Genomic DNA, 107,920 nt, shown 5'->3' on the forward strand with positions numbered 1-107,920 from the left:
CCGGTGAGCACGTCCTGATTGCGGGCGTCCGTCCAGTCGACCCAGCTGATCTCGTTGTCCTGGGCGTAGACGTTGTTGTTGCCGGCCTGGGTGCGGCCCAGCTCGTCGCCGTGCGCGATCATCGGCACGCCCTGCGACAGCAGCAGCGTGGCCAGGAAGTTGCGCTTCTGCCTTTCCCGCAGGGCCACGATGTCCGGGTCGTCGGTCGGTCCCTCCACGCCGCAGTTCCACGACCGGTTGTGGCTCTCGCCGTCGCGGTTGTCCTCGCCGTTGGCGTCGTTGTGCTTCTCGTTGTACGACACCAGGTCGTTGAGCGTGAAGCCGTCGTGCGCGGTAACGAAGTTGATCGACGCGATCGGGCGGCGGCCGTCGATCTCGTACAGGTCGGAACTGCCCGTGAACCGGGAGGCGAACTCGCCCAGAGAAGCCGGCTCGCCCCGCCAGAAGTCGCGGACGGAATCGCGGTAGCGCCCGTTCCACTCGGTCCACAGCGGGGGAAAACCGCCGACCTGGTAGCCGCCGTCACCGACGTCCCAGGGTTCGGCGATCAGCTTGACCTGCGACACGATCGGGTCCTGGTTGACCAGGTCGAAGAACGCGGCCAGCCGGTCGACGGCATGAAATTCGCGGGCCAGCGCGGCCGCCAGGTCGAACCGGAAGCCGTCGACGTGCATCTCGGTGACCCAATAACGCAGCGAGTCCATGATGAGCCGCAACGACTCGTGGTGACGTACGTTCAGGCTGTTTCCGGTGCCCGTCGTGTCGTAGTAGTACTGCTTGTCCTCATCGACCAGCCGGTAATAGGCGGGGTTGTCGATGCCTCGGAACGACAGAGTCGGCCCGAGGTGGTTGCCCTCGGCGGTGTGGTTGTAGACGACGTCGAGGATGACTTCGATGCCGGCCTGGTGCAGCGCCTTGACCATCGACTTGAACTCCTGCACCTGCGCGCCATGACCGCCGAAGGAGGCGTAGTCGTTGTGCGGGGCGAAGAAGCCGATGGTGTTGTATCCCCAGTAGTTGCGCAGGCCGCGCTCGATCAGCGTGCTGTCGTGCACGAACTGGTGCACCGGCATCAGCTCGACGGCGGTCACTCCAAGGTCCTTGAAGTGCTTGATCATCGCCGGGTGGGCCAGACCCGAGTAGGTCCCGCGCACATCGGCGGGAATGTCCGGGTGCCGTTCGGTCATGCCCTTGACGTGGGCCTCGTAGATGACCGTCTGGTGGAACGGAATGCGCAACGGGCGGTCGTTGCCCCAGTCGAAGAACGGGTTGATGACCACCGACCTCTGCGCGTACGGGGCGGAATCTTCGTCGTTGTGCGAACCGGGGTCGCCGAACCGGTACGCGAAAAGCGCCTCGTTCCAGTCGTTACGTCCGTCGATCGCCTTGGCGTACGGGTCGAGGAGCAGTTTGCTGGGGTTGCACCGCAGTCCCCGCGAGGGGTCGTAAGGCCCGTGCACGCGATAGCCGTACCGCTGTCCCGGCACGATCCGGGGCATGTATCCGTGCCAGACGAGCGCCTCCCGCTCGGGCAGGTCGATACGTGACTCATTGCCCTCTTCGTCGAACAGGCACAATTCGACCCGCTCCGCGAGTTCCGAGAAGAGGGCGAAGTTCGTCCCCCCACCGTCGTAGGTCGCACCCAGCGGGTAGGGATTCCCGGGCCAGATCTTCATGAGGCCGTTGCTTCCCACTAACCACTCCCGTCAATCCGCACGATCCACTGTTGTCCCGCTAAGTTGATGCGCAGGGGGTCAACATGAGTACAGATATACCGGGCTGGGTGCCGGTCGAACACCGGTGGTTCGGGCTGGACCGTCGCCGGCTCAAGCCGGCGATCTTCGTGGTGGTTGTCGCGCTGCTGCTGATCTACGGGTGGCCGGCGCTCAACTCGATCGTGCCGTGGGACAACCCCACCAAGGCCGGTGCCGTGCTGAATCTCGGCGCCGGCGCGACCGCGGTCCCGCCGGTCGGCTGGCAGCTGGAGGACGGCACGCTGGTCAGCGACGACACCGGCGTGAGCCCGACGAACGAGACCGTCAAGCTGGCCAAGTCCGGAGCGACCATCACCATGAGTGGCGCGGCGTTCACCGGAACCGCGGCTCAGTTCCTCGACACGGTGATCAAATCGCAGGACGCCGACGCCGACGTCTCGGGCGCACCGGGCACCTTCACCACCACGTCCGGGCTGACCGGCGTCGTCCGCACGGCCAGCGGGCCGTCCGGCGACGAGTTGCTCGCCGCGTTCAAGATGTCCAAGTCGTCCCCGGTGAACGCGCCCGCCCTGCTGGTCGAGGTCAGCACCGTCCCGAACTCGTTCCAGCAGTACTCGGCCGAAATCGAGACCATGCTGCGCAGCATTACGCCGGGGGGCAACGAATGACGGTCACGACTTCCTCCGCCAAGCAGGCCCAGCTGACCGCGATCGATCAGTCTGGCTGGGGCGCCCCGTACAGGTTGTTCCAGCCGCACAACGCCGCGTTCTGGGTGTGGCTGGTCGGGGTCGGCATCGGCACTGTGGGCATCGTCAAGTACTTCGGCGCCGGCTTCGGCACGTACCGGCTCGCCGTGACCAGCGGCATCCTGCTGTTCGGCATCTACCTGATCCCGTGGCTGTACTTCCTGCGCCGCCAGAACCGCTACACCGCGCAACCCGGCAAGCTGCTGGCCACCGGCTTCCTGTGGGGGTTCTGCGCGGCCACGTTCTGGATCGCGCTGCCCGCCAACGCCGCGATGCTGGAGATCTGGTCCAAGCTGCTGGGGCCGGCCGGCGCGAGCACGTGGGGCGCGGGCCTCACCGCCCCGATCAACGAGGAGTGGGGCAAGGCCCTCGGGTTGATCCTGTTGATCGGGCTGGCCCCCCGTCTGGTTCGCAGCGGCTACGACGGGTTCATCATCGGGGCGTTCATCGGCCTGGGGTTCCAGGTCTCCGAGGACATCCTGTACGCGTACAACAACGCGACCTCGACGTTCGGCGTCGGCCAGCTGGAGTCTTCGCTGTACATCCTGGCCCTGCGCGGTTTCGTCGGCATCACCTCGCACGCCCTGTTCAGCGCGGTCTTCTGCGCGGGCGTGATGTGGATTCTGGGCCGGGCCCCGGGCGAGCGGCACGTGGCGCGCGGGCTGGCCGCCTGCCTGGGCGCGATGTTCCTGCACTTCGCCTGGGACGACGCCGCCGGGCTGTTCGGCGGGAACGTCTTCCTCACCGTCGTCGGCCCCTACCTGCTGCTCATGCCGCTGGCGATCATCGTGCTGCTGGTCGTGCGGCGGCTGGCCGCCCAGACCGAACGAGGGTGGATGCGTGAGCTGCTGGCCCCCGAGGTGGAGGCCGGCGTGGTCGATCCCCAGTTGCTCGCCGCGGTGAGCGGTCTGCACAAGGATCGCCGCCACTTCCGCAAGGTTGTCCACAGCCGCCACCGCGCCAACCTGCTGATCGAGAGCGCCGGCGACCTCGCGCAGGAGATCGCCGCGTCCGGTGGCCAGGAAACCCCGCGGGTCGCCCACGCCCGCCACGAGCTGCTGCGCCTGCGAGGCCTCCAGCAATGACCAAACCCGTTCTCACGTACGCCGAGGTGGGCGCGACCCGCGACGACCCGATGCCCGCCGGGTACGGGCACGTGATCCGCGACGAGCCGATCGGTCACGGGCGGGCGGCGTTCGACCGGGCTGTGGACGGCCTCCTCGCCTGGCGTATGCACACGACCGCCGGCTTTCGGATCGTCCGCGGTGGACAACGCGCCGCGGAGGGTGTGGACATCGTGCTGCGCTTCTACGGCATGAAGGTGCCGTGCCGCGTCGTCTACGTTGTGGACGAGCCCGGCCGGGGCGGCTTCGGCTACGGAACCTTGCCCGGCCACCCCGAGCGCGGCGAGGAGGCGTTCATCGTCGTCCTCACCGCCGACGACGAGGTCCGGTTCCAGATCCGCGCCTTCAGCCGTCCCGCGACCCTGCTCACCCGGCTGGGCGGCCCGATCGCCCGGCTGGGACAGCATTACGCGACAGGCCTCTACATCAAGGCGCTGCGCAAGCTGGCCCAGCCGTGACCCCTGCCTGACTTGTCCGGCACAGCGCGCCGCTGTCTTTCGAGCGCGTGCTGTGCCGTGATTCCTGCACGGGTTGTCCGGCACAGCGCGCCGCTGTCCTTCGAGCGCGTGTTCGGCCGCGATCCCTGCGTGAGTTGTCTGCGCAACGCGCCGCTGCCCTTTGAGCGCGTGTTCCGCGGCTGTGCCAGTCGTAGCCCCCGGCCACTCGCGGACGTCGCCCGCCTACCGATCGAGCACCCGGGCCAGCCGGGTCAGGGCGGCCAGGCGGTCCGGCTCAGCTGGGATCATGACGACGCTCGTCGCCCCGGCCTCCTGCCGGGCCGCGATCTGATCCCGTACGTCGTCCGGCGTTCCGGCCAGCGAGAGTTCGCGCACCCACTCGTCCGGCATCGTGGCCGCGAACTCCTCAGGTCCCGCCGATGCCTCGCGATGCCGCGCGAGCTCGTCCGCGAACGGCATCGACGCCAGATGGGGCGCCCAGTCCGGTTCGCCGATCCAGGCCAGTCCCGGCCTGACCAGGTCTCGAGCCGACCGACCGTGCTCGCCAACCACTGCCGCGTCGTAGGTGATCACCTCGAGCGGCCGCAGCTCATGACTCGCCTGCTGCTCGGGGCGGCCGGCAACCGGTGTAGCGCTGGGCCGGGCCTCGGGCTGCCGTGACGCCTCGGCTCTCTGCGGCTCGGTTGTCCCCGGCTCGTTGTGGCCGGCGACCAGTCGGGTTCCAGTGCCGGTGCCGGTGCCGGTGCCAGTGCCAGTGCCGGTGCCGGTGCCGTTGTCGTTGCCGCTGCCGGTCGCGGGTGGCACTGCGCCCATCTGCCGCAGAGCGGACGCGACATAGGGCGGCGCGGCCGGTTCGGCCAGCAGGACCCCGTCGGAGACCCGCCCGGCGACCGCGATCGACTTCGGTCCCCGCACGCCGAGCACGACCGGGGGCACGACCTGTGGCTTCTCGCCGATCACCACGCCCTCGACCTTCACGTACCGCCCGGCCGCCGGCCCCGGCTCGCCGCGCAGCAGGGTGCGCAGCGCGACCGTGTACTCCTCCAGCAGCGTCAGCGGGCTCGCCGGCCACGCGTCCGTCTGCCGCATCCAATCCGGCATGCCGTGCCCGATTCCCGCGATCAGCCGGCCCGGGAACAGCTGCGCCAGCGTCGCGAGTTCCATCGCCGCAAAGGCCACGTTGCGGGCGCCCGCCGGCAGGATCCCGATCCCCACCGTGATCCGCGACGTGCGGGCCAGCACCGCGCCGGCCTGGGCGATGCCGCCCCGGAAACCGAGGTCCTCCACAACCCACAGCTCGTCGAAGCCGAGCTCATCGGCCCGCTGGGCATAACTCAGAACCTCGTCCACAGGCAGATCCCGCGGCAGCATGACCCCGACACGCGACACGACCCAGCGCCTCCCTCTCCGGTGGCGGCCGCAGTTGGCCCGCCGATGGCGACCGCCTTCGTGATCTTACGAACCGCGGGTGAACCCGGTCTTGTCCGCATCCGTGATCTCGCGCAGCACCCGGGCCGGGTTACCGACAGCGATGACGCCCGCCGGCACCGACCGTGTCACCACGCTGCCCGACCCCACGATCGACCCGTCCCCGATCGTCACACCCTGATTGATCGTCACATCGCCGCCGATCCACACCCGGTCGCCGATGGTCACCGGCTTGGCATAGCAGGCCCCGGCGGCCCGCTCGAACGGGTCGATCGCGTGATTGCTCGTATAGATCCCGACCCGCGGCCCGAACAGCACGTCATCACCGACCGTGATCCCGCCGCCGTCCAGCATCACGCAATCGAAGTTCGCATAGAACCGGTCACCGATGCTGATGTTGAACCCGAACTCGCACCGGAACGCCGGCTCGAAATGACAACCCTCGCCTACCGCCCCGAGCAGCCGCCGCAGGATCGCTTCCCGAACTTCCGGCGGCTGCCCGAAGCTGGCGTTGTACTCACCGGTCAGCAACACGGTCTGCTGCCGCGCCGCGAGCAACTCGGGCGTCAAGTCGTCATACATTGATCCCGTCAACATGTGCTGACGCTGTTCCTCGAGTGTCAAAGGACCCCCCAGATCGCTCCTGCGGACAACCCATTGAAGATCACGACCCGTACGTCGGATCGGGGTGGGTCGTGCCGGGAACGTCAGTGCGTTGGTAGCCGGAACGGTGCAGTCCAAGTGTTGCCCGTCCGAGCCGGTGTTCCATGCGGGCCCCCAGATCCACCAAGGTCGCGGCACTGGTCAACGGCCGCGAGGTGCGCGACCACATCGAGTCGAAAACGGTGTCGACGGCGGCTGGGCTGTGCATCGTGGGCCGGGTGCTGCCCTGAGGTGACACCGTCGGACATTTGTCTTGAGGCCCCGCGACGGTAGTGATCTCGTACGGCCTCATGGAATATGAACCTGTGGAAGCCGACTGGGCGAGGCACGAGCCACGGCGTCCGGAGGTGTTGACGGCCGCCGAGCGTGCCGAGGCCGAAGTCGGGGAGCCCAACCGGTCGGCGCCGGCCGCGATGCTGGCGCACGTGCAGAGGACCGCCGGCAACGCTCAGGTGGCGCGGATGATGCCTGCCGGCCCTGAGGGCGAGGCCTGGCCGCTTCCACTGCGCGAGGCGTTGGAAGGCGCGTTCCAGATGCCGTTGGGCCGGGTTCCGCTGGCCACAGAGGCAAATCTGGCCGGAGGACACGCCGCGGCGGCGGCCGACGGCGTGGGCGTGCGTATAGATCCGCGATGGTTCGACCCGAACCGGGTGAGCGGCCGGCATCTGCTCGCCCACGAGGTCGCCCACCTCGCCCAGCAGGCCCGCGGCGCGCCGTCCGAGCAGGCCGCGGACGACCTGGCCGGGAAGTTCGTGCGGGGCGGGCAACGGCTGCTGGAACCGTCGGCCCGCGACTCACGGCCCAGCCCGATGCTCTACAAGACCGCCGTCGAAGCGGCCAAGGACGCGATCCGTCTTGCCTGCGACGGCCTCGGCACCGACGAGGATGCGATCTACGACGCCCTGGGCAAGCTCACCCCAGCGCAGATGGCGGAGTTGTCGGCCGATGCCGGGCTTCTCAAGCTGCTTGAAGACGAGCTCAGTGGCAGCGAGCTCGCCAAAGTGGCCGCCCTCCTGGCCCGGGGCCGCGTCAACTCCATGACCCGAGCGGAGGCCGCCGGCATCCTGGCCGACCCGGCTCACCAGTCCTTCGGTGCGCTCGCGGCGGCCAAAGCCCGGGACACCCTGCTCGAACACCAGCAACGGGTGACCTCCACCGGCACCGGCACGATCCAGGGCAATCGCTGCCCCAACCCCTTACCCGTCGGGGCCCGGGCCGCGGACTGCACCACCTTCGTACTGGACGTTCTCGCAGGGGCCTTTGCGGCCAAGGGGCAGAGCGCAACCTGGACCAGAATCATGGCCACGGCGCGAGCCGGCGGAGGCCAGCTGAAGGGCACCGAGGTGCTCCAGGCGCTGCAGTCGGAGGCTCGCTGGGAGGGCGTCTTCTGGGCCGCCGATCCGCGAAATCCGGCCGACGGCAGCGCCGAGCACCCGGCCGCGTACAAGAAGGTTCGCGAAGGTGGCGCCTACTACGGTGTGAAAGCCGACGCGGCCAAGCCGGTCGTCAACTACCATCCGGCACGTGCCGGCGCCAGTGCCGACATGTCGGGTATCAAGATGCTGAACCGGCTGCAGTTCGGCGTGCTTGCCGCCCGCGGTGGCAGGCACATGGCCCTCATCGTCAACGGCAGCGTGTATGAAATCCATTGGGACAAGCCGGCCAGCGATCCGGACGCGATCCAAGCCACTCCACTGGAGAGCTTCGACTGGCTGAGTGGCGTCATCGTGGCCCCGGCGGACGACCTGCAACGCGCCACGATCACACCCTGAGCCGGCCATGGGTACGGCCCGGCTGCTCCCGGATTCATCGTCCGCTCCCTCCTATGATCGGCGGATGTTGATCAGCGACGGGGAATTGGCGGTGGCGGCGGCTGAGGCGGGGGCCTCGGTTGTGCGCGAGCGCTACGGGACCGAGATGGCCCGCTTCGGGAAAGCTCCGGGGGACTTCGCCACCGAGGCGGACCTTGCGGCGGAAGAGGCGATCCTCGCGGTGCTCCGGACGGCGCGGCCCGGCGACGCGTTGGTGGGGGAGGAGAGCGGACGCAGCGGCGGCCCTGTGGACGGTCGGGAGTGGCTGGTTGATCCGCTGTGCGGGACGCTCAACTATGCCGTCAACACGATGCTCGTCTCGGTCAACGTTGCTTTGCGCGATGGTGATCGTGTGGTGGCGGCGGCCTCGGCCGACCCGTTCGCCGAGGAGGTCTTCTGGACGGACGGGACGGTGGCTCGCGTACGGGGGAAGGGTCTGCCGCACGGGGAGGCTGGGGAGGACGGCCTGAGCGAGGGCGGCACGAGGCTGCGGCCGGACGGCTCCAGCGATCTCGTTGATCTCAACCTCGATCCGCCGTTCCCCAACGGGCCGGGCTTCCGCGCCGCCCGTCTGCTGCTGGACGACCGCTTCACCGGCCGTTTCAAGCCTCGCGTCATCTCCAGCACGCTGGCCGTCGCCTGGGTGGCCGCCGGTCGGCGGGCTGCTTACATCACCGACGGGCAGTTGGGCGACAGTGTCCACTTCGCTGCCGGCATCGCGCTGTGCCAAGCGGCCGGCTGCGTCGTGACGGCCCTGGACGGCGGTCCGCTGCACACCGGACGGGAGGGGCTCATCGCGGCGGCCGACGCTGAGACGCATGCCGCGCTGCTCGACATGGTGGCGTCCCAGTTGGCCGCCTGAGTGCTCGATTCCGTCCGCGCCGGTGTTACTGGTGCGGCAGGCTCAGGCGCATCGCTGGGTCGTTCGTCCTCTTGAAGCCCTGGGACGCGTACAGGGGTTCGGCCGCCGCGGTGGCCCGCAGGTCGACGGTGAACGCGCCCTCGGCCCGGAACCATGCGAGCAGGGCGTCGGTGCACGCCCGGGCGTAGCCGTGACGCCGGTGGGCCGGATCGGTGGCCACGTTGAACATGTAGCCAACCAGGCCCTGTGGATTACCGGGACCGCCCAGGCGTTCTTCGATGATGCCGACCGCGCTCGCGGCGAGCGGACGTCCGCCGGCCGCCCGATGAACCGTGCGTCCGCCGGCCGGCTGATCACCCGGGCGTCCGCCGGCTGCCTGATCACCCGGGCGTCCGCCGGCCGGCTGATCACCCGGGCGTCCGCCGGCTGCCTGATCACCCGGGCGTCCGCCAGCCGTCTGATCACCCGGGCGGCCGTCGGAGGGCTGGTCGACGACGAAGCCCGCCATGGTCGGGGACGGCGCGGCCAGCCGCCGGACCAGAATCTGCCGGGACGCCCCGCGCCAGCCGCCGTCATCCGAGTCGTCGGGGAGACCGAACAGCACTCCGCGCAGCCGGACAAGTTCTCTTGCGTCGTCCACCGTGGCCCGCCGTACGTTGATCATGCGGCGAGCGTATGACCCGGCTATCCGGCAACGACACCCAATAACGGCGGCTGTGACCCGGCAACGGGTCGAGCAGGCGCCGATACCGCCGCGCCGCTGAGAGCGGCCCCCCGGGTGCCGCTCCGGCACGAATGACTGGTCAGGCCGGGGATGAGCTGACGCTTGTCCCTCGGCCAAGACCCCCAGCCGGACGGGACGGATGAGGGAGCTGGGCGGAGCCGGAGGGACGGAGCAGGAAGCTGGGCGGAGCGGGACCAGTGAGGGAGCTGGGCCCAGCCGGACGGGACGGATCAGCCAGCCACACCCAGCCGCACCTTGCGGATCAGTGGGCTCGGCCCAGCCGCACCTTGCGGATCAGGAGGCCAAGCCCAGGCCTCGGCGGCCGGTGGTGTTCAGGTCGGCCTCGGTGAAGCGGTTCTTCCAATCGCGCTCGTAGTGCTCGGCGGGGAAGTCCGTCGGGCTGGAGCCGGTCTGGAATGCCTCGCGTACCGAGGTCGCGTAGGTCTCGTTGCGGGGGCACCACGGGGCGGCCGGGATGTACATGACGTTGCCCCAGCCCTTCTGGTCCTGGACGGGGGCGACGCTGTGGATCATGTCGCAGTGCCACCAGACGGAATCGCCGGCCTGGACGTCGGGGATGCCGGCCAGCGCCTCCATCAACAGGCCGTGCCACTTATCGGTGGCCGGGAAGACCTGGTTGACCGTCACACCGCACATTTCGTCATCCGGTACATCGTTGAGCAAGGGCCTCAACATGAGGTACGCCATCGCGCCGGGGATCGGCACGGTGTGCAGGACGCCCTGGTCGTGGGCCATGTCGGAGAGCGCCGTCCAACCCTGGAACGTGCGGAACGCCGAGCACATGGTGGATCCGGGGTACTGCGGTCCGGCCGTACGGTGGGCCGCGTCCCACGGGTCGTACTGCTCCACGGATCCGTCGAACAGGTGCCGGAAAGCCTGTTGATAAGCCTGCGTCATCCACAGGTCGAGCGTGCCCGGGTCGAGGTGTGTCCCCAGGCCGGCCGAGTCGGCGCCCTCAGGACGGCGGCGGATGCGGTCAGGGTAGAGCGAGTCGCGGTCCGGGTCGAACCACTGCGTGCCGTCGTCCGAGGTGTGCTTCCACTGGCTGTTGAGGAACGCCTGCACGCGGGCCATGCGGTCGCTCTGCCGGGCCTCCATCTGCGGGCGCGACCAATAGATCGGATAGATCTCGGGCTTGGAGCCGACGCTGCCGAAGAAGTCGTCGCCCGGGCCGCGGTAGTTCTCGAAGAACTCGTTCTCCTCGACGTACTGGACGATCCCGGCGTCCCAGTCGAGGGCCTGCTCCCGCGGGAAGTGCCCGCGCACCACCAGGCAGCCGCGCTTGCGCAGCTTGGCGACGTCGGCGGCACTCACCGTGCCCGACTCGATGTCGTCGTAGGCGATGACCGGCCACACCGTCTCGCCCCGGGCCTTGGCCGCGGCGATGTCGGCGACCTCGGCCGCGACGTTCCGCTCGACAACGGCAAAGACCTCTTCCACCGTACGGCCGGAGGCCGCGATCTGGGCACGCAGAGCGGCCTTGACCTCGCGGATCGCGCCGGTCAGGTCGGTCGGCGTCTCCTCCCAGTGCGGAAGCGGCATGGCGGGTCCTCCTTCTAGTCATGTCCCTTAACTAGAACGACGGTAAGGCCCCGGCCCCCTTCTAGGCAAGAGCCCTGACTAGAATTGGCGCGTGGAACCCGCCCGCCCCTCGCAGGAGATCCTCCGCTCGCTCACCGACCAGCACGTGTTGCGCGCCTTGATGCGCCGTCGCCTGTTGACCCGGGCCGAGTTGTCCACAGAGACCGGCATCTCGAAACCCACAGCCGGAGAAAGCGTCCGCCGCCTCACCGAGGCCGGCCTGGTTGTGGATACGGGCCGGCGCACACCCGGTGGCCGTGGAAAGGGCCGGGTCGGTTCGTATTACGCCTTGGCCCCCGGCGTCGGCACGGCCCTGGCGGTCGGCATCGCCCCCGAGGGCGTCGTGGTCGAACACCTCGACGCGTACGGCGACCTGCTGGCCCGCGCCGAAGTGGGAGTCGGCCGGCCCGCTCGCCCCGACGACGTCGCCGAAGCCCTGGCCAAGGCCGTAGACCAGGTGTGCGGCCACTCCGCGGAGAGCGGCGAGGGCAGGTCGTTCGCCGAGAAGGAGCACGAGGCTGGGCGGCCTGCGGGGAGTCAACAAGGCAACTGGTCGGCGACAAGTTACGGGCGTCCCCGGCCCCGCCTTGCTGTGGTCAGCGCTGCGGATCCGGTGGATCGGCACAGCGGTCGGCTTCTCCAACTGCCTGATGCGCCGTTCCTGCTCGGGGAGATCGATCCGGTGACGGTGCTGGGTGCTCGTGTTGACGGCCCTGTCCATGTTGACAACGACGTCAACTGGGCCGCGCAGGCCGAGCGGGCGGCCAACCCGCTGGACGACTTCGCCTACGTGTTCCTCGACGAGGGCCTGGGGTGCGCGATCGTCAGCGACGGGGAGGTCCGGCGCGGCCACCACGGGCTGGCCGGCGAGGTGGCGCATCTGATTACGGTGGGGCCGGGTGGGCGGGCCATGCCGTTGATCGAGGTGTTCGGGATGCTGGGGCTGCGTCGTGCCGGTTCCACGGCCATCGATGTGGACCGGCTGATCGAGAAGCGCCCGCCGGAGGTCGTCACGGCGGTCGGCGGGCTGATCGCCGGCCTGGCCACGTTGATCGACCCCGAGGTGGTGGTCATCGGGGGCCGATGGGGGATCCGGTTCATCGACGCCATCGCCGCGGAAACCGCGCGGCTGCCCCGGTCGGTCCATGTGCGGGCCGCAGCCGTGGAGAACGAGCCATCCCTGTCCGGCGCCCGAGCCGACGCCCTCCGCGGCCTCCAGGAACTCATCCTCGACCGCTGAATCGGCGCCCCGCCCGGGCGCGCTGCCATCCGCCGACGCTCCGGCATGCCGACGGGTCGTGCCGGTAAATGATGAAGGCTGCCGCGCCAGCTGAGCCGTGCCGCGCCAGCTGAGCCGTGCCGCGCCAGCTGAGCCGTGCCGCGCCAGCTGAGCCGTGCCGCGCCAGCTGAGCCGTGCCGCGCCAGCTAAGCCGTGCCGAACGGCGCAGGCGGCGCGATTCGCGGGCGGGTCAGGCGGCGATCAGCTCGGGGATTCGGCCGAAGAGCTGCGTTGTGTAGTTGACCATTTCGTGGAGCATCCAGTTTCCGGAGAACAGGAGGGCCGCGCAGACGGCGGCGGCCTTGGGGACGAAGGACAGGGTGGCTTCCTGGATCTGCGTCACCGACTGGAACAGCGAGATGGCGAAACCGACGGCCAGCGCCGTGAGGAGCACCGGGGCGCACATCTTGGCGGCGATCGTCATGGCGCCCAGGCCCAGTTCGATGATCATCGTGTCGGTCATATCTACCCGTTCGGGCGGGAGGTGGCGTGGCCGAGTGCAGGATGGTTGCAGTTCGGTTCGACCCGGGAAAAGGCTCAGGTTCAAATTACCGAAAACGCCTCGGGCAGGGACGAACGACCCGTCAGCGCGCGCAGGACGGCCTGGCCGTCGCCCAGGGCGACGGCGATCCTGGCGGCCAGCAGGGTGGCCTCGGAGACGGCGGCGGGGTCGAACTCGACCGGAACGCCGGCCGCGGCGGCCACGTCGGTTCCGTGCACGACCAGTTCGAACGTGCGGGTCGGGATCCAGTCGCGCACCCGCATCCCGCCGACCGGAGTCGTCACCACGTCGTCGTCGGCGGCGGCGGCCAGGGCCTGGGTGGCCCGGCCGGCCAGCGCGCCGGCCGAGTCGAGGTTGGCCGCGGACTCGTGGGCGTCGACGGTAGAGGCGGCGACCGCCGCGGCGTACACCTCGGGGGGCACGTCGCGTACGAAAGCGAAATAGCCCTCGGGAGCGGCGACGTTGAGGGGCGCCGACGGGCTGCCGAGCACCGCCGGCACCCGCACCAGGCCGGAGCTCAGCGTGTGGCCGATCAGCGAGCGCAGCGTCCAGTCGCCGAGCCCGGGGCCGTCGAGACGGTCGGCGGGGACCCGGCTGACCAGGTCGACGAGGGTGACGGCAGCGGAGCGGTACGTCCGGCGGTAGTCCACCCCGACAATCTAGTCAGCGGCCGCCGCAAGTCAGGACTCGCCGTCGGCGCGGTGCCGTCCGCCCGAGTAGTCGTGCCGCGCGGTCTCGTCGTCCGCCGCCCCGTGCCGGGCCCGGTAGACCGGCTCAGCATGTGAGGAAGGGCCGGAAGAAGACGACGACGGGAACGAGGGCGTGGCCGGGGTTCCGTCCGGCTCGGCATGAAGCGGCGGCAGCCCGGACGGCCGCGGCGGCCGGGGCGCGGCCTCGACGGGGTTCTCGCCCAGCCCGGACGGCAGGGGAGTGGCCGGCAGACCCGAGGGCAGCCCGCCGGGACGCCCCGCCGGGCCGGTCGGCTTGCGTTCGGGCTGGGGCGCCGACGGGTCGAGCGGCGGCGGCGGTGTCGGATAGGGCAGCCTCTCCGCGTTCACGGCCGCGTCCGGGGCCGCGTACGGCTTGCCGGCGTGTTCCTCCTCGAGCCGTTTGAGGCGGGTCCGGGCCCGGCGCCGCGCGGTCAGAGCGACCGCCAGCCCGGCCACCGGTGTCACGAAGACCAGCCACGACATGAACGGATCGTCGGGCGCGACCACCATCAGGTAGCCGGCGTAGCCGAGGAAGGCCAGGCCGACCAGCACGTCGAGGACACGCAGGACGATGCCCTGGCCCAGCCCGAACACGGCGAGGATGAGAAACAGCAGGCCAGCGGCAGCCAGTGACCCGGCGTACCCGAGAAACTCGGCGTCCGACATCAGGTCATTCTCGTCATATCCGGCGGGTTTCCGGTGCCGTTTCCGGTTGAGCCACCCGTTGCAGTCCGGTCACGGAAGAAAGGTCGGGCGCGTTTGCCGCCGGTCGAAGCGGGAACCGGAAAGGTCATGCCAGCACGCGAGGACATGCCGGCGACGCTCAAGCGGTCGCCGAAGAAGGCGCAGGACACGTACGCGGAAACGCACGACTCGGCCGTCGAGCAGTACGGCGAGGGTGAGCGCGCGCACCGCACCGCGTTCTCGGCGGTGAAGCACTCGTTCGAGAAGGTCGGCGACCACTGGGAGCCCAAGGCCGAGAAGGGGCCGAGCGACAAGAAGGCGGCCGGCGGCCGGGGCACCCGCGCCGAGACGGCGGGCGGCGTCGACGCCAACGCCAGCAAGGAGCACCTGCTGGGCATCGCCAAGCGGCTCGACGTCACCGGCCGTTCCCGGATGACCAAGGACGAGCTGGTCGACGCCATCCAGAAGGCGAACGCCCGCGCCTCGCGCAAGAAATGAGCCTCGACCGGTTCGTGCAGGCCCAGGACGGCGTGTACGACGACGCGAAAGCCGAACTGGAAGCCGGCCGCAAGCGTACGCACTGGATGTGGTTCATCTTTCCGCAGCTCAGCGGTCTGGGTTCGAGTGCGACGGCGCAGCTGTACGCCCTACGGGACCTGGACGAAGCCAGGGCCTACCTCGCGCATCCGGTGCTCGGACCACGCCTGCACGAGCTCGCCGGCATCCTGACGAACACCAGCCGGAGCGCGGCCGACGTCTTCGGCTATCCCGATGACCTCAAACTGCGGTCGTCGATGACGCTGTTCGCCGCCGCGGCCGGCGACCCCACACCGTTCCAGCGGGTCATCGACCAGTTCTACGACGGTCCGGACCAGCGCACGCTCGATCTGCTGAAGGGCTGACTAGGCTCGGCGGCGTGCCTCTCCTGACGACCCACGACGAAGCCGCCGCCGCCGCCACCGAACTCGCCGCCGCCCTCGCTCCCGGGGCCGCCGAACGCGACCGCAACGGCGCCGACGTCATCCCGGCCGACGCCCTGGCCCGGCTCGACGGCTCGGGCCTGCTCGCCCTCACCATCCCGGCCGCGGACGGCGGCTCCGGCCTCGGCCCGTCCACGCTGGCCGAGGTGATCCGGCTGATCGCCGCGGCCGACCCGGCCATCGCCCAGGTCCCGCAGGCCCACTACCTGATGCTCGACATCCTGGCCGTGCACGGCCAGGAGGAGCTTCGCAAGCGCCTGTACGCCGACGTGCTGGCCGGGCGCCGCATCGGTAACGCCCTGGCCGAGCGCGGTGGCGCCCACGCCCAGGATCTGCGGACCCGGGTCGCCGACGGCCGGCTCAACGGCGTCAAGTACTACGCCACCGGCGCGCTGACCAGCGCCTGGATCGCCGTGAGCGCCCTGCGCGAGGACGGCCGGCTGGTGCTCGCCTTCGTGCCGCGCGACGCCGCCGGGGTCACCGTCGACACCGACTGGGACGTCATCGGGCAGCGGGCCACGATCAGCGGCACCGCCACTTTCACCGATGTGCCGGTCGAGTTCTCGTTCGACTACTCCCGCGCCTACGAGGTCCCGCAGCAGCTCGGCGCCCGGGCCCAGCTCGTGCACGCCGCCATCGAGGTCGGCATCGCCGGCGGCGCCCTGGCCGACGCGCGGGCCTATCTGCGCGGCAAGGCCCGCCCCTCGACCGAGGCCGTCCGGGCGGGCGCTTCGCGGGCGGTCGAGGACCCGCACGTCATGTACCGGTACGGCCGTCTGGCCACCCGCGTGCGCGCCGCCGAGGCCCTTCTCAAGGACGCCGCCCGTACGCTCGACACGATCGGACGCGTGCCGTCCGACGCGGCCACCGCCGCCGAGGGCTCACTCGCCGTGGCCGCCGCGAAGGCGTTCGGCAGCGAGGTCGCCGTCGAGGCCGGTTCGGAGCTGTTCGCGCTGTGCGGCACCAGTTCGGCCGCCGCCAAGTACGACCTGGACCGGCACTGGCGCAACGCCCGCACCCACAGCGTGCACGACCCGGTCGACTGGAAATACCACCACCTGGCGGCCTGGGAGCTGAGCGACGTCCCGCCGCCTAACCACGGTCAGCTATAGCCGAGATCTCGTCGCCGGTCAGCGATCGCGCCCGGAACGTCGTGGTGCCGCTGCCGAGCAGTTCGCGGGCGGCGTCGCGCAGGCCACCGTACGCCGCCCAGGCCAGCGCGCCGCCCGTCGACACCCGCCGGACGCCGAGTTTCGCGAGCTCGGCCACCGGTGGCGCCCCGGCCACGGCCAGCACGTTCACCGGCGCCCCGGTCTCGGCCACCACCCGGGCGATGTCGCCGGGCGCGCGCAGCCCCGGCGCGTACAGCACGTCGGCCCCGGCCTTCCGATAGGCGATCAGTCGCCGGATCGTGTCGTCCAGATCGTCGTGCCCGTAGAGCAGGTTCTCGGCCCGCGCGGTCAGCACCACACCGTGCCGGGCGCACGTCTCTTTGGCCGTCGCCACCCGCGCCGCGCCGACCTCGAGGGTTTCGACGCGCCCGGTCGCCGGGTCGTAGTCCTCGATGGAGATTCCCGCCGCCCCCGCCGCCGCGAGCAGCTCGACGGTTTCGGCCACGTCGTCGAAGCAGCGTTCGGCGTCGACGTTGAGCGGCACGCCGATCGCCGCCGTCACCGTCCGGACGTGCGCGACCAGCTCGTCCCGGGTGACCTGCTGGTCGGCCTTGCCCAGCGCGGCCGCCAGCCCGGACGACGTGGTGGCCAGCGCCGGGAAGCCGAGCCCTTCGAGGATTCGCGCCGAGCCGACGTCCCACGGGTTCGGCATGACAAACGTCCCCGACTCGTGCAGGGACCGGAACCGTGCGTTCATGCGTCCGAGCCTAGTGGCCAAAGCGTAACCCCTGAGTTACGCTTCCGCGGTGACGGACAGGCTGGACGAGGCGGCGGCCGCGATTGCCGATCCCGTACGCCGGAAGATCCTGGAGATGCTGCGCGAGCGCCCGCTTCCGGCCCGCCGCATCGCCGAGCGGTTCCCGATCAGCCGGCCCGCCGTGAGCCGCCACCTGCGGGTGCTGCGCGAGTGCGGGCTCGTCCACGACACGGCGGCCGGCCGCGAGCGGGTCTACCGACTCGATCCGGCGCCGCTCACCGGGCTCGGAGACTGGCTGGCCGGTTTCGCCCCGCCCGCGGCCGTCTGGAACCGGCGGCTCGACGCGCTCGAGACCGAAGTGCACCGCACCCGCCGCGACCGGCGCACCGGCGAGGACCGCACGACAGCACGCGACCGGCGCGCCGCCGAAGACCGCACGACGCCACGCGACCTGCGCACCGGCGAAGACCGCACGACACCACAGGAGGGCATCGCATGACGAATCCGCCGACCGGACGGCTCGTGGCCACCACCACGGGTCCCGACCTGGTGCTGACCCGCTCGTTCCGGGCTTCCATCGACGACGTCTGGGCCAGCGTGACCGAGCCCGAGCGCAGCGCCCGATGGTTCGGGCGCTGGACCGGCGACGACCCCGGGCCGGGACGCACGATCAAGGTCCAGATGGCGTACGAGGAAGGCGCCCCCTGGATGGAAATGCGCATCGACGCCTGCGAGCCGCCGGATCGGCTCGCCGTGGTCGGGCTGGGCGAGGGGGAGGGCGAGGACTGGCGCATGGAGGTGCAGCTGACCGCGGCCGGTGACCGCACCGAGCTGCGATTGATCCATCACCTGACGACCACCGAGGGCGTGGGCGAGGTCGGCCCGGGCTGGGAGTACTACCTGGACATGCTGGTCGCCGCCCGGGACGGGTCGCCGCAGCCGGTGTTCGACGACTACTACCCATCGATGAAGGAGTACTTCGAGGGGCTGCGTCCCTGAGGTCCGGACCCACCGGCCGATACGTTACGGTGCAGCGTCGAGCGTCGCCCGGCTGAGGTGACGACGGCCGGCTCTGGGGAGGGCGACGTGACGATGGCCGACATGGAAGCGGGCGAGACGCGGGGTCACCGCATCGACGCGATCGCGGCCGCCGCCATCGTGCTCACCGTCGACGCCGTGCTGCTGCTCGTGGTCGCGGTGATCGGCGTGCCGTTCCTGATGTTCGTGTTCGGCGACGAGGACGGCACATGGCAGCGCCTGTGGCCGTTCGCCGCGGGCTGGCTGCTCGCCGTGCTTCTGGCCGCCGCCTGCGCCGCCGCGGTGATCCGGCTGTCCGGCTTCGGCGCCTATTCGATCCGCCGGGCCGGCACCCTGGCCGCCCTGGGCACCGCGGTGGCCGCCGCCGTGCTGGCCGTGGTCTCGATCCGCACCTCGCCCAGCCTGGTGGTGATCGGGCTGCCGTTCGCCCTGGCCAATCTGGCCGCCGCCGTGGTGCTGGCCAGTCCCGAGCGGGCGGTCGCGATGGCCGACCGCTTCGCGATGTTCACCCCGGCCGAGCCGCCGGCCGCGCCCGGACCGGCGGCCGGAGAACCGATCTTCGAGGAGGACGAGTCGGCCTACGCCCGGCCCGCCGTGGCCGACGAGCCCGACCCGACCCGCCAGCGCGACACGATCGACCTGCTGGCCTACAGCGGCGCCCGGACCAGGCCGGGGTCGCGCACCCGCCCGCGCCGTTCCCGCGGCCCCGCGGCCATGCGGACCCTGGCCGGAGTGCAGCTTCCCCGCCGGGCCCGCCGGCCCCGCACAAAGCCCTAACTTGAGTTTTAACGTGCGGCTGGGTGGTATCGACCCTGGCTGATCATGAGAACAGCCCTTGATCGATGATCTTCTTGTCTAGGGAAGAAAACCGAATCAAGGGCTGTCTGATGATCAGTGTGCCTGACATCGATCCGGCGGGTGCTTTCGGGCGTCTGTCTGGGTTCCGGGCCGAGTTCCATCGCTGTCTTACCGCTCGCGCGGACGCGTTGTTCGAGCTGGTGGACGCCGTGTTATGCGCAGACACGGCGGCGCATTCGCTGGCGGAGCTGTCGCTGGCCGGCCAGCATCGCCGGGGTCACGGCGCGTTGTATGCCGGGCTGAACCGCGGCCGCATCGACGTCGACCGGCTGCGCACCGCCCTGGCCGCAGCGCCAGTGCCACGCGCCGCGGACGGCAGAATCGTGCTTGCCGTCGACGTGACGTGCTGGCTGCGCCCGGAAGCGCACACCAGCCCTCAGCGGGTGCTGTGTCACACCTACGGCCGGACCAAGGACACCCATATCGGGGTCCCGGGCTGGCCCTACTCCGTCGTGGTCGCGCTGGAATCGGGACGTCATTCGTGGACCGCACCGCTGGACGCCCGCCGGCTGCAGCCCGGTGACGACGCCGCCACCATCACGGCCGACCAGTTGCGCGAGGTCGTGCAACGCCTGGTCACCGCCGGGCAGTGGCAGCCCGGCGACCCGGACATGTGGATCGTCGCCGACGCTGGCTACGACGGCCCCCGGCTGGCCCTGCTGCTGCAGGATCTGCCGGTGAACGTCCTGGTCCGGATGCGCTCGGACCGGGTTCTGCGCCGCCCGGCACCACCGCGTGAGCCCGGCACGAAGGGCCGCACGAAACGCCACGGCGAGGAATTCATCTTCGGTGACCCCGCCAGCTGGGGCACCCCGGACACCAGCATCACCACCGTGACCCGGCTCTACGGCACCGCAACAGTGCTGGCCTGGCAACGGCTGCACCCCCGATTGACCCACCGCACTGCCTGGATCGGCCACGCCGGGGTCCTGCCGGTCATCGAGGGCACCGTCATTCTGCTGCGCGTGGAACGGCTGCCGTCGGGTGCCACCGCCAAACCGGTCTGGTTGTGGTCCTCGATCCCGGACGCCGACGCCGCCACCGTCGACCTGCTCTGGCAAAGCTTTCTGCGTCGTTTCGACATCGAGCACACCTTCCGCATGCTCAAGCAAACCTTGGGCTGGACGAGCCCGAAACTGCGCGACCCGGACGCCGCCGACCGGTGGACCTTGCTCTTGCTGGCCGCCTACACCCAGCTGAGGCTCGCTCGAACGCTAGTCGCTGACCTGCGCCGGCCCTGGGAACGCCCCGCCCCACCACAACGGCTCACCCCGGCCCGCGTCCGGCGGGGATTTCGGCACCTGCACGCTCAGGCAGGCACTCCCACCAGCGCACCGAAACCCTCCCGACCAGGCCCGGGACGACCACCCGGACGCCGCAACAGCCGACCAGCCACCCGCCACGACGTCCACATCGTCACCAGGAAAAACCAGCCGCACAGCGCAACCAAAGAGAAGACCTCGACCACACCACGGCCCCGCCGCACAGGTTAAAACTCAAGCTAAGGCGTGTTTCATTACTGGGGTAGGCCTGCGGCGAGGTCCAGATTTCGTCTGCGTGTGGCCCGCGGAAGGCAGGCTACCGGTGTTGTAACCGGCCTTTCGCGGGCCGCGCGCAGGCGGAATCTGGGCCCCGGCGCAGGTCTGGTCCAGTTATGAAACACGCCTTAGACGCTGCGAGCGGCCTTTTCCAGCCGCTCCCGATGGGCGACCCACCACTCGGCGTCCTGCCCCGGCATGTTGCTGTTGGTGCCGCTCAGCCCGGCCGCGCCGTCGATCAGCTCGCGCACGATGTCGGCGTGCCCCGCGTGCCGCTGCACCTCGGCGGTGACGTGCACCAGCACGCGGTGCAACGGCACGTCACGCCGGTCGGCCGGCCACCACGGCACCGCGCCGCGGCCGTCCAGCGGCAACGACCCGATCGTCTCGGCGGCGTGCGCCCACACCCGGCGGTAGAGCGCCACGATGTCCTCGCGGGTCTCCGACACGTCGGCCCACATGTCCGAGTTGGGCTCGGCGTCCTCCTCCATGAACGGCAGGGTCTCGGGGAACGGCCGCCCGAAGGTGGCCCCGAAGTAGCCCGCCTCGACACCGGCGCAGTGCTTGACCAGCCCGAGAAGGTTGGTGCCGGTGGGCACGAGCGGGCGGCGCACGTCGTATTCGGACAGGCCGTCGAGCTTCCACAGCAGCGCGTCCCGCGCGTACTGCAGGTAGTTCACCAGATCGGCCTTCAGCGCTGAGTCGTCAACCATGAGGAGAGCATGCCATCGGTGCACCACAGCGCCCGCCGGTCAGGCGGCGCGGCGGTAGGTCCCGAACACCACCTCGTGGTCGACCTGGAAGCCGAGCCGCTCGTAGAGCCGGACGGCGGCCACATTGCCCGCCTCCACGTGCAGGAACGGCAGGTCGCCGCGCTCGAGGATGCCGGCCGCGACGGCCATGGTCAGGCGGGCGGCCAGGCCCTGACCGCGGAAGGCGGGGTCGGTGCAGACCGCGCTGACCTCCGTCCACCCCGGCATGCGGAACCGCTCGCCGGCCATGGCGACCAGCTTGCCCTCGTGACGGATGCCCAGATAGTCGCCGAGCTCGACGGTGCGCTTGCCGAACGGGCCGGGCCGGGAGCGCTCGACCAGCTCCAGCATCTCGGGCACATCGGTCTCGGTCAGCCGTACGGTTCCGGGGTCGTGCACGCCGGTCATGGTGTGACCGGCCATCTGCACGCCCGGCGTCACCGACACGGCTTCCCAGCCCGCCGGCGCCTGGATGGCCGGGGCCGTGAGCAGCGCGCGGTCGGTCAGCTCGGCCAGGTCGGCCCAGGCGCCGGGGTCGCCGACATCGGCGACGGCACACCAGGGACCCACGTCGGATCGGAAACGGGCGGCGTCACCGGACGCCTCGGCGAAGCAGGCCTGTGGCCCGGAGAGGGCGGCCCACACGGGATTCTTCAGCACCCCTCCGACCCTGCCGCCTGGCGCCCATGACCGCCAGTGAATAACCCGAAATTCAGGCGGCCGAGAGGCCGCGCAGCTCGGCCGGGGCGCGGCGCCGGGTGACGAGCTCGTGCGGCCACACCGGCTTGGAGAAGAGGTAACCCTGCCCGTACGGGCATCCCATGCCGGCCAGTTCGGCCCGCTGCCCCTCGTCCTCGATGCCCTCGGCCACCACGGCCAGGTCGAGGTTGCGGGCCAGCGTGACGATCGCGTCGACCAGGGCGCGCTGCTGCTCGCTGCCGAGGACGTCGTCGATGAACGACTTGTCGACCTTGAGGACGTCGACCGGCATCTGGCGCAGGTAGCTCAGCGACGAGTAGCCGGTGCCGAAGTCGTCGATCGCGATCCGCACGCCCAGGCCCCGCAGCTCGCCGAGGTCGCTCCAGACCTGCTCGGCGTCGCGCAGCAGCAGGCTCTCGGTGATCTCGAGGAGCAGCCACTCCGGCTTCGCGCCGCTGTCGGCCAGGGCCTCGCGCACCAGGTCGACGAACCCGGGGGTGCGGAACTGGCGGGCCGAGACGTTGACGCTGACGTACCGCAGCGTGGTCTCGGGGTCGGCGGCGCGCAGGCCGGCGAACTCGGTCAGCGCGGCGCGCAGCACCCACCGGCCGATCTCGACGATGACGCCGCTCTCCTCGGCCACCTCGATGAAGTGGTACGGGCTGAGCAGTCCACGGGTCGGATGCTGCCAGCGCACCAGCGCCTCCACGCCGACGGTGTCGCCGCTGGTGAGCTCGACGATCGGCTGGTACATGACCGCGAACTGCTCGCCCTCGATGGCCTCGTGCAGCGCGGCCCGGGTCTCGAGCCGCTGCACCATCGCGGTGTGCAGGTCGCTCTGATAGCGCTGCCAGGTGCCCTTGGCCTCGCCCTTGGCCTGATAGAGGGCCAGGTCGGCGTGGCGCAGCAGCTCGGTGGCGGAACCGGCGTCGCGGTTGGTGGCGACGCCGACGCTGGCCGCGCCGCTGACGATGTGGCTGCCGCCGATGCCGTCGGCCACCTCGACCGGCACGGCGAGGGCCTGGACGATGCGCTCGGCCAGGTCCTCGGCCCGGGTGGCGTCGTGGCTCTGCTCGATCAGGATGGCGAACTCGTCGCCGCCCATCCGCGCGGCCGTGTCGGCGACCCCGATGATCTGCGAGATCCGCTCGCCCACGGTGACCAGCAGCTGGTCGCCGACGGCGTGCCCGAGGGTGTCGTTGACGTCCTTGAAGTCGTCGAGGTCGACGAAGAGCACGGCGATGGTGGCGTCGTCGCGCTCGGCGACCGTGAACGCCTGCTCGAGGCGGTTGCGGAACAGCACGCGGTTGGCCAGCCCGGTCAGACCGTCGTGGAAGGCCAGGTGGGACAGGTCTTCCTCGAGGCGGCGGCGCTCGGTCACGTCGCGCATGGTCAGCACCAGGCCCCGTACGGTGGGGTCGTCGCGCAGGTCGCGGCCGGCGCACTCGATCTGCAGCAGCCGGCCGTCGCCGCACAGCACGGCCAGGTCGGTCGCCTCAGCCTGGTCACGCCCGGTGCGGACGGCGGCCAGGGCCTCGGCCAGCGCGGTGTGGTGGCTGACCGCGATCAGCGCCGCGAGCGGCGTGCCGGTCAGGTCGGGGTGACCGAGCACGGTGTCGGCCGACGGGGAGGCGTAGGTGATGATGTCGTCGCCGTCGACGATGAGGATGACGTCCGACGCGTTCTGGATCAGCGTCCGGAAGTAGGCCTCGCTGTTGCGGCGGTTGACCTCGCCGGTCAGGCCGATCCGCTGCATGACCACCTCGAGCTGGCCCAGCAGCGCCTCGAAGGTCGGCTTCATCTCGCGCAGCACGGCCCCGGAGGCGCCGAGCATGCCGGCGGCGACGCGGCCCTCGCCCGGCAGCGGCATGGTGGCGTACAGGAAATGCTCGAAGTCGCCGGACCGTGCGCCCTCGGGCAGTTCGTTCGCCGTGAGCAGGCGGATCCCGGGCTCGTGGGGGACCCCGGCGGTGGCCGTGATGCTGAGCCGGAAGGGCTCGCCGGGCGGCATCAGCGTCTCGACGCCGTCGCGGATGGCCTGCGCGGCCTCCGGCTCGGTGGTGGCCGCGAACACGGCCGATCCGGCCTGATGCAACGCGCGCTCGCGGGCCCGGGCCTGCCGCTGGGCGACCGCGAGGCCGTTGACCCGGCCCAGCACGAGCAGGAACATCAGCGCGGCGGCGCCGGCGATGACCGGGGCGTCGACGACCCCGCCCCGGTCCGACTCGATGTCGGCGCCATTGATCCACTCGATGTAGAGGACGGCCGGCGCGATCAGCGCGGCCGTGGCCATGAGGGCCAGCCGGCCGCTCCGCAGGTCGGTGCCGGCGGCCTGCGGAAGCTTCTCGGTGAGCGACACCATCGACGGGGTGAGCGCGGCCCACCCCATGACGGCGTAGAAGACGATCCAGCCGAGGTCGACCGGGCCGCCCAGCGACCAGGCGCTGTTGAGCTGGCTCTGGCCGTAGAAGATGTCGCTGACCAGCAGGCCGGCGATGGCAACGACGATCGCGATCAGCGCCCGCGGCTTGCGGCCGGGGCTGGTGAGCATGCGCAGCGTGAGAGCCAGCGCCAGCACGTCGCCGAACGGGTAGCCGATCGAGACGACCTTCTCCAGCAAGGTGAGCTCGTGCGAGCGGGTGAACGGCGCGATCCAGTACACCCACGAGAGCAGTCCGAGGCCGACGGTGGGTACCAGCGCGTCGAGCAGCGCGGCCCGGTTGCTGGCGCCGCCCCGGGACCGCACGAACAGCAGGAAGGCGGCCGTGAGCAGCGGGTAGACCAGCAGATAGAGCAGATCGGTGTAGCCCGGGAAGGCGGGATCGCGGCCCAGGAACAGGATCAGGTTGTAGAGCGAGTCGCCGGTCGTGAAGCACACCAGCGCGGCCGCGGTCAGATACCACGGCAGGCGGCGCGCGGGGCGGTTGAGGCGGACCCCGACCAGCACCATCGCGGCGCTGGAATAGCCGAGCAGGGCCCAGGTCAGCAGGTGGGCGTCGGGGAAGGCGTAGTAGACCGCGGACAGCGCCAGGATCCACGCGCCGAAAGCGGCGCGAGCAGCTCGCGTCGTCATCGGCCCTCCTCCGCCTCGTGCGTCCAGCTGTCCTGACCTTTCATCGGGCGGCCGGGTCGCGGCCTGAGCGATTGTCCGATCTAGCGCCAGGCCGGCGCGGGAATCGTCACCTTCTGGTCGGTATCGGCGGATTCCTCGACGGCCAGGGCAATGAGGTGATCATGGGCGCCGTCGGCCAGCGGGTAGGGCGGCGGGCCGTCCCCGCGCACCCAGTCGGCCATCCGCCGCAGCAGGGTCGCGATCGCGATCTCCTCGTCGTTGAAGCGCCGGCCCGGGAACGGGTTGCGGAACAGCACCCGGTCGCCCAGCGTGATGGTGTCGGTGTCGAAGTCGTCCAGGTCGAGGTCGTAGCCGGTCTGCCGGCGCACGAGCGGGGAACGCACGATCGTCCGGGGCTCCGTGAGCCGCACGACCTCGTCGTCGCGAAGCTCACCATGGGTCCCGCGGACGACGATCCGGCGGAACCGAAGCTGGTTGTGCCACTGATTGTCGGTGAAGTCGTAGAGCCCGGACAGCCCGTCGCCGAAATCGATCGTGGCGATCGTCGTGGTGGCCGGCTTGGGCTCGGGGTCGTCGGTCCAGCCGTCGCGGGTCAGCGGGTCGACCAGCGGGGCCGTGGTGCGGGTGGCCCGCACGGTGACCGGGCCGCGGCCCACGCCCAGGAAGCCGCGCATCATCGAGACCGCGTGGTACATGTGGGTCGACGACACCTGCACCTGGGTGGGCTCGCCGATCACCCCGGCCCGTACGGCGGCCAGGCGCGCGGCGTGGGCGGGCACCAGAAGGTATTGCTCGGCCACCTGGACCAGGCCGGTGTCGCCGGTGCGCTCCCAGAGGGCGGCCAGCCCGTCGGCGCCGGGGGCGGGCGGCGTCTCGGCCAGCACGGGCAGGCCGCGGCCGACCGCCTCGGCGATCACCGACGGGTTCGCGTCCCAGGGCACGGCGGTGACCACGAAGTCGGGTCGCAGGTCGTCCAGCGACGAGAACGTGGGCACCGGCAGATCGCGCGGCGTGCGCACCACCGCGCCGACGCACTCGACGTCGGGCAGAGCCGCCGCCAGCCGCCAGAACATCTCGGCCCGCCACCCGGACCCCACCACCGCGAACGACGTCATGCGGCACACACTAGATCCCGGGTTAGCCCCGGATCGACCGGGGAACCGGGTCATCCGTGACATCCGAACAGTCCACGCGCTGGAAGGCGCTCACCGTCGCCCTGGTCGCGGGCTTCATGACCCTGCTCGATGTGAGCATCGTCAACGTCGCCCTGCCCTCGATCCGCGACGAACTTCAACTCAGCTCGGCCGAACTGCAGTGGGTGCTCTCCGGATACGCGCTCACCTTCGGCCTGCTGCTCGTGCCGGCGGGCCGTTTCGGCGACGCCCGCGGCCGCCGCAACGCCTTCATCGCCGGGCTCGTTCTGTTCACCCTGGCCAGCGCGGCCGCCGGTCTGGCCCAGTCGGCGCTGTGGCTGGTCGTCGCCCGGCTGGTGCAGGGCGCGGCCGCCGGCATCGTCAACCCGCAGGTCTCCGGCCTGATCCAGCAGATGTTCGAGCCCAAGGAGCGCGGCCGGCCGTTCGGCCTGCTGGGCGCGACCATCGGCGTCTCCACGGCGGTCGGGCCGCTGCTGGGCGGCGTGCTGATCGCCGCCATGGGCCCGGCCGAGGGCTGGCGCTGGATCTTCTACCTCAACATCCCGATCGGCATCGTCGCCGTCTGGCTGGGCTACCGGTGGATCCCGGCGGCGGCGACCGGGGAGAAGCGCCGGGAGAGCCTGGACCCGGTCGGTGTGGCCCTGCTGGGCGTGGGCGTCGTGCTGCTTCTTCTGCCGCTGGTGCAGGAACGCGAGTGGCAGGGTTCGTGGAAGTGGCTGCTGGCGCTGGCCGGCGTGCTGGTGCTGGCCGGGTTCTGGGCCTGGGAGCGCTATTACGGCCGCACCCGGACCGCCCTGGTCGAGCTGGGTCTGTTCAAGGTCCGCTCGTACGCCCTGGGCGCGCTGATCGGGCTGCTGTACTTCGCCGGGTTCACCACGATCTTCTTCATCTACACGCTCTATCTGCAGAGCGGGCTGGGTTACAGCGCCCTCGAGGCGGGCCTGGCCATCACCCCGTTCGCGGTCGGCTCGGCGATCGCCTCCGCGGTCGGCGGCCGGTTCGTGCAGCGCTTCGGGCGTCACATGGTCGTCGGCGGCCTGATCGCGGTCATCGCCGGACTGGCCGCGGCCGACGTCAGCCTGCAGCTCGTTCCCGGCTCGGGCGGCGGCTGGGCGGCCGCGTTCCCTCTGCTGGTGGCCGGCCTGGGCAGCGGCTTCGTGATCAGCCCGAACCAGACGCTGACCCTGTCCGAGGTGCCGGTGGCCCGGGCGGGCAGCGCCGGTGCGGTGCTGCAGACCGGCCAGCGCATCGGCACGGCCATGGGCATCGCCGCCGTCGGCTCGTTCTTCTTCAACCGGCTCGCCGCGGGCCACGGCGACTGGGGTGGCGCGTTCCGGGGCGCCCTGTGGCTGACGGTCAGCTTCGTGGCGGTTGCCCTGGTGGCCGCGCTGGCCGACGTACTCTCGGGCCGGCGTGAGCGCACGCCCGACGGCGGCCGCGACCCGGTCGACGTGGCTGGTCGGTAGGTCTGCGACATGCGGAACCGCGGAGGCGGCGATGATTCGGGAACTCGGCAGGCCCGGTGATCTCGGCTGGGTGATCAAGGCGCACGGCGAGCTGTACGCGTCCGAGTGGGGCTGGGACACGTCGTTCGAGGCGCTGGTGGCGCAGATCGTGGCCGGCTTCGCGAGCGGGCACGACCCCGTACGGGAAAGGCCTGGATCGCCGAAGTGGACGGTCGTCGTGCCGGCTGCGTGTTCTGCATGGACGGCGGTGCGGACACGGCCGTGCTCCGGGTGCTGCTGGTGGATCCGGTCGCGCGCGGCCACGGCGTCGGCGCGCAACTGGTCGACACCTGCCTCGGCTTCGCGCGCGACACGGGTTATGCCCGGATCCGACTGTGGACCACCGACCAGCAGAAGGCCGCGCGCAAGGTCTATCTGGCCCGCGGCTTCGAGCTGACCGGCGAAGACCCGCACCCGGGGTTCGGCACGGGCGAGGTCACCGGCCAGACGTACGTCCTGACGCTCTGATCAGCCGGCGAGCGCGTCGACCAGCCGCTTGGCCGAGCCGGCCAGGTTCCAGCGCTCGGCCAGCGCGATCAGGGCCTCCGGATCCTTGGGGGAGCGGGGCATGGCCGGGTCGAAGCCGGGCAGTTTCACGTCGAGAGCCACCTTGCACACCGGCAGCGCCCGGGCCAGATAGTCGCGCGACGCGTCGAGTTTGGCGCGCACGCCCGGCGCGAAACCGGCGTCCGGATCGTCCAGCGCGGCCAGGATCTGCTCGACCCCGCCGTACCGCATGACCAGCCGCGCCGCGGTCTTCTCGCCCACGCCCGGGACACCCGGCAGGCCGTCGCTGGCGTCGCCGCGCATGGCCGCGAAGTCGGCGTACCACTTCGCGGGCACCCCGTACTTGGTCTCGACCAGCGTGTTGTCGGCGTCCTCGAGCTTGGCCACGCCGCGCCCGCAGTAGAGCAGCCGGGTGCCGCGATCGTCGTCGACCAGCTGGAACAGGTCGCGGTCGCCCGACACGACCTCGACCGGGCCGGGCTGGGTGGCCGCGAGGGTGCCGAGCACGTCGTCGGCCTCGTAACCGTCCACGCCGAACGCCGGGATGCCCACCGCGGCCAGCACCTCGAGCAGGATCGGCACCTGCTTCTCCAGCGCGGGCGGCACCACCTCGACATCGCCGTGGGCCACGCGGTGCTTCTTGTACGACGGCACCAGCTCGACCCGCCAGGCCGGCCGCCAGCTCGCGTCGAGCGCGCAGACGATCCGATCGGGCCGCCGGGTGCGGATCAGCTGGGCGATCATGTCCATGAAGCCGCGGATCGCGTTCACCGGCTCGCCCGCGCTGGTCTGGGCGGCCTTCTCGGGGATGCCGTGGAAGGCGCGGAAGTAGAGGCTGGGGGCGTCGACGGCGAGCAGCGGCTGTGCGGTCACCGTGCCACCTTAACGGCAGCTTGTCGCCGCGCTACCCAAACGACCGTTAAGCTGAGCGGTGTGACGGTTGACCGGATGCTCCCCACCGCCGAGGCCCATGACCTGCTCGAGCTGACCCGCGAGCTGTGCGAGCGCGAGCTGGCCCCCCGGGCCGCCGATTTCGAGGCGCGGGGCGAGTTCCCGCGCGAGGTGCTGCGCACGATCGGCCGTTCCGGCCTGCTCGGCCTGCCCTATCCCGAGGAGGTGGGTGGCGCCGCCCAGCCCTACGAGGTGTATCTGCAGGTCCTCGAGACCCTGGCCGGCACCTGGCTGGCCATGGCCGAGGCGGTCAGCGTGCACACCTTGGCCTGCTATCCGGTGTACGCCCACGGCAGCGACACCCTGCGCAAGATGCTGCCCGACATGCTCGGCGGCGAACTGCTCGGCGCGTACTGCCTGTCCGAGCCGCAGGGCGGCAGCGATGCCGCGTCGTTGCAGACCAGGGCGGCGTGCGACGGCGACGGGGGCTGGGTCGTCAACGGCACCAAGGCCTGGATCACCCACGGCCGCGACGCCGATTTCTACAACATCTTCGCCCGTACGGGTGGAGCCGGCGCCCGCGGCATCTCGTGCCTGCTGGCCGACGCGGGCACACCCGGGCTCGAGCCTCAGAAGGCGGAGAAGGTGATGGGCCTGCGGTCGTCGGCCCCGTCGCAGATCGTCTTCGACAACTGCCGGCTCGACGCCGACCGGCTGGTGGGCGCCGAGGGCACTGGCTTCACGATCGCCATGGAGGCCCTCGACGCCGGCCGCCTGGGCATCGCCGCGTGCGCCGTCGGCCTGGCCCAGGCCGCCCTCGACTACTCGGTCGGTTACGCCCGCGAGCGCGAGCAGTTCGGCCGCCCGATCGCGGGCTTCCAGGGCGTCGGCTTCATGCTGGCCGACATGGCCACCCAGATCTCGGCCGCCCGCGCGCTGCTGCTCAGCGCGGCCCGCCTCAAGGACGCCGGCCGCCCGTTCTCCATCGAGGCGGCCAAGGCCAAGCTGTTCGCGACCGACGTGGCCATGCGCGTGACCACCGACGCCGTCCAGGTGCTGGGCGGCGCCGGCTATGTCAGCGACCACCCGGCCGAGCGCTGGTTCCGCGAGGCCAAGGTCCTGCAGATCGTCGAGGGGACCAACCAGATCCAGCGTCTGGTGATCAGCCGGGCCCTCGTCACCGGCTGACACGCGCCGCGCCAGGCGTGCGCGGGAGCCGATCTTCGGCAATGCTGGCAGCCATGGAAAACACCGAGGGTGTCACCGTGGCCGTCGCCGGCTCCCAGATCGAGGCCGACCTGATCGTCGGTCTGCTGCGCAGCAACGGCCTGCGGGCGATCGCGCTGGCCGACGACGCCGGCGGTCTCGACCCGGCCCTGGCCGTCACCGACGGCGTGCCGGTGCAGGTCAACGCCGAGGACGAGGCGCCCGCCCGCGCGCTGCTGGCTGAGGCCGAGAAGAACGCGTCGTAAGCCGTCCGGCCGTCGATCCTCCGACCGGCGTCCGGTGGTGCCCGGCGTCCGGTTCGGTAGGGTGGCGCCCGTGGAAGAGATCGACCGGGCGATCGTGGGCGCCCTCACCGCGGACGGGCGGCTGTCGTACACGGACCTGGCCGAGCGGGTCGGGCTGAGCGTGTCGGCCGTGCACCAGCGGGTCCGGCGGCTCGAGCAGCGCGGGGTGATCTCCGGTTACACGGCCAAGGTCTCGTACGAGGCCCTGCAGTTGCCGTTGACCGCGTTCGTGGCGATCCGCCCGTTCGACCCGTCGCAGCCCGACGACGCCCCCGAACGGCTGGCCCACCTGCCCGAGATCGACTCGTGCTACTCGGTGGCCGGCGAGGACTTCTACATGCTCATCGTCCGCGTCGGCAGCCCGGCCGACCTCGAGCGCCTGCTGCAGGAGATCCGGACCGCCGCCAACGTCACCACCCGGACGACCGTGGTGCTCTCCACCCCGTACGAGAATCGCCCGCCCCGGATCAGCGCCGAGCTGGCCTAAACCAGCGTCGCCCGGGCGCATTCGGTGACGTAGGGCAGGGTGAACTCGGTGCGCCCGACCAGGTCGGGGTGGGTCGCCATCAGCCGGCGCACCTCCATCAGCAGCGCGGCCCGCTCGTCCGGCTCCAGCAGGATCACGTAGCTGCGCGACGCCACCATGTCGATCAGCCGCTCCGGCCCGATCGTCTCGGTCCACTCGAAACGGGCGATCTCCACCGTCCCGAACGGCGCCCCGATGGCGGTGTCCCGTTCGGACTCCGGGCTGCCGATGATCTCGCCGAGCCGGCGGACCCAGCCGGCCCGCTCGTCCCGCAGATTCCACAACAGCCCGATCCGCCCGCCCGGCGTCAGCACCCGCCCGATCTCGGGAGCGGCCCGCGACGGCTCCACCCAATGCCAGGCCTGCGCCATTAGCACGGCCTCGGCCGACCGGTCGGGGAGCGGAATCTCTTCGGCGCTGCCCTGCAGGGCGGCCACGTCCGGCACCGACCGCCGCAGTTGCTCGAGCATCCCCTCGGACGGCTCGACCGCCGTGACCGGCAGGCCGCGATCGCGGATCTGACGGGTCAGCTTGCCCGTTCCGGCCCCGAGGTCGATCACCCGCGGGGTGCCCGGTGGCAGAAGCCAGTCGAGCGCCTCGGCCGGATAGGACGGCCGTCCCCGCTCGTAGATCTCGGCGGCGGGACCGAACGAGTTGGCATGCGCAGCGCGGTCGTTCACATTCGCGATCTTATAGCTCCGCCATTACACCTAGGATCCTAGGATGCCTTACGGGGTGTGCGGCGGGTTTCGGGGGAGAGCGCATCGGGCAAGGAGTCGGCGAGCCGCACACCACGGAGGTTTTGAGCGATGAGCTTCACCGACAAGGTCAAGAACGAGGCCGAGGAACTGACCGGCAAGGCCAAGCAGGCCGTGGGACGGGCTACCGACAACGAGAGCCTGGTCGCCGAGGGTCAGGCGCAGGAGACCAGCGCCCACGCCAAGAAGGCCGGCGAGCACGTGAAGGATGCGGGCAAGGACGTCCGCGACGCCTTCAGCTGATCGGCCCGCCGCCCGGCACAGGGGCGGGTCACGAGTTTCCGAGCGCCAGTCGCGAGGAATCCAAAGGAACAGCCCCCGGGAGCGATCCCGGGGGCTGTTGCATGTGCTGGTCAGGCCGGGGCCGAGGCCGCGGCTTCCTGCTTGCGCCACCAGTCCTGGCCCGACTCGGGCAGGGTGTCGATCGGGTCGTAGTAGGCGTGCAGCTTCGACAACGCCTCGTCGTCGTGCTGCTCGATCGACGTGCGGTAGTTCTTGGTCCAGTACGAGATGCCGTGTTCCCGGTCGTACTCGGCGACCATGTGCACCCAGCGCTTGCCCACGAACGGCACGTCGCAGACGATCCGCGGGGTGGCGTAGCCGGGCAGGTAGCCCATCATGTCGTGCTGCAGCTGCTGGGCGTGCCAGACCGGCACCCGCCAGTGCTCGGCGTTGGGGATCATGTCGCACATGTAGAAGTAGTACGGCAGGATGCCGGCCTCGCCCTGCAGTCCGAAGCAGAGGTCGAGCAGGTCGGCCGTGGTGGCGTTGACCCCGCGCATCAGCACGCCCTGGTTGCGGACGTCGCGGACGCCCACCTCGAGCAGGGTCTGCGCGGCCCGGGCGACCAGCGGGGTCAGCGAGTTGACGTGGTTGACGTGGGTGTGCACGGCCAGGTTGACGCCGCGCCGCTGGGCCGTGATGGCCACCCGGTGCAGGCCCTCGACCACGTCGGGCTGCAGCCAGTGCTGGGGCAGGCCCATCAGCGCCTTGGTGGCCAGGCGGATGTCGCGCACGGTGGGCACCGCGAGCAGGCCCATCAGGTACGCCTCGAGCTGCTTCCACGGCACGTTGGCGACGTCGCCGCCGCTGACGACCACATCGCGGACGCCGGGGTGGGCCCGCAGATAGGCCAGGTGGGCGTCGTACCGGTCGACCGGCTTGAGGGTGAGCTTGAGTTTGTCGACGGTGGGCGTGCTGTTGCCGACCAGGTCCATCCGGGTGCAGTGCCCGCAGTACTGCGGGCAGGTCGACAGCAGCTCGGCCAGGACCTTGGTGGGGTAGCGGTGGGTGAGCCCTTCGGCGACCCACATGTCGTGCTCGTGCAGCGAGTCGCGGGTGGCGTGCGGGTGCGACGGCCAGTCGAGGTGACGGTCGGTGGCGACCGGCAGCATGTAGCGCCGGATCGGATCGGCGTAGAACGTCTCCGTGGTGGGGACGCGATCCGGGACCATGGTGTTGAGCATCTGCGGCGGGATCAGCATCGACATCGTGGCCAGGCGCTTCTGGTCGGTTTCGAGGTCGGTGTAGAAGCTCTCGTCGAGCAGGTCGCCCATGAGCGCGCGCAGCTGCTTGACGTTCTTGACGCAGTTGACCCGCTGCCATTGGGCGGACTGCCACTGGGCCTCGGTCACGTCGCGCCACCCGGGGAAGCGGGTCCAGTCGGGCTCGACCAGGGTGCGGCGGCGGTACTCGTACGGCTGTCCGGCGGGCTGGGTCACGGAGCCTCCCTGATCGATCGTTCGGACGGCTCCAACGTACTGGAGGATTTCCGGTCTGGTAAACAGTCAGCCGGAGGATTTACGGTATGAACCGAGGGCGAGGCCCTTGATTTCTTGTTAGGGGTGGGGCGAATGGCGACTTCTGTCGGACTTGACCGGGTGCTGGAGCCCGCCGGGGTGCTGCCCCAGGCGGCCTGGCGTCTGGACGCGAGCCCCGAGATCAAGGACGACGAGGTTCGCGTACGGGTGGAGCGCCTGAATCTGGACGCCGCGAGCTATCGCCAGCTGGCCGGGAAGCACGGCGGTGACGGCGCCGCGATCCGGGCCGAGGTCCTCGAGATCGTGGGGACGCGCGGCAAGATGCACAATCCGGTCACCGGTTCCGGCGGCATGCTGATCGGCGTCGTCGACGAGGCCGGTCCCCGATCGCCGCTCGGGGTGAAGAAGGGCGACCGGGTGGCCACGCTGGTCTCGCTCACGCTGACCCCGTTGCGGATCACCGACGGCCTGCGGAACTGGGACGGCCGCAGCGAGCAGGTCCCGGCCGAGGGCACGGCGATCCTGTTCGGCCGCTCGATCGTCGGGGTCCTTCCGGACGATCTGGCGCCCGAGCTGGCGCTCGCGGTCTACGACGTCTGCGGCGCCCCGGCGCTCACCGACCGGGTCGTCCGTCAATACCGGGACGCCCGGGTGGCCGTTCTGGGTGGCGCGGGCAAGAGTGGCTCGCTGGCCCTGGTCGCGGCGCGGCTGGCCGGCGCCCGCACCATCGGCATCGTCCGGGACGAGGCCGAGCGGGCCGCTCTGGTCGCGGCCGGGGTGGCCGACGAGGTGGCCGTGGCCGATGCCCGCAACCCGGTCGAGGTGGCCCGGGCGGTCGGCGACCCGGCCACGATCACGGTCGTCTGCGTCGACGTGCCCGGTTGTGAGCACGGCGCGATCCTGGCCACCGCCCCCGGCGGCACAGTGATCTTCTTCTCGATGGCCACGAGTTTCCCGGCCGCCGCGCTGGGCGCCGAGGGTCTGGCCGCCGACGTCACGATGCTGATCGGCAACGGGTACGTGCCCGGGCACGCCGAGTTCGCGGTCGGCCTTCTGCGTCGTGTCCCGGCGGTCCGGTCGCTCTTCGAGGCGCGGATCGCGAGACACTGACGCGCATGACTGAGGTCCTCTACACCCACGGCCGCTTCTATTCCGCCGCCGACCCGCGGGCCACCGCCATGCTGGTCCGCGACGGCCGGATCGTCTGGCTCGGCGACTCCGCCGACGCCCCCGCCGCCGACCGGACCGTCGGCCTCGACAACGCTCTGGTCACCCCGGCGTTCGTCGACGCGCACCTGCACGCCACCGACACCGGCCTGGCCATCGACGGTCTCGACCTGGCCGCCGTCCGGTCCCGCGGCGAGCTTCTCGACGCCGTGGCCGCCTTCGCCGCGACCCGGCCGGCGGGCAGTGTCGTGCACGGCCACGGCTGGGACGAGTCGACCTGGGCCGACCAGGAGTTGCCGAGTGCGGCCGAGCTGGACCGGGCCGCCGGGGGCCGCCGGGTCTATCTGTCGCAGGCGTCGGTGCACTCGGCTCTGGCGTCGCCGGCTCTGCTCGCCGCGGCCGGTCTGCCCGCCGGCGAGAGCCTGGTCAAGGAGGAGGACCACCACGCCGTACGGGCCCTGGCCCTCAACGATCTGAGCCCGGAGCAGCGCACCGCGGCGCAGCGGGCCGCGCTGGCCCGGGCCGCGTCGCTGGGCATCGCCGCCGTGCACGAGTGCGGCGGTCCCGGCACGTCCAGCGAGGCCGATCTGACCTCGGTGCTGCGGCTGAGCGGGCAGGGGCTGCCCCGGGTGTTCGGTTACTGGGGTGAGCTGGGTGGCGCGCTGAAGGCCAAGGAGCTGGGCGCGGTGGGGGCGGCGGGCGACCTGTACGCCGACGGCGCGCTCGGTTCCCGCACGGCCAGCGTCCGGGAGCCGTTCCGGGACGGGCACGGCGGCTGCGGGCAGGCGTTCGTGACCGCCGAGCAGGCCGCCGAGCACCTGCTCGACTGCGTCACGGTCGGCGTGCAGGGCGGTTTCCACGCGATCGGCGACGCCGCCATCGCGACCGTTCTGGAAGGGTTCGCGCTGGCCGCCAAGTCGGTCGGGGTGGACGCCGTGCGGCAGGGCCGGCACCGGATCGAGCACGTCGAGCTGATCGACAAGGCGATGATCGCGCGGATGGTCGAGTTCGGGGTGATCGCCTCGGTGCAGCCGGTCTTCGACGCGTTGTGGGGCGGGCCCGAGCGGATGTACGCGCAGCGACTGGGCGTCGAGCGGGCGATGGCGACGAACCCGATCGGCGCCATGCACGCCACCGGGGTGGCTTTGGCGTTCGGGTCGGACTCGCCGGTGACGGCGCTGGACCCGTGGGCGGTCGTGGTGGCGGCCGCGGCCCCGCGCAACCCGGTCTACCGGATGAGCGTGCGGGCGGCGTTCGCCGCCTCGACGCGCGGCGGGTGGAAGGCCGCCCTGGTCGACGACGCGGGCGTGCTGGCCCCGGGTCAGTCGGCGTCGTTCGCGGTGTGGGACACCCTGGGTGGCGTACGGGATGGTCTGCCCGATCTGCTGCCCGGCGTCGACGGGGTGGTGCCGGCCCGGCCGGTGTGCCGCCGGACGGTCCGGGACGGCGAAACGATCTACGAGGCGTGAAGAGGAGCAGGGGTGGCGGGGAAGCTTGATCTGGACCCGCGGGTGGTGCGCACGGCGCGCCGGCTCGCGGCCAAGGCGGGGCAGCCGGTGGTCGATCTGGCCCGTTCGCACACCACCGTGTCGGTGGAGCGGGCGGTGCTGCGGCTGGCCGGGGTGCACGGGGCCGACCCCGACGGCATTCCCTGGGTGAACCGGCTGGTCGACGCCGTGCGGGCCGACACCGGGCTGGGGCACGGCGTCGCCGTTCCGGTGTTCCACGCGATGCGCAGCGCCGGGGTCGACGACATCACCGTCCTGGCGCAGAAGGCCGCCGCGGGCGCGGTCCGCTTCGAGGTCCCGGTGCGGGGCGAGGCGGCCGCGGCCCGGCGGGCGGCCAAGAAGGCGACCGGCGCCGGTCTGCGGATCGTGGACCGGCGGCGGGCCGAACGGGACCGGATGATCAAGCGGTACGGCGATCCGGCGCAGCGGCCGTGGATCTATCTGATCGTGGCCACCGGCGACATCTACGAGGACATCCCGCAGGCGCAGGCGGCCGCGCGGGCCGGCGCCGACGTGATCGCGGTGATCCGCTCGACCGGTCAGTCGCTGCTCGACTATGTGCCCGAGGGGGCCACCCGGGAGGGTTTCGCCGGCACGTACGCCACCCAGGAGAACTTCCGGCTGATGCGGGCGGCCCTGGACGAGACGTCCAAGGAGCTCGGCCGGTACGTGCGGCTGACCAACTACGCGTCGGGGCTGTGCATGCCCGAGATCGCCGCCCTGGCCGGCATGGAGCGGCTGGACATGATGCTCAACGACTCCATGTACGGCATCCTGTTCCGCGACATCAATCCGATCCGGACGTTTGTCGACCAGCGGTTCTCCCGGCAGGTGCACGCGCGGGCGGGCATCATCATCAACACCGGCGAGGACAACTATCTGACGACGGCCGACGCGGTCGAGGCGGCCCATACGGTGACGGTGTCGCAGCTGCTCAACGAGTTCTTCGCGCACGAGGCGGGGCTCGAGGACTGGCAGCTCGGCCTCGGGCACGCCTTCGAGATCAATCCGGAGCTGCCGGAGTCGTTCCGGCTCGAGCTGGCGCACGCGCTGCTGGCCCGCGAGCTGTTCCCGGAGGCGCCGCTGAAGTGGATGCCGCCGACCAAGCACATGACCGGCGACGTGTTCCGCGGCAACCTGCTCGACGGGTTCTTCAACCTGGCCGGCGCGCTTACCGGGCAGGGCATCCTGCTCGTGGGCATGATGACCGAGGCCGTGGTCACCCCGTGGCTGTCCGACCGCGACATCGCCCTGCAGAACGTGCGCTACGTGCTGACCGGCGCCGGCAAGCTGCACGAGGATTTCGTCCCGGCGGCGGGCGGCTTCATCCAGCAGCGCGCCCACGCGGTGCTGGGCGAGGCCGTCGACCTGCTCGAGAAGATCGTCGGTGACTCGCTGCTGGACGCCATCGCCGACGGCACGTTCGGGATCATGAAGCGCCCGGCCGACCGGGGCAAGGGCCTCGACGGCGTCGCCCGGCACGAAGCGGACTACTACAACCCGGTCACGGAGGCTCTGGAACAGTGAGCATCGTTCGCCCGTACGGGGACACCACCGGCGACGGCATGGTCCAGCTGTCGTTCACCCTGCCCGTGCCGCACGACAAGCGGGCCGAGGGCGCCGCGATCCAGCTGGCCAACAAGATGGGCATGGATCCGGCCCTGCTCGTGCACGCCAAGCCGATGGGGGACGGGTTCACCTTCTTCGTCGTCTACGGCAAGGTCAGCCATCTCGTCGACACCGACAAGGTGCAGATCGTCGAGCGTGACTTTCCGCTGCTGAGCGCCAAGGAGGTCAACGCGGCCATCAAGCGGGGGCTGCGGCGGCGGCTCAACGTGGTCGGCGCCTGCATCGGCACCGACGCGCACACGGTCGGCATCGACGCGATCCTGAACCTCAAGGGCATCGCGGGGGAGAAGGGCCTGGAGTACTACAGCGAGCTGTCGGTGACGAACATGGGCGCCCAGGTGTCGGTGCCGGATCTGGTCGAGACCGCCCGCGAGCGCAAGGCCGACGCCGTGCTCGTCTCGCAGGTCGTCACCCAGCGGGACGCGCATCTGCAGAACACCCGGGCCATGTCGGCCGCCTTCCGGGAGGCCCTGCCGGCCGGGAAACGTCCGCTTCTGATCGTCGGCGGCCCGCGCTTCGACGAGCTGATGACCGCCGAGCTCGGCGTCGACCGGATCTTCACGCGCGGGACCACGCCGCGCGAAGTCGCCTCGTACCTCGTCCACGCCCTCGTCGGGAGCCGCTCGTGATCACCGTGACCCATCGCCGCTATGTCCCGTATTCGCACGCGCACTACGCGGGCAACCTGGTCGACGGGGCGTATTCGCTCGGCCTGTTCGGCGACGTCGCCACCGAGGTGTGCATCCGGCTCGACGGTGACGAGGGGCTGTTCGCCTCGTACGACGACGTGCAGTTCAAGGCGCCGGTGCAGGCCGGGGACGTGCTCGAGATCGTGGCCACCGTGGTGCGGATGGGCACCCGGTCGCGGACGATCGCGTTCGAGTCACGGGTGGTGTGCCGGGGCACCGGAGGGTCGGCCGCGGCCGTTCTCGAGGAGCCGATCGTCGCCGTGACCGCCACGGGCACGGTTGTCGTACCGCCGCCGGCATGAGCAGCCGACGGCGGGCCCGGCCGTGAGCACCGCGGTGTGCGTGGATGTCGGGTCGACGTACACGAAGGCCGCCCTGATCGACCTCGACGCCGGGGTGCTGGTGCGCCGGGCCGAGGTACCGACGACGTCGGACAGCGACGTGCTGACCGGTCTTGATCAGGCGGTCGAGGCCGTCGGCGGTGGCGGCGAGCTGTATGTGTGCTCGTCGGCCGGCGGTGGGCTGCGGCTGGCCGTGGTCGGCTACGAATCGCTGGTCACGGCCGAGGCCGGGCACCGGGTCGGTCTGTCGGCGGGCGCCCGGGTGGTGCACGTGGCGGCCGGGCCCCTGGACGGCCGCGGCGTCACGGCGCTGCGCGGGTCGCGGCCGGATGTGATCCTGCTCGTGGGCGGCACCGACGGCGGCGACGGCGAGGTGCTGCTGCACAACGCCGGCCGGCTGGCCACCTCGCGCCTGCGGGTGCCGGTCGTGGTGGCGGGCAACGCCGACGTCCGCGACGAGGCCGCGGCCCGGCTGACCGAACGCCGAGTGCCGGTGACCGTGACGGGCAACGTGCTGCCGCGCATCGGTGTGCTCGACCCGGCGCCGGCGCGGGCCGCGATCCGCTCGGTCTTCCTGCGGCACGTGATCGGCGGCAAGCGACTCTCGCGGGGCCCGCGGTTCGCCTCGCTCGTGCGCGCGGCCACCCCGGACGCCGTTCTGGCCGGGGTGGAGCTGCTGGCCGACCTGACGGGCTCCGGCGTGCTGGTCGTCGACGTCGGCGGGGCCACCACCGACGTCTACTCGGCGCTGGTGCCCGACGCCGAAGCCGAGTCGGGGCCGCGGCGCGACGTGGCGGGCACGCTGTGGCGGTCGCGGACGGTCGAGGGTGATCTCGGTGTCGCCGTCGGGGCCGAGGGGACCCGCGCGGCCGCGGCCGCCGAGAAGTTGGCACTACCGGAGTCCGGACAGCCTCCGGGTGACGTTCAGTTAGCCGCGGCCGCCGCCACGGTGGCGCTGCGTCGGCATGCCCGCGGTCACGCGTCCGCTCCTGGTCAGCCCCGCACGGGCGGGCGCGACCTCCGCGACGTCCGGCTCGTGGTCGGCTCGGGCGGGGTGCTGCGGCACGGCGGCGGGGCGTATGTGCTGGACGCGGTCCTGTCCGATCATGCCGGGGGCTGGGCGGCCCCGTCCCGGGCCCGGACGGTGATCGACTCGCGCTACGTGCTGGCCGCGGCCGGGCTGTTGTCCATTGATCATCGTCAGGCCGCGGCGGCGCTGGTGAACAGCCTGTAGCCCGAACGGGTACACGGCATGACACGCCGAACAACGCGACACGCCCGGAAGCGTGGGTGGTGGTTGACAGGACGGCGGGGGACGGACGTACCGTCGTCCAATCCTGAGCACGGCGAGCGACGCTGTTCGCTTCGTTCCTCCGCCCACTGGCCCGCAGTCCTCGCAGGGGTCGCGCGTTCAGCCAGGTCCAGGGGGTGGGGGTCGGCGGGGCGGCGCGGACCGGTCGCGCCCGCGGTGGGCTCGAGGATCGAACGGCGCCAGTAGACAACGGCGTGACCCGCGCAGCCGGCGCGGAGCACGCCGGTCCGAAGGCGATCGCGACATCCGTACGGCCCACCGGCCGTGCCCGGGAGACGTGGAAGCACTGGAAGAGGCGCGGCCTGTGCGGGCCGCGCCTCTTCCCTGTTCTACCCTGAGAATCGTTCTGGTTTCGATGCGGGCGTCCGCCCGCACTGTCCGTTTGTGGCGGCCGGCCGCCAGGTAGCCTCTCGCGGGTGGAAATGACGTTGCAGCCCCCCGCCGCACCGCAGGTCACGGCCGACTCGGGGCCGCGTCCGCTGAGCCGTGCGGCCGCCCTGCCGATGGCCCTGCTCGCGGGCGTGGCGCTGCTTCTCGCCCTGCCTCCCTACGGGCTGTGGTGGCTCTCCCCGGTGGGCGTGGCGCTGCTGGCCGCGGCCACCCACCGGCGGCGGCTGCGCCGGGCGTTCGGGCTCGGTTTCCTTGCCGGCCTGGTGCTTTATGTGCCGCTGCTGTGGTGGACGACGATCGGCGCCGGGTGGCTGCCCTGGATCCTGCTGTCGCTGGCCCAGGCGGTCTACATGGGGCTGCTGGGGCTGGCCAGTGCCTGGGTGTCGCCGCTGACCGACCGGTGGCGGGCGCTGTGGCCGCTGCTGGCCGGGCTGCTGTGGGTGGCCCACGAGGCGGCCCGCGACCGGGCCCCGTTCGGCGGCTTCCCGTGGGGGCGGCTCGCCTTCAGCCAGGACGACGGGCCCGCGCTGCGCCTGGCCGCGTACGGGGGCGCGCCCCTGGTCACCTTCGCTGTCGCCGCCGCCGGGGGTGCCCTGGTCGCGCTGGCCTGGCGCGACTGGCGGTCCCGGCGCCCGATCGCGGTGATCGGCTTCGCGGTGGCTATCGCCGCGCTGGTCGCCGGCCCGCTGCTGGTGCCGATCTATCAGCCGGGCGGCGAGACCGCGACCGTGGCCATCGTGCAGGGCAACGTGCCGCGCCTGGGCCTCGACTTCAACGCTCAGCGCCGCGCCGTGCTCGACAACCACGCCACGGCCACCGAGAAGCTCGCGGGCGAGGTCGCCGCGGGCCGGCAGAAACAGCCCGACATCGTGATCTGGCCCGAGAACTCCAGCGACATCGACCCGCTGCGCAACTCCGACGCCGCGTCGGTCATCTCGCGGGCGGCCGACGTGGTCAAGGCGCCGATCCTGGTCGGCACCGTGCTGCGCACCGACAAGCCGGGCGACATCAAGAACGCCGGCATTCTGTGGAACCCGGTCTCCGGTCCGGACCGCGAGCAGATCTACGTCAAGCAGCACCCGGTGCCGTTCGCCGAGTACGTGCCGCTGCGCTCGGTCGCCCGGATGGTGACCGACCGGGTCGACCTCGTCCGCAACATGCTCGCCGGCGACCGTACGGGCATCGTGCGCACCGGCGCGGTGACCGTCGGCGACGTCATCTGCTTCGAGGTGGCTTACGACGACATCGTCCGCGACACTGTGACTGCCGGGGCGCAGGTGTTCGCGGTGCAGACCAACAACGCGACCTTCAACGAGGCCGAGGCCCGCCAGCAGCTCGCCATGGTGCGGCTGCGCGCGGTCGAGCACGGCCGGGAAGCCCTGATGGCGTCCACCGTCGGGGTGTCCGGGTTCGTCGGCACAGCCGGTCAGATTCACGACGAGAGCGGCTTCAACGTCGGTGCGGTGATGGTGCGTGACATGCGCCTCGGGGGAACGACTACGCTGGCGACTCGTTTGGGCCATTGGCCCGAGGTGGCGATGGTCGCTCTGGCGGTCCTCGCCCTGGCCGGTGCGCTACCACTGCGTCGCCGCCGGCGCGTCACGACACAGGTCGGCCCTGCGGCCGGCGACGACGGGATTTCGGAGGCACGGTGAGCGAGGCGGAAGGCTACCCGGGGGTGGGACGGGTCCTGGTGGTGATCCCGACCTACAACGAGGCGGACAACATCCGCCTGATCACCGAGCGGGTCCGCCGCGCGGTTCCCGCGGTGGACATCCTGGTCGCCGACGACAACTCGCCCGACGGCACCGGCCGGATCGCCGACGAGCTGTCCGAGGCCGACGACCACGTCTTCGTCCTGCACCGCGCGGGCAAGGAAGGGCTCGGGGCGGCGTACAAGGCCGGCTTCGCCTGGGCCAAGAACAAGGGATACGACGCGGTCGTCGAGATGGACGCCGACGGCTCGCACGCCCCCGAGGAACTGCCCAAGCTGCTCGACGCCCTCGGCGACACCGACGCCGTGCTCGGCACCCGCTACATCCCCGGCGGCAGCGTGCACAACTGGCCGGTGCACCGGCTGCTGCTCTCCCGCGGCGGCAACATCTACATCCGGATGGCGCTGCGCATGCCCTTCCGCGACGCGACCGGCGGCTACCGGGCGTACCGGATGCAGGTCCTCGACGACATCAACTTCGAGACGGTGGCCTCGACCGGCTACTCGTTCCAGGTCGAGCTGGCCTGGCGGGCCTACCAGGCGGGCTTCCGGATCGCCGAGGTGCCGATCACGTTCACCGAGCGCGAACACGGCGTCAGCAAGATGAGCGGCAACATTTTCAAGGAACAGCTGCTCAGGGTCACGTTGTGGGGGGTGCAGGCCCGTCGTGACGCGGTCCGCAAACGCTTCGGCAAGCGGGCGGCCGAGGGTTCGACCTGGCCGTGACCAGGACAGGGCGTGTCATGCTTGAGGTCGATTGACACGGAGGGACCGCATGCGTCGTCGAGGCCTTGCCCTGCTGCCACTGGGGCTGTCATTGCTGGCGGTCGTCGAGATCGTCGTGTTCATCTCGCTGGCCCACGCCATCGGGTTCGGCTGGACGGTGCTGCTGGGCGCCGCCGCCTCGATCGCCGGCATGGCGCTGCTGCGCCGTGAGGGCATCAAGGGCTGGCGCCGCTTTCAGGCCGCCGCGGCCGAGGGCCGCCCACCCGGCCCGCAGGTGTCCAACTCGCTGGTCGGCCTGCTCGGCGCGCTGCTGCTGGCCGTTCCCGGGTTCGTCAGCGCCGTGGCCGGTCTGCTGCTGGTGCTGCCCCCGGGCCGTCAGCTCGCCCGCCGGCAGATGGAGCGCTACACCGAGCGCCGCGTGGGCGGGGCGATGGCCGGTGACCTGTTCGGGGCCCGGCACGTGCGCGTCGACACCGGCGACCCGGTCGTCGTGATCGACGAGGAGCCCCGCCGGCCCGCGCAGCGCACCCCCGCGGCCGCCATCGAAGGCGAAGTGGTGGAGGGCGAGGTTCTCCGCTAGCCCGCCGGCATCAGACGACGAAAGGCCGCCCCCGGGGATCGGGGACGGCCTTTCGTGTTGCTGTTTCGACCTGGGTCAGCGGCCCCGGCGGGTCCGGACCTCCTGGAGCCGCTCGTTGAGGATGTCCTCCAGCTCCGAGATCGATCGCCGCTCGAGGAGCATGTCCCAGTGGGTACGCGGCGGCTTGGCCTTCTTCTGCTCCGGCTCATTACCGTCGACCAGACGGGCGACGCTGCCGTCGAACTTGCACTCCCAGGTGGTGGGCACCTCGGCGTCGACGGCAAACGGCACCTCGAACTGGTGACCCTTCACGCACAGGTACTCTCGGGTCTGCCGGGGCGCCAGCTCGGTGTTGCGGTCGGACTCGTAGCTGACTGCGCCAAGACGGCTGCCGCGCAGCATGCGTTCGCCCATGGTGGCTTCCCCTCGCTCGTGGTGCTGCTCTCGTTGATGTAACGAAAGGGGCGGCCGTCGGATTCCTACGGTCGCCGAGACTCTGTCCTGCCGTTGTGACGGCAGTGTTAACGCTACGAGCGTAACCGCCCGCGGCCCTTACCCGGCACCGTGAACCCCTACCGAAGTGGACCTTGGTCCACTTTACGGCCTTTGCGAGTTCTTCACGTGGTGCGATCTGGGTCACTCGGTCGAGTAATCCCACATTTCGCCACCCTGTTCGGCTTCTCGTCGAGCATTGTTCGTCCGCCGGGCGCCGAACCTGAGCTTTCTATGCCCACACGCCACCAATCTATCCCCTTGGATCAAGCCGGTTTCTCCCTCCGCCGTCCGATGCCGGTCCGTGGTCTCCGCCGCCGGGTGCCGCTCTTCGCCACCGCCCGCCACCGCCCGCTGCCGCTCTTCGCCACCGCCCGTCGCCGCTCTTTGCCCCGCCCCGCTCCGCCGCCGGGTGTCGGTCTTCGCCCCTGCTGCTCGATCAGGCCGGCTTGCCTTCCGTCCGCCAGTTGCCGGGCGGCAGGGGCGTCTCCTGGCTGTCTGCCGGAGCTGACTGGTGATCGCCGCGCAACGCGTCGGCCCGGGACACCGCGCGGACGGCCATGCGGCGGAACCCGTCGAGCCGGGCCCGGTTGGCCGCGACGGCCTGGGCCTGCTTCTCGGCGAGCACTGCGCTCAGCTGGCCGGAGAAGGCGACCTGCTGCTTGCACCGTACGTCGGCCAGGGCGACACGCTTCTCGTCCGCTGACGGCGCTCCAGAGCCGTTCCAGCGGGCATCGGACGCGGCGTCGGCCGGTCGGGCGTACGGGAAACCGGCCTTGGCCATGCAGGCGCTCCAGCCGGCCGTGACGGCGGTCGCGCGCGGGTCGGCGTACGCCTGCTGGAGGGTCTGTTCGTTGAGCCGCTCGAGCCAGGTGAACTCGGCGGGCGCCCAGCCCAGGCTGCGGGCCGACTCGCCGGAGCAGCCGCCCGGCGGAAGCCCGCGGACGGCCGGGGCGCTCCCCTCGAGATAGCGGCGCTGCTGCGGGTCGGCCGGGATCTCGGCGTCCCAGTCGTAGCCGAAGCTCGACGCGAGGCCCTCGTCGGCCAGGCCGAACCGGTTGACCCGGTCGCGCAGCAGGTCGAACTCGTTGCCGGAGTTGCCCGGCCACGGCTGCCCGAAGCGCCGCATGCAGGCCGCGGTGAGCCGGTCGGAGACCACGTCGAGATCGTTGGCCTCGGCCGGCTTCAACATGAACCGATCGAGCGGAAAGGCGCGCACGGCGTCGGCCGGCGGCGGGGGAGCGGTCGCGTGCGCAACCGCCGCGGCCGGCGTGGGCGACGGCTCGGCGGGCCGGTCGGCCGTGCACCCGGCGGCCACTGTCGCGACGAGCGCGACGAGCACCGTGAACCGCCCGCCTCGTGGCACCAGCACGCCCGCACCTCCAGAACTCCGCTGCCAGGATGCCGAGCAATGTACCGGGCTGCGGGCGCGGCGGAATCCCACCAGGGGTTGATGTGGACGGTCGCCCGACAGGGTGAATCCCGCTCAGGTCCGGACTTCGCCCTCCCGCTGCGGGGCTTCGTTGCCGGCGCGGCTGCCCGCCGGGCCGGGCTGGGCCGGAGGGCGGGGGGTGCCCAGGCTGGCCAGGGCCGAGGCGAGGTCGCTGACCTGCGACGACAACTGCGCGGCGCGGGCGTGGGCGGCGTCGGCCTCGGCCTGCGCGGCGGCCAACCGGCGTTCCAGGTCGGCCCGATCGCGGACGGCGCGTTCCAGCTCCTCGCGCGTGCGCAGCAGCCCGTCCCGTTCGGACACCGCCTGGTCGAGCGAGCGGCTGATCCGGTCGATCTCGGCCGCGGTGTCACGGCGTACACCCTGGAGGGTCTTCTCGACGTCCTCGCGCTCCGACCGGGCCTGCTCGGCTTCGGCCCGGTGCTTCTGCGCGTCTTCCCGGCTCTTGCGTGCCTCCTGCTGGGCGGCGTCGCGTTCCCGGCGCAGCTCCTCACCGCGGGCGGCGATCGTCTCCGCTTCCCGCAGGGCCGACGCCAGCTCCCGCTCGGTCGCCTCACGATCCCGCCGTACGTCGGTGATCTCGGTCCGGGCCCTGGCCAGCTCGTCGCGGGCCGCGTCCCGGTCCGCCTCCGCCCGTTCCCGCAGCGCCGCCGCGGCCGTCGCCTCCCGCTGCGCCTCCTCGCGGGCGGTCTGCGCCTCCTCGGCCCGGGCGGCCGCGTTCTGGGCCGCGCGCGCCGACTCCTCGGCCCGGTGCACGGCCTCGTCCCGCTCCGCCTCGGCGGCCGCGGCAAGCTGCTGCGCCGTGGCCGTCTCCGACGCCGAACGCTCCGCGTCACGACGAGCGTCATCACGCTCGGTGTGCGCGGCCGCGATCTGCCCCGACGTCTCGGCCCGGATCTCGGCCACCTGCCGCTCCACCCCGGTGGGCGAAAGCTCCGAGTGCAGGGCCTCGCTCAGCGCCCCGACCAGCTGATCGAGCCGGTCCACCACCTCCCAGGTGCGGGCCACCTGCCCGGCCAGCCCCGGCGAGGACCGATGCCGCATGCGAACGTTGCGCGAGGCCCGCTGACATTCCCCGTCGTTGTCCCGGCAGTACCGGAAGGGCCGCCCGGCGGAGTTGCGTTGCGGCACCGGGCGTCCACAGTGCGCGCAGGGCCGGGTCTCGGTCGTGACGTCGTTCTCGTTCATCGCTCCGAACCCTAGGCGTGCGTTGCGGCTTTTCCCCGCCACGACACGAGGTCTGGTCTGTTCGCCCTGGTCTGCCGTTGTTGGCCGGCTCTTGGCTCCGCCGTCGACCGGTAACCACACCGGCGGACTGGCTGGGCTCATGGCTGCCCGCTCGTGCAGCCCAGACGGCGAAGCGCCTGGACTCAATGGCCGCCGCCGGCCCGCTCCTGCAACCGCTCTGTGGCCCCGACCGCTTGCCCGCACCGTTCGGACCGACGATCCCCACCCGGTGATCCCTGTTCGTGTCACGCTGCGCAGTGTTCGGTCCGGCAGTGTTTCGGCCGGGCAAGGACGGCAGGCGACGCCGCGTCCCCGTCGACCCACCGGCCGGGCAGGGTCACCGGCCGGGCAGGGTCACCGGCCGGGCAGGGTCACCGGCCGGGCAGGGTCACCGGCCGGGCAGGGTCACCGGCCGGGCAGGAAACATCCTAGGATGCTCTAGCGGACGTGCGCCGTCCCACCGTGGTCGAAATCCGAAAATCAAAAAGGAATCAACAGCGATCAGTTTTTGCCCTCGCCTTCGCACGACGTCAGCCTTGGACCGGGCACGTGGCCGGGTGGTTGGCAATCCCGCGGGCCGGTTGAGCCCGGACGCGGCGCGAGGGTTCGCCGGATGCGCCCGTCAACCCCTCCGGCGAAGGCACGCGCCTTGCCGGGGGCGCGCCCACGAAACGAAGCTCGGCCGTTGAAGTGCGGCAAGGTGCGGGGCCGAGCGGTGGAAGGGGGCGGGCGGCCGCTACGGGCCGGGTCCGCATGTCGGTCGCGCGAGTGGTCCGCGCGGTGGCGACAAGCGGGATCAGCGCGGGGAAACAAGCGGTCAGCGCGGTGGCAATGAGCGGAGTCAGCGCGGGTGGAGACAGGCGGCCATTGCGGTAGCACTGAGCGGGGTCAGCGCGGTGGTGATGAGCGGGTCAGCGGGTTTCGGTGGCCAAGCGGACTCCGAAGCCGACGATGACCAGGCCCGTGATGCGGTCGAGCAGGCGGCGGGCGCGGGGGCGGCGGAGCAGGTCGCGCAGGCGGCGGGCGGCGGTGACGAGGACTGTGGACCAGGCCAGGCCGAGCAGCACGTGGACGCCGGCGAGCAGGATGCCGTAGAGCAGTGGGCCGGCGCCTGCGGGGATGAACTGGGGGAGCAGGGCTACGTAGAAGGCGCCCATCTTGGGGTTCAGCAGGTTGGTGAGCAGGCCGCGGCGCCAGCCGGGGAGGAAGCCGGTGCGGTCGTCGGTGGTGGGCTCGGCCGTGGGGGTGGCGGGGTCGCGGCGCCAGGTGGCGAGGAGCATGCGGGCGCCCATCCATAGCAGGTAGGCGACGCCGGCCCAGCGGACCAGCTCGTAGGCGATGTGGGAGGCGAGGAGCAGCGCGCTGATTCCGGCCGAGGCGAGCACGCCCCAGGCGAGGGTGCCGGTCTGGATGCCGAGGACCACGCCCCAGGCGCTGCGGGCCGACTGGAGGGTGGCCGTGCGCAGGATCAGGGCGGTGTCGAGGCCGGGGGTGAGCGTGAGCAGGCCCACGACGAGGGTGAAGGACCACAGGGAGGCCGGTGTCGTCACGGCCGTAACTTACCGGTGGCCTGCAGGGTGGCTCATCCGGCCAGGTACTGCTTGACGGCGGGGGCCAGGGCGGCGGCCTTGATGATGTGGGTCTGGCCGGGCAGGGTGCGGTATTCGCCCTGGGGCAGTACCTCGCTCAGCGCCCGGGCGGCGTTGCGCATGTATTGGGGGCTCTTGCCGCCGTCCAGGACCAGTGCGGGGGCGGTCACGGCGGACCAGCGTGACTTGTCCAGGGGCACGCCGCGGCTGGTGTCGCCGAGGATGCGCAGGTCGTACGGGAGGGTGGGGGCCAGGCCCTTGAGTTTCTTCCAGGCGGGGGTGAGTTTCATGATCGTCAGGACGGGGGCGGGCACGCCGACGTCGCGGAAGAAGGTCTTGAGGGCGGCGGGTTCGTCGCCGCGGGCGAGCATGGCTTCGATGCCGGGGGTGAACGTGGCCGGGCGGGCAGGCCGGGTGTCGTCGACGATGAACGGTGGCTCGTAGAGGGCGAGGCGGGTGAAGCCGGGCAGGCGGTTGGCGGCGTCGGCGGCGAGGACTGCGCCGGAGGAGGCTCCGAACAGGTGGGCCTGGCCGCCGGCCGCCTGGAGCAGGGCGGCCAGGTCGTCGATCTCGCGGGCCGGGGACCACGGTTGCGTGTTGCCGCTGGCGCCGCGGCCGCGCCGGTCGTAGAGGTGGACGGTGAACGTGTCGGCCAGGGCGGCGGCGAGGCTGCGGGCGGGGCCGAAGTCGCGGTGGCACAGGCTGCCGTCGACCAGGATGAGGGCCGGGCCGGCGCCGGTGTCGGCGGGCGGGAAGACGACGTGCGCGGCGATCATCGAGCCGCCGAAGCCGCGGAGGTAGCGGAACAGGCCTTGCGGCGTACGGAATCCAAGGGTGTGCGGGTTGACGTGGAAGACCTCGCCGCCGTCGCTGGTGGTGTCGCCGGGCTTGGGGGAGGCGCTGAGGCCGAGGGCGTCGTGCAGGGCGGCCCACGCGGCGGGCCAGTCGTCGATGGGCGGGCCGAACGCGGTCACGGGTGTGCCGGTGCGGCCGGTGAAGTGGTTGAGGTATTGGACGAGGGTGGCATGGAACAGTTCGAGGCCGTGGCCCATCGCCTCGAACTCGTCGGCCCAGTCGTCGCCGGGCAGGAAGCCGCTGGTGGCGGCGCGCAGGACGGTGGCCGAGTGGTCGCGGCCCTCGATGAGGAACTCGAAGGCCTGGAAGCGGCCGTCGGGGGTGGCGCCGGTGCGGTGGGCGAAGTGGCGGGGCGGGTCGTCGGTGGTGATCTCGGACGGCGGGAACTGTGTCTCGCCGAAGGCGGTGTGCACGGTCGAGCCGGTGATTTCCGTGCGTCCGAGGTACCAGGAGGAGATGCCGGCGCCGGTGGTGATCGCGGCCCAGATCTGGTCGGGGCCGGCCGGGACGGTGGTTTCGAAGGCGGCCTCGTATTCCTTGCCCATGGTCAGCGTTCCTGGGGGGAGGCGGAGTCGAGGGCCGGGTGGACGGCGACGACGAGGCGGTGTTTGCGTCCGGTTTCGCTGTGGTATCGGCTGAGCAGGTCGGTGACGGCAGTGGTCAGGTCTTCGGCGAAGGCGGCGCGGTCGGCGGGGGAGGCGAAGCGGATCTCGCCGTCGAGGGCGAAGGTGGCGACCCGCTGCCGGGCTTGGGTGCTGCCGGTGATGAGGGTGCCGACCTCGCGGACGAGCCGGGCGGACAGGGCGAGCAGCCAGCGGGCCGAGAGGCGGTCGGGGGCGCGGTCGGGGTCGGGTGCCACGGCGGCCATGGCGTTGGGTGAGATGACGTACGAGGCGGCGGTGGCTTGCATCATGCGTTCGGTGACGTTGCCCTTGCGGCGTTCCTCGACGAGTTCGACGAGGCCGTGCTGTTCGAGGGCCCGCAGGTGGTAGTTGACCTTCTGCCGGGGCAGGCCGACCTTGGCGGCGAGCATGGTGGCCGAGCCGGGTTCGGCCAGTTCGGCGAGCAGCCGGTTGCGGATCGGGTCGAGTGAGATCTCGGCCGCGGCCGGGTCTTCGATGACGGCGACTTCCTCCATGCGACGCACTCTCCCACCGAAAAGAAATGTTGTCTAGAGCAGAATCATGGTCGGAGGGAGCCGAGGACTGCCCGGCACAGAGGCGGGCGGGTCAGGACGGCGACGCTGTCCGAGACCTGGTCGATCGAGCCGGTCAGCGGACGGGCGCGCAGCTCGGGATCGGTGATCGCCGCCCGCAACGCCTCGGCGAACCGGTCGGCGCCGATCACCTGGTAGTCCCGATCGAAGAAGGCGCGCCGGGTGGCCGGCAGTTCGGCGGCGAGACCGAGGTCGTTCTGCGTCTCGGCCAGGATCTCCCACAGGGTGCACAGCGCGTCCTCCCGGGTGAGGGGGTCGCCGGCGCGCAGCGCGCTGGTCAGAGGTCCCAGCGCCGGGCCGGGCGGCAGGCTTGCCATCAGCCACTTCGAATAGAGGGGCCAGCGGCGTGACTGGAGCAGGAGCAGCCGCGCGGCCTCGCGGCAGAGCCGGGCGGTGATGACCCGGGCGCCTGGCTCGTCGCCGGCTTCGGCGGCACGGGCCGGGAACGCCTCTTCCTCCGCGATGCGCTGCCACTGGCAGGCCAGCACGTAGCGCCAGAGGTCGGGCGGATACCAGCGCAGGCTCCCGCGTACGGCGGAAAGCAGTTGATCGGGGTCGTGGAAGACGGCGCCGCCGGTGATCTCGGCCAGGCGCTGCCACGGGGTGGCGAGCCAGTCGTCGGTGGTGATGCCGTGGGCGGGGTCGAAGCCGAGCAGGCCGCGGCACCAGGCGGGGAAGGGAGCGATGGTCACGTAGTGGTCGACCGGGCCGTCGGTGCCGGCCATCGAGCGCACCCGGGCGCCGGGCGGTTCGAAATGGGTGGACCACCCCCGGAAGCGCTTGGGCAGCTTCTCGCTGAGCATCGCACTGAGCTCGGCGGCGTCGGCGTCGGTGAACAGTTCGAGCCTCGGCCCCCAGTCGTGGTCGGTGGATCTGGCCGTGTCGAAGCCGAGCACGTCGGAGCCGGGGCCGAGGCGGGCCGCGGCGTGCGGGAGATCGCCGAGCAGTGGCCGGACGGCCTCGGCGTAAAAGAGGCGGGACAGTTCGGTGCCGGGCAGGAAAGCGGTCATGGCGAGCAAGGTAGTGGGCGATGCCGGGCAGGCGCGCCCGATAATGTCAGCCTGTGGAAAACCTGCTCCGTCCCGAGTGGACTGCCGAAGAACTTGTCCACAGCACCGCGAACGAGGTGACGGGCGGGGTATGGCGGGTCCATCGTGACGGCGGCCCGGCGATCCTCAAGGTCGCGACGCCGAGGCGAGAGGGCGCCGCCGCGCACCTGGCGGCCAGCGACGAGCCGGGGCACTTCAACTATTGGCGGCGCGAGCCGGAGGCGTACGGGTCGGGGCTGGTCTCCACGGCTCTTTCCGGCCTGCCGGGGCCCGAGCTCTACGACATGGTGGACTGCCCCGACGGTTCGGTGGCGATGTGGCTGGAGGACGTGACCGGCGCGGCCGGAACGACCGCCGGTGTGGCCCAGCTGGGAGAGGTGGCGTATCGGCTCGGTGGCGCGCATGCGCAGTGGCTCGGGCGACCGCCGGTGGAGCCGTGGCTGGCCCGGGACTGGTTGCGTGACTACACGACGGCGAACGCCTTCGACGCCGGGCTGGACTGGGATCATCCGGTGGTGGCGTCGGCGTGGGAGCCGTCGCTGCGCGACGGGCTGCGCCGGTTGTGGGAGCGGCGGGCCGAGATCCTCGCGCTGACCGACGACCTTCCCCGGACGCTGTGCCACCACGACGTCTGGCCGATGAACCTGATTTTCGCCGCGCGCGGCCCGGTGCTGCTGGACTGGGCGTTCTGCGGGCCGGGGCCGATCGGGGAGGACGCGGCGAACCTGGCCCTGGACACGTTCTTCGACGGGCTGGTCGCGATCGACCTGCTGGACGACGTGCTGGCCGAGGTGGCCGGGCAGTACCGGCGGGGCCTGGACGGCGCCGTCGACGACGACACGGTCCATCGGGCCATCATGACGTGCGGCGCGGCCAAGTACTTCTGGCTGGCCCCGCGCATGGTGACGGCGGCGGTGAGCGGCGTGAGCCGGGCCGCCTACGACACGCGGGGCCTCGAGGACGTGCTGGCCGGCCGGGCCCCGGTGCTGCGGGTGGTGGCCCGCTGGGCGGCGACGGTCATGTAAGGCCGATCTCGGCTAAGCGGCGGCGACCGGCTGCGGTTGCCTGGCCGGGCGGCGTCCGGCCGTGACCAGGGCCGCGAAGGCCAGGCCGAGCACGGTCCACAGGACGACCTGGGTGCCGAGCGAGGCCAGCCGGAACGACCAGAGCAGGTCGGGCGGGAACGTGGGCGGCACCTCGTTGATGTTCGGCAGCAGGGCGTAGCCGATGACGACGACCACCGCGAAGCCGAGCACCGCCGCGATCGCCTGCCGCCACTCGGTGGGCTGGGTCCGCTTGGCCACGATCGCCGCCCACACCGCGACCAGGCCGATCACGACGATCGCGAGATAGCTGATGGTGCGCTGGTTGATCGTGTCCGGGTCGCCCACCGCGGGCGGGTTGGGCGGATATTTGACGTACGGGACCAGGACGATGCCCAGCAGCGCGGCGCCGGCCAGGCTCCACGCGGCCCGGGTGTCGCTGGGCGTGCGCAGGCGGCGCCGCAGCAGCATGTAGCCGGTCGCGAGGATGCCGCCCAGCGCGATGCCGTACAGGCCGGTGGCCAGGAACAGGCCGCCCTTCTGGCCGTCGCGTGAGACCAGCGGCTCGTCCTCGGCGGCAGCGTCGGCCGGGGCGGCGGCCTGGGCGGCCGCTTCCTCGATGGCGATAGCCGCGTCCACCTTGGGCTCGCCGAAGGTGAACGCGAACAGGCCGGCCAGCAGACCGGCGATGAGACCCGCGAGCAGGCCCCGGAGCAGCAGAGCGCCGTACGTCGGCGCGGCCGGACCCGGGCTCAGTGGCACGGAACGCCCAGCAGGTGCCGGCCGTCGTGCATGAGCTCGTGCAGGTACATGCCGCTGCGCGAGATCGCGCCCTGGTCGAAGGCGACCAGGTAGGTGACGAGCAGCATGAGGGCGATGACGGCCAGGGCAGTCCAGAGCAGTCGCGAGGAAATCGCGGGCGTGCTCAGCTGACCGGCGGTGGTGGCCTTGGGCATGGTGAGAACCTCCTTGCGGGATGACGCGTCCCGTCCGACAGGCTGCGACACGTGAGCGTCCTGACTCACGAGCACCGGGGTGCCCGTTCACAGTGGCGCGACCGCACCGGATTCACACCGGTTTCCCTCACGACGCCGCAGATGGTTCCCACAACCTAGCTGTGTGATCCCTGGGCGCACAACCGGGGCTGTCGCACCCGGCCGATACCATCGACGCGAATCATCGGGACGGGGGTACGAGATGACGTGGCGCCGGTGGGGGGCCGTCGTGGCGATCAGCGCGGCGCTGCTGACGGTGCCCGCGCCCGCCCGGGCCGCCGTGGCCTGCCAGAGCATCGCCCAGCCCAGCCCGGTCGCCTCCGGGGTGCCGGTCGAGGATCAGGTGTACGACCCCAAGCGGCTCGCCCCGTTCGCCACCGGCGCCGGCATCCGGGTCGCTGTGATCGACTCCGGGGTCGACGCCACCCATCCCCAGCTGCGCGGACACGTCACCCAGGGCGCCGACTTCCTGCACGGCGAAGACTCCGGCCGGCAGGACTGCAACGGTCACGGCACGGCGGTCGCGAGCATCATCGGGGCGATCCCGGCCGGCAACACGGGATTCCAGGGCCTCGCCCCCGACGCGGTGATCGTGCCGGTGCGGATCAGCGAGCAGCAGGAGATCGACGGCAAGGCGGTCGGCGACCGCGGCACCCCGGCCCAGTTCGCCGAGGCGATCGACTGGGCGGCCGGCGAGGGTGACGCCGACGTGATCAACCTCTCGCTCGTGATGACCGACGACAACGACGCCGTACGCCGGGCGGTCGCGCGTGCCATCGCCCGCGGAGTCATCGTCGTGGCCGCCGCCGGCAACAAGGCCGAGAGCGGCAATCCGCGGCCCTATCCGGCGTTCTACGACGGTGTCATCGGCGTCGGCGCGATCGACCCCACCGGGGTGCGGGCGCCGTTCTCGCAGCGCGGCGACTACGTCGACATCGTCGCGATGGGCGCGCCCGTGACCGTCGCGGCCCTGGCCGGCGGGCACACGTCGCTGCAGGGCACCAGCTTCTCCACCCCGTTCGTGGCCGCGACGGCCGCCCTGCTCAAGCAGCGTTTCCCCAACATCACCCCCGAGGGCGTGGAGAGACGGATCGCCGCCACGGCCGACCCGGCGCCGGGCGGCGGGGGCCGCACCGGCGACTACGGCTTCGGCGCGCTCAACCCGTACCGGGCGCTCACCGCCAATCTCGCCCCGGCGGCCGCCCCGGCCCCGCCGCCCGAGCCGGTCGACCTCAACGACCCGGTTGCGGCCGCCCTGGCGGAACGCCGTGACCGCTCCCAAAACCTGGCGATGATCTTCGCGGCCGTCGGGATCGGCCTGGTGCTGTTGCTCGGCGTGGCCGCGGTGGTGGTCCGCTCGGGTCGCCGTCGCGGCTGGCATCCGGCCGGCGGCGGCCACACCGACTGAGCCCGTCCGGCGTCGATAGAGTGCGGCCATGACGATCAGGTACGCGGCGGGGCTGCCCACGGTCGGGGAGTTCGGCGACGTCCGGAAGCTGGTGGAGCTCGGGGCGGGCGCGGAACGCAGCGGCTGGGACGGCGTGCACCTGTGGGATCACCTGCTCTATCACGACCCGGCCTGGCCGGTGACCAACTCCGTGGTCGCGGCGTCGGCCATCGCGGCGGTCACCGAACGGGTGCAGATCATCCTGACCGTGGTGCTGCCCCGGCGGCAGGTCCAGGACGTGGCCCAGGAAACCGCGGCGCTCGACGCGCTGTCGGGCGGGCGGCTGACCCTGGTGCCGATCATCGGGTCGGTCGACGAGGAGTTCACCCGCTTCGGGCTGGACGCGGACATGCGCGTACGGGGGAAGGCTCTGGACGAACGCATCGCCGGGCTGCACCAGCTGTGGGAGCAGTGGGGGACGCGGCGGATCCCGATCTGGTGCGGCGGGCTGTGGCCGAACCGGGCCGGCCTGCGGCGGGCGGCGCGTCACGACGGCGCGATGCCGATCTTCGCGGGCCAGCGGGAACGGAACGTGCCGGCCGGGGAGTTCGGCGCGGTGGCCGACTTCGTACGCGGTCAAGGGGCCCGGGACGGGTTCGACCTCGTACTTGAAGGCGCCACCGAGCCGGGGACGGCTGCGTCGCAGGTCCGCCCGTACGGGGAAGCGGGTTTGACCTGGTGGATCGAGGCGCTCGGTTATTGGCGGGGCGGGGTGGCGTTTGCCGGGGAGCGGATCGGTCAAGGGCCGGGTGCGCGCTGACCGCCGGGCGGGGTTCGGGACTTGGGTTCCAGTGCGGTGGGCGGGTCGTGGGTGCGGCCGACGCTACCGGAGCCGGGCCGATCGTGGCAGGGACGGCGGCGGCCTGTGGACAACTGCCGGGCTTGCTTTCGAGGGCCTAGTCTGCACTGTGGACAACGCGTCCGCCTCGTTGTCGATCACCTAGGATGGAGGCCCCCGGGTGGGTGGGCCCCTGGCTAGGAGTCGTATACGGGCGGGGCGGCACGAGGGGCGAGGACCGGGATGCGACCACTACGGCACGGCTACACGAATGACACCCGCGGGGACGGGGCCGTGGTCGTCAAGCGCTATCAGGGCGGCATCGACGAGGCGTTGCGCCGGGGCACCGAGCTGGCTGTGCTGGAACGGCTGCCGGGCTCGATGCCGGTGCCGCGGGTGCTCGGCGTGCCGGAGGGCGCGCTGCGGCTCGAGCAGCTCGGCGGCATGCACGGGCAGGATCTGATCGACGAGGGGCTGGCCCGGCCGGTGCTGCGCCGCTGCGGGGAGTTGCTGCGCCGGCTGCAGCAGATCGATGTGAGCACGGTCTTCGCCGACACGGCGGCCGGCACGGGCTGGGTGGTCGTGCACGGCGACTACGGGCCCAACAACATGCTGTTCGATCAGGACACGTTCCGGGTGACGGCGCTGCTCGACTGGGAGTGGGCGCATGCGGGGGACCGGATCGAGGACATCGCCTGGTGCGAGTGGATCGTGCGGCGGCACCACCCGCGGCACGTCGACGCGCTGGACGAGCTGTTCGGGGGCTACGGCGTACGGCCGTCGTGGGCCCGCCGGCAGCAGGCGGCCGCGGCCAAGTGCGAGGCGATGGTCGAACGGTTCCGCAACGGGCCCGCCGCGGCACGCAAGAAGTGGCAGGAGAACCTGACGCTCACCCTGTCCTGGACGGAGTGAGGGCGTGACGGAGTGAGCGCCAGGCGTCCGCCTACAGGGCCGCAATTCCAGGAAAGCGATCCCGGGGTTGGGGCGGCCTCGGATTCGTTCCAGCTGGATCGGGCCTGGTCCTCGATCGTCATGAGCGCCCCCCGAGCTGCGGCAGGTTCTGCCCGGCGGGCACGTTGAACGTCTCCCGGGCGAGCAGGGGCCGCACCGCCCGCTCGAACCGGGGCGTCACGAAGGCCTTCTTGAGCACGTCGTGGGCCAGCGCGTTCCCGATGGCGCCCATGATCATGGACTGGTCGAGGGACAGGTACCGCCGGGCGACCGTGCCCGAGCGCACCGCCACGGCGTCGTAGAACCCTCCCGGCCCGTACGAGTCGAAGCTGCTCTTGAGCCGGGCCAGGTTGGCCAGCACCGGCCCGCGCGCGTAGGGCAGCGCGAGGAAGGCGGCGTGCGGTGTGACGACCCCGTCGCCGTAGACGGCGGGCGGCCCGGCCGCCCGGCAGTCTGCGAACCCGGCGTCGTACTTGCCGCCCTCGATGTCCGACGGGTAGCCGTCGGTGTCCATCCCCATCGCGTCCACGCCGTACACCCCGTACCCGCCGAACGGGTTCGACGCGGGCGAGAACCCCCAGTAGCCGTACCGGGCGTCGTGGAGCCCGTGTTCGATCTGCGCGGCCACGGTCGCCGGGTGGTTGCGTCCCCAACTGCGCGGACCCCACCGGGACTCGGGCACGAACAGGTCGGGCATCAGCGCCTCGAACATGTCGCCGCCCCACGACGGCACGAAGGTGATGCCGCGATACCGGTACGAGCCCTCGTAGACCTCCCGGCCCAGGTGGGTGGTCGTGAAACCGTGCGGTTGCATCTCCTGCCACGAGTAGTCGCAGGTGGCGGGCAGGGTGCGCATGGTGTCGAAGTAGGCGGTGGCCGGGATCTGCCCCGCCGCGATGCCCAGGTAGGTGGCCATCCGCGGCTCGGTGACGGTGATGTCGTAGTGGTTGCAGGTGAACCAGACGCCGTCCTGCGCCACCGAACAGCCTGGCGGCTGAGTGTCCCAGAACCCGCCCCGAATCAGTCCGCGCGACCCGATCGGCGAGGTGGCGGCCGGGTTGAAAGAGAAGCCGAAGTTCATCCGGTCCAGAACCTTCGCCGCCTTCGCCCGCAGCCGCGGGAACGAGCCGTGGACGACCTGCAGGCCGGCCGCGAGCCAGCCGTTGTCGACGCTGGACAGGAACGGCGTCACCGCGGTGCCGTCGGGCAGCACGGTCAGCGCCGCGCCGGTGTGCGGGTCGTACCAGTTGTAGAACATGCCCGACTTTTCGTGGTGCTCGAGCGTCGCCAGGGTGTCGAGGGTCCGTTCGACGCGCTGGGCGGCCTCGCGCGGCGTGATGATCCCCAGCGAGCGGGCCGCCACGGCCGACCACAGGTATCCGCCGATGTTGGTGGGCGACGTGTAGGCCGCGGGTGCGGACAGGTCGCCGGGGATGTTGTCGGCGACGAGCCCGGTAGCCGGGTCGGTCATGGCGGTCAGCGAGCGCCACGTGTCCCGGGCGTAGGCGCGCAGCGGGTCGGGGGCGGCCGCCCGGGCGACGGTGGCGCTGGTGGCGACGAGGGCCAGGGCGAGCAGGGGAGCGAGCAACCGTCTCATCGGATCACTCCAGGGGTCGGCCGGGTCACGTGAGCCCGGTGGTGGCGATGCCGCGCATGAAGTGCCGCTGCAGGGCCAGGAAGACGGGCAGGATCCTCAGCCCGGCTTCCTCGGCGGCCAGCAGCACACCCAGCGCCACCTCGTCGTTCCCGCAGATGACGGCGTCGAGCCGGGCCGCCAGGATCTCCGGCGCCGCCACGCACCCGGCATCAAGATCAAGCCCGTTTCCCCGTACGAGGGTCAGCCGGGCCCGGGCCGGGGTGAGCGCCGCTTTGACGCCCGGGAAACTGGAACGTAACCGTGCTGTCATGATCCCGGAACCCGGGACCCCGGCCGGTTCGGCATCCGCGGGTACTAGCAAAACGCCCGGACGTCCACCTGCCCGCCGGTTCGCGTACCGTCGCCGGGGTGGACCTTGCTGAGGAGGCCGAACGCTACCGCGGCGAGTTGCGCGTGCACTGCTACCGCATGCTCGGCTCCTTCGACGAGGCCGAAGACCTCGTGCAGGAGGTGCTCCTCAAGGCGTGGCGAGGCCGCGACGGCTTCGAAGGCCGCTCGTCGCTGCGGGCCTGGCTCTACCGGATCGCCACCAACGCCTGCCTCGACCACCTCGACGGCCGCGCCCGCCGGGTCCTGCCCCACCACGTCGGCCCGCCCGCGAGCTTCCACGAGACGCGGACGCCGGGCGAGGTCGCGTGGCTGCAGCCGTTCCCCGACCACCTGTGGGTGGCCCCGCGCGAACACGAGCCCGAGTCGGCGGCCATCGCCAAGGAGACCCTCGAACTGGCCTTCCTCGCCGCCATCCAGCATCTGCCGCCGCGGCAACGGGCGGCGGTGATCCTGCACGACGTGCTCGGCTGGCCCGCCCGCCCGACGGCCGACCTGCTGGACAGCACCGTCGCCTCGGTCAACAGCGCGCTGCAGCGGGCCCGGGCCACCCTGCGCACCCACCTGGCGCCCGGCCGCACGGAGTGGGCCCCGGCCACCCCGCCCAGCGACGAGGACCGCCGGCTGCTGCGGCGCTACATGACCGCCGTCGAACGCGGCGACCTCGGCGAGATGGCCGAACTGCTCGCCGAGGACGTCCGGACCACCATGCCCCCGTACGCGGAATGGTTCCTCGGCCGCACGGCGGTGCTCGAGGCGCTGTCGCTGAGCTGGAACGCCGCCGGACCCGACTACGTGGGTGAGTTCCGGGTCGTGGAGACCGCGGCCAACGGCCAGCTGGCCGCGGCCACCTACGTGCGCGGGCCCGGCCGGACCACGTACGCGGGCTTCGGCATCGGAGTGATGAGTGTCGCCGGCGGGCGGATAACCGAGATCACGGCCTTCCACACACCGGCGCTGTTCCCACTGTTCGGACTGCCGCCCGAGCTGACCGATGAGGTTTCCCCGCCGATACCGTCTCCATGACCATGGCGAAACTCCTGTACTCCGCGACCATGTCCCTGGACGGCTTCATCGCCGGCCCCGACGGCGACATGACCTGGATGACCAAGCTGCCCGACACCGGACCGCACGAGGTGGCCGACGGCCTGTGGAAGCAGATCGGCGCGCTGCTCACCGGGGCGCGCACGTACTTCGGCAACGACCCCAACGCCGATACCGACCATGAGGGCGCGTTCGGCGGGTTGTGGTCCGGGCCCGAGTTCGTGCTGACCCACAACCCACCCGCCCGTACGGTCCCCGACGTCACGTTCCTGACCGACCTGCACGCCGCGGTGGCCGCGGCCCGGGAGGCGGCGGGTGACCGCTACGTGAACGTGCTGGGCGCCGACGTGGCCGCGCAGTGCCTGGAGGAGGGTCTGCTCGACGAGATCCTGGTCTTCATCGCGCCGGTGCTGCTGGGCGACGGCACGCCGCTGTTCCGCCGGGCTGGTGGGGCGTTCGTGGGACTCGACGAGGTTTCGTCGACTGCGGGGCCGACGCCGACCGTGTGGCTCAGAGTCCGCAAGCCCCCGGTGGAGGGCGGGCCTCTGGGCTGCGGTTGATCTAGGCGGATACCGCGTCCAGCGCCGCGACCAGGGACTCCTTGGCGGCCGGCAGCAGGGGCAGGCGTACGTCCGGGGTCGGGATCCGGCCCTGGGCGTGCAGCACGGCCTTGACCACGGCCGGGTTGGGCTCGGCGAACAGCGCGGCCGACAACCGGGCCAGCCGGTGACCGAGCGCCGGCTCCCACGAGCCGACCAGACCCGCGTAGGCCCCGGTCTCCACGTGCGCCGACGCCAGGACGCCGCCGTGCGCGCCCAGCGCCAGCATCGGCGAGATGACGACGTCGTCCCCGCCCAGGATGGCGAACCCGGCAGGCGGCGAGGCCATCAGCGCGATCACGTCGGCGTCGATGCCGCCCACGGCCAGCTTGATGCCGGCCACCCCGGGGATGGCCGCGATCCGCCGCAGGGCGCCGACCGTGAGCGGCTGGGCCGTCCGGTACGGAACGTGATAGACGACGAGCGGCACCGGGCTCCGGGCGGCGACCGACGAAAGGTAGGCGACCACCCCGTCCTCGCCGGGGCGCACGAACGGCGGCACCAGTGTGAGCGCCGCCGTGGCGCCCGGCGGGGTGACCGGGCCGCCGGTGATCAGCTGGGCCGAGCGGTCGCGGCTGACCCGGGACAGCAGGTCGAGCACCGACGACCGCTCGGCGTCGGACAGCGCGGACGGCTCGGCGGTCGTGCCCAGGGCGACCAGCCCGGTCGCGCCGCCGTCCAGCACGTCATGGGCCAATTGCTCCAGCGCGGCCAGGGCGACCGAGCCGTCCGGCGCGAACGGGGTGATCAACGGGACGTACAGGCCACTGAGAGTCATGACGGCCACGGTCTCAACCCGTACGCGTAAGGTCTATTTAATTCTGCTCGGCCATTGTTAAGCGATGCTGAAGTATGCCGCGCAGGCCAGGTTGTCGGGGGCGCTCGCCTCCCGGGCCGCGGTGATCAGCTGGTCGACGACCTCCTGCGGTTCAGCCGCCGAGCCGAGCACCTCACCGAGCCGGGCGCGGGAAAGCACCGTGTAAAGCCCGTCGGAGCAGAGCAGATAGCGGTCGCCGGGCATCGCCGTCCGCAGGGCCAGGTCGGCCTCGACGCCGTCGCCCCAGCCCAGCGCGCGGACGAGCAGGGCCCGTTTCTCGTGGCCGGCCGCGTCGGAGGCCGACATCTTCCCCTGGTCGACCTGCGTACGCACCCAGGTGTGGTCCTGCGTGAGCAGCGACAACTCGCCGTTGCGCAGCAGGTAGGCCCGGGTGTCCCCGACGTGCACGAGGGTCAGCCGCGAACCGTCCCGCACCAGGGCGGTCAGCGTGGTCACCGGTTCGTCGTCGCTCGACAACGATCGGATCGTGAGGTCGGCGGCGGCCACAGCCTCGCCGACCTCACCGAGGGACGTGCCGGTCAGACCCTTGAGCGCATCGATCGCGGCCTGGGCGGCCGGTCCGCCGAACGGTCCTCGCATGCCGTCGGCCACGGCGACCAGGTCAGAGTCGGCGTACGCCCGGTCCTCGTTGCTGTCGCGGGCGGCGCCGGGGTCGGCGGCCGCCGCGAAACGGAAGTCGTTCATGCTGGTGTCCCTTCCGGACAGGTGCTGAACGAGGTCGGATGTCAACCGGGCCCGGGCTGCCGTGTCGGCGCTGACCCGCTGCCAGTATTCGGTGACCGCGGAAGCGGCGAGCGCGGGTGGCAGCGCGCAGACCGATCGGATCTCGGCGAGCGGCATCCCGATTTCCCGCAGCCGGCCGATCAGCCGGGCGTGGGCCAGCTGGGCCTCGTCGTAATAGCGGTAGCCCGACTCGGCGTCCACGGCGGCCGGCGTCAGCAGGCCCATCTCGTCATAGAGCCGCAGCGCCTTGGGCGTCAGCCCGGCCGCCCGCGCGAACGCCCCGATGGTCAGCAGACCCACAGCGACATCCTCCTCGTGCCGGTCACGGCGACCGGCACGACCCACGCTGGGCCTTGCCCCACGGTCAAGGTCAAGGTCCTTTTCCGGTACGGGCGTGCAGGCGGGCCGCCCGCAAGGTCAGGTACCGCTTCTCCGGCTCGCTGGTCGTTGCCGCCGCGGCCAGCCGGTACTGGGTAACCGCGGCGGTGTCGTCGCCCGCGAGTTCGAGCAGGTGGGCGCGGGTGGCGGCGACGCGGTGGTGCCCGGGCAGGCGGGCCTGCAGCGCGTCGGCCAGGGCGAGGCCGGCCGCCGGCCCGTCGACCATGGCGACCGCGATGGCCCGGTTGAGCGCGACCACGGGGCTGCCGGTGACGCGCTCGAGAATTCCGTACAGGGCACAGATCTGCGGCCAGTCCGTCTCGGCGACCGAGGCGGCCCGGTCGTGCAGGGCCGCGATCGCCGCCTGCAGCTGGTATTCGCCGACCCGGCCGAGCCGGAACGCGGCGTCGAGAATCGCCCTGCCCTCCCGGATCAGGTCCGCGTCCCACCGCGTCCGGTCCTGTTCGGCCAGCGGCACCAGCTCCCCGGTGGGCCCGGTGCGGGCCGGTCGCCGCGCGTCGGTCAGCAGCATCAGGGCCAGCAGCCCGGCCACCTCGCCGTCCGCGGGCCGGCGCGCGAACACCATGCGGGTGAGCCGGAGGGCCTCGGCCGACAGTTCGGCCCGGTGCACGGCGTCGCCGCTGCTCGCGTAGCCCTCGTTGAAGATCAGATAGAGCACGCGCAGCGCGGCCGGCGTGCGGGCGGCCGTGGAGTCGAACGGCACGCCGCGGATGCGCTGCTTGGCACGGCTGATCCGGCGGCCCATGGACGGTTCGGGAACGAGGAACGCCCGGGCGATTTCGGCCGTGGTCAGGCCGCCGACCGCGCGCAGGGTCAGCGCGATCGCGGCGGCGTCGTCCAGGGCCGGGTGGCAGCACAGCAACAGCACGTCGAGGGTGTCGTCCCGGTCGTACGCGTCCCCGCCCGGTTCCCGCAGCGCGGCCTGGATCTCGCGCCGCCGCCGGGCCTGGTCGCCGCGCAGCTGGTCGATCAGTTTGCGGGACGCCGTTCGGAGCAGCCAGCCGCGCGGGTTGTCCGGGATGCCGGCGGCCGGCCAGTGCGTGGCCGCGGCCAGCAGCGCCTCCTGCACGGCGTCCTCGGCCGCCTCGAAGTCGCCGAACCGGCGGGTCAGAATGCCGGCGACCTGCGGCGCGAGCGTGCGCAGCAGGTCGCCGTACGCGTCGGCCGGGTTCACAGCTCCGGGTGCAGCCGCTCGAAGTCGGAGGCGTCCATGAGCCGGCGGACGCCGATGGGCTGCTGCAGCGGCACGCCGCCGGGACCGGGCACGGCCGACACCTTGGCCGCGATCGCGAAGGCGCGCTGCTCGTCGGCGACCTCGACGATCTGGAAGCCGGCCAGGAACTCCTTGGACTCGGGGAACACGCCGTCGGTGACCACCGGCGGGCCGCCGTCGCTGGTGACCTCGCGGGCGGACTCGGGCCCGGTCAGCGCGTGCTGGTCGACGAGCTCGCCCGAGTCGAGCAGTTCCTGCCGCAGCGCCCCGTAATAGTCCATGTGCGCCTTGACGTCGTCCGGCGGCCACTCGTCCATCGGGGTGTCGACGGCGCCGGGCCGATGGTCGACGATCAGGATGTACTTCGGCATGGTCGGCTCCGATCCTTCGTGGGTCTTCACCGTCAGGACGGCGCCGCCCTACGGATTCGGACAGGGTGCGCGAACAATTCTGGAATTCGGCGGGTCCGTGTGGTCGATCAGCACGTCGGCGCGCGCCTGGGGGTGGCAGGCGGCGAAATAGAGCCGCTGCCCGCCGACGTAGCGGGCCTGGCTGGGGTGGGCCGGGTCCGGGTCGGAGCCGTCGCGGGCGGCCATCCGGGGCACGGTCACCTCGAACGGCGCGTCCAGGAAAATCGTGAGCTCCCAGTACGCGCGAAGCTCGTCGCGCTGCAGGAACAGGCCGTCGACGACCAGGACTGCGCCGGCGGGGGCGGTTTCCCGGGCCGGTTCCACTGCTTTGCCCGTACGCAGGTCATGCGCGGCCCGCCGATACCGGCGATCACCGCCGGGGCCCAAGGGGAGCAGCACGTCGCGGATCAGCGCGGGGTAGTCGTAGCTGTCGAGCCAGAACCCTTGGGGGGACCCGCGTCCTTTCCGGTGGCGTACGGAAGCGGGGTGGTGAAAGTCGTCGGCCGAGATCTGCACGACGGGGCGCCCGCGGTCGGCAAGGCTACGGGCCAGCTCGCGGGCGAAGGTCGTCTTGCCGACGCCGTCCACGCCGTCGACCGCCACCCGCGGGGCGCCGCCGGGCACCAGGGCGGCGACGCGGTCACTCGTAGTAGAAATCGGCGGCCTCGCCCGTACGGGAGGGCTTCTTGATGCCGGACGCCGCACCGTGACCGGAGAACTTCGTGGTCATCTTGACCGTCTCGTCCGCGGTGACCTTGGCGTTGATGATCGTGACCCAGCCGTTGGCGTCGGTCTTGGCGCTGAACTGGGCGTCCGGGCCGAGAATGCTGAACACGATGATGCTGGGCGCCCCGAGCGGCAGGAACTCGTCGGTGTCGGCCGGATTGGGGTCGAAGGTGCCCGCGTACGCGTTCGGCCCGGTCTGCCGCACGGTCTTGAGCGCGCCGCTGAACGCGGCCAGCCCGACCGGGTCGGCCAGGCTGACCTTCATCGACTTGAACTTCTTCAGCTTGGCCATGTTCAGATGCACCCAGCGGCTGTCGCCGGGCTCCTTCTGATACAGGTGGTTGCCGATCACGACCGACTGCGTCGTGTGCGGGTTGATGCCGCCGGTGTACTTCAGGTTCGTCTGCAGCTTCTTGCCCACGCGGTCGAAGCTGCCCGTGCCGGCCACGCGGGCCTTGTCGGGCAGGTCGCTGCTCACGCTGAACTTGTAGGTGGCGTTGTGGGTCTTGCGCAGGGCCGCCTTGAACGTGTCGATCGCCTGCGTGCCGGCCGGAGCGGACGGGCTCGCCTCCGGCGCCCCCGACGCGTCGGGGGCGCCGGAGGGCACGGCACGAATCCCCACGGACGGCACGCAACCGGCCAGCAGGGCGCCGGCGGAGACGAGGGCGAGCAGGCCCGGACCGATGCGTTTCAATGTTCCCCCCGGATTGCGGTGCAGCCCGGAAACCCTAGTCGATCTCCCCCGCCGGTGCGGACCCGCGGCCTCCGTCGACCGGCGCCGGGGTGATCGATCCCATACCGCTGCGCCGGCTCAGCGCCGCATGACCCAGATCGGGAGCGGGTCGGTCAGTTCGTTGGCGACCTGCCAGCCGGCTTTGCGGTAGAAGCCGACGTTGGCCGGGTTGCTGGTCTCGAGGACGGCGGGCAGCCGGTCGGCCTCGGCCCGCTCGAGCCCGGCGTGCATGACGGCCTGCGCCCACCGCCGGCCGGTGTAGCCGGGGTGGGTGCCGAGCACGCCCAGATACCAGAACGGCTCGGTGGGCAGGGCGGCGTGCACGGCCTCGTCGTACGCGCGGAGCCGCTTGAGGGTGTCGCCGGGTAGCTCGCCGTCGAGGGCGTCACCCGGGTCCCCGGCGCCCGGCGGTTCCCAGATGGCGGTGGCCGCCCCGTCCTGGATCGTCCACACGGTGCGGTGCTGGACGCGCTTGTCGAAGCAGAGGCCGAAGAACGCGGGGGCGTACCGGGCGTAGGTGTCGTCGTCCGGGAACACGTACCGCAGGGCGGGATCGTTTCCGAACGCGGCCACCAGCGAGTCGACGACGGCCCCGCGGTCCCCGGGGCCTGCAACTGTAATCACAGAGTTGAAGCCTAGACGCGTACGGCGGCCAGCTGGGTCGCCTGCGCCACCAGCGTGTCGGCCGTGTCCCACACCTCGACGGTCTCGTCCATGCGGCCCGAGGTGATCTCGCTGGAGCGCATGACGAAGCGCAGCGGGCCGGGGGCGGGCAACCTTCGCACGTACGCGGTCAGGCTCAGCGTCGGCGCCCAGCCGGTCAGGCCGAGGGTGAGCGAGATCGGGGGAGCGGGGTCGGTCGCGATCAGCAGGCTCAGCGGGTCCCAGTCGGCTCCGTCGGCGAACCGCAGCCAGCCGGCGGTCTGCCCGTCCCGCGACGGCCGGCCCACGGCGAAGCCGAGGACCGCCGGGTCGAGGCGGTGCTCCACCAGGTCGAGCAGCGGCACGGGGAACGGCGAGCCCGGCGCCTGCGCGGGCAGGCGCATGCACTCGTCCTCGGGCGGCAGCGCGGGCGCCTTGGCCCGCCCCCACCACGGGGCCGACGAGTCGAGCACCCCCTGGGTGACCAGGGCCTCGGCGCACGGCCGGCCGTCCTGGTCGAGCCGGGCCCGGTATTGCCCGGCGCTGCGCCCGGCCCGCAGCAGTTCCACGGTCACGGTGGCGCGCCCGGCCGCGGGCGGGCGCAGGAACGTCGTGCTCATCGACACCAGGTGCGGGTGTTCGGCCTCGGCGGCGACCGCGCGGCCCAGGATCGCCATCAGGTAGCCGCCGTGCAGCTTGTCGCCGATGGCCCACTCGGCGTCGAGGTCGGCCTCCAGGGCCCCGTCACCGGCGACCACCGTGGTCGCCTCCTTGAAGGTCTTCATGCGCTTCACCGTGCCTGAAGGACGGCGGTGCACCAAGCGATTCGGTTTGACGTGTTCGGCACATTCAGCCGGGTGGCTCGGGGCAGTACCGGTCCTGGGCCAGCCGGCCGAACAGGTCGGCGTTCTCGTCGTGGGCACAGCTCACGCCGCCGCCGGTGCGGGTGGTCCAGGTGCGGAACGTTCCGCGGACGGCGGGGGAGCAGGCCACCTCGAAGGCCGCCGTGACGCTCTGCACGCCGTCGTAGATCAGGAAGTGGGAGCTGGCCGGTCCGCCGAACCCGCTGCCGCCGTCGGGCCGGGGTCCGGGCGGGGTGGCGTGGGCCGTGCGGCCCAGCGTCTTGCTGAGCGATTCGGCCAGCGTGGCCGTCCAGATCGGGGGCGCGTCGACTCCCTCGACGGCCGGACTGAACGGCTGGTCCAGGACGAGATCGCCCTGGCTGCCTGGGGTGAGCCCGTCCTGAGCAAAGAGCTGCACCCTGGTCAGGACCGGCTCGGTGGCGGGCGCCGACCAGGTTATGCCTGCCAGTCCCGGGTCGCAGTCCGCGGGCACGCCCGTCCGCCCGTCCGGCGCCCCACAGCCAGCGCTCATCACTACGGCCACGACCGCGGCCGCACCACTCACCTTGATCATCACGACAGCATAAGTTAACTTCCTATCTTCCTAGGATGCCTTACACGCAGAGATCAAGGGCATAGCGGAAGAGCGACCCTTCGGGCCGCCCTCACCCCGGCTAGAACAAAAGAGCCTGGACCACGTCGGCTCGGTTGAGGGCGGCCGCGCACCAGGCGAAGTGGCCGTCCTGCCCGGCCGGGTCGTAGGCGGTGGCGGTGATGACGGAGTAGGCGGCTCGATAGACGAGCAGGGTGCGGTGGTCGTAGCCGAGCCGGTGTTCCATGCGGGCGAGCAGCTCGAGTTCGGTGTCGAGGGCGGCCGGGCTGTACATGTCGTAGATCGCCGCGGTGATGGCGGCCTCGAAGGCCGGGTCGCCTTCGGTGGTCAGGAAGCCCCAGTCGAGGACCGCGGTGGTGGCGCCTGTGTCCGAGGTCAGGACGTTGGCGGGGACCAGGTCGCCGTGGATGACGGCGCGGCGGCCGGTGTCGGCTTCGGGGAGGCGCCGGCGGAGGGCTTCGATCTTGGCGTCGAGGTTGGTGACGGCGGCTCGGAGCACCGGGGTGGCTCGGGTGGCGGCGTGCCGGGCGAGGGCGGCGGGGAAGTCTTCGCCGGGTTGGAAGGGCACGGCCAGGGATCGGGCGGCGGGCAGGGGTCCCGAGGTGGCGAGTTCGGCGACGATGTCGACCATGGTGTCGGCGGTGGCGCGGCCGGCGGTTCCGGGCAGGCGGCGTTCGACGGTGACGTAGTGGCCGTCTTCGTGGGTGATGTCGAGGATTCGCGGGACGGCGAAGGAGAACTGCCGGGCGTCGAGTTGGTCGTAGAAGCGGGCCAGGCGCTGTAGTGCGGGCTCGGTGGTGTGGTGCCATTTTTTGGTTACACGGTGGGCATCGAGGGCGTGGACGACGCCTTCCATTCCTTGGCCGAGCATTCTGACCCCCGTACGGGAAATGGGTTGGTGGGGTGTTTGTGGCGGGTGGAGCATCGGCGGCATGGTGCAACGGGAGATTTTGGACTATTACCTGCGGGGCGGCGAGCAAGGCCGGTTGGTGGCCGGGGCCGGTCGGCTGGAGTTTTTGCGTACGTGGGATGTGCTGGTGCGGTCTTTGCCGGCTGCTCCGGCGGTGGTGCTGGATGTGGGTGGCGCTACCGGGGCGTACGCGGAACCGCTGGCTGGTGCGGGTTATCAGGTGACTGTGGTTGATCCGGTGGCGGAGCATGTCGCGGTGGCGGGGGCGCTGGACGGGGTGGCGGCGGTGCGTGGTGATGCGCGGGATCTGCCGGCCGGGGATGCGAGCGTCGATGTGGTGTTGCTGCTGGGCCCGCTTTATCACTTGCAGGAGCGGGTGGATCGGGTGCGGGCGTGGCGGGAGGCGGCTCGGGTGGTGCGTCCGGGTGGTGTGGTGGTGGCGGCGACGATCAGCCGGTTCGCGTCGTTGTTCGATGGTTTCGTGAAGGGGTTTTTCCGGGATCCGGCGTTCCGGCCGATTGTGGAGCGGGATCTGGCTGAGGGGCGGCACGCCAATCCTGAGGATGTGCCGCGGTGGTTCACGAGTGCGTATTTTCATCGGCCGGACGAGACGGTGGGTGAGGTGGCCGAGGCGGGTTTGTCGTTGCGGCGGCTGGTGTCGGTGGAGAGTCCGTTGTGGATGTGCGGGCCGGCGCTGGAGGGTTTTCTGGAGGAGCCTTCGCTTTTGCTGGAGATGTTGCGGGAGGTGGAGGAGGAGCCGAGTCTGCTGGGGGCGAGTAGTCATCTTTTGACGGTGGCGGTGCGCTGAAGGCGTCGGGGGGTTGTGGCAAACTCCGGCCGTGGCTGACGAGAAGGGCGGGCTGGAGGCCCGCGCGTTGATGGCTGGTGAGGGTGGCAGTTGGTCGGGGCTGTTGTTCGACAATCCGGTGGTGGGGTTGCCGGCGGCGTTGACGTGGACGTGTGTGGTGCCGTTGGCGCCGGTCGGGGGTGAGCGGCTGGCTCTCGATCTGGATTGGTTGCCGCTGGCGGTGGCCGATTGGCGGGCGGTGGCCGGGCTCGAGGTGTCGAGCGGGTCGTTTGCGGAGCCGGCGGAGGCTTCGGTGCGGTTCCGGGGGCATTTCCGGTACGACCGGGTGGCTGTGCGGGTGGCCGGGCAGGACGGTGCGCGGATCCGGGTGGTGGCGACGATGTCGGGTGATCTGGACGGGTTGGGTCCGGAGGAGTTCACGGTGGAGTCGTGGCTGGCGTTTTCGGGGATCACGGTGCAGTTGCACGGGGTGGTGTCGGCCGGGGCGGCGCTGGCGCGTCTGGGTGAGTTTGTGGATACGGCGGGGCTGGCCGAGGTTGGTGATCCGCGGGGCATCGCATTCCGGTTCCAGCCCGGTTAGCGTCGGCGCATGGCCGATGCTGTGGTGATTCCGGGGAGCAGGTTCGGTAGTGCCGCGGGGCTGCTGGAGTATGCGGGGGATGTGCCGGCGGTGCGGGGTGCGGCCGTGCATCGTCATGATTGGACGTCGGCGCGGCCGGTGGAGTTGTTCGAGCCGGCGGTGGAGTCGTGGGTGTGTGGCGAGGTGCGGCCGGTGCTCGATCGGGTGGGTGGTCAGCCGTTGGTGGTCGGTAAGTCGCTGGGGAGTTTCGCGGCGGGGCTGGCGGCGGAGCGGAGTTTGCCGGCGGTGTGGTTGACGCCGGTGCTTTCGGTGCCGTGGGTGCCGGCGGCGCTGGGGCGGGCGACGGCGCCGTTTCTGCTGGTGGGTGGGACGGCCGACAAGCATTGGGATGGGGCGTTGGCGCGGCGGCTGTCGCCGTTCGTGGTGGAGGTGCCGGCGGCCGATCATGGGATGTTCGTTCCGGGGCCGTTGACGGATTCGATTGCGGTGCTGGCGCGGGTCGTGGTGGCGATGGAGGAGTTTCTCGACGAGATCGGGTGGCCGTGATTAATCCGGTTTCGCGGGGGCGGGGTGAGGCCGATACTGGCCGACGGCATCGTTGCGGCGAAGGGGTTGGGTCATGGGCCGGTCTGTTCGGGTTACCGTGCGGGGCAGTTTCGACGGTTTGAGTGCGGAGCAGTTGGCTTCGCTGGTGGCCGTGGCGGCTGAGCACGATCTCATGAATACGCAGTACACGGCCGAGGGCTATTTGGCGTACGAGTTGCCGGCGCGGCCGTTTTTCACCTTCCGGTTCGCTGAGGAGGTGGCGGAGGCCGATGAGGTGCCGCAGGCGGCGGTGCGGGCTCAGATCAAGGCCGAGGAGTGGATGGCCGAGCGTGGTTATCCGATCAAGAACGTGACGGCTCAGGCTGTGGACATGGCCGAGGTGCCGTTGGGTAAGCGGGGTCGTCGTGAGGCGTCCCGTAAGTAAGTGCTGACCTGCTCAAGGCGGGTTACTGGGCGCGGCAGAGTCACGCGCACGCGGTGTTCGACAAGAGCATGTCCAGTACGGCCGGTGACTTCCGCAGCCTCACCCCGCTGGTGCTGATGGCGGCGCTGCGCCGGGCCCGCACGACGGTGCTGGAGCCGGTGCACGCGTTCCGGGCCGAGTTGCCCACGGATACGCTGCCGCCGGTGCTGGGGTTGCTGGCCCGGCTGGGCGGTATCCCGTTGAACACGGCGCCGCCGCTGCTGGAGGGTTCGCTGCCGGCGATGAGTGTCCACGAGTTCCAGCGGCGGCTGCCCGGACTGACCCGCGGTGAGGGTGTGCTGGAGAGCGCGTTCGACCATTACGAGCCGGTCCGCGGCGGCCCGCCGCCGTCCCGGCCGCGCACCGACCGCAATCCGCTCGACCGTAAGGAGTATCTGCTGCGGGTGGTCCGCCGCACCGGTGGCTGACCGGTTCAGGTGGTGACCGGGGCGGGCTGGAACAGTTCGATGAGGTTGCCGGCGGGGTCGGCGAGCAGAATCTGCCGGCCGCCGGGCCCGGAGACCAGTTCGCTGCGGAACGCCAGTCCGGCGTCGCGGAGCCGGTCGATCTCGGTGTCGAGGTCGTCGACGATGAGGTGGATGCGGTTGCGGCCGGGGGCGGTGGCGTCGTCCGGGGTGGCCCGGGCGCCGGAGCTGGCGGGCCCGGACAGCAGCAGCCGCAGGGAGCCGCGGACCACGTCGGCGAAGGCGGGGCCGGCGCGGGTGTTGAGGTGGAAGCCGAGGTGGGTGGTGTAGAAGTCGACGGCGGTTTGAACGTCGTCGACGAGGTACCGGACGCTGACGTACTGCTCGGGTGTGCTCACGGCTCGTGATTATGGTCCATGGAATTGATCGTTGGGGGGCCGGCGCGGGCCGGCCCCCGGACGATCAGCGGCGGGCTTCGATTTTCAGGTTGCCGCGGGTCTGGGCGCGGATGTGGTCGCCGGCCAGCATGGCGTGCGGGAATCCGAGGTCGATGGCGCTGACCTCGTCCAGGCGCGTCACCTGGGCCGGGGTGAGGCTGGTCTCGAGCGCTCCCAGGTTGTCGCGGAGCTGGTCGGCGGTTCGGGCGCCGATGATGGGGACGGTCACGTCGGGGTTCTGCAGGCTCCAGGCCAGCGCCACCTGGGCCGGGGTGCGGCCCAGCTCGGCGGCGACCTCCTTGACGACGTCGACGATGGCGAGGTTGCGTTCGGTCACGCCGCCCAGGGCCACGTTGAAGCTTTTGCGGGCGCTTTCGCCCGGCGCGGGTGGGGCCGCGGTCAGGTCCTGGCGGCTGTATTTTCCGGTGAGGACCCCGCCGGCCAGCGGTGACCACAGGACTGTGCCCAGCCCCAGTTCGCGTGCCATCGGGAGCAGGTCGCGTTCCCCGGTGCGTTCGACCAGGTTGTATTCCAGCTGCAGGGCGGTGAGCGGCGACCAGCCGCGCAGGTCGGCGATCGTCTGCAGGCGGGAGATCTGCCAGGCCGGCGTGTTGGAGATGGCCACGTAGAGGATCTTGCCCTGCCGGACCAGGTCGTCGAGGCCGCGGAGGATCTCCTCGACCGGGGTGGTGGTGTCCCATACGTGCAGGTAGAGCAGGTCGAGGTAGTCGGTGTTCAGCTGGCGGAGGCTGGTTTCGACCGCCCCGAACAGGCTCTTGCGGCTCGCGCCGCCGGAGTTGGGGTCGCCGGGCCGGCGCAGGGTCGTGTATTTGGTGGCCAGGACGAGGCTGTCGCGCCGGTTGCGGGCGAACTCGCCGAGCATGCGTTCCGATGTGCCGTTGGTGTAGGTGACGGCCGTGTCGATGAAGTTTCCGCCGTGGTCGACGTACAGGTCGAACAGCCTGCGTGATTCTTGCTGTCCCGCTCCCCAGCCCCAGTCGTTGCCGAACGTTGCGGCGCCGAGGGCGAGCGGGGAGACCCGCAGGCCGGACCGCCCCAGTTGGCGGTAGGTGTCGAGGGTGAGTGCCATCGTGTTTCTCCTGTGGTTGTGCGGGGTGTGGTTCAGGCGCCGAGCCCGTAGCCGCCGGCGACGACGACGTCCTGGCCGGTGACGTAGCCGGCGGCGTCGGAGGCGAGGAAGGCGACGACCTCGGCGATCTCGTGGCCGGATCCGAACCGCCCGAACGGGATGCTCGCGCGCATGGCGTCCCGGCCGCTCGGCGGAATGCCGAGCTTGTCGAAGAGCGCGGTGTCGGTCGCGCCGGGGCTCACCGCGTTGACCCGGATCCGGCGCGGAGCGAGTTCGAGGGCGAGGGACGGCAGCATCGCCAGCAGGGCGCCGCGGGTGGCCGCCCCGACCGTGGCGCCGGGCTGCCCGCGGCGGGATCCGATGCCCACGGTGAGGACGATCGAGCCGCCGTCGTTGATCAGCGGGAGGGCTTTCTGCAGGGTGAAGTACTGGCCCTTGAAGTTGATGCCGGCCTGCTCGTCGAACGATTCCTCGGTCACGTCGGTGACCGCGGCCGGGCGGAAGATCCCGGCGTTGAGGAACAGCAGGTCCAGTGATCCGAAACGGTCCGACACCGTGGCCACGAGAGCGTCGGTGTCGGCCAGGACACGGGCGTCGGACCTGAGGACGAGGACGTCGGCGGGAAGCTCGCGGGCGGCTTGCGCCAGGGATTCGGGGTTCTGGCCGGTGACGGCGACCCGGTAGCCGCGGGCGTGCAGCAGTTCCGCGGTCGCTCGGCCGATTCCGGTCGTCCCTCCGGTGATGAGAGCTGTGGGCATGGCGGACCTTTCGTCGGGACGTCAGTAAGCGGGGAGGTCCCCGTTTGCCCGACAGTACACTGAAGCGGGGACCTCCCCGCTTTTCCTGCGTCCGATCGGGAAGCCATGACACCTCCACGCACCCCGTTGCGCGCCGACGCCCAGCGCAACCGTGAGCACCTGATCGCCACGGCGGCCGAGGCCTTCGCTTCGGAACGGGCCATCTCGCTGGACGCGATCGCTAAGCGGGCCGGCGTGGGCAACGCCACCCTCTACCGGCATTTCCCCACCCGGGAGGACCTGGTCGAAGAGGTCTACCGCGACCAGATCCGCCCGCTGCGCGAGGACGCCCAGGCGCTGCTGGCCACCGAGCCGCCCGTGCCGGCCCTGCACGCCTGGATGCGTCACTTCGCGCAGTGGGCCGGCGAGCGGCGCGGCATCTGCGAAGCGCTGGTCGCCATGAGCGCCACCGGCCGCTTCGGCACCGGGCCGGTCTGCGACGAGGTCCAGCAGATCCTGGGAATGCTGCTCAAGGCCGGCGCCGAAGCGGGAGAGCTGCGCGCCGACATCGATCCGGTCGACGTCGGCGGCATCCTCGCCGGCGTGCTGTCGGTGGCCGGCGGGCCCGGGCAGCACGCCCAGCTCGACCGCATGCTCACCGTCGTCGTCGACGGCCTGCGCGCCCGCTGAGGCGTGTCATCTGGCCAGGGTGCCGATCCACTCTCTGAGCAGCGCCGCCTCGGCCGGGCTGAATCCGGCTTGCACCACTGGGTCGCCGTCACGTCCGTCGTTGCCTTCGCCGAGCGCCGCCAGCAGGGCCAGGGCGCGCCCGGCAATGGTCGTCTCGTCCCCGGCCGGTCCGGTGTCGCTGACGATCGAGGCGATCACCGTGTCGCACAGGCCGGCCAGCAGGGCCGGGTCACGTTCACTCTCGGGTTGCGAGAGGAGGAGAAGCACGGCGCCGGTCGTGGACGCCTCGATGTGCCGGGCGGCGGTCTCGACCGGGACGCGTAGCCGGCCCTGCCGGCGGGCCCGCTCGAGCAGGCGGCGAAGGATCTGCCCGTTCTCCTGCGCGGCCGCCGGGCGCCGGCCCGGGCGCAGGTTGCCGTACATGAGCGCGTAGAACGCGGGGTTGCGCAGCCCGAACTCGACGTGGATGTCCCACCCGCGGCGAATGTCGTCGATCGCGTCCGCGCTGGGTTCCAACGCCCGCTTCTCGGCCAGGTAGCTCTCGAAGACATAGCTGGCCAGAGCGTCGAGCAGGCCGTCCTTGTCGCCGAACAGGCGGTACAACGTCGGCGTCTGCACCCCGGCCGCGGTGGCGACCGCCCGGGTCGAGATGGCCGCGGGACCTTGCTCCCGAAGCAGATCGGCGGCGGACTGCAGAATGCGCTCGCTCTGCTCGCTGCGGTCGGTGGTGAAGACGGTCTCGGTTCTGGCAGCCGGCACGTGTCAATGGTAACCAGATTTCGTTGACGTTGGCACTGACACTGTCAACGCTGTAGCGTTTCCATCGTCAACAGGAGGCGATCTCCGGACGCTTCCTGGCCCCCTTTGGTGGCCGCGCACCCCGACACCACCGGGCTAGCGAGGTCACCGGCAGCGAGCCGCGAGAAGCCCACGCGATCCGCCAGAACGAACGGAAAATTCATGCCCCAGATCTCCGTCGCCATCGCCTACACCTCCGGCTATGGTCACACCCGCGAATTCGCCCACAGCGTCGCCGAAGGCGCCCGTTCGGTGGCCGGGACGAGCGCCGACCTGGTCGACGTCGCCACCATCACCGACGCCGGCTGGAGCACGCTGGGCCGCGCCGACGCGATCATCTTCGGCACCCCGACCTACATGGGCAGCGGGTCAGGGGCCTTCCACGCTTTCGCCGAGGCCTCCTCCAAGCCCTGGATGCAGCGATCCTGGCAGGACAAGCTCGCCGCCGGCTTCACCAACTCCGGATCGATGAGCGGGGACAAGCTGCACACCTTGCAATACCTGTCGCTGCTCGCCGCGCAGCACGGCATGCATTGGATCAGCCTCGGCCTTCTGCCCGGCTGGAACACCACGACCGCGAGCGATCACGACGACAACCGCCTCGGCTTCTATCTGGGGGCAGGGGCCCAGTCCTGGAACGACCAGGGCCCCGACGCTGCGCACAAAGCCGACCTGAATACCGCCCGCCATCTTGGCCGGCGCGTGGCCACAGTGGGCCACATCTTTGCCGCAGGAACCTCCGCCGCGACAGCTCAACCGATCGCGATCGACTCGTAGCGTGCCTGATGCGGGTGCGCACCTCGACCGCGGCCCGCCCCGCAGGCGGAACATCACCCACGCCCCTGAAGCCGGGCCGGGGAATGGGCGTGCGGAAGCGTGTGGGTCCGGATACTGAGGAAAATTCGGGCGGTGTGTCGATGCGGGCGGGTGCCGTACGTCGTGATGGTGTGCGGCGGGACGCCGTGCGGAGGACAGGAGACTGGTTGTGAAGTACATGCTGCTCATCAACGCCGGGACCGGGACCGCGGAAGGCTCGAACCCGGAGTGCGAGGTTCAGGACTGGCAGAACTTCGACAAGTCGGTGCAGGAGGCGGGGATCTTCGTGTCGGGTGAGTCGCTCGCCGATCTGGTGACGGCCACGGCCGTGAAGGTGGCGGCGGACGGCACCCGGACGGTGGTGGACGGGCCGTTCGCGGAGACGCGGGAAGTGCTGGGCGGCTTCTACGTGATCGACGTGCCGGATCTGGACACGGCGCTGGACTGGGCGGCGCGCTGCCCGGGGTCGCGCGGCGGCGGGTCGGTTGTGGTGCGGCCGGTCGCCGACTTCGGGGCCTGACGGAAGCGCGGGTGGACACCACCGAGGCGGTCGAGGCCGTGTTCCGCGAGGAGCACGGCCGGCTGCTCGCCGCGCTCGTGCGCCGCTTCGGCGACCTGGACCTGGCCGAGGAGGTGACGTCGGCGACGATCGAGGCCGCGCTCGTGCACTGGCCGGTCGACGGGGTGCCGCAGCGGCCCGGCGCGTGGCTGATGGCGACGGCGCGGCGCAAGGCCGTGGACCGGCTGCGGCGCGACAAGGCGTACGCGGCGAAGCTGGCTCTGCTGCACGTCGACACGGTGACCGAGATGCCGGAGGGCGCCGAGTTCCCGGACGACCGGCTGCAACTGTTCTTCACCTGCGCGCACCCGGCGCTGCCCGGGGACGTGCGGGGGGCGTTGACGCTGCGCTGCCTGGCCGGGCTGACCACGGCCGAGGTGGCCCGCGCCTATCTGGTGCCGGCGGCGACGATGGCGCAGCGGATCGTGCGGGCCAAGAAGAAGATCCGCGAGGCGCGCATCCCGTTCCGGGTGCCGGGCGCCGACGAGCTGCCCGAACGGTTGCCGGGGGTGCTGCAGGTCCTGTATTCGATCTTCACCGAGGGGTATGCGGCGCAGCGGGCCGACCTGGCCGGCGAGGCTGTCCGGCTGGTGCGGATCCTGCGGCGGCTGCTGCCGGGCGAACGCGAGGTGACCGGGCTGCTCGCGTTGATGCTGCTCGTGCACGCCCGGCGGGAGGCGCGGACCGGCCCGGACGGCGCGGTCGTGCTGCTCGGCGACCAGGACCGGGGCCGCTGGGACGCGGCGATGATCGCCGAAGGGTTGTCGCTGGTGCCGCCGGCTCTGGCCGGTGGGGCCGGGCCCTATGCGGTGCAGGCGGCGATCGCGGCCCTGCACGACGAGGCCGCCGATGTGGCCACCACCGATTGGCCGCAGATCGTGGCCCTCTATGACGTGCTGCATGCCCTCACCCCGTCTCCGGTCGTGGCGGTCAACCGGGCCGCCGCCGTGGCGATGCGGGACGGGCCGGTTGCTGGTCTCACCCTTATAGACGCCTTGAGCGACCAGGAACGCTTACGGGATTACGGGCCATTTCACACGGCCCGCGCCGACCTGCTGCAGCGCGCCGGCCGCCCGTCCGAGGCTGTGGCGGCGTACGGGAAAGCCCTGGAACTGGCCACCACCGAACCGGAACGGGCCCACCTGCGTAAGCGGCTGCGGGAGTGCCGTTAGCCGGCGGCGACGAAGGCTTCCCCGGCCGCGGACCGCGCGTCCCGCCATCCACAGACGGGCCTCGCGGTCGATCAAGCCGTTGAGGAGTTCGCTCGATCGTTCGCGCAGCGCATGCTGGTAGGCGTCGAGGAAGGTGCCGAGCTCGCGGGCGGTTTCCTCGGTCGCGTCGTAGGCGGCCTCATCGAGCGGCTTGAGCCGGTAAGACACCACAACCTCACCGGCCGCGAAGTCACGGGCGGCGTAAACGCCGGTGCCGGCGAGGTTCCCGGGCCCGAGCCTCACGTCGTTCACAGCGCCACACCCCGATCAGGGCCGTTGCTCACGGATGGGCGACCCCGTGGCGGAGACCAGCCCTGTCTCGTAGGCCACCACGACCGCCTGGGCGCGGTCCCGCAGATTCAGCTTCATGAAGATGCGGGCGGCGTGGGTTTTCACGGTGGCTTCGCTGAGGGTGAGTTCCCGGGCGAGTTCGGTGTTGGAAAGGCCGCGGCCCATCAGGGTGAGGACCTCCAGCTCGCGGGGCGTCAGCGCGGAAAGTTCCGGGTGTGCCGACGGCGGCACCGGGCCGTCGGGGGCGAAGCGTTCGACCAACCGCCGGGTGATGGACGGGGCCAGGAGGGCGTCGCCGGTGCTGACCAGGCGCACGGCGGCGGCGAGGTGTTGCGGGGTGACGTCCTTGAGCAGGAAGCCACTCGCGCCGAGTCGCAGCGCCGTGTAGACGTACCGGTCGAGGTCGAAGGTCGTCAGCATGATGACGCGGCAGCCGGGGACGTGGTCGAGGGTCAGCCGGGCCGCTTCGAGGCCGTCCATGACGGGCATGCGGATGTCCATGAGGACCACGTCGGGTTTCAAGCGGCGGGCCGCCTGCACCGCCTCGGCGCCGTCGGCGGCCTCACCGGCGACCTCGATGCCGCGCACGGTCAGGATCAGGCGGAAACCGGCGCGGACCAGGGCCTGGTCGTCGGCGATGAGGACGCGCGGTCCGGCGTCGGTCATGGCGCCTGCAGGGGGATGCGGGCGCGTACCCGGTAGCCCCCGCCGAGGCGCCGGCGGGCGTCCACGTGGCCACCGTAGACGGCGACGCGTTCGCGGAGCCCGAGCAGGCCCCGGCCCGTACCGTCGCCCTGGCCGGTGGACGGTGGCCGGGAGTCGCCGGAGAGCACGCTCGGGCCGCCGTTGAGCACCTCCACCCGCAGCGAGCGCTCCGCGTATCGGATGGAGACCTCGGCCTTGTCCCGGTTGCCGTGCTTGAGGGCGTTGGTGAGAGCCTCCTGCACGATGCGGTACGCGGTGGCGTCGATGCCGGACGGCAGCGGGCGCTGCTCACCGGAGATGCGCACCTCGACGGGCAGCCCGGCGAAGGAGACCCGGTCGATCAGGTCGCTGAGCCGGGCGAGGCTGGGCTGAGGTTCCAGCTCGTCGCCGCCGGCCGACGGGGCGAGCAGGCCGAGCAGGTGGCGCAGCTCGGTCATCGTGTCCCGGCCCGCGTTCTCGATGGCCAGCAGTGCCTTGGCGGACTCGCCGGGCATCGTGGCGAGCGCGTCGCGGGCGGCGCCGGCCTGCACCACCATGAGACTGACGTTGTGGCTGACGATGTCGTGCAGCTCGTGCGCGATACGCGCCCGTTCGACGTGCACGGCACTGCGGGCGGCGCTCTGCCGTTCCCGTTCCAGCAGCCAGCTGCGCTCTTCGATGGCCGCGCGGTGACGCCGCCGCGACCGGGCCAGCGCCGCGCCGAGCCACCCGGCGGCGAGACAGGCCACGGCCAGGCTCAGCACCAGCCAGGCGGTACCGGACGTCCACACCACGTCAGCTTCGCAGAATTCCGTACGGCGAGCGTCATCCCGCAGGTCCAGCGACATACATCTGTGGGCCGATGCAGGGCGGCGGCGGCTCCCACAGACTTTCCGGCATGACCGAAGACCACAATGTCGTACGCCTTGAGGATGTGCGCAAGGAGTACGGCGGCACGACCGCGCTGGACGGCGTGAGCCTTCAGATCCGTGCCGGGGAGGCGGTCGCTGTGATGGGCCCGTCCGGATGCGGGAAGTCGACACTGCTCAACATGGTCGCGGCGCTGGACCGCCCCACCTGCGGAACCGTCGTCGTGCAGGGCGAGGACCTGGGCAAGCTGAACGAGACGGGGCGCGCGTTGTTCCGCCGGCACCGCATCGGCATGGTGTTCCAATTCTTCAACCTGCTCGACGACCTGCCCGCGCTCGACAACGTCGCGCTGGCCGCGCAGCTGGTGGGCACCCCCGCCAAGCAGGCGCGCGCCCGGGCCCTCGAGCTGCTCGACGAACTCGGCGTGGCCGATCGCCGCAACATCTACCCGGCCGCGCTCAGCGGCGGTGAACGGCAGCGGGTCGCGGTGGCCCGCGCGCTGATGAACCGGCCGGCCCTGCTGCTCGCCGACGAGCCGACCGGCGCCCTCGACAGCCGCTCCGGTGAGCAGGTCATGGACCTGCTGCTCGACCTCAACCAGATCGGCCAGACCCTGCTGATCGTGACGCATGACCAGCGCCTCGCGGCCCGCTGCGCGAGCCGCGTCGTCGAGCTCGCGGACGGCCGGGTCATCCGCGAACGCGCCCTGGAACGTACGGCGTGAGCGCGGTGTGGCGTGCGGCCCGGGCGGCGGTGCGGCGACGTCGGCTGCAGACCGCCGTCATCGGGATCGTCGTCGGTCTCTCCTGCGTGCTCATCGTGGTGGCGCTGGCGCTTCTGGCCGCCGCGTCCGGCCCGTTCGACCGGGCGTACACCCAGCAGCAGGGGGCCCACCTCGTCGCCTCATTCGACGCCGGCAAAGCCACGGACGCCGCGCTTGCCGGCTCGACCCACCGGTCAGGGGTGTCGGCCGCCGCCGGTCCGTTCGAGCAAGCCGCCGTCGACGTGACGTTTGCGCCCCACCCGGGGGCACCCTCGCCGCCCCCGCTGGTGATGACCGTGGTGGGCCGCGACAAGCCCGACACCGCGGTGGACAAGGTTCATGTCTGGCAGGGCCGCTGGGTCGCCGGCACCGGTTCCGGCTCCGGCTCCGGCTCCGGCTCCGGCGAGATCGTCATCAATGCGGAACCCAACGCTGACCTACCCGTGAAACTCGGCGACACGGTGACGCTCGGCGACGGCCGTACGGTGAAGGTCGTCGGTTTCGCCTACACGGTGAGCCAGTCGGCGCAGGCCTGGGTCACATCCGAGGAGATGGCGACCCTGCACCCGACCACCAAGCAGATGCTCTACCGGTTCACAGCCGCGGCCACCGACGCAGAAATCAGCGCCGGCCAGGCGGCCGTGACGGCCGGGATGCCGGCGGGCGCCCTGCTCGGCGCCCAGTCCTATCTCACGCTTCGGGCCAACGCGGGATTGACCGCAGGAGTCTTCCTCCCCTTCCTGATGATCTTCGGCTGTCTCGGTCTCGTCGTCGCCGTGCTCATCGTCGCGAACGTGATCAGCGGGGCCGTCGTGGCCGGGCTCCGGCACATCGGCGTGCTGAAGGCCCTCGGCTTCACCCCGAACCAGGTGATGGCCGTCTACCTGACCATGGTGCTGCTGCCCACGGTCGCCGCCGCCGTCCTCGGCACGATCCTCGGCAACCTTCTGGCCATGACCGTGCTGTCCAGCGCCTTCTTCGAAAGCTACGGCGCCGGCGCGTTCCAGGTGGCGCCCTGGGTCACCATCACGGCCCTGCTCGGGGTGCCGCTGCTTGTCGGTCTGACCGCACTGCTGTCCAGCGTCCGCGCGCGGCGCCTGTCGGCCGTCGAGGCGATCAGCTCGGCAAGCGCACCCCGGCCGGGCCGGGGCCTGCGCGTCCAGCGCTGGCTCGGCGGAACCCGCCTGCCCCGGGCGGTCAGCCTCGGCGCCGGCCTTCCGCTGGCCCGGCCGGCCCGCAGCGCGCTCACCGCGGCCACCGTCCTGCTCGGCGTGGCCGGTGTGACCGTCGCGATCGGGCTGTCCCGGTCGGTGACGGCCTACGTGGACGCGGACACCCGGGCCGACGCCGTGCAGGTCGAGGTGCACCCGGCCAAGGGCGGGCCGGCCCTGAGCGACCAGGCCGCAGAATCGATGCTTCGCGCCCTGCCCGGCGCCGAACGCGTGGTGGCCAGCAAAGGGCTGACCATGCGGCAGGTCGGCGGCACGGAGCCGACCCAGGTCCGGTTCTACCGCGGTTCCGACGCCGGCTACGAGATGCCGCAAGGACGCTGGCCGGCCGCCGCGGGCGAGGTGGCGGTCTCCTCCCGCTTCCTGACACAGAGCGGGCTCGCCCTCGGCGACACCTTCACGCTCGAAGGGGACGGCAAGCGGCTGCCCGTACGCATCGTCGGCGAGGTCCTGATGGGCGATGCCGAACCGGTGCTGTCCAACTGGGCCACGCTGACCGGAATCGCGCCCGGCAGCCGAGCCGACAGCTACGAGGTGAAGCTCGCCTCCGGAGCCGGCGTCTCCGCCTACGTTGCCGCCGTGAGGGCCGGCCACCCCGGCCTCATCGCCGAACCGGCGCCCGTGCCGTCGGTCATCGCCGCCATCTATTCCACCATCACGCTGCTCACCGTTCTGCTGGGCGCGGTCGCCGCCCTCGGTGTCTTCAACACGGTCGTCCTCAACGCCCGTGAACGCCGAAGGGAACTGGGAGCGCTCAAGTCGATCGGCATGACACCCCGCCAAGTGGTCCTCATGATGGTCACCTCGATGGCTGCCCTCGGCCTGGCGGGCGGCCTCGCCGGCGTCCCGATCGGCGTCGTGTTCCAGCGGTACGCCATGCACGCCATAGCGCACGCCGCCCAGATCGTCATCCCGGACCACATGCTCGACGTCTACTCCGTGCCGATCGTGGTCCTGCTCGTCCTGGCCGGCGCCGTGATCGCGGCAGGGGGCGCCCTTCTTGCTTCGCGCTCGGCGGCCCGTCTCACCATCGCGGAGGCCCTGCGTACAGAGTGATTGACCAGGCGTACCTGCACCGCTCCGGCCGGACTCTGCCGCCGATCGAAGGCCAGGTCAACGCTCAGCGACCAGGACAAGGCCGCCGTGCGCGTCGGCTGGTGGTTCAAGAAGAACACCGTGCGCTACTGAGGGACCAGACTCTGCCGCCGCTCGCATCCGATGGTGCGGGCGGCGGTTCTTGGTGGAGCGTTCGGCTGAATTCAGTTGCCGGAGACGTCGACGAACTTGCCCTGCAGGCAGGCGGCGCCAACGCGGTCCACCGCCCGCTCGAGCAAGGCGACGGTGGGATCGGCCACTGCCTGACCGGCGGCGACGATTTTCTTCGCGGTGGGATGTCGAGGCCACCGTCGCCGGCGGTGGTCGCGTCGAAGGCCAGCTTGCACGCGCGGAAGGTCCCAGCCGCGGCCTCCCTTGCGCCTAATTATCGGATTACTAATACCGGCAATACGTTAATACCAGAAACGGACATACTGCGCTTGCACCATAATGACTGCTATGTGGTATCCCTACCAGTAGCGTAGGAACTGGTGAGAACCGATGCGTTCGCGGCGTCGCCGGTTGATGTCGCAGGCCGTGTCGAGACAGGGACGGCACGACCGGAGCCGTTTGCCGGACGGGCCGACGAAGACACCGGGATCCAGAAGCTTCCCGCACCGCGGGCACAGTTGTTCCACGCCGACACGCTGAAAGCGGGGTGCGACAACCTCGCCGTGCGGAGGACGGGCGGGAGGTGGCGGGACGGCGGTGACAGGCCTGGACAGCCTATCTTCAACGGCGTGCGACTGGCGATCGAGGATGCGCGACGGGTGTGGCTGCGAGCGCAGCGGCTTGATGGGGCCCAGCCGTTCGAGGCGGGGCCGCAGGCGGTCGCGGCGGCGGTGCGGCATCTGGGGTATGTGCAGATCGACACGATTCAGGTGATCGAGCGGGCCCACCATCACATTTTGTTCAGCCGGATTCCGGGCTACCGGCGTTCCGATCTGCGGCAGGCGCAGAGCGTCGGCAAGAGTGTGTTCGAGACGTGGACGCACGCCCTGTCGTACGCGCCGTCGGAGGATTTCCGGTTTTTTCTGCCCCGGATGCGGCAGTTGCGGAACGGGCCGTGGCTGAGCTGGCACAGCGGGGCCACCCCGCAGGATGTGCGGCGGGTGGTGGCCCGGGTCCGCGACAGCGGGGCACTGACGATCCGCGACATCACCGATGACGTGCTGGTCGACAAGGACTGGCTGTGGGCCAGCCGGAAACCGTCGAAGCTGGCGCTGGAGATCGCGTTCTCGTGGGGGCTGCTGACCGTCAGCGAACGGACCGGCATGGTCAAGACGTACGAGCTGACGGACCGGCATTTCGGCTGGACCACCCCGCCGCGTCCGGCGACCGCCCGGCAGGAGCTCGCCTACCGGCTGGATCGGGCGTTGCGCGCGCAGGGAGTGGTCAGTGTGGCGTCGGTGTGTTTCCACGCGCCCCGGCTCAAGGCGGCCGCCCGCGCGCTGATCGACCAGCGGGTTCGCCGCAAGCAACTGGTGGAGGTCACGGTGGCCGGCACCGAGCACTGGGCGGCCCCGGAGATCCTGGACGACCTGCCGGCGGCGGCCGATCCGGCGGCCGTGCATCTGCTGTCGCCGTTCGACCCGCTGATCATCCAGCGGGACCGGCTCGAGCGGTTCTTCGGCTATCAGCATGTCTTCGAGGCGTACGTGCCGAAGGCCAAGCGCCGGTACGGCTATTTCGCGCTGCCGGTGCTGGCCGGCGACCAGATCGTCGCCGCCGTCGACCTGAAGACCGACCGGGCCGCGGGCCGGCTGCTCGTGCAGCAGTGGAAGTGGACCGGCGCGGGATCGGAGGGCACGCACCGGGGTGTGGTCGAGCAGGCCCTGGAGCGTTTCGAAAGGTTCCAGCTGGCCGCCCCATGAGCCCCGGCAGCACCAGCATCGCCGAACTTCGCGTGGGCGCCCGCAAACGCGAGGACCGTGAACGGCATGGCTACGTTGCTCTACCGGCTGGGCCGGTCGTCGTTCGGCCGCCGCTGGGCGGTGCTGCTCGCCTGGGGGATCGTGCTGGTCGCCGCCGTGGCCGGGATGGCGGTGCTGCAGAAGCCGACCACCGCCTCGTTCAGCATTCCGGGCACGCCCGCGCAGCAGACGATCGACCTGCTGGCCGAGAAGTTCCCGCAAGCCGGCGCGCAGAGTTCGGGGGCGTCGGCGCGGGTCGTGTTCTCGCAGCCGGGCAGGCAGAAACTGGACGAGGACGCCGCGGCCCGGGCGGTCAACGCGCTCAAGGGCGCACCCCAGGTCGCGTCGGTCACCGACCTGGCCCCGAACGCGGACGGCACGGTCGCCTACACCCAGGTCACCTTCACCGTGCCGGCCACCGAGCTGAGCGGCGCCGCCCGGCAGGGTCTCGACGACGTGGTCATGTTCGCGCGGGCCGACGGTCTGATCGCCGAGGTCGGCGGGGACGCCGTGCAGGCGGCCGGGCACGCCCCGGTCGGGGAGGTCATCGGGGTCATCGTCGCCGCCCTGGTCCTGCTGATCACGTTCGGGTCGCTGGCGGCGGCGGGGCTGCCGCTGCTGACCGCGATCATCGGGGTGGCGCTCGGCTTCGCCGGGATCGGCATCGCCACCCGGTTCACCGAGCTGTCCGGCACCACCTCGTCGCTGGCCATGATGCTGGGCCTGGCCGTGGCCATCGACTACGCGCTGTTCATCGTGTCGCGGTACCGCACCGAACTGGCGGCCGGCCGGGATCGGCAGGAGGCGGCCGGGCGGGCCGTCGGCACGGCCGGTAACGCGGTCGTGTTCGCCGGCCTGACCGTGATCATCGCGCTGGCCGGTCTGTCCGTGGCCGGGATTCCGTTCCTGACGCAGATGGGGGTGGCCGCGGCCGGCACCGTGGCGGTGGCCGTGATCATCGCGCTGACGCTGCTGCCGGCGTTGCTCGCGGTGGCCGGTCCGAGGATCACCCCTTCCCGCGTACGGGACCGGACCGCGCGGCCCGCCCTCGGTGTCTGGTGGGTGCGGCAGATCGCCCGCCGCCCGGTGCTGTTCCTGCTGGCCGCCGTGATCGGTCTCGGGGTGGTCGCGTTGCCCGCCACCGACCTGCGCCTCGGGTTGCCGACCGACGGCAGCGCCGCCGCCGACACCAGCCCCCGCCGCGCGTACGACCTGCTCGCCGACGGTTTCGGCCCGGGTTTCAACGGGCCGCTGACCGTGGTCGCCCGCCCCGGCACCTCGCTGGAAGGGCAGGCCGGGGTGGCCATGGTCGTCCCGTCGGTCACCAACGACGCGGGCGACACCCAGATCCTGACCGTCATCCCGGCCACCGGCCCCGAGGACGCGGCCACCGAAGAACTCGTGCACCGGCTGCGCCGGGCGTACGGGGTCCTCGGGGTCACCGGCACCACCGCCCTGAACGCCGACATCAGCGACAAGCTGGCCGGTGCGCTGCTGCCCTATCTGGCCCTGGTCGTCGGCCTGGCGTTCGTGCTGCTCGCCCTGGTCTTCCGGTCGCTGCTCGTGCCGCTGAAAGCCACCCTCGGGTTCCTGCTGTCGGTGGCGGCCACCTTCGGGGCGCTGGTGACGGTGTTCCAGTGGGGCTGGCAGGCCGACCGGTTCGGGCTGGCCCAGACCGGGCCGATCATCAGCTTCCTGCCGATCCTGCTGATCGGCATCGTGTTCGGGCTGGCCATGGACTACCAGGTGTTCCTGGTGACCCGGATGCGCGAGGACTACGTGCACGGCGCCCCGGCCCGCCAGGCCGTCGTCTCCGGCTTCGGGCACGGCGCCCGGGTCGTCACCGCCGCCGCGCTGATCATGATGAGTGTGTTCTTCGGGTTCATGCTCGGCCCCGAGGCGATCATCAAGTCGGTCGGGTTCGCGCTGGGCATGGCCATCCTGTTCGACGCCATCATCGTGCGGATGACCCTCGTGCCGGCCGTCATGCTGCTGCTGGGCCCGGCCGCCTGGTGGCTGCCCCGCTGGCTGGACCGGCTGCTGCCCGACGTCGACGTGGAGGGCGAGAAACTCACCCGCCACCTCGACCGGCAGCCGGCCACCGAACCACAGCGCCCGCACCACGCCGAGGCCCGCCTCACCCTCGTCGAAACCAGCGACGAGTCAAAGGCCGAAGCGCCCGCACACGCCGACGCGCCTACAGAACCTGGCGAGGCCGGGCCGGCCACGGAAGCTGAAGCGCACGCAGAAGACGGCGAGGGCAGGGAGACCACGCAGGCGGAGACCGCCGGCGGCCGGTGATCAGACCCCGTACGACTCCACCGGCGAGGCCGAAGACAGCAGCCGCGCCCGCGCCGGGTCGCCGGCCCAGAACGGCACCCGGTACACGCCGGGATGGCGGGCCTCCAGCGCCAGCTGCCACACCGTGCTCCGGCAGACAAGCTCTTTCAGCCGGGCTCCCGGGCGCCCCGCGAGGTGCAGGCCGACGGCGGTGTCGTCGCGGCGGGAGAACTGGAAGATGCCGGCTTCGCGGCCCAGGCTGATGCACTGCCCGAGGAAGCCGGCCACGAACGGGCGTGGCGCCGCCCCGGCCAGGCGGGCCAGGACCGTGTCGGCGGCGTGCACGCCGAGGGGGCCCGCGGCCTGGCAGCTCATCCGCAGCGGCCGGCCCGACGGGGACGCGGCGTCACCGGCCGCGACGATCCGGGCCGAGCTCACACTGGTCAGGGTTTCGTCGGTGAGCAGCCGCCCGTCCGCGTCGACGGTGAGGCCGCTGCGGGCGGCCAGGCCGGGCACCCGGAACCCGGCCGCCCACACGGTCACCGGGCTGGGCCGGGTGCTGCCGTCGTCGAGTTCCACGGCGGTGGGGCCGACCGAGGTCACCCGCGCGTCGAGCATCGTGACGCCGAGCCGGTGCAGCGTGCTCGCCACCACCCGGCGGCCGCGGGGATGCAGGTACGGGCCGAGCGGGCCGATCAGGGTGACCGTGCGGCCCTGGGCGGCCAGTTCGGCGGCGGTCTCGATGCCGGTCGGCCCGGCCCCGACGACGGTCACCGCCCCGGCCAGGGCCGGGCGCAGCCGCTGCGCGTCGGGCAGCGACGCCACCGAGTAGGCGTGCGCGGGCGCGGCGCCGGTGCTGCCGACCGCGTACACCAGGTAGTCGTACGGGATCGTGCCGCCCGAGGCCAGGGTCACGGTCCGCCCGGCCGGGTCGATCGTCGTGACGTCGCCGGCCAGCAGGCGTACGCGGGGGGAAAGAACGGTCTTGTAGTCGGCGACCGCCGCGGCGGTGCCGGCGACGAGCTGGTGCAGCCGGATCCGCTCGACGAACACCGGCCGGGTGTTGATCAGGGTGATGGACACGTCGTCGCGGCGGGTCAGCCGGTTGGCGGCCATCACCCCGGCGTAGCCGCCGCCGATCACGATCACTTTCGCGTGGGCACTCATGCACCCAAGTCACCGCGTCCGGCCCGGTTGTGACAGCGTGGGCGGATGCCGATCTCGCCTTACATCAGCGGGCTGCGCGCCCACATCGGTCACGACCTGCTGCTGCTGCCGGGGGCCAGCGGCGTCGTGCGTGACGAGCAGGGCCGGGTCCTGCTGATCAAGCGGTCCGACAACGGGCACTGGTCGCTGCCGGCCGGGATGATCGACCCGGGGGAGCAGCCGGCCGCCGCGGCGCTGCGGGAGATCTTCGAGGAGACCGGGGTGATCGCCGAGATCGAGCGGCTCGGCGGGGTGGCCATGCACGCCGCGCAGTATCCGAACGGCGACAAGTGCGAATACCTGGCGGTGTGGTTCCGCTGCCGGGCGGTCGGCGGCCGGGCCCGGCCCGACGGCGACGAAAGCCTGGAGGTGGGCTGGTTCACCGACGCCGACATGCCCGCGGTCAGCGATCTGACCCGGTTGCGTATCGAGACCACCGCCGACCCGGACGGCCCGCCGTGGTTCGCCCGGCCCGGCGACCACCCCGCCGAACTGGGCCCCGAGCACGGCCTCTGACACGCCTTACAGACCCAGGGCCGCCCGCACCAGCGCGAGGGCTGTTTCGGGCGGCACCCCCAGACCTTTGACCCTTTCCGCGTACGCGGCGGCCGCCTTCTGCGCCTGCGCCGAGGTGCCCGCCGCGCGGGCGGTGACGACCGTGCCGAGCCGGCCGCGGGTCTGCACGAGACCGGCCAGTTCGAGTTCCCGGTAGGCGCGGGCCACCGTGTTGGCGGCCAGGCCCAGTTCGGCGGCCAGGGCGCGTACGGGGGGAAGCTTTTCACCGGCCGTCAGCTCCCCGGCGGCGGCCAGCTCGGCGATGCGCAGCCGCACCTGCTCGTACGGGGGTGTGGCCGACGCCGGGTCGATGGAGATGTTCATCAGATCAGTTTGGGGGGTGTGTTGCCGGCGGCGGTGATGGCGCGGCGGATGGGCACCAGCGCGAGCAGGACACCGCCGACGACGAAGAACACGACGAGGCTGATGATGCCGAGCCGGTAGCTGTCGGTGAGCTGGAAGATCAGGCCGAACAGCAGCGGGCCGAGCCAGCTGGTGCCCTTGTCGCTGATCTCGTAGAAGCCGTAGTACTCGCCTTCCTTGCCTTCGGGGATGAGCTGGGAGAACAGGCTGCGGCTCAGGGCCTGGCTGCCGCCGAGCACGATGCCGATGCCCGCGCCGAGCAGCATGAACGGCACCGGCTCGCCGGCCGGCAGCCAGTAGGCGGCGGCGATCACGACGAGCCACAGGGCCAGGCTGAGCAGGACGGTTTTGCGGGCGCCGATCCGGGTGGCCAGCGCGCCCAGCATGAGGGCGCCGCCGAACGCGAGGAACTGCACGATCAGGATGGTGACGATCAGCGTGGACTGGGTGAGGTCGAGTTCCTCGCTGCCGAACTGGGCGGCCAGGGCGATCACGGTCTGGATGCCGTCGTTGTAGATCAGATAGGCGAGCAGGAAGAACAGCGTCAGCGGGTACGCCTTGAGGCTGCGCAGGGTGTGCCCGAGCTGCCGGAACCCGTCGGTGAGCACGTTGCCGTGCCCGGCCGGGGCGGCCCCGGCGGCCGGGTGCTCGCGCAGCCAGCGCAGCGGCAGCAGGGTGAACACGGCCCACCAGACGCCGGCGCTGACGATGCAGAACCGGGCGATGTCCATGGTGCGCTGGTCGTCGCCGTCGACCGACAGGATCATGACGGCGACCAGGTTGGCCGCCAGCAGCAGCCCGCCGCCGAGGTAGCCGAGCGCCCAGCCGCGGCTGGACACCTTGTCGCGTTCGTCGGGGCCGGCCAGCTGGGGCAGGAACGAGTTGTAGACGACGATGGCGGCGCCGAACGCGATGTTGGCGATCAGGAACAGCAACCCGCCGAGCAGGTAGCGGTCGCCGGTCACGAACACCATGGCGACGGTGGCGCCCGCGCCCAGGAACGCGGCCCCGGCCAGCAGCGGCTTCTTGCGGGGGGCGCGGTCGGCGACGGCCCCCATGATCGGCAGCACGAACACGGTCAGGAAAACCGACAGCGAGACCACGTACGGGTAGAAGGAGCCGGCCGCGATGGTCAGGCCGAACGGGTGGACCCGGCCGGTGCAGTCGTCGGTGCCCAGCGGGCAGCCGGCGGCGATCTCGGCGGTGGTGGTCAGGAACGGGCCGAGGAAGACGGTCAGGACGGTCGTGGAGAAGGCCGAGTTGGCCCAGTCGTAGAAGTACCAGCCCGTACGCTCCCGGCGGCCGGTGGCGGGGGTGGTGGCGGTGCCGGGTGCGGCCATGTGGTCGGCTCCAGGTGTCGTGGCGTGGCGCCGAAACTATGCCATCCCCGGTGCCGTGCGGGGGAGAGGCCGCGTACTCAGTTTTGCTGCCACCACCGGGCCAGGGCGGCCGTGGCCGGGTCCTCGGAGTCGGCCAGGGCGGCCCACGGGTCCTGCGCGGGGGGCAGGTCGACGCCGGCGTACTCGGCGAGCTCCTCCGGGCGTACGGGATCGGTGGTGCCGTCGATCGCGGCGGCGTGCACGACGCCGAGGCTGCCCGTGTCGATCCAGGGGAAACCGTCGACCGGCTCGGGCAGTTCCCCGACGTCGAGCGAGGGCGGGAACACGTCGGCCGGGTCGTCGGCCACCAGTTCCGGGCCGGCGTGGTCGTCGACCGGCAGCGGGTCGTCGGCCGTCACGTCGTGGTGCGGCTCCTCGGCGGCGGGCGGTTCGGCATGCCCGGGCTCGTCGAACAGGTCGTGGTCGTCGGTCTGCTGAAGATGGCCGAAGTCGTCGTGCGTGTCGTGCCCGCCGGGCGGGTCGAAGGCCCCGAAGTCGTCGTGGTCGGCAAAGTCGTGATGGTCGCCGAAGTCGTGATGGTCCGTCATCGGTCCTCCTCGTCGTGCGGCACGGGCGTGAGCGCCCGGGCCTGGGCAAGCACCGCATCGGCGGCGCGCAGTCTCGCGCGGACCCCGTCGAGCTGCTGCTGGGCCGCGGCGCGCCGTTTCGCCCGGCCGGCCGCGTCCTCGGCGGCGGCCGCGTCGATCTCGGCGATGTGCGCGTCCAGGTCCCGCAGCCGTTTCTCGACGGCGTCGTCGACCGCCACGGACAGGGCGTACTGAAGGTCGGTGAAACGGTTGGCGATCTCGTCGGCCAGGGCGGCCCGGGCCTCGCCGAGCACGTCGCGCAGCCAGATCCGGGCCTGCTGCCGGTCGGTCTGCACCCGCCGCCGGTACAGCACATACCCGCCGGCGGCCAGGCCCAGCCCGATCCCGGCGACCGGCACGAGCAGCCCGCCGCCGACGGCCAGCACCGACGCGCCGAGCATGGCGCCGCGGCCGGCCATGAACGCGATGCCGCCGGCCGACAGGGCGATCAGCAGGTTGTCGGCCGAGCCGTCGCGCGGCGGGGTGGCGGCCATGGCGTGACGCAGACCGGCGTTGAGCCGGCCCAGCATGGCCGCGCGTTCGGCCTCGTCGAACACCGTGGCCAGGACTTTCTCGCCGACCTGCGCGAACGTGGTCTCGAGCTGCTCGGACAGTTGCACGGCGACGGCCTGCAACTCGGTGTCGAGCCGTTCCGGCAGGGTGGCCAGGGTGTCGCCGCGGCCCTTGTCGATGCGTTCGGAGAACTCCTGCTGCACGCCGGCTATCCGGGTGCGCAGCTGCCCGACCGTCTCGACGCGGGCCCGCTGGGTCTCGGTGCTCAGCAGCAGCGTCCACTGCCGGGACTCGGTGCGTTTGCGGGCGGCCAGGGCGGCCCGTTCGGCGCGGATCTGCGCGGTGCGCACCGGGTCGGCTTCCACCGCCCGTACGGAATCGTCCGCGGCCGACTCGAGCCGGGCCAGCTCGCCGCGGGCCGCGCGCAGCACGTTGGCCAGTTGCAGCTGGTGCCCGCGGCCGGCCAGCTCGACCAGCGCGTGCTGCAGCTCGGCGATCTTCGACGCCTCGACCAGGGCGGCCTGCTCGTCGGGGCCGGCCCGCACGGCCAGTTCGGCCAGCGCGGACGACACCGCGAACCAGGACGCGTCGGCGAAGCGGGGCGCGTGCGCGCGCAGCAGGGCCTGGTTGTCGTCGAGGATGCGCCGCCACCCGGCAAACCCGTCGATCTTGGTGAGGGCGAAGACGACGGTGTCGACGCGTTCGCTCGCGGCGACCAGGAAGTCGAGTTCGGGCCGCGACAGCGGCGCCGACGCGTCGGCCACGAACAGCAGCGCGGTGGCCCGGTCGACCGCGGCCAGCGCGACGGCGGTGTGCGCCGGGTCGAGGCCGCCGACGCCGGGGGTGTCGAGCAGGCTGACGTAGCGCAGCATCGGCGCCGGGTGGCTGACCTCGATGCGGCGGGTCCGCTGGGCGCCGGTGGCCCACTCGGCCAGGCTGCCGATGGTGATCGGCTCGGCCGAGCCGCGCAGCCAGGCCCGCGCGCCCGGTTCGCCCGGCACGAACTGCAGATAGGTGGCGGTGGCCACGGCGGCGTCGACCGGGGACAGGCCGGGCACCCCGAGCAGGGCGTTGATCAGGGAGCTCTTGCCGCGTTTGGTTTCGCCGACGACCACGATCTCGGGGCGGGTGAGCCGGCGGCGGCGCAGTTCGGCCAGGTCGGCGCCCGCGTCGGGGTCGTGGGTGCGCACGTACGCGAGGGTGTCCTTGACGGTGCTGTCGAGCACCGGGGTCAGATCTTTCATGCCCGCCTGCTGCTGCTTGTTCATGACCGCACCTGCTGGGCCAGGATGTGGAAGCCGCGCTGGGCGACCTGCGCGATGCGGGACTGGGCCGGGCCGGCCCCGGCGACCGCGTAGACCCGCCATCGGTTGGCCGCGGCCACGGCGGCGGTGGCCAGTTCGCCCGGTTCGGCGTCGGGCAGCCGCAGGATCCAGCGCGGATCCTCCGAGGTGGCCAGCCGGGTCAGTTCCTGTTCCCATTCGACCGGCAGCGGCACCGCGCCGGTGGCCACCCGCTGGGCCGCGTCGAGCAGCCGCAGCCGGTGGTAGGCGGGGTCGCGCAGCAGCCGTTCGACGGCGTCGCGCAGTTTCTCCCGGTCGCGTTCGTCGCGGGTGTGCCCGGCCAGCCGTTCGAGCCGCGACAGCGCCCACCCGGCCTTGATCGCGTCCGAGCGCCACCGGAACGTCTCTTCCAGGGTGTTGCGCAGGCGCGGGAACCCGGACGCGGCAACCAGCCGGCGCACCAGCTCCCCGGTGGACACGCGCGGGTCGGCGGCCAGCTGGGCCAGGGCGAACCCGATGCCGTAGAGGTCGAGCAGTTGCAGCAGCCGTTCGCGTTGCTCGGCGCCGACCGGGGCGGGCCGGCTGCGGAACAGGTCGACCGACGCCAGCATGATTTTGAGCTGGGTGGCGGGCAGAGCGGCGAGCTGCTGCAGGGCGTCGCGGTCGGCGCCGGTCATCCGCCCCGACTCGCCGGTCTCGGCCAGCAGACCCACGACCGGCACGACGTCGGAGACCGTACGGGCCAGAAGCGCGGCCTGGTGCGCGGCCAGCGGCGCCGCGACCGGCCACGGGTCCCCGGCCCCGCCGACGAGCGTGTCGACCTTGCCGAACACGCCGAGCGCATTGATCGGGGTGGACGCGAGCCGGGCCGAGGCGTCCCGGAACGCCTCCAGGGCGCGCAGGTCGTCGGCCCGCACCGCCTGGGTGAACACGTAGACGACGGCCTCGGCCGCGGCGACCTCGCCGGCCGAGTCGGCGTCGATGTCGGCGTCGAACGGGGCGGTCGAGGTGCCCACCGCCTCTTCGGCGCGGGCGCTGACGACCGCGTCGGTCGAGGCCAGCCCGGGCGTGTCGACCACGGTCAGGTCGCGCAGCTTCTCACTGGTGAGCGTCACATCCACATAGGCCACCCGGGAGGCGGGCACGCCGAGCCGCTGCGGGATCATGCCGTCGTCGTCGAGCGGCAGGCTCCGCCGCTCGCCGTCGCGGCACACCACATCGACCCGGTCGGCCGGCCCGTAACGGAAGCGGGTGACCACCCGGGTGCACTCGCCGGCCGCGGTCGGGGCCACCCGGCGCCCGATCAACGCGTTGACGAGTGTCGACTTTCCGGCTTTCAGACGGCCGGCGATCGCAACGCGTAACGGCTCACCGAGGCGGTTACGGATCTGAATAAGCTGGCCACCGGCCTCTGAACCGACACGGGCGGCCATTTCGTCACAGAGCGTCGCTACGCTGGCGCTCAGCGGGCCGCTCACCATGACTCGTCAGCCAGGCACACTGTCGGGGAGAATGTGCTGACCACGGCCGGTGTCACTGACGCCCTCCCCATCGTGAAAAGGGGCGGGCACCAGTTCCGCCCGCCGCAGGCCCAGCCTACGGACCGCGCACGAGCAGGGGATCCCGTGTTCGTGCCACGCACACCGAATGATCTCGGGGGAAGGGGACCAGGTGGCGGAAGCGCTGCATCAGGCCGCCGCCATGCTGCACCGTCCCGGTCTTGTCGTGCTGACCGGCCCGCCCGGCTGCGGGCGCAGCACGGCGCTGCGCGAGCTCGCGGCGGCCGTGCCCGGCCCGGCCCACACCGGCGGCGGGCTGGCGATGCTGCAGACCGTGCCCGCGCTCGCGTTGTCCCGGGCGGTCCGGGCCCGGCTGCCCGCCCACGACGTGCACCTGCTGGCCGAGGCGGTGCGCTCCCGGGTCCGGGCCGGGCTGCTGGTGCTCGACGACCTGCAGTACGCCGACGCGGCCACCCTGGCCGCGCTGCCCGCCCTGGCTCGGTTCTGCCGCGTGCTGGTCGCGTTGCGCACCCCGCACCGCCTGAGCGCCGAGGTGCAGGAGGAGCTGCGGGCCGCGTCGACCGCGTGGGTGGAGGTGCCGCCGCTGACCGGTGAGGCCGCGCTCGAGCTGGCCCGGCGCACCGCCGGCAACCTGGAACCGGCCGTCCTGCAGGCGGTGGCCGAGCGGGCCGGCGGCAACCCCCTGGCCGTCACCGCGCTGGCCCGGCAGGCCGCCGCGGCCAAACCCGGCGCCGGGCCGGGCATCGACCAGGTCGCCTACGCCATCGCCACCGCCCTGGCCGACCTGCCCCGACCGGCCCGCACCGCCCTGGCCGCGCTCGGACTGCTCGGCCGGCCCGCCCCGGCGGCGCTGCTCGGGCCGGGCGCGGCCGACCTGCTGGCCGCCGGGCTGGTCACCCCGGTGCCCGGCGGCGACGACCTGCTGCCGGTGTCGACCTATGTGGCCGAGACCGCGGCCGGTCTGCTCGACCCGCCCGCCCGGGCCGAGTTGCACACCCGGCTGGCCGAACTCACCCCACCGGCCGAGGCCGCCCGGCACCTGGCCGCGGCCGGTGACCCGGCCGGCGCGCACCGGCGGGCCCTGGTGGCCGCCGATCAGACCTCCGGCGGCGACCGGGCGGCGCTGCTGCTGTTCGCGTGCGAACTCGACGTGGCCGTCGACCCGCGGGTGCGGCTGGCCGCGGCCGACGCCCTGCTGACCGCCGGTCGGGCCGCCGCCGCGGCCCGCGTGCTGACCGCGGCCGAGCCCCTCGGGCCCGAAGCCGACGTGCTGCACGGCGAAGCGCTGCTGCAGGCCGGAGACTTCGCCGGGGCCCGGGCGGCCGTCCGTGCGGTGCCCGACGCCGCCACCGGGCCGGTGCTCGCCGCCCGCGACCGGGTGCTGCTGCTGGCCGAACTGGCCGCCGACCCACCCGCGGCCCAGGACCTCGCCGGCAAGATCGCCGCCCGGCATCCGCAGCCACCGCCCGGCGTCGCGGCCGCCCTGGCCGCGGTGCAGGCCCGGCTGCGCCTCCCGGGCTGGGACACGGCCCTGGCCGCGGCCGCCCGCTCGGGTGACCCGCTGATCGGGCGCTGGTCGGCGTGGCTGCTGGTCGAGCAACTGGCCGCCGACGGGCGCCTCACCGAGTCGGCCGACGCGGCGCTGGCCGCGGCCCGCGAAAGCGGGGACGCCCTGGCGTACGGGTGGCAGACCCGCTTCGCCGCCGCGGCCGACTGGGCCCTGGCCCTGCGCGGCTTCATCGACGGTTCCGTGACCGGCGCCGGGCCGGGCTCCTTGCCCCCGGAAGCCGGCTCCCCACCCGCTGCGGGCGTTCAAACGGCGGACCGACCGGGCTCTGCGGCGGCACCGGGGGTCCACCGGGCCGCCGGGCCGGGCTCTGCCGCGACGGCGCCGGGCGTCTCGCCGCACGCGGGCGTCTACCCGGCGGGCCGATCCGGCTCTCCGGGGATGACCGGTTCCTCCGGGGCCGTCATAGGCGGCTCCGGCGCCCCGGCGGCGGCGTCCTCGGCCGGGGAAGCCCGGTTGCGCGACGGCGCCGACGGCGTGGTGCGGCGGGCGTCCGACCTGGCCGATCGGGCCCTGCCCGACGAAGCCCGCGGTTACGCCATCGCGGCGGCCGCGCTCATCGAGGCCGACACCGGGCTGCTGGCCGCGGCCCGCGCCCACCTCGACGCCGCGCCCGCGCATCCGGCGGCGGCGTGGGTGGCGCAGGAGACGGCGTGGCTCGACGGGCAACCCGACCGGGCTCTCGGCGCCGCGTCGGATGCGGACGGGTTGCTGGCCGGGCTGCACGCGATCACCGCCCGGTGGGCCGCGTACGACCTGGGCGACCAGTCGGCGCCGCCGATTCCGGGCGGGCTTCCGGCCGCCGCCCGGCGTACGCTGACCGCCTGGGCCACCGGCACCGGCTTCACGGCCGCCGCCGAGGGCTGGAAGACGGTCGCCCTGCGCGAACGCATCCGGTGCCTGATCGCCGCCGGGGTGACCGACACCGACGCGGCGCGGGCCGTCGCGGCGCTGCTGTCGGCGGAACAACTCGCCGACGCGGCCGGGCTGACCGTCCTGGCCGGCCGGGCGCGCCGCGGGCTGCGCCGCCACAACGTGCACCGCGACACCCGCAGCCCCCGCTCGGGTGACCAGTTGACCCGCCGCGAAACCGATGTCCTGCGGCTGGTCGCGGCGGGCGAACCGACCCGCCGCATCGCCGGCCAGCTCGGCATCTCCGCCGAGACGGTCGACACCCACATTCGCGCCGGCATGCGCAAGCTCGGCGCCCGGACCCGAACGGAAGCCGCCGCCCTGGCCTTCACCCACTCACCTGATGACACGCTCGAGGATGGCCGGTGACCAGACAGCCCGACGCTCCCCGCCACGTCGTCGCCAACCCCGGCGACGCCGACACCGTGCTGCGCCGACTCACCCGCGACGGCTGGGTCGCCCGCGACGGTTTCGCCCTGCCCGACCCGGCCTGGGACGTCACCGGCAGCCGGCTGGTGCTGCACGGCCGCATCGGCGACCCCGACACCTTGCAACTGGCCGTGCTGGCCGCCGCCCGCGGCGCCGGCATCGTCGCCGTCTGCGACACCGAGTCGCCGCTGGGCCGCGCGCTCATCGACGACCTGGCCCGGCTGGGCCCGGTGCAGCACGGCGCGGCCGAACCGTCCGGCGACAACGCCGTCGCCGACCTCGTCCCCGAGCAGCGGGCGCTGCTCGACCGGCTGGCCGCCGGCGACACCATCGCCGCGGCCGCCGCCGCCGAATTCCTGTCCCTGCGCACCGCGAACCGCCGCATCGCCGAAGCCCGGGCCCTGTTCGGGGTCCGCACCACCCGCGAAGCCGTCCTGGCCTACCTGCGCCAGCGCGGCGCCCCGCCCCGCCCCCATTGATCCACCACGGCAACGGCTCGGCCGCCACCGAGCCCGCCCGGGTGATCCTCGTACGGCACGCCATGCCGGTGACCGACCCGGCAGTCCCGCCGTCGCAGTGGCGTCTCGCCGCCCCCTGTTCCCCGGCCCTGCCGCGCGGCGCCTATCTGGTCGCCAGCAGCGAACCCAAGGCCGCCCAAACGCTGTCCTTCGACCGTCCGGTGCCGCAGGACCCGGGTTTCGACGAGGTGCACCGCCCGCACGAGTGGCGCGACGACCATCGGGACCGGGCCCACGCGTACGTCTGCGGTGTCCGGCATCCCGGCTGGGAACCCCACGCCGCCGTGGCCGCCCGCTTCCAGGCCGCACTGTCCCGGCACGCTGCGGCGGCCGCCGGGCGTCCCCTGGTCGTCGGCACCCACGGCATGGCCATGACGTGCTGGCTGTCCGCCCGCGGGCTGATCCCCGGCGGCCACCCGGGCCGGTTCTGGGCGGCGCTGCGTTTCCCGGACGTCGTCGAGCTGCCACCGCTGACCTGACGAACCCGGCCGGCTCGCGGCGGTGGCCCGCACGTGCCAGCATGACCGGTCATGGACGCACCCTGGAAACGGCTGCTCGGCCCGTGGCCGCCGGCCGTGGACCTGGCTCCCGAGGTGGTGGAGAGCGTCGACTGCGGCGCCTACCAGCGCGACAAGGTCGTGTACGCCGGCATTCCCGCGTACGTGTGTGTGCCGCACGGCCTGACGGGGCCGGCGCCCGCGGTGTTCTGCCATCACCAGCACGCCGGGCAGTTCGACCTCGGCAAGAGCGAGGTGGTGGGGTTGCGCGGCCACCCCGATCAGGCGTACGCGCCCGAGCTGGCCGAGCGTGGTTTCGTGACGATCGCGCCCGACGCCATCGGCTTCGAGGAACGCAACTGGAGCCCCGGCGGCGCGTCCAACGTGACGTGGTGGGAGGCGTCCACCCGGCTGGTGCGCGGCGAAACCCTGCTCGCGGCGTGCCTGCACGACATCCGCACCGCCCTGGACTATCTGGTCACCCGCCCCGAGGTCGACCCGGCCCGGATCGGGTTCCTCGGCCACTCGTACGGCGGCCGGATGGCGCTGTGGGCGCCCGCGTTCGACGACCGGATCGTGGCGTCGGTGTCGAACTGCGGCTGCATCCCGTTCCGGCTGTCGGCCACCCACGACACCGGGCTGCAGGCCGAGACCGTCGTGCCCGGGTTCGCCGCCGCCTACGACCTGCCCGACGTCCTGGCCGCCTATCCCGCCGCCACCGCCCTGCTGATCTCGGCCACCACCGACGACAAGTGGAGCCGCGGCGCCCGCGAAGTCGCCGGGAACCGGGCCGAGCTGGCCCTGTACGCCGGCGGGCACGTTTTCACCCCCGAGATGCGGGCCCGCGCCTACGAGTTCCTTTCTAGAATGTGAGCAGCGCGCCCCGGTCGTCGAAGGTGGCGCCGCCCTGCCAGGCGATCTCCCACCGGTTGCCCTCGGGGTCGGCGAAGTAGCCGGAACGGCCGCCCCACGCCCGGTCGACCGGCTCGGCCACCGCGGTAGCCCCGGCGGCCACCGCGGCCGCGAACGCCGGATCGACGTCGTCGCGCGCATCCACATTGCAGGCCAGGCTGATGCCGTTCCACGTGCCCATGTCGCCGGGCGGGCCGGGAACAGCCTCGGCGGCCAGCTCGGCGAGCGGATACAGCGCCAGCAGCACCCCGCCGAGCAGGAACGAGCAGAAGTTGTCGTCGGAGCCTTCCCGTTCGGGCCAGCCGAGCCGGCGGTAGAAGGCGCGCAGGGCCGGAAGGTCACGGGCGCCCAGGGTCACCACGGTCAGCCGGGCCGGGATCGCAGTCATGACGGGCATCCTGCCGCACGGGTACGACATAAGCTCTGCAGGCGTGGCTGACGACGTGTACTGGCTCGGCGGGGGCAGCGGCGCGGGCAAGAGCACCATCGCCCGTCGCCTCGCCGCCCGGCACGGCCTCACCCTGTACGACACCGACGCCGTGATGCGCGACCACGCCGCCCGCAGCGACCCGGCCCGCAGCCCCCAGCTGGCGGCGTTCATGGCGATGCCGATGGACGAACGCTGGCTGCGCCCGCCCGCGGTCATGCTGGACACCTTCCACTGGTTCCGCGGTGAATCCTTCGACCTGATCCTCGACGACCTCGCCGCCTGCGCCAAACCGGTGATCGCCGAAGGTTTCCGGCTGCTGCCCCACCTGGTGCCGCAGCCCGCGAACGCCGTGTGGCTGCTGCCCTCGCCCGCCTTCCGCCGGGCGGCGTTCGACAGCCGCGGCTCGACCTGGCAGATCGCCTCCCGCACCAGCGACCCGCCGCGCGCCCTGGCCAACCTGCTCGAACGCGACGCCATGTTCACCGACCGGCTGCGCGCCGAAATCCGCGCACTCGGACGGGCATCGATCGAGGTCGAGACCGGAATGACCGAAAACGATCTGGTCGCGCGGACAGCGCAACTTCTCGGGCTGACAGATCCCTGACACCCACGGGTGACACCGAGGCGATAGTGTCGTCGCGCAATGCGAATGCCGTCACCGGGCGGGGGCCGAAGTGACTGAAGCCGTCCGCCGGGCGTGGCCACGTTCGGCCCGTCTCGACGCTCCACGCATCCTCGAACGCATCACCGAGATCACCGGCGTGCGCCTGACCCTGGAAGGCCCGGCCCCCGGCGGCGAGGTCGGCGCCGCCTACGTGCGCTGGCCCGACGGGCGCCGCTCGGTGCTGACCGAAGGCCGTTCCCGCAGCGGCCCGCTCGTCGACCGGCCCCGCCAGGCCGGAGTGCCCACCGCCCGCCACGAACTCGCCGCCCACGTCGATGGCCGGCGCGTCATCGTGCAGCAACGCCTGCCCGGCACCCCACCACCCCAACCCGACGCCACCCTCGTACGGCAGATGGTCGCCGTCAACGACCGGCTGGCCGGGCTGCTGGCCGACGTCCCCGCCCCGAAACCCAGCGAACTGCACCTCACCGCCGACGGCCCCGGCTTCTGCCTGCACCAGCCCCTCGCCGAACACAGCACCCGCACCGCCGCCCTGCTCGAACGCATCCACCAGATCGGCGCCGCCGGCACCGTCATGGTCGGCGACGACCTCGTCCACATGGACTTCCACCCCGGCAACGTCCTCGTCGACGGCCACGGCCGCCTCACCGGCCTGATCGACTGGGACGGCGCCACCCGCGGCGACCGCCACTTCGACCTGATCACCCTGCGGTTCTGGCTGGCCGGCCGCGCCCCCGCCCTGCTCGGCCCGCTCGAGCAGCGCCTGGCCGGGCTGCCCGACCGCCGCTACAACACCTACTGGGCCCACATGAGCCTGCGCATGGTCGACTGGTCGATCCGCCACCACGACGCCGCCACGGTCGACCAGTGGCTCGACGTCGCCGAAACCGGCTTCCGCTGAGCAGTCGGAGCGCGGTCCAGCCGCTGAGCGACCGACGCCTGGATCGGCGGCAACGTGATGTGCCAGAACCGTTCGACGGTGCCGCCGCCGGCTGGACCTGTCGGTGGCCGCCGCGCGCGTCGTGGCCGGGGACGCGGGAACGTCCCGGTCGCGCGCTACGGCCCGGTGGGCCGGGGTGGCCGCGAGGTGCGGCGGGTCCGGCCGTGGTGCTTTCGAGGATGGCGACGAGGCGTACGTCTGGGTGCGGGGTTGAAGTTCCGGTGTTCGCCGATGTCAGCGTGACCGGCGGTGCGGGGTTGAAGTTTCGGGTGTTCGCCGATGCACAGGTGACAGCGGAGTCCGGCCGGTCGGGTGATCGGATGTCCGGCCGCGGCCGTGCGACCATTGCCGCCTTATGGAAAGCCCCTCCAAGCGGACGCCGTTGATGTGGCGTTTCATGCTCGCGCTCTCGCGAATCGTGGTGTTTCCCCTGTGCCGGCTGCGGGTGTCCGGTGAGGTCCCGGACGAGCTGCGCCGGGGGCCGCTGATCCTGGCCGGCAACCATGTCAGCCCGTTCGACCCCATGGTGATGACCGCCGCCTGCCACAAGATCGGCATCGCGCCGCGGTTCATGGCCACGGGCGGGCTGTTCGACGCGCCGATCGTGGGCGCGGCGATGCGCCGGGCCGGGCACATCCGGGTCAGCCGGGGCAGCGCCCAGGTCGCCGACGCGCTGCCGGAAGCGGTCAGAGCACTCGGCGACGGCGCGCTCGTGTTCGTCTACCCGGAGGGGCGCATCGGCCTCGACCCGTGGATGTGGCCGGAACGCGGCAAGACCGGTGTCGCCCGCATGGCCGCCACGTCCGGCGCGCCGGTGCTGCCGGTCGCCCAGTGGGGCACCCACGCCGTCCTGCCCTACACCACCCCCGAACACCTGCTGCGCTCGCTGCTGCGGGCCGTGCTGCACCGGCCGGTCGTGCACGTGCGTTTCGGCACGCCCGTCGACCTGTCACAGCTCGCCGGCACCGCGGGCGCCCAGGCCATGCGAGCCACCCGGCTGATCATGGACGGCATCGACGACACGCTGGTGCCGCTGCGCGACGGCGAGATGCAGACCCCGCGGTTCGTCGACACCACCCGCACCGTCGACATGGCCCGGGTCCGGCCCCGCCGCCCCGCCGACGACTGCGTCACCCGGTGACCAGCCGCGCCGTCCTGCCCGCCGCGGGCGTCACCGCCCACCCCGAACGCCGCACCGCCATCGGCACCGAAACCGAACTCGCCCGGCTCCGCGAAGGCCTGCCCGACCCGCCCCGCAGCATCTTCGAAGCCCCCGAACCCGCCCCCACCCGCACCACCGCGCGCCGCCTCACCGTCGCCGTGGCGCTGCTCGCCGCCGGAACCGCGATCGGCACCGCCCAAAGCTGGATCCACTACGCGAGCACCGCCTTCCTCATCGCGGCCGGCGGGCAACTGCTGACGGCCTACCGAGGCTGGAAAGCCACCCGCCGCACCTAGGGCGCCCTAAGGTGTCTCACCCAGCTCGGCCAGCCGGGCTTCCACCTCGGCCAGCTGCTCACGTAACCGCCGCGCCTGCTCCTCGGCCTCCGACCGCTCGGCCGACATGATCTGCTCGACCGCCTCACGCACCCCCGGCACGTCGACCAGCGCCACCATCCGCAACGCCTCCGCGGGCCGGATCACATAGGGCTTGGCCAGCGCCTTGGAACCCTGTGAAGCGGCCACCGTCCACTCACCCTCGCCGTACGCGAGAGTCACCGTCAGCGCGGGCGGCGGTTTCGGTTTCGCCGCCCGCCCGGCCGGTTTCCGCGGCGCCGGCGCGGGGGCCGGCTCGGCCTCCTTGACCGCGGGGGCGGCGGCCACGGGCTTGCCGTTGCGGGCGGCCTTCGACGGCGCCGGCTGATCGAGCACGAACGCCGGCCCGGCCGGAACCACCGGCTCAGGCTCAGGCGCCGGAGCGGGAACCACCTTTTTGGCCGCCGCCCCCCGGGGCGCAACCCGCAGATCGGCGGGGGAGAAGGGCAACTCGTCACGCCCGAACCGCACCGTCACCCACTCGTCGGACCCGGCCGGATCACCCAGCTCGATCACCTGCCCGATCTGACCCGCCATCTGCCCGGCCGCCTCGGTGAACTGCACCCGCGGCTTGCGTCCCGCGGCCAGCCCGTCCCGGATCACCTGCAGCTCGTCGGTGCTCAACCCCGCCATCACGCCACCCTCCACCACGCCTTCGAACATTTGTATGACTCTTCTACCAGGTGCCACCGACAATTCCGCGCACGGGGGCCGCGTGTTGCACCTCCACGCGGACGACCCCGGCCGAGTCTTCAGCGTCAGCGTTCGATCTCTGCGTTGATAACCTGCCGCGGTGCCGTTCATCAACGCCATGACGCCGAATCCGCGCCGCGCCGTCCGCGCGATCATCCTCGATGAGGACGACCGCATTCTGCTCTGCCGGTTCGTCTTTCCGCACCCAGCAGTGCCGGAACAGGCGAAGGCCGTCTGGGCGGCCCCCGGCGGCGGCATCGAGCCCGGCGAGGACCAGCTCACGGCCCTGCGCCGCGAACTGCGCGAAGAAACCGGTCTAGCAATCACCGCTGATCCACCGCACGTCTGGCACCAGGAAATCGTGGCCGCCGACCACGCGCCGGGCTCCGGCGGGCTCGTCAACGACTACTTCCTCGTCCGCGCCGGCCACTTCCAGCCCCGCGGTGAGCTGACCGACGACCAACTCGCCGCGCAGGAGTGCCTGGCCGGGTTCCGCTGGTGGCACCTCACGGAGATCGCCGGCCATCCGGGACCTGAGCTGTTCTCGCCCCGCGACCTCACAACACCGCTGACGGCTCTTCTCACCAACGAGACACCGGATCAACCGCTCCAGCTCGGCCTCTAGCAACGTCGGCGTCAGTGGAACAGCTTGAGACCGATCACCCCGGCCACCACCAGCAGCAACGACAAAATCCGCAGCACATTGGCCGACTCGCCGAGAAACACCATCCCGGCCACGGCCGTACCGACCGCGCCGATACCGACCCACACGGCATAACCCGTACCGATGGGAATGCTCTTCAAGCTGTAAGCCAGCCCGGCCATGCTCAGCGCAAGCGCCACGCCGAACACCACACTCGGGACCAGACGGGTGAACCCCTGCGACCGGCCCAGGGCCAGCGCCCACACCGACTCGAGAACACCGGAAACGACAAGAACAGCCCAGGCCACGGCGACGCACCACCTTCACGCGGTCGTCTTTGCCTGCCGGGTACGACACGTCCTCGTCCGGGATAGCCGCTGCTGCGGTACCGCCACCCAGCCTAGCAAACCGACGGCGACCGGCCCGTCACGCAATACTCGCGGCCCAGCGGATCCCGCAACGTCGTCCAATCACCGGGAACCCGCCGCACCACCGACGCCCCCAGCCCCTCATGCCGCCGCACCTCCGCCTCGACATCGGTGCACGCCAAATCCACATGCATCCCCGCCGGACCCGCCCCGGCCCGCTGCACCAACAACTTCAACGGCATCCCCGCACCCCGGACCAGATGCTCGAACTCCGGCAGATCCGACGGCGAACGCTCCCACCCCGTCACCGCCGACCAGAAAGCCACCTCACGATCAAAAGCGTTCCCCGGTACGTCCACACACAACTGATCAACCGCACTCACCGGCCCGCCCGGCCACGCCACCGGCCCCGGCCGCACCGCCTCCCCAAGCCAGCGCACCAGGCAGAACACCACCCCCGCGGGGGAGCGCAACACCACCAGATCACCCTCGTCGAGCACCCGGCGGGCACCCAGCGCCACCGCCTGCCCCGCCGCCACCCGCACATCGTCCACGTGCAGATCACAATGCGCCCGCGGGGGAGCACCCGGCAGAACCTGCACCCGCAGATACGCATCCCCGTCCGCCGGCACCAACGTCGCGAAATCCCCGCGCCGCACCGACAACGACATGCCCGTCACCGCAAGCCAGAACGCCTCCGCATCACGCGACGGCGAATCCAGAAACCCGGTGATCCAACGCACCCCCACCATCCGCCCCCTATGCGATCGACCGGCACCCCGCCAGGGTAAGAACCACACCACCCCCACCCGAGGAGCCCCCCGCATGAAGTGGCCCGCCCTGGCCGCCGCCATCCTGTCCGAAGTCACCGCCAGCCTCGCCTTGCGCGCCGCCGTCGACCACCCCGCCTGGTACATCCTCGTCGTCGCCGGCTACAGCCTGTCCTTCGTCCTGCTCTCCGTCGTCCTGCGCCTCGGCATGCCCATCGGCGTCGCCTACGGCATCTGGGCCGCCAGCGGCGTCGCCCTCACCGCCCTGCTCGCCGCCGCCGTCTTCGGCGACCCCCTCACCTGGCTCATGGGCGCAGGCTTCGCCGCCATCATGGGCGGCGTCCTCATGATCGAACTCGGCTCCCGCCCGGAGGCCACACCATGAGATGGCTCTTCCTAGCCCTCGCCATCGCCCTCGAAATCAGCGCCACCATGGCCCTGCGCGTCTCCGAAGGCCTGCGCCACAAAAAATGGCTGGCCCCCATCCTCGCCGGCTACATCCTGTCCTTCACCATGCTGTCGCTCAGCCTGCAGAACGGCATGCCCCTCGGCGTCGCCTACGGCATCTGGTCGGCCATCGGCATCGCCGGCACCGCCCTCATCGCCCGGGCCGCCTTCCACGACCCCCTGACCAAAATGATGGGCGGCGGCATAGCCCTGGTCATCACCGGCGTCCTGCTCGTCGAACTCGGCAGCCACTGACCACCGGCGGGTATATGCCGCGCCCGTACCGCGACCGCGCGTCCGGCCGCACCCTGCTGTTTGACGCGTTCGGTAACCGGCTCACCGCAGCACCAGCAGATCCAGCGCATCGACCGGCTCCGGCACCGTACGCGCGGCCTCCCGCAGACGAGCCACCCCCGCCGCGTACGCCGCATCACGAATCAGTTGCAGAGGAGTGTGCGCATGCAACGCGTCAACGGTCGCTGCGATGAGAGCACCACTGTCACCCAGGATCGTGCCGTTCCAATCCCACACGATGTGCTGCACCTGTCGGCCCACGACACGGATGGCGCCGGCTTCGGCGGCGGTCATCGGGACTCTCCCACGATCTGGCTGGCCGCCGCGGCCGCGCGGCACGTGAACACCTCGAGATAGTTGTCGGTCTCGGCCAGCACGGCGGCCTTGCCCGGATCGTCGAGGAACGAGTACCGCACAGCCTGGCGCGCCAGCTCGGCGACACCGTGCTCCTGCAGGTCGAGCAAGTCCGCGGCCACCTGGTACTCCCGATTCAGGGTGGTGGAGAACATGGGCGGGTCGTCGGAGTTGATGGTGACCGGCACACCCGCGGCCACCAACTGCGGCAGTGGATGCTCGGCCAGTGACGGTACCGAGCGGGTGCAGGCATTGGATGTCGGACACACCTCCAGGGCGATGTCGTGCTCGCGGAGATGTGCCATCAACTCGGAATCGAGGGCGGCGGCGATGCCATGGCCGATGCGCTCCGCGCCGAGGTGGCGTACGGCGTCCCAGACGGTCTGCGGGCCGGTCGACTCACCGGCGTGCGGGACGCTGTGCAACCCGGCTGCACGGGCGGCGGCGAAATGGCCGGCGTACCGGGCGCGGGGGATTCCCGCCTCCGGGCCGCCCAGCCCGAAACTGACCAGCCCGTCCGGCCGCTGCTTGAGCGCCACCTCCAGGGTGACGTCGGCGCCGGTCATCGTGGGCTCGCCCGGGATGTCGAAACACCAGCGCAGCTGGATGCCGTGGTCACGCGCGGCCCGCCGCCGGGCATCCTCCACCGCCTCGCAGTACGCCTCGGCCGGAATGCCCCGCACGATCGACGAGTACGGGGTCAGCGTCACCTCGGCGTACCGCACCGACTGGGCGCCAAGACCAGCGCCGATGTCGTAGGTCAGCGTGGCCACATCCTCGGCGTCACGGATCAGATCCACCACCGACAGGTACACCTCGACGAAGTGCGCGAAGTCAGTGAACGTGAAGTACTCGGCCAGCAACGCCGGATCGGCCGGCACGGACGTAGTCCCGGCATGCCGCTCGGCCAGGCGAGCCACGGTCTGCGGTGTTGCCGAGCCGACGTGGTGGACGTGCAGTTCCACCTTGGGTAGCCCGGTAATGAAGTCAGTCAGGCCCATTGCCATGTGCACGACCCCCAGCGCGAGTTATCCGCTGGGAAAGGCGACCTCCCCAGCGGGGAGGCGCCCTTGGACCGTAGAACGGACCGAGCGTGGCGGATGATCATCCGTCGCAGCGCCTCTCGACCCGCATCGGCACGCTAACAAGCCCGAACGGCGGCCGACAACCCCACGCGCTCGCAGGCCCGTAAGCGAGGGGGAGTGCACCGCCTCACATCGAACACTGACAATGCCGGAATGAAGATCCGAGAGGCCGGCCCCGCCGACGTGCCGGCAATCGTGCAAATCGGGCACGAGACGTGGCCGCTGACCTACGCGTACGCCGGCCCCGACTACATCAAACACGGGCTGAACGCCTGGTGGTCGCCCGAGGCCATCGAGCGAAGCCTGCTGATCACCACCGTGCTGATCGCCGACGACGAGAGCGGCCGGCCGATCGCCACCGGAAACGTCGACCTGCGCGGCGAAGCAGCAGTCATCTGGAAGCTGTACGTCGTCCCGCGCGCCCAGGGGACCGGCGTCGGCTCGGTGCTGCTGAGAGAACTTCTCGTACGCGCCGGCGACAAGCCGATGCGCCTGGCCTACGCCGACGGCAACGAACGCGCGGCCGGCTTCTACACAGCGCACGGTTTCCGCGAACTCAGACGTGACCCGAGCGATCAGCCTGGATGGCCCGGCGCGGTCTGGCTGGAGCGTCCCATCGACAAAATATCAGGTCGATAATCGACATTCTGTCAACCTA

116 protein-coding genes, 1 pseudogene and 2 riboswitches (2 of these 119 running past the window's edge) are annotated in these 107,920 nt (G+C 71.8%); of the genes and pseudogenes, 61 read left to right on the forward strand and 56 right to left on the reverse strand.

What is annotated here, in order from left to right:
* On the reverse strand, positions 1–1,676 hold the 5' portion of the coding sequence (gene glgX, locus ACZ3I4_RS18390) for a glycogen debranching protein GlgX (RefSeq protein ID WP_465383139.1). It extends 433 nt beyond the left edge of the window; 1,676 of the gene's 2,109 nt are visible here — the first part of the coding sequence; it begins with the start codon at positions 1,674–1,676; its stop codon lies beyond the left edge, outside the window.
* A gap of 83 nt (positions 1,677–1,759) precedes the next feature.
* Here glgX and ACZ3I4_RS18395 point away from each other — a divergent pair, with 83 nt between their 5' ends.
* The 3 genes from ACZ3I4_RS18395 to ACZ3I4_RS18405 are packed head-to-tail and all read left to right on the forward strand — an operon-like array spanning position 1,760 to position 4,043.
* On the forward strand, positions 1,760–2,383 hold the full coding sequence (locus tag ACZ3I4_RS18395) for a hypothetical protein (protein WP_465383140.1): 624 nt from the start codon (positions 1,760–1,762) through the stop codon (positions 2,381–2,383).
* Entirely contained in the window at positions 2,380–3,546 is a 1,167-nt protein-coding gene (locus ACZ3I4_RS18400; RefSeq protein WP_465383141.1) for a PrsW family intramembrane metalloprotease, read from the forward strand. The genes ACZ3I4_RS18395 and ACZ3I4_RS18400 overlap by 4 nt, the downstream gene beginning before the upstream one ends.
* The gene (locus ACZ3I4_RS18405; RefSeq protein WP_465383142.1) at positions 3,543–4,043 is read left to right on the forward strand and encodes a DUF1990 family protein; all 501 of its coding nucleotides are present in this window, start codon (positions 3,543–3,545) and stop codon (positions 4,041–4,043) included. The genes ACZ3I4_RS18400 and ACZ3I4_RS18405 overlap by 4 nt, the downstream gene beginning before the upstream one ends.
* A 222-nt stretch (positions 4,044–4,265) precedes the next feature.
* Here the strand turns inward: ACZ3I4_RS18405 and ACZ3I4_RS18410 are convergent, their stop codons facing one another.
* Together ACZ3I4_RS18410 and ACZ3I4_RS18415 are read right to left on the reverse strand one after the other, a co-directional pair.
* A complete protein-coding gene (locus ACZ3I4_RS18410; protein ID WP_465383143.1) occupies positions 4,266–5,432 on the reverse strand; it encodes an LLM class flavin-dependent oxidoreductase in 1,167 nt (388 codons plus the stop codon).
* A gap of 66 nt (positions 5,433–5,498) precedes the next feature.
* Complete coding sequence (locus ACZ3I4_RS18415; protein WP_465383144.1) at positions 5,499–6,068, reverse strand: sugar O-acetyltransferase; 570 nt, start codon at positions 6,066–6,068, stop codon at positions 5,499–5,501.
* 170 nt (positions 6,069–6,238) lie between these two features.
* Here ACZ3I4_RS18415 and ACZ3I4_RS18420 point away from each other — a divergent pair, with 170 nt between their 5' ends.
* From ACZ3I4_RS18420 to ACZ3I4_RS18430, 3 genes are all read left to right on the forward strand, one after another.
* Positions 6,239–6,364, forward strand: a complete 126-nt coding sequence (locus ACZ3I4_RS18420) for a hypothetical protein (protein ID WP_465383145.1) — start codon at positions 6,239–6,241, stop codon at positions 6,362–6,364.
* Positions 6,365–6,439: 75 nt separating this feature from the next.
* A complete protein-coding gene (locus tag ACZ3I4_RS18425; protein ID WP_465383146.1) occupies positions 6,440–7,906 on the forward strand; it encodes an eCIS core domain-containing protein in 1,467 nt (488 codons plus the stop codon).
* Between the two features lie 64 nt (positions 7,907–7,970).
* Positions 7,971–8,807 (forward strand): inositol monophosphatase family protein, encoded by an 837-nt coding sequence (locus ACZ3I4_RS18430; RefSeq protein WP_465383147.1) that lies wholly within the window; start codon positions 7,971–7,973, stop codon positions 8,805–8,807.
* Positions 8,808–8,832: 25 nt separating this feature from the next.
* Here the strand turns inward: ACZ3I4_RS18430 and ACZ3I4_RS18435 are convergent, their stop codons facing one another.
* Positions 8,833–9,471, reverse strand: coding sequence for a GNAT family N-acetyltransferase (locus tag ACZ3I4_RS18435; protein ID WP_465383148.1), 639 nt, complete (start codon positions 9,469–9,471; stop codon positions 8,833–8,835).
* Between the two features lie 354 nt (positions 9,472–9,825).
* Positions 9,826–11,094, reverse strand: coding sequence for a DUF1479 domain-containing protein (locus tag ACZ3I4_RS18440; RefSeq protein ID WP_465383149.1), 1,269 nt, complete (start codon positions 11,092–11,094; stop codon positions 9,826–9,828).
* Between the two features lie 91 nt (positions 11,095–11,185).
* Here ACZ3I4_RS18440 and ACZ3I4_RS18445 point away from each other — a divergent pair, with 91 nt between their 5' ends.
* Complete coding sequence (locus ACZ3I4_RS18445) at positions 11,186–12,373, forward strand: ROK family transcriptional regulator (RefSeq protein WP_465383150.1); 1,188 nt, start codon at positions 11,186–11,188, stop codon at positions 12,371–12,373.
* Between the two features lie 229 nt (positions 12,374–12,602).
* On the opposite strand, the gene fliQ is transcribed toward ACZ3I4_RS18445, so the two are convergent.
* The 3 genes from fliQ to ACZ3I4_RS18460 form a co-directional block, all read right to left on the reverse strand.
* Positions 12,603–12,875 carry a flagellar biosynthesis protein FliQ gene (gene fliQ / locus ACZ3I4_RS18450; protein WP_184950651.1) on the reverse strand — a complete coding sequence of 91 codons (273 nt, stop codon included), beginning with the start codon at positions 12,873–12,875 and terminating at the stop codon, positions 12,603–12,605.
* A gap of 80 nt (positions 12,876–12,955) precedes the next feature.
* A complete protein-coding gene (locus ACZ3I4_RS18455) occupies positions 12,956–13,564 on the reverse strand; it encodes a maleylpyruvate isomerase N-terminal domain-containing protein (protein WP_465383151.1) in 609 nt (202 codons plus the stop codon).
* Positions 13,565–13,594: 30 nt separating this feature from the next.
* Positions 13,595–14,290 carry a hypothetical protein gene (locus tag ACZ3I4_RS18460; RefSeq protein WP_465383152.1) on the reverse strand — a complete coding sequence of 232 codons (696 nt, stop codon included), beginning with the start codon at positions 14,288–14,290 and terminating at the stop codon, positions 13,595–13,597.
* 126 nt (positions 14,291–14,416) lie between these two features.
* On the opposite strand from ACZ3I4_RS18460, the gene ACZ3I4_RS18465 reads away from it, so the two are divergent.
* From ACZ3I4_RS18465 to ACZ3I4_RS18475, 3 genes are read left to right on the forward strand one after another with little or no spacing between them, the layout of a single operon-like run.
* Entirely contained in the window at positions 14,417–14,806 is a 390-nt protein-coding gene (locus tag ACZ3I4_RS18465; protein ID WP_465383153.1) for a ChaB family protein, read from the forward strand.
* On the forward strand, positions 14,803–15,210 hold the full coding sequence (locus tag ACZ3I4_RS18470; RefSeq protein WP_465383154.1) for a DUF1810 domain-containing protein: 408 nt from the start codon (positions 14,803–14,805) through the stop codon (positions 15,208–15,210). The genes ACZ3I4_RS18465 and ACZ3I4_RS18470 overlap by 4 nt, the downstream gene beginning before the upstream one ends.
* A gap of 14 nt (positions 15,211–15,224) precedes the next feature.
* Positions 15,225–16,400: an acyl-CoA dehydrogenase family protein gene (locus tag ACZ3I4_RS18475; RefSeq protein WP_465383155.1), complete on the forward strand. Its 1,176-nt coding sequence runs from the start codon at positions 15,225–15,227 to the stop codon at positions 16,398–16,400.
* On the opposite strand, the gene ACZ3I4_RS18480 is transcribed toward ACZ3I4_RS18475, so the two are convergent.
* Entirely contained in the window at positions 16,381–17,157 is a 777-nt protein-coding gene (locus ACZ3I4_RS18480; protein WP_465383156.1) for an isocitrate lyase/PEP mutase family protein, read from the reverse strand. The two genes, ACZ3I4_RS18475 and ACZ3I4_RS18480, sit on opposite strands and share 20 nt — an antisense overlap.
* A 49-nt stretch (positions 17,158–17,206) precedes the next feature.
* Between ACZ3I4_RS18480 and ACZ3I4_RS18485 the strand changes: the two genes are divergently transcribed.
* The 4 genes from ACZ3I4_RS18485 (at position 17,207) to ACZ3I4_RS18500 (ending at position 20,546) form a co-directional block, all read left to right on the forward strand.
* A complete protein-coding gene (locus ACZ3I4_RS18485) occupies positions 17,207–17,656 on the forward strand; it encodes an ArsR/SmtB family transcription factor (RefSeq protein WP_465383157.1) in 450 nt (149 codons plus the stop codon).
* Positions 17,653–18,156, forward strand: coding sequence for an SRPBCC family protein (locus ACZ3I4_RS18490; RefSeq protein WP_465383158.1), 504 nt, complete (start codon positions 17,653–17,655; stop codon positions 18,154–18,156). Before ACZ3I4_RS18485 ends, ACZ3I4_RS18490 begins: the two co-directional genes overlap by 4 nt.
* 87 nt (positions 18,157–18,243) lie before the next feature.
* Positions 18,244–18,972, forward strand: coding sequence for a hypothetical protein (locus ACZ3I4_RS18495; RefSeq protein WP_465383159.1), 729 nt, complete (start codon positions 18,244–18,246; stop codon positions 18,970–18,972).
* A 110-nt stretch (positions 18,973–19,082) separates the two neighbouring features.
* On the forward strand, positions 19,083–20,546 hold the full coding sequence (locus tag ACZ3I4_RS18500) for an NF041680 family putative transposase (RefSeq protein WP_465383456.1): 1,464 nt from the start codon (positions 19,083–19,085) through the stop codon (positions 20,544–20,546).
* Between the two features lie 173 nt (positions 20,547–20,719).
* Here the strand turns inward: ACZ3I4_RS18500 and ACZ3I4_RS18505 are convergent, their stop codons facing one another.
* From ACZ3I4_RS18505 to ACZ3I4_RS18520, 4 genes are all read right to left on the reverse strand, one after another.
* A complete protein-coding gene (locus ACZ3I4_RS18505; RefSeq protein WP_465383160.1) occupies positions 20,720–21,304 on the reverse strand; it encodes a DinB family protein in 585 nt (194 codons plus the stop codon).
* Positions 21,305–21,343: 39 nt separating this feature from the next.
* Entirely contained in the window at positions 21,344–22,003 is a 660-nt protein-coding gene (locus tag ACZ3I4_RS18510) for a GNAT family N-acetyltransferase (RefSeq protein ID WP_465383161.1), read from the reverse strand.
* 52 nt (positions 22,004–22,055) lie between these two features.
* Entirely contained in the window at positions 22,056–25,115 is a 3,060-nt protein-coding gene (locus ACZ3I4_RS18515; protein WP_465383162.1) for a putative bifunctional diguanylate cyclase/phosphodiesterase, read from the reverse strand.
* Positions 25,116–25,195: 80 nt separating this feature from the next.
* Positions 25,196–26,230 (reverse strand): Gfo/Idh/MocA family protein, encoded by a 1,035-nt coding sequence (locus ACZ3I4_RS18520; RefSeq protein WP_465383163.1) that lies wholly within the window; start codon positions 26,228–26,230, stop codon positions 25,196–25,198.
* 56 nt (positions 26,231–26,286) lie between these two features.
* On the opposite strand from ACZ3I4_RS18520, the gene ACZ3I4_RS18525 reads away from it, so the two are divergent.
* The gene (locus ACZ3I4_RS18525) at positions 26,287–27,735 is read left to right on the forward strand and encodes an MFS transporter (protein ID WP_465383164.1); all 1,449 of its coding nucleotides are present in this window, start codon (positions 26,287–26,289) and stop codon (positions 27,733–27,735) included.
* A 204-nt stretch (positions 27,736–27,939) separates the two neighbouring features.
* Positions 27,940–28,242, forward strand: a complete 303-nt coding sequence (locus tag ACZ3I4_RS18530; protein WP_465383165.1) for a GNAT family N-acetyltransferase — start codon at positions 27,940–27,942, stop codon at positions 28,240–28,242.
* Here the strand turns inward: ACZ3I4_RS18530 and ACZ3I4_RS18535 are convergent, their stop codons facing one another.
* Positions 28,243–29,154 carry a 5'-3' exonuclease gene (locus tag ACZ3I4_RS18535; RefSeq protein ID WP_465383166.1) on the reverse strand — a complete coding sequence of 304 codons (912 nt, stop codon included), beginning with the start codon at positions 29,152–29,154 and terminating at the stop codon, positions 28,243–28,245.
* Positions 29,155–29,214: 60 nt separating this feature from the next.
* On the opposite strand from ACZ3I4_RS18535, the gene ACZ3I4_RS18540 reads away from it, so the two are divergent.
* The 3 genes from ACZ3I4_RS18540 to ACZ3I4_RS18550 all read left to right on the forward strand — a co-directional run bounded on the left by ACZ3I4_RS18540 (position 29,215) and on the right by ACZ3I4_RS18550 (position 31,170).
* Positions 29,215–30,360 (forward strand): acyl-CoA dehydrogenase family protein, encoded by a 1,146-nt coding sequence (locus ACZ3I4_RS18540; RefSeq protein ID WP_465383167.1) that lies wholly within the window; start codon positions 29,215–29,217, stop codon positions 30,358–30,360.
* A gap of 53 nt (positions 30,361–30,413) precedes the next feature.
* Positions 30,414–30,644 (forward strand): putative signal transducing protein, encoded by a 231-nt coding sequence (locus tag ACZ3I4_RS18545; RefSeq protein WP_465383168.1) that lies wholly within the window; start codon positions 30,414–30,416, stop codon positions 30,642–30,644.
* A gap of 70 nt (positions 30,645–30,714) precedes the next feature.
* Complete coding sequence (locus ACZ3I4_RS18550) at positions 30,715–31,170, forward strand: Lrp/AsnC family transcriptional regulator (protein WP_465383169.1); 456 nt, start codon at positions 30,715–30,717, stop codon at positions 31,168–31,170.
* Here the strand turns inward: ACZ3I4_RS18550 and ACZ3I4_RS18555 are convergent.
* Positions 31,167–31,889 carry a class I SAM-dependent methyltransferase gene (locus tag ACZ3I4_RS18555; RefSeq protein WP_465383170.1) on the reverse strand — a complete coding sequence of 241 codons (723 nt, stop codon included), beginning with the start codon at positions 31,887–31,889 and terminating at the stop codon, positions 31,167–31,169. The two genes, ACZ3I4_RS18550 and ACZ3I4_RS18555, sit on opposite strands and share 4 nt — an antisense overlap.
* A 129-nt stretch (positions 31,890–32,018) precedes the next feature.
* Here ACZ3I4_RS18555 and ACZ3I4_RS18560 point away from each other — a divergent pair, with 129 nt between their 5' ends.
* On the forward strand, positions 32,019–32,210 hold the full coding sequence (locus ACZ3I4_RS18560; protein ID WP_465383171.1) for a CsbD family protein: 192 nt from the start codon (positions 32,019–32,021) through the stop codon (positions 32,208–32,210).
* A gap of 110 nt (positions 32,211–32,320) precedes the next feature.
* Here the strand turns inward: ACZ3I4_RS18560 and ACZ3I4_RS18565 are convergent, their stop codons facing one another.
* Positions 32,321–33,688, reverse strand: coding sequence for a KamA family radical SAM protein (locus tag ACZ3I4_RS18565; protein WP_465383172.1), 1,368 nt, complete (start codon positions 33,686–33,688; stop codon positions 32,321–32,323).
* A 132-nt stretch (positions 33,689–33,820) separates the two neighbouring features.
* Between ACZ3I4_RS18565 and kdd the strand changes: the two genes are divergently transcribed.
* From kdd to ACZ3I4_RS18610, 9 genes are all read left to right on the forward strand, one after another.
* Positions 33,821–34,837 carry an L-erythro-3,5-diaminohexanoate dehydrogenase gene (gene kdd, locus ACZ3I4_RS18570; RefSeq protein WP_465383173.1) on the forward strand — a complete coding sequence of 339 codons (1,017 nt, stop codon included), beginning with the start codon at positions 33,821–33,823 and terminating at the stop codon, positions 34,835–34,837.
* Between the two features lie 5 nt (positions 34,838–34,842).
* A complete protein-coding gene (locus ACZ3I4_RS18575; RefSeq protein ID WP_465383174.1) occupies positions 34,843–36,363 on the forward strand; it encodes an amidohydrolase in 1,521 nt (506 codons plus the stop codon).
* A 12-nt stretch (positions 36,364–36,375) separates the two neighbouring features.
* On the forward strand, positions 36,376–37,929 hold the full coding sequence (gene kamD, locus ACZ3I4_RS18580) for a lysine 5,6-aminomutase subunit alpha (RefSeq protein ID WP_465383175.1): 1,554 nt from the start codon (positions 36,376–36,378) through the stop codon (positions 37,927–37,929).
* Positions 37,926–38,660 (forward strand): lysine 5,6-aminomutase subunit beta, encoded by a 735-nt coding sequence (gene kamE, locus ACZ3I4_RS18585; RefSeq protein WP_465383176.1) that lies wholly within the window; start codon positions 37,926–37,928, stop codon positions 38,658–38,660. Before kamD ends, kamE begins: the two co-directional genes overlap by 4 nt.
* A complete protein-coding gene (gene kal, locus ACZ3I4_RS18590; protein WP_465383177.1) occupies positions 38,657–39,022 on the forward strand; it encodes a 3-aminobutyryl-CoA ammonia lyase in 366 nt (121 codons plus the stop codon). Before kamE ends, kal begins: the two co-directional genes overlap by 4 nt.
* Before the next feature lie 22 nt (positions 39,023–39,044).
* Complete coding sequence (locus ACZ3I4_RS18595) at positions 39,045–40,295, forward strand: glutamate mutase L (RefSeq protein WP_465383178.1); 1,251 nt, start codon at positions 39,045–39,047, stop codon at positions 40,293–40,295.
* 500 nt (positions 40,296–40,795) lie between these two features.
* The gene (lnt, locus tag ACZ3I4_RS18600) at positions 40,796–42,418 is read left to right on the forward strand and encodes an apolipoprotein N-acyltransferase (RefSeq protein WP_465383457.1); all 1,623 of its coding nucleotides are present in this window, start codon (positions 40,796–40,798) and stop codon (positions 42,416–42,418) included.
* Complete coding sequence (locus ACZ3I4_RS18605) at positions 42,415–43,203, forward strand: polyprenol monophosphomannose synthase (RefSeq protein ID WP_465383179.1); 789 nt, start codon at positions 42,415–42,417, stop codon at positions 43,201–43,203. Before lnt ends, ACZ3I4_RS18605 begins: the two co-directional genes overlap by 4 nt.
* A 49-nt stretch (positions 43,204–43,252) precedes the next feature.
* Positions 43,253–43,783 carry an FxsA family protein gene (locus tag ACZ3I4_RS18610; RefSeq protein ID WP_465383180.1) on the forward strand — a complete coding sequence of 177 codons (531 nt, stop codon included), beginning with the start codon at positions 43,253–43,255 and terminating at the stop codon, positions 43,781–43,783.
* 75 nt (positions 43,784–43,858) lie between these two features.
* On the opposite strand, the gene ACZ3I4_RS18615 is transcribed toward ACZ3I4_RS18610, so the two are convergent.
* The 7 genes from ACZ3I4_RS18615 to ACZ3I4_RS18645 form a co-directional block, all read right to left on the reverse strand.
* Positions 43,859–44,197: an RNA polymerase-binding protein RbpA gene (locus tag ACZ3I4_RS18615; RefSeq protein ID WP_133877974.1), complete on the reverse strand. Its 339-nt coding sequence runs from the start codon at positions 44,195–44,197 to the stop codon at positions 43,859–43,861.
* Positions 44,198–44,714: 517 nt separating this feature from the next.
* Positions 44,715–45,647: a hypothetical protein gene (locus tag ACZ3I4_RS18620; RefSeq protein ID WP_465383181.1), complete on the reverse strand. Its 933-nt coding sequence runs from the start codon at positions 45,645–45,647 to the stop codon at positions 44,715–44,717.
* Between the two features lie 114 nt (positions 45,648–45,761).
* On the reverse strand, positions 45,762–46,913 hold the full coding sequence (locus ACZ3I4_RS18625; RefSeq protein WP_465383182.1) for a coiled-coil domain-containing protein: 1,152 nt from the start codon (positions 46,911–46,913) through the stop codon (positions 45,762–45,764).
* Positions 46,914–47,863: 950 nt separating this feature from the next.
* Positions 47,864–48,502 (reverse strand): LysE family translocator, encoded by a 639-nt coding sequence (locus ACZ3I4_RS18630; RefSeq protein WP_465383183.1) that lies wholly within the window; start codon positions 48,500–48,502, stop codon positions 47,864–47,866.
* 32 nt (positions 48,503–48,534) lie between these two features.
* Positions 48,535–49,941, reverse strand: a complete 1,407-nt coding sequence (locus tag ACZ3I4_RS18635; RefSeq protein WP_465383184.1) for an alpha/beta fold hydrolase — start codon at positions 49,939–49,941, stop codon at positions 48,535–48,537.
* A gap of 2 nt (positions 49,942–49,943) precedes the next feature.
* Positions 49,944–50,534 (reverse strand): ArsR/SmtB family transcription factor, encoded by a 591-nt coding sequence (locus ACZ3I4_RS18640; RefSeq protein WP_465383185.1) that lies wholly within the window; start codon positions 50,532–50,534, stop codon positions 49,944–49,946.
* Positions 50,535–50,578: 44 nt separating this feature from the next.
* Complete coding sequence (locus tag ACZ3I4_RS18645) at positions 50,579–51,622, reverse strand: DUF4037 domain-containing protein (protein ID WP_465383186.1); 1,044 nt, start codon at positions 51,620–51,622, stop codon at positions 50,579–50,581.
* Positions 51,623–51,675: 53 nt separating this feature from the next.
* Here ACZ3I4_RS18645 and ACZ3I4_RS18650 point away from each other — a divergent pair, with 53 nt between their 5' ends.
* Entirely contained in the window at positions 51,676–52,686 is a 1,011-nt protein-coding gene (locus tag ACZ3I4_RS18650; RefSeq protein WP_465383187.1) for a phosphotransferase, read from the forward strand.
* A gap of 12 nt (positions 52,687–52,698) precedes the next feature.
* Here ACZ3I4_RS18650 and ACZ3I4_RS18655 read toward each other — a convergent pair whose 3' ends face one another.
* Positions 52,699–53,466, reverse strand: coding sequence for a CbtA family protein (locus ACZ3I4_RS18655; protein ID WP_465383188.1), 768 nt, complete (start codon positions 53,464–53,466; stop codon positions 52,699–52,701).
* Positions 53,457–53,660, reverse strand: coding sequence for a CbtB domain-containing protein (locus ACZ3I4_RS18660; RefSeq protein WP_465383189.1), 204 nt, complete (start codon positions 53,658–53,660; stop codon positions 53,457–53,459). Before ACZ3I4_RS18660 ends, ACZ3I4_RS18655 begins: the two co-directional genes overlap by 10 nt.
* A gap of 5 nt (positions 53,661–53,665) precedes the next feature.
* Positions 53,666–53,814, reverse strand: a riboswitch (adenosylcobalamin (AdoCbl) riboswitch).
* A gap of 87 nt (positions 53,815–53,901) precedes the next feature.
* Between ACZ3I4_RS18660 and mycP the strand changes: the two genes are divergently transcribed.
* From mycP to ACZ3I4_RS18675, 3 genes are all read left to right on the forward strand, one after another.
* Entirely contained in the window at positions 53,902–55,107 is a 1,206-nt protein-coding gene (gene mycP, locus ACZ3I4_RS18665) for a type VII secretion-associated serine protease mycosin (protein WP_465383190.1), read from the forward strand.
* A 28-nt stretch (positions 55,108–55,135) separates the two neighbouring features.
* Positions 55,136–55,906, forward strand: a complete 771-nt coding sequence (locus ACZ3I4_RS18670; protein ID WP_465383191.1) for an LLM class flavin-dependent oxidoreductase — start codon at positions 55,136–55,138, stop codon at positions 55,904–55,906.
* 261 nt (positions 55,907–56,167) lie between these two features.
* Positions 56,168–56,836 (forward strand): phosphotransferase family protein, encoded by a 669-nt coding sequence (locus ACZ3I4_RS18675; protein ID WP_465383192.1) that lies wholly within the window; start codon positions 56,168–56,170, stop codon positions 56,834–56,836.
* Between the two features lie 118 nt (positions 56,837–56,954).
* On the opposite strand, the gene ACZ3I4_RS18680 is transcribed toward ACZ3I4_RS18675, so the two are convergent.
* On the reverse strand, positions 56,955–58,472 hold the full coding sequence (locus ACZ3I4_RS18680) for a DUF3131 domain-containing protein (RefSeq protein ID WP_465383193.1): 1,518 nt from the start codon (positions 58,470–58,472) through the stop codon (positions 56,955–56,957).
* Positions 58,473–58,497: 25 nt separating this feature from the next.
* Entirely contained in the window at positions 58,498–58,782 is a 285-nt protein-coding gene (locus ACZ3I4_RS18685) for a hypothetical protein (RefSeq protein ID WP_465383194.1), read from the reverse strand.
* 68 nt (positions 58,783–58,850) lie between these two features.
* Between ACZ3I4_RS18685 and ACZ3I4_RS18690 the strand changes: the two genes are divergently transcribed.
* A complete protein-coding gene (locus tag ACZ3I4_RS18690; RefSeq protein ID WP_465383458.1) occupies positions 58,851–59,885 on the forward strand; it encodes a sigma-70 family RNA polymerase sigma factor in 1,035 nt (344 codons plus the stop codon).
* Between the two features lie 2 nt (positions 59,886–59,887).
* Positions 59,888–60,463: a dihydrofolate reductase family protein gene (locus ACZ3I4_RS18695; protein WP_465383195.1), complete on the forward strand. Its 576-nt coding sequence runs from the start codon at positions 59,888–59,890 to the stop codon at positions 60,461–60,463.
* Position 60,464: 1 nt separating this feature from the next.
* On the opposite strand, the gene ACZ3I4_RS18700 is transcribed toward ACZ3I4_RS18695, so the two are convergent.
* The 10 genes from ACZ3I4_RS18700 to ACZ3I4_RS18745 all read right to left on the reverse strand — a co-directional run bounded on the left by ACZ3I4_RS18700 (position 60,465) and on the right by ACZ3I4_RS18745 (position 68,497).
* The gene (locus ACZ3I4_RS18700; protein WP_465383196.1) at positions 60,465–61,280 is read right to left on the reverse strand and encodes a dihydrodipicolinate synthase family protein; all 816 of its coding nucleotides are present in this window, start codon (positions 61,278–61,280) and stop codon (positions 60,465–60,467) included.
* A gap of 57 nt (positions 61,281–61,337) precedes the next feature.
* A complete protein-coding gene (locus tag ACZ3I4_RS18705) occupies positions 61,338–62,363 on the reverse strand; it encodes a MerR family transcriptional regulator (protein ID WP_465383197.1) in 1,026 nt (341 codons plus the stop codon).
* A gap of 70 nt (positions 62,364–62,433) precedes the next feature.
* Positions 62,434–63,636: an RNA polymerase sigma factor gene (locus ACZ3I4_RS18710; protein WP_465383198.1), complete on the reverse strand. Its 1,203-nt coding sequence runs from the start codon at positions 63,634–63,636 to the stop codon at positions 62,434–62,436.
* Positions 63,633–64,046, reverse strand: a complete 414-nt coding sequence (locus ACZ3I4_RS18715) for a YciI family protein (RefSeq protein ID WP_465383199.1) — start codon at positions 64,044–64,046, stop codon at positions 63,633–63,635. The genes ACZ3I4_RS18710 and ACZ3I4_RS18715 overlap by 4 nt, the downstream gene beginning before the upstream one ends.
* Positions 64,047–64,094: 48 nt before the next feature.
* A complete protein-coding gene (locus ACZ3I4_RS18720) occupies positions 64,095–64,709 on the reverse strand; it encodes an AAA family ATPase (RefSeq protein WP_465383200.1) in 615 nt (204 codons plus the stop codon).
* Positions 64,710–64,725: 16 nt separating this feature from the next.
* Positions 64,726–65,505 carry a hypothetical protein gene (locus tag ACZ3I4_RS18725; protein WP_465383201.1) on the reverse strand — a complete coding sequence of 260 codons (780 nt, stop codon included), beginning with the start codon at positions 65,503–65,505 and terminating at the stop codon, positions 64,726–64,728.
* A gap of 117 nt (positions 65,506–65,622) precedes the next feature.
* Positions 65,623–66,168, reverse strand: a complete 546-nt coding sequence (locus tag ACZ3I4_RS18730; RefSeq protein WP_465383202.1) for a GNAT family N-acetyltransferase — start codon at positions 66,166–66,168, stop codon at positions 65,623–65,625.
* Between the two features lie 11 nt (positions 66,169–66,179).
* Positions 66,180–66,971, reverse strand: a complete 792-nt coding sequence (locus tag ACZ3I4_RS18735) for a thioesterase family protein (RefSeq protein ID WP_465383203.1) — start codon at positions 66,969–66,971, stop codon at positions 66,180–66,182.
* A 64-nt stretch (positions 66,972–67,035) separates the two neighbouring features.
* Positions 67,036–67,602, reverse strand: coding sequence for a hypothetical protein (locus ACZ3I4_RS18740; RefSeq protein WP_465383204.1), 567 nt, complete (start codon positions 67,600–67,602; stop codon positions 67,036–67,038).
* A 100-nt stretch (positions 67,603–67,702) separates the two neighbouring features.
* Positions 67,703–68,497: a phosphotransferase family protein gene (locus ACZ3I4_RS18745; RefSeq protein ID WP_465383205.1), complete on the reverse strand. Its 795-nt coding sequence runs from the start codon at positions 68,495–68,497 to the stop codon at positions 67,703–67,705.
* Between the two features lie 76 nt (positions 68,498–68,573).
* On the opposite strand from ACZ3I4_RS18745, the gene ACZ3I4_RS18750 reads away from it, so the two are divergent.
* The 5 genes from ACZ3I4_RS18750 to ACZ3I4_RS18770 all read left to right on the forward strand — a co-directional run bounded on the left by ACZ3I4_RS18750 (position 68,574) and on the right by ACZ3I4_RS18770 (position 71,376).
* Positions 68,574–69,359 (forward strand): class I SAM-dependent methyltransferase, encoded by a 786-nt coding sequence (locus ACZ3I4_RS18750; protein WP_465383206.1) that lies wholly within the window; start codon positions 68,574–68,576, stop codon positions 69,357–69,359.
* A 31-nt stretch (positions 69,360–69,390) separates the two neighbouring features.
* Positions 69,391–69,939, forward strand: a complete 549-nt coding sequence (locus tag ACZ3I4_RS18755; protein ID WP_465383207.1) for a hypothetical protein — start codon at positions 69,391–69,393, stop codon at positions 69,937–69,939.
* A gap of 9 nt (positions 69,940–69,948) precedes the next feature.
* Positions 69,949–70,485 carry an alpha/beta fold hydrolase gene (locus ACZ3I4_RS18760; RefSeq protein WP_465383208.1) on the forward strand — a complete coding sequence of 179 codons (537 nt, stop codon included), beginning with the start codon at positions 69,949–69,951 and terminating at the stop codon, positions 70,483–70,485.
* Positions 70,486–70,558: 73 nt separating this feature from the next.
* Positions 70,559–70,909, forward strand: coding sequence for a DUF6204 family protein (locus ACZ3I4_RS18765; protein WP_465383209.1), 351 nt, complete (start codon positions 70,559–70,561; stop codon positions 70,907–70,909).
* A gap of 68 nt (positions 70,910–70,977) precedes the next feature.
* Complete coding sequence (locus ACZ3I4_RS18770; RefSeq protein WP_465383210.1) at positions 70,978–71,376, forward strand: hypothetical protein; 399 nt, start codon at positions 70,978–70,980, stop codon at positions 71,374–71,376.
* A gap of 5 nt (positions 71,377–71,381) precedes the next feature.
* Here ACZ3I4_RS18770 and ACZ3I4_RS18775 read toward each other — a convergent pair whose 3' ends face one another.
* The 3 genes from ACZ3I4_RS18775 to ACZ3I4_RS18785 all read right to left on the reverse strand — a co-directional run bounded on the left by ACZ3I4_RS18775 (position 71,382) and on the right by ACZ3I4_RS18785 (position 73,658).
* A complete protein-coding gene (locus ACZ3I4_RS18775) occupies positions 71,382–71,771 on the reverse strand; it encodes a VOC family protein (protein WP_465383211.1) in 390 nt (129 codons plus the stop codon).
* A 64-nt stretch (positions 71,772–71,835) separates the two neighbouring features.
* Positions 71,836–72,900, reverse strand: a complete 1,065-nt coding sequence (locus ACZ3I4_RS18780) for an aldo/keto reductase (protein ID WP_465383212.1) — start codon at positions 72,898–72,900, stop codon at positions 71,836–71,838.
* Positions 72,901–72,932: 32 nt separating this feature from the next.
* Positions 72,933–73,658: an SDR family oxidoreductase gene (locus tag ACZ3I4_RS18785; RefSeq protein WP_465383213.1), complete on the reverse strand. Its 726-nt coding sequence runs from the start codon at positions 73,656–73,658 to the stop codon at positions 72,933–72,935.
* Positions 73,659–73,763: 105 nt separating this feature from the next.
* Here ACZ3I4_RS18785 and ACZ3I4_RS18790 point away from each other — a divergent pair, with 105 nt between their 5' ends.
* Positions 73,764–74,327 (forward strand): TetR/AcrR family transcriptional regulator, encoded by a 564-nt coding sequence (locus ACZ3I4_RS18790; RefSeq protein ID WP_465383214.1) that lies wholly within the window; start codon positions 73,764–73,766, stop codon positions 74,325–74,327.
* Between the two features lie 6 nt (positions 74,328–74,333).
* Here ACZ3I4_RS18790 and ACZ3I4_RS18795 read toward each other — a convergent pair whose 3' ends face one another.
* On the reverse strand, positions 74,334–75,086 hold the full coding sequence (locus tag ACZ3I4_RS18795; RefSeq protein ID WP_465383215.1) for a TetR/AcrR family transcriptional regulator: 753 nt from the start codon (positions 75,084–75,086) through the stop codon (positions 74,334–74,336).
* Between the two features lie 201 nt (positions 75,087–75,287).
* On the opposite strand from ACZ3I4_RS18795, the gene ACZ3I4_RS18800 reads away from it, so the two are divergent.
* The 3 genes from ACZ3I4_RS18800 (at position 75,288) to ACZ3I4_RS18810 (ending at position 77,672) form a co-directional block, all read left to right on the forward strand.
* On the forward strand, positions 75,288–75,902 hold the full coding sequence (locus ACZ3I4_RS18800; protein ID WP_465383216.1) for a flavodoxin family protein: 615 nt from the start codon (positions 75,288–75,290) through the stop codon (positions 75,900–75,902).
* Between the two features lie 217 nt (positions 75,903–76,119).
* Positions 76,120–76,461 carry a YciI family protein gene (locus tag ACZ3I4_RS18805; RefSeq protein ID WP_465383459.1) on the forward strand — a complete coding sequence of 114 codons (342 nt, stop codon included), beginning with the start codon at positions 76,120–76,122 and terminating at the stop codon, positions 76,459–76,461.
* An 11-nt stretch (positions 76,462–76,472) separates the two neighbouring features.
* The gene (locus tag ACZ3I4_RS18810) at positions 76,473–77,672 is read left to right on the forward strand and encodes an RNA polymerase sigma factor (protein WP_465383217.1); all 1,200 of its coding nucleotides are present in this window, start codon (positions 76,473–76,475) and stop codon (positions 77,670–77,672) included.
* A gap of 306 nt (positions 77,673–77,978) precedes the next feature.
* On the opposite strand, the gene ACZ3I4_RS18815 is transcribed toward ACZ3I4_RS18810, so the two are convergent.
* Positions 77,979–78,668 carry a response regulator gene (locus ACZ3I4_RS18815; RefSeq protein WP_465383218.1) on the reverse strand — a complete coding sequence of 230 codons (690 nt, stop codon included), beginning with the start codon at positions 78,666–78,668 and terminating at the stop codon, positions 77,979–77,981.
* Positions 78,665–79,453, reverse strand: coding sequence for a sensor histidine kinase (locus tag ACZ3I4_RS18820; RefSeq protein ID WP_465383460.1), 789 nt, complete (start codon positions 79,451–79,453; stop codon positions 78,665–78,667). Before ACZ3I4_RS18820 ends, ACZ3I4_RS18815 begins: the two co-directional genes overlap by 4 nt.
* Before the next feature lie 131 nt (positions 79,454–79,584).
* On the opposite strand from ACZ3I4_RS18820, the gene ACZ3I4_RS18825 reads away from it, so the two are divergent.
* From ACZ3I4_RS18825 to ACZ3I4_RS18840, 4 genes are all read left to right on the forward strand, one after another.
* Positions 79,585–80,280, forward strand: a complete 696-nt coding sequence (locus ACZ3I4_RS18825; RefSeq protein WP_465383219.1) for an ABC transporter ATP-binding protein — start codon at positions 79,585–79,587, stop codon at positions 80,278–80,280.
* Positions 80,277–82,604, forward strand: a complete 2,328-nt coding sequence (locus tag ACZ3I4_RS18830) for an ABC transporter permease (protein WP_465383220.1) — start codon at positions 80,277–80,279, stop codon at positions 82,602–82,604. Before ACZ3I4_RS18825 ends, ACZ3I4_RS18830 begins: the two co-directional genes overlap by 4 nt.
* A gap of 779 nt (positions 82,605–83,383) precedes the next feature.
* The gene (locus tag ACZ3I4_RS18835) at positions 83,384–84,517 is read left to right on the forward strand and encodes a winged helix-turn-helix domain-containing protein (RefSeq protein WP_465383221.1); all 1,134 of its coding nucleotides are present in this window, start codon (positions 83,384–83,386) and stop codon (positions 84,515–84,517) included.
* A 66-nt stretch (positions 84,518–84,583) separates the two neighbouring features.
* Positions 84,584–86,857: an MMPL family transporter gene (locus ACZ3I4_RS18840; protein WP_465383222.1), complete on the forward strand. Its 2,274-nt coding sequence runs from the start codon at positions 84,584–84,586 to the stop codon at positions 86,855–86,857.
* On the opposite strand, the gene ACZ3I4_RS18845 is transcribed toward ACZ3I4_RS18840, so the two are convergent.
* Complete coding sequence (locus ACZ3I4_RS18845; RefSeq protein ID WP_465383223.1) at positions 86,858–88,003, reverse strand: NAD(P)/FAD-dependent oxidoreductase; 1,146 nt, start codon at positions 88,001–88,003, stop codon at positions 86,858–86,860.
* Between the two features lie 45 nt (positions 88,004–88,048).
* Here ACZ3I4_RS18845 and ACZ3I4_RS18850 point away from each other — a divergent pair, with 45 nt between their 5' ends.
* Positions 88,049–88,558 (forward strand): NUDIX hydrolase, encoded by a 510-nt coding sequence (locus tag ACZ3I4_RS18850; protein WP_465383224.1) that lies wholly within the window; start codon positions 88,049–88,051, stop codon positions 88,556–88,558.
* A gap of 6 nt (positions 88,559–88,564) precedes the next feature.
* Here the strand turns inward: ACZ3I4_RS18850 and ACZ3I4_RS18855 are convergent, their stop codons facing one another.
* From ACZ3I4_RS18855 to ACZ3I4_RS18875, 5 genes are all read right to left on the reverse strand, one after another.
* Positions 88,565–88,921, reverse strand: coding sequence for a GntR family transcriptional regulator (locus tag ACZ3I4_RS18855; protein ID WP_465383225.1), 357 nt, complete (start codon positions 88,919–88,921; stop codon positions 88,565–88,567).
* Positions 88,921–90,300, reverse strand: coding sequence for an MFS transporter (locus tag ACZ3I4_RS18860; RefSeq protein ID WP_465383226.1), 1,380 nt, complete (start codon positions 90,298–90,300; stop codon positions 88,921–88,923). Before ACZ3I4_RS18860 ends, ACZ3I4_RS18855 begins: the two co-directional genes overlap by 1 nt.
* Before the next feature lie 77 nt (positions 90,301–90,377).
* On the reverse strand, positions 90,378–90,887 hold the full coding sequence (locus ACZ3I4_RS18865; protein WP_465383227.1) for a hypothetical protein: 510 nt from the start codon (positions 90,885–90,887) through the stop codon (positions 90,378–90,380).
* Positions 90,884–92,707 (reverse strand): dynamin family protein, encoded by a 1,824-nt coding sequence (locus ACZ3I4_RS18870; protein ID WP_465383228.1) that lies wholly within the window; start codon positions 92,705–92,707, stop codon positions 90,884–90,886. The genes ACZ3I4_RS18865 and ACZ3I4_RS18870 overlap by 4 nt, the downstream gene beginning before the upstream one ends.
* Positions 92,704–94,203 (reverse strand): dynamin family protein, encoded by a 1,500-nt coding sequence (locus tag ACZ3I4_RS18875; protein WP_465383229.1) that lies wholly within the window; start codon positions 94,201–94,203, stop codon positions 92,704–92,706. The genes ACZ3I4_RS18870 and ACZ3I4_RS18875 overlap by 4 nt, the downstream gene beginning before the upstream one ends.
* A gap of 190 nt (positions 94,204–94,393) precedes the next feature.
* Here ACZ3I4_RS18875 and ACZ3I4_RS18880 point away from each other — a divergent pair, with 190 nt between their 5' ends.
* The 4 genes from ACZ3I4_RS18880 to ACZ3I4_RS18895 are packed head-to-tail and all read left to right on the forward strand — an operon-like array spanning position 94,394 to position 99,038.
* The gene (locus ACZ3I4_RS18880; protein ID WP_465383230.1) at positions 94,394–97,090 is read left to right on the forward strand and encodes a LuxR C-terminal-related transcriptional regulator; all 2,697 of its coding nucleotides are present in this window, start codon (positions 94,394–94,396) and stop codon (positions 97,088–97,090) included.
* Entirely contained in the window at positions 97,087–97,629 is a 543-nt protein-coding gene (locus tag ACZ3I4_RS18885) for a LuxR family transcriptional regulator (protein WP_465383231.1), read from the forward strand. The genes ACZ3I4_RS18880 and ACZ3I4_RS18885 overlap by 4 nt, the downstream gene beginning before the upstream one ends.
* Complete coding sequence (locus ACZ3I4_RS18890) at positions 97,626–98,147, forward strand: hypothetical protein (protein ID WP_465383232.1); 522 nt, start codon at positions 97,626–97,628, stop codon at positions 98,145–98,147. Before ACZ3I4_RS18885 ends, ACZ3I4_RS18890 begins: the two co-directional genes overlap by 4 nt.
* 51 nt (positions 98,148–98,198) lie before the next feature.
* Entirely contained in the window at positions 98,199–99,038 is an 840-nt protein-coding gene (locus ACZ3I4_RS18895; protein WP_465383233.1) for a prolyl oligopeptidase family serine peptidase, read from the forward strand.
* Here the strand turns inward: ACZ3I4_RS18895 and ACZ3I4_RS18900 are convergent.
* Positions 99,028–99,465 (reverse strand): VOC family protein, encoded by a 438-nt coding sequence (locus tag ACZ3I4_RS18900; RefSeq protein ID WP_465383234.1) that lies wholly within the window; start codon positions 99,463–99,465, stop codon positions 99,028–99,030. The genes ACZ3I4_RS18895 and ACZ3I4_RS18900 overlap by 11 nt on opposite strands.
* A 43-nt stretch (positions 99,466–99,508) precedes the next feature.
* Here ACZ3I4_RS18900 and ACZ3I4_RS18905 point away from each other — a divergent pair, with 43 nt between their 5' ends.
* From ACZ3I4_RS18905 to ACZ3I4_RS18920, 4 genes are all read left to right on the forward strand, one after another.
* Positions 99,509–100,111 (forward strand): shikimate kinase, encoded by a 603-nt coding sequence (locus ACZ3I4_RS18905; protein ID WP_465383235.1) that lies wholly within the window; start codon positions 99,509–99,511, stop codon positions 100,109–100,111.
* 70 nt (positions 100,112–100,181) lie between these two features.
* Positions 100,182–101,033, forward strand: a complete 852-nt coding sequence (locus tag ACZ3I4_RS18910) for a phosphotransferase enzyme family protein (protein ID WP_465383236.1) — start codon at positions 100,182–100,184, stop codon at positions 101,031–101,033.
* A gap of 394 nt (positions 101,034–101,427) precedes the next feature.
* Positions 101,428–102,213, forward strand: coding sequence for a lysophospholipid acyltransferase family protein (locus ACZ3I4_RS18915; RefSeq protein WP_465383237.1), 786 nt, complete (start codon positions 101,428–101,430; stop codon positions 102,211–102,213).
* On the forward strand, positions 102,210–102,530 hold the full coding sequence (locus ACZ3I4_RS18920; protein ID WP_465383238.1) for a hypothetical protein: 321 nt from the start codon (positions 102,210–102,212) through the stop codon (positions 102,528–102,530). The genes ACZ3I4_RS18915 and ACZ3I4_RS18920 overlap by 4 nt, the downstream gene beginning before the upstream one ends.
* Positions 102,531–102,536: 6 nt before the next feature.
* Here the strand turns inward: ACZ3I4_RS18920 and ACZ3I4_RS18925 are convergent, their stop codons facing one another.
* Positions 102,537–103,271: a hypothetical protein gene (locus ACZ3I4_RS18925; RefSeq protein WP_465383239.1), complete on the reverse strand. Its 735-nt coding sequence runs from the start codon at positions 103,269–103,271 to the stop codon at positions 102,537–102,539.
* Between the two features lie 130 nt (positions 103,272–103,401).
* Between ACZ3I4_RS18925 and ACZ3I4_RS18930 the strand changes: the two genes are divergently transcribed.
* Positions 103,402–103,926 (forward strand): NUDIX hydrolase, encoded by a 525-nt coding sequence (locus ACZ3I4_RS18930; protein ID WP_465383240.1) that lies wholly within the window; start codon positions 103,402–103,404, stop codon positions 103,924–103,926.
* An 11-nt stretch (positions 103,927–103,937) separates the two neighbouring features.
* On the opposite strand, the gene sugE is transcribed toward ACZ3I4_RS18930, so the two are convergent.
* Together sugE and ACZ3I4_RS18940 are read right to left on the reverse strand one after the other, a co-directional pair.
* Complete coding sequence (gene sugE, locus ACZ3I4_RS18935) at positions 103,938–104,252, reverse strand: quaternary ammonium compound efflux SMR transporter SugE (protein ID WP_465383241.1); 315 nt, start codon at positions 104,250–104,252, stop codon at positions 103,938–103,940.
* A 92-nt stretch (positions 104,253–104,344) separates the two neighbouring features.
* Positions 104,345–105,064 carry a VOC family protein gene (locus ACZ3I4_RS18940; RefSeq protein ID WP_465383242.1) on the reverse strand — a complete coding sequence of 240 codons (720 nt, stop codon included), beginning with the start codon at positions 105,062–105,064 and terminating at the stop codon, positions 104,345–104,347.
* 73 nt (positions 105,065–105,137) lie between these two features.
* Here ACZ3I4_RS18940 and ACZ3I4_RS18945 point away from each other — a divergent pair, with 73 nt between their 5' ends.
* Entirely contained in the window at positions 105,138–105,467 is a 330-nt protein-coding gene (locus tag ACZ3I4_RS18945; protein ID WP_465383243.1) for a DMT family transporter, read from the forward strand.
* Positions 105,464–105,784, forward strand: a complete 321-nt coding sequence (locus tag ACZ3I4_RS18950; protein ID WP_465383244.1) for a DMT family transporter — start codon at positions 105,464–105,466, stop codon at positions 105,782–105,784. The genes ACZ3I4_RS18945 and ACZ3I4_RS18950 overlap by 4 nt, the downstream gene beginning before the upstream one ends.
* 81 nt (positions 105,785–105,865) lie before the next feature.
* Here the strand turns inward: ACZ3I4_RS18950 and ACZ3I4_RS18955 are convergent.
* Together ACZ3I4_RS18955 and ACZ3I4_RS18960 are read right to left on the reverse strand one after the other, a co-directional pair.
* Positions 105,866–105,988: pseudogene (locus tag ACZ3I4_RS18955) on the reverse strand (SAM-dependent methyltransferase); the annotation flags it as partial.
* A gap of 125 nt (positions 105,989–106,113) precedes the next feature.
* Complete coding sequence (locus tag ACZ3I4_RS18960; RefSeq protein WP_465383245.1) at positions 106,114–107,184, reverse strand: adenosine deaminase; 1,071 nt, start codon at positions 107,182–107,184, stop codon at positions 106,114–106,116.
* Positions 107,185–107,232: 48 nt separating this feature from the next.
* Positions 107,233–107,308, reverse strand: a riboswitch (S-adenosyl-L-homocysteine riboswitch).
* Positions 107,309–107,415: 107 nt separating this feature from the next.
* Here ACZ3I4_RS18960 and ACZ3I4_RS18965 point away from each other — a divergent pair.
* Positions 107,416–107,901: a GNAT family N-acetyltransferase gene (locus tag ACZ3I4_RS18965; protein ID WP_465383246.1), complete on the forward strand. Its 486-nt coding sequence runs from the start codon at positions 107,416–107,418 to the stop codon at positions 107,899–107,901.
* 16 nt (positions 107,902–107,917) lie between these two features.
* Here ACZ3I4_RS18965 and ACZ3I4_RS18970 read toward each other — a convergent pair whose 3' ends face one another.
* Positions 107,918–107,920, reverse strand: partial view of an endonuclease VII domain-containing protein gene (locus ACZ3I4_RS18970; protein ID WP_465383247.1) — the 3' portion only. The gene runs 477 nt beyond the window's last position; the window shows 3 of its 480 coding nt (coding positions 478–480); its start codon lies beyond the right edge, outside the window; its stop codon occupies positions 107,918–107,920.

It is taken from the genome of Actinoplanes sp. NPDC021490, assembly GCF_055562135.1.

What these genes read in the sequence shown, in the direction of transcription:
- lnt (WP_465383457.1), top strand. Translation starts at nt 40,796, where the DNA reads ATGACGTTGCAGCCCCCCGCCGCACCGCAGGTCACGGCCGACTCGGGG.
- ACZ3I4_RS18415 (WP_465383144.1), bottom strand. Translation starts at nt 6,068, where the DNA reads ATGTTGACGGGATCAATGTATGACGACTTGACGCCCGAGTTGCTCGCG.
- ACZ3I4_RS18460 (WP_465383152.1), bottom strand. Translation starts at nt 14,290, where the DNA reads ATGTCGGACGCCGAGTTTCTCGGGTACGCCGGGTCACTGGCTGCCGCT.
- ACZ3I4_RS18520 (WP_465383163.1), bottom strand. Translation starts at nt 26,230, where the DNA reads ATGACGTCGTTCGCGGTGGTGGGGTCCGGGTGGCGGGCCGAGATGTTC.
- ACZ3I4_RS18845 (WP_465383223.1), bottom strand. Translation starts at nt 88,003, where the DNA reads ATGAGTGCCCACGCGAAAGTGATCGTGATCGGCGGCGGCTACGCCGGG.
- ACZ3I4_RS18875 (WP_465383229.1), bottom strand. Translation starts at nt 94,203, where the DNA reads ATGGTGAGCGGCCCGCTGAGCGCCAGCGTAGCGACGCTCTGTGACGAA.
- ACZ3I4_RS18660 (WP_465383189.1), bottom strand. Translation starts at nt 53,660, where the DNA reads ATGCCCAAGGCCACCACCGCCGGTCAGCTGAGCACGCCCGCGATTTCC.
- ACZ3I4_RS18900 (WP_465383234.1), bottom strand. Translation starts at nt 99,465, where the DNA reads ATGACTGCGATCCCGGCCCGGCTGACCGTGGTGACCCTGGGCGCCCGT.
- ACZ3I4_RS18470 (WP_465383154.1), top strand. Translation starts at nt 14,803, where the DNA reads ATGAGCCTCGACCGGTTCGTGCAGGCCCAGGACGGCGTGTACGACGAC.
- ACZ3I4_RS18745 (WP_465383205.1), bottom strand. Translation starts at nt 68,497, where the DNA reads ATGGAAGGCGTCGTCCACGCCCTCGATGCCCACCGTGTAACCAAAAAA.
- ACZ3I4_RS18735 (WP_465383203.1), bottom strand. Translation starts at nt 66,971, where the DNA reads ATGAAGACCTTCAAGGAGGCGACCACGGTGGTCGCCGGTGACGGGGCC.
- ACZ3I4_RS18400 (WP_465383141.1), top strand. Translation starts at nt 2,380, where the DNA reads ATGACGGTCACGACTTCCTCCGCCAAGCAGGCCCAGCTGACCGCGATC.
- mycP (WP_465383190.1), top strand. Translation starts at nt 53,902, where the DNA reads ATGACGTGGCGCCGGTGGGGGGCCGTCGTGGCGATCAGCGCGGCGCTG.
- ACZ3I4_RS18695 (WP_465383195.1), top strand. Translation starts at nt 59,888, where the DNA reads ATGGCGAAACTCCTGTACTCCGCGACCATGTCCCTGGACGGCTTCATC.
- ACZ3I4_RS18440 (WP_465383149.1), bottom strand. Translation starts at nt 11,094, where the DNA reads ATGCCGCTTCCGCACTGGGAGGAGACGCCGACCGACCTGACCGGCGCG.
- ACZ3I4_RS18860 (WP_465383226.1), bottom strand. Translation starts at nt 90,300, where the DNA reads ATGGCCGCACCCGGCACCGCCACCACCCCCGCCACCGGCCGCCGGGAG.
- ACZ3I4_RS18680 (WP_465383193.1), bottom strand. Translation starts at nt 58,472, where the DNA reads ATGAGACGGTTGCTCGCTCCCCTGCTCGCCCTGGCCCTCGTCGCCACC.
- ACZ3I4_RS18640 (WP_465383185.1), bottom strand. Translation starts at nt 50,534, where the DNA reads ATGGAGGAAGTCGCCGTCATCGAAGACCCGGCCGCGGCCGAGATCTCA.
- ACZ3I4_RS18765 (WP_465383209.1), top strand. Translation starts at nt 70,559, where the DNA reads ATGGGCCGGTCTGTTCGGGTTACCGTGCGGGGCAGTTTCGACGGTTTG.
- fliQ (WP_184950651.1), bottom strand. Translation starts at nt 12,875, where the DNA reads ATGACCGACACGATGATCATCGAACTGGGCCTGGGCGCCATGACGATC.
- ACZ3I4_RS18825 (WP_465383219.1), top strand. Translation starts at nt 79,585, where the DNA reads ATGACCGAAGACCACAATGTCGTACGCCTTGAGGATGTGCGCAAGGAG.
- ACZ3I4_RS18865 (WP_465383227.1), bottom strand. Translation starts at nt 90,887, where the DNA reads ATGACGGACCATCACGACTTCGGCGACCATCACGACTTTGCCGACCAC.
- ACZ3I4_RS18750 (WP_465383206.1), top strand. Translation starts at nt 68,574, where the DNA reads ATGGTGCAACGGGAGATTTTGGACTATTACCTGCGGGGCGGCGAGCAA.
- ACZ3I4_RS18915 (WP_465383237.1), top strand. Translation starts at nt 101,428, where the DNA reads ATGGAAAGCCCCTCCAAGCGGACGCCGTTGATGTGGCGTTTCATGCTC.
- ACZ3I4_RS18560 (WP_465383171.1), top strand. Translation starts at nt 32,019, where the DNA reads ATGAGCTTCACCGACAAGGTCAAGAACGAGGCCGAGGAACTGACCGGC.
- ACZ3I4_RS18805 (WP_465383459.1), top strand. Translation starts at nt 76,120, where the DNA reads ATGCTGCTCATCAACGCCGGGACCGGGACCGCGGAAGGCTCGAACCCG.
- ACZ3I4_RS18925 (WP_465383239.1), bottom strand. Translation starts at nt 103,271, where the DNA reads ATGTTCGAAGGCGTGGTGGAGGGTGGCGTGATGGCGGGGTTGAGCACC.
- ACZ3I4_RS18465 (WP_465383153.1), top strand. Translation starts at nt 14,417, where the DNA reads ATGCCAGCACGCGAGGACATGCCGGCGACGCTCAAGCGGTCGCCGAAG.
- ACZ3I4_RS18815 (WP_465383218.1), bottom strand. Translation starts at nt 78,668, where the DNA reads ATGACCGACGCCGGACCGCGCGTCCTCATCGCCGACGACCAGGCCCTG.
- ACZ3I4_RS18545 (WP_465383168.1), top strand. Translation starts at nt 30,414, where the DNA reads ATGGAAAACACCGAGGGTGTCACCGTGGCCGTCGCCGGCTCCCAGATC.
- ACZ3I4_RS18515 (WP_465383162.1), bottom strand. Translation starts at nt 25,115, where the DNA reads ATGACGACGCGAGCTGCTCGCGCCGCTTTCGGCGCGTGGATCCTGGCG.
- ACZ3I4_RS18430 (WP_465383147.1), top strand. Translation starts at nt 7,971, where the DNA reads ATGTTGATCAGCGACGGGGAATTGGCGGTGGCGGCGGCTGAGGCGGGG.
- ACZ3I4_RS18575 (WP_465383174.1), top strand. Translation starts at nt 34,843, where the DNA reads ATGACTGAGGTCCTCTACACCCACGGCCGCTTCTATTCCGCCGCCGAC.
- ACZ3I4_RS18685 (WP_465383194.1), bottom strand. Translation starts at nt 58,782, where the DNA reads ATGACAGCACGGTTACGTTCCAGTTTCCCGGGCGTCAAAGCGGCGCTC.
- ACZ3I4_RS18855 (WP_465383225.1), bottom strand. Translation starts at nt 88,921, where the DNA reads ATGAACATCTCCATCGACCCGGCGTCGGCCACACCCCCGTACGAGCAG.
- ACZ3I4_RS18700 (WP_465383196.1), bottom strand. Translation starts at nt 61,280, where the DNA reads ATGACTCTCAGTGGCCTGTACGTCCCGTTGATCACCCCGTTCGCGCCG.
- ACZ3I4_RS18960 (WP_465383245.1), bottom strand. Translation starts at nt 107,184, where the DNA reads ATGGCAATGGGCCTGACTGACTTCATTACCGGGCTACCCAAGGTGGAA.
- ACZ3I4_RS18965 (WP_465383246.1), top strand. Translation starts at nt 107,416, where the DNA reads ATGAAGATCCGAGAGGCCGGCCCCGCCGACGTGCCGGCAATCGTGCAA.
- ACZ3I4_RS18645 (WP_465383186.1), bottom strand. Translation starts at nt 51,622, where the DNA reads ATGACCGCTTTCCTGCCCGGCACCGAACTGTCCCGCCTCTTTTACGCC.
- ACZ3I4_RS18625 (WP_465383182.1), bottom strand. Translation starts at nt 46,913, where the DNA reads ATGAACGAGAACGACGTCACGACCGAGACCCGGCCCTGCGCGCACTGT.
- ACZ3I4_RS18780 (WP_465383212.1), bottom strand. Translation starts at nt 72,900, where the DNA reads ATGGCACTCACCCTCGACACCTACCGCCAACTGGGGCGGTCCGGCCTG.
- ACZ3I4_RS18770 (WP_465383210.1), top strand. Translation starts at nt 70,978, where the DNA reads ATGTCCAGTACGGCCGGTGACTTCCGCAGCCTCACCCCGCTGGTGCTG.
- ACZ3I4_RS18785 (WP_465383213.1), bottom strand. Translation starts at nt 73,658, where the DNA reads ATGCCCACAGCTCTCATCACCGGAGGGACGACCGGAATCGGCCGAGCG.
- ACZ3I4_RS18945 (WP_465383243.1), top strand. Translation starts at nt 105,138, where the DNA reads ATGAAGTGGCCCGCCCTGGCCGCCGCCATCCTGTCCGAAGTCACCGCC.
- ACZ3I4_RS18490 (WP_465383158.1), top strand. Translation starts at nt 17,653, where the DNA reads ATGACGAATCCGCCGACCGGACGGCTCGTGGCCACCACCACGGGTCCC.
- ACZ3I4_RS18675 (WP_465383192.1), top strand. Translation starts at nt 56,168, where the DNA reads ATGCGACCACTACGGCACGGCTACACGAATGACACCCGCGGGGACGGG.
- ACZ3I4_RS18740 (WP_465383204.1), bottom strand. Translation starts at nt 67,602, where the DNA reads ATGATCAAGGTGAGTGGTGCGGCCGCGGTCGTGGCCGTAGTGATGAGC.
- ACZ3I4_RS18615 (WP_133877974.1), bottom strand. Translation starts at nt 44,197, where the DNA reads ATGGGCGAACGCATGCTGCGCGGCAGCCGTCTTGGCGCAGTCAGCTAC.
- ACZ3I4_RS18420 (WP_465383145.1), top strand. Translation starts at nt 6,239, where the DNA reads ATGCGGGCCCCCAGATCCACCAAGGTCGCGGCACTGGTCAACGGCCGC.
- ACZ3I4_RS18800 (WP_465383216.1), top strand. Translation starts at nt 75,288, where the DNA reads ATGCCCCAGATCTCCGTCGCCATCGCCTACACCTCCGGCTATGGTCAC.
- ACZ3I4_RS18715 (WP_465383199.1), bottom strand. Translation starts at nt 64,046, where the DNA reads ATGCCGAAGTACATCCTGATCGTCGACCATCGGCCCGGCGCCGTCGAC.
- kdd (WP_465383173.1), top strand. Translation starts at nt 33,821, where the DNA reads ATGGCGACTTCTGTCGGACTTGACCGGGTGCTGGAGCCCGCCGGGGTG.
- ACZ3I4_RS18840 (WP_465383222.1), top strand. Translation starts at nt 84,584, where the DNA reads ATGGCTACGTTGCTCTACCGGCTGGGCCGGTCGTCGTTCGGCCGCCGC.
- ACZ3I4_RS18760 (WP_465383208.1), top strand. Translation starts at nt 69,949, where the DNA reads ATGGCCGATGCTGTGGTGATTCCGGGGAGCAGGTTCGGTAGTGCCGCG.
- ACZ3I4_RS18850 (WP_465383224.1), top strand. Translation starts at nt 88,049, where the DNA reads ATGCCGATCTCGCCTTACATCAGCGGGCTGCGCGCCCACATCGGTCAC.
- ACZ3I4_RS18500 (WP_465383456.1), top strand. Translation starts at nt 19,083, where the DNA reads ATGATCAGTGTGCCTGACATCGATCCGGCGGGTGCTTTCGGGCGTCTG.
- ACZ3I4_RS18610 (WP_465383180.1), top strand. Translation starts at nt 43,253, where the DNA reads ATGCGTCGTCGAGGCCTTGCCCTGCTGCCACTGGGGCTGTCATTGCTG.
- ACZ3I4_RS18395 (WP_465383140.1), top strand. Translation starts at nt 1,760, where the DNA reads ATGAGTACAGATATACCGGGCTGGGTGCCGGTCGAACACCGGTGGTTC.
- ACZ3I4_RS18435 (WP_465383148.1), bottom strand. Translation starts at nt 9,471, where the DNA reads ATGATCAACGTACGGCGGGCCACGGTGGACGACGCAAGAGAACTTGTC.
- ACZ3I4_RS18870 (WP_465383228.1), bottom strand. Translation starts at nt 92,707, where the DNA reads ATGAACAAGCAGCAGCAGGCGGGCATGAAAGATCTGACCCCGGTGCTC.
- ACZ3I4_RS18895 (WP_465383233.1), top strand. Translation starts at nt 98,199, where the DNA reads ATGGACGCACCCTGGAAACGGCTGCTCGGCCCGTGGCCGCCGGCCGTG.
- ACZ3I4_RS18940 (WP_465383242.1), bottom strand. Translation starts at nt 105,064, where the DNA reads ATGGTGGGGGTGCGTTGGATCACCGGGTTTCTGGATTCGCCGTCGCGT.
- ACZ3I4_RS18635 (WP_465383184.1), bottom strand. Translation starts at nt 49,941, where the DNA reads ATGGGCAAGGAATACGAGGCCGCCTTCGAAACCACCGTCCCGGCCGGC.
- ACZ3I4_RS18790 (WP_465383214.1), top strand. Translation starts at nt 73,764, where the DNA reads ATGACACCTCCACGCACCCCGTTGCGCGCCGACGCCCAGCGCAACCGT.
- ACZ3I4_RS18670 (WP_465383191.1), top strand. Translation starts at nt 55,136, where the DNA reads ATGACGATCAGGTACGCGGCGGGGCTGCCCACGGTCGGGGAGTTCGGC.
- ACZ3I4_RS18480 (WP_465383156.1), bottom strand. Translation starts at nt 17,157, where the DNA reads ATGAACGCACGGTTCCGGTCCCTGCACGAGTCGGGGACGTTTGTCATG.
- ACZ3I4_RS18405 (WP_465383142.1), top strand. Translation starts at nt 3,543, where the DNA reads ATGACCAAACCCGTTCTCACGTACGCCGAGGTGGGCGCGACCCGCGAC.
- ACZ3I4_RS18505 (WP_465383160.1), bottom strand. Translation starts at nt 21,304, where the DNA reads ATGGTTGACGACTCAGCGCTGAAGGCCGATCTGGTGAACTACCTGCAG.
- ACZ3I4_RS18950 (WP_465383244.1), top strand. Translation starts at nt 105,464, where the DNA reads ATGAGATGGCTCTTCCTAGCCCTCGCCATCGCCCTCGAAATCAGCGCC.